Below are 89,302 nucleotides of genomic sequence, written 5' to 3' on the forward strand. Positions count from 1 at the left end.
AAAGGTTCCGTTACAAGTATTCGATATTGTTCAATTTTCAAGGTCCTGCGCCGCGCTGTCTCTCGACCGGCGACCCATTTATTTTACCACATCCGTCTTTGCTTGTCAAGCTCTTTTTTGAAGCTTTTCGCAAGCTCTTTTGCGTTTTGTGGGCGCCCCGTGGAGCGCTCGAATATAATACTACACCCGGGGACTTTTGTCAACCCTTTTTTGCAAAAAAAGACAGACTTTTCCTTTCTTTCCTTTTCTACATCCCCGCTCCCCTATTCTGGACAGAAAAAGGGCCGCCTATGCAGCGCACAGGCAGCCCAATGTTTGCCAGGGCCAAAAGCCCTGTATCCTTATACCTATAATAAGGCAGGTGTCAGGTGTTGGAGGTGACCACCGGCTTGCCGTCCTTATTCAGCAGGACCGTCAGCCCTCCCGTGTTTCCATTTCTGTGGTACAGATAATTCACACCGGTCTCGGTGTCCACCCAGACCTCCACCACATCCAGCGCCCCCTGCGTATACACTTTCTTAAAACGTTCCATACCGGCGATCTCCTTTTCTCAACGGATCTCGATGTTCAGCTTGTACTTCAGGTTGCCCAGGATCTTCTTGATGGCACGGTCCACTTGCTCGGCATCCAGCTCGGCCTTGGGATCGGCCAGCACCACCGAGAAAGCCATACTCTTTTTGCCCTCGCCCAGATTCTTGCCGCGGTAGATATCAAACAGGCTGACGCCGCTGACCAGGGGGCTGGCCTTGCGGATGGTGTCCTCGATCTCCCCACAGGTGACCGCCTCATCGCAGACCAAAGCCAGGTCCCGCTTGACCGGCGCATAGGGGCTGATGGGCTGGTAGTGCAGATCGTTCTCGGCACAGTCGGACAGCGCCTCATAATCCAGCTCGGCCAGATAGATGTTCTGGTTTTCCTTCTCATCCTTGGCGATCTTCAGCTCGGCGTTGATCTCATTGGACAGCTTGCCAAAGACACCCAGACGCTTGCCCTTGCACCAGACCGAAGCGGCGATGCCGGGATGCAGCCAGGGCGTACCGGTCTCCCGCTCATAGGTGAAACTGAGGCCCAGCGACGCAGCCAGCGCCTCCAATGCGCCCTTGACGGTGAAGAAGTCCTCCCCGGGCCCAAAGACGCCCATGCAGAGGGTCTGACGCTCGTCGGGACGTTCGGTCAGGGGCAGGCTCTTGGGCAGATAGACGGGGGCCATCTCAAACAGGCGGCCGGCGCCGTTGCCCTTTTTCAGGTTGTCCACAATGACATTGAGCATGGAGGGCGCCAGCATGGTGCGCATCACCGACAGATTTTCACTGATGGGGTTGAGGATGCGGATCACCTTGCGGGCGGGGTCATCCGCGGGGATGTGCAGCATATCCAGCTCGGCGGTGGAATAGAACGCCAGGGTGGACGCCTCGAAGAAGCCCTGACCGGCCAGCATCCGCTTGACCTTGAGGGCGCGCTTCTGCTCGCTGTTCAATCCGCCATTGGTGATGGCCCCTGTCTTGAGGAAGGTGGGCACGATGTGGTCATAGCCATATTCCCGGATGACCTCCTCGGCCAGGTCGGGATAGCCCTCCACGTCCTCCCGGTAGGGCGGGACGCTGACCTTCCACTGGCCGTCCTCCACCGTCACTTCAAAGTTCAGGCGGGTCAGAATGTCGATCATATCCGGATCGGGCACGCGGATGCCCAGAACGGCGCAGATCTTTTCGGGGGTGGTGGTGATCACCTTGCGCTGGGTGGAGCGACCGTCGGTGCAGTCGAAAGCCAGAGTGGTGATATCGCCGCAGTCCAGCTGCTGGATCAGGTGCAGGGCGCGGGCCAGGCCCAGCTGGGGAGAACTGAAATCCACACCCTTCTCATAGCGGGCCGAGGAGTCACTGGACTGGCCCAGGGCACGGCTGGTCTTGCGCACCGAGTCACGGGCGAAGGTGGCGCACTCGAACAGCAGGCTGGTGGTGTTCTCATCCATCCCCGAGTTGGCGCCGCCCATGACGCCGGCCAGGGCCACAGGCTTTTCCGCGTCGCAGATCACCAGGTTGTTCTCCCCCAGGGTGAACTCTTTTTCGTCCAGGGTGACGATTTTCTCCCCGGGACGGGCGCGGCGGACGTCGATGCAGCGCCCGGCCACCTTGTCCAGGTCGAAGGCGTGCATGGGCTGGCCCATCTCCAATAGGGTGTGGTTGGTGATATCCACCACGTTGCTGATGGAGCGCAAGCCGCACAGGGCCAGATGCCGCTTGAGCCACCGGGGCGACTGGCCCATCCGGATGTTGCGGACGTAGTGGGCCATATAGCGGGGGCACAGGTCGGGGGCCTCCACCGTCACCGAGATGGGAGTGTCGGGCTCGCACACGGTCTGGTAGTCGGTGGCAGGCATATGCAGAGGCTTGTGCAGCACCGCAGCCACCTCCCGGGCGATGCCCAGGATGGACTGGCAGTCGGGGCGGTTGGCGGTGATGGAGATGTCAAAGATGGAATCATCCAGACCGACGATGGGGCAGATGTCCGCGCCGGGGACAGTGTCCTCCGGCAGGATCAGCAGCCCATAGACGTCTGCGCCGGGGTACAGGTCATCGTTCAGGCCCAGCTCCTCCCCCGAGCACAGCATACCGTTGGATTCAAAGCCCTGCATCATACGCTTTTTGATCTGGATGCCGCCGGGCAGGGTGGCGCCGTCCAGAGCGGCGGGGACATGGGCCCCCACAAAAATGTTGGGCGCACCGGTGGTGATGTGGATCTCATGGCCGTAGTCGCCGCAGTCCACGATGCACTTGCTCAGGTGGGTGCCCTCCTGTTTTTCGATGGAGGTGATGACGCCCACCACCACCTTGTGGATTTCAGCGGACAGGTCGATCCGCTCCTCCACCTCAAAGCCGCAGGAAAAGAGGCGGTCCTCCAGCTCCTGGGCCGTAATGTCGATCTCTACCAATTCCTTCAACCAGCTGAAAGGTACTTTCATCTTAACCCATCCTCCCTCTTATTCATGGAACTGCCCAAGGAACCGCAGGTCGTTCTCAAACATCAGACCGATGTTGTTGATGCCGTACTTCAGCATGGCGATGCGCTCGATGCCGATGCCGAAAGCGATGCCGGAGTAGACCTCGGGATCGATGTTGCAGTTGCGCAGCACCTTCTGGTTGACCACGCCGCCGCCCAGGATCTCGATCCAGCCGGTGTGCTTGCACAGGCTGCAGCCCTTGCCATGGCAGGCAAAGCAGCTGACATCCACCTCGACGCTGGGTTCGGTGAAGGGGAAGTAAGAGGGGCGCAGACGGGTGCGCACCTCGCTGCCGAACAGGCGCTGGACGAACACGTCCAGCATACCCTGCAGATCGCACAGGGTGATTCCCTTGTCCACCACAAGGCCCTCCATCTGGTGGAACATGGGGCTGTGGGTGGCGTCCGAATCCGAACGGAACACCCGGCCGGGCACCAGCACCTTGATGGGGGGCTTTTCGGCGTCCATGGTGCGGATCTGGCCGGTGGAGGTCTGGGTGCGCAGCAGCAGTTCGTCGGACAGATAGAAGGTATCCTGCATATCCCGGGCGGGGTGATCCTTGGGCACGTTCAGCCGGGTAAAGCAGTGGTCGTCGTCCTCAATCTCGGGGCCCTCATAGATCTCAAAGCCCATCCCTGCAAAAGCGTCGATGATCTGGTTGCGCACCAAAGTCAGGGGATGCAGCCCGCCGGTGGGACGCACCTTGGCGGGTAGGGTGATATCCACCGTTTCGGCAGCGTTGCGGGCGGCCAGCTCCAACTGGTTGACCCGGGCGGCTGCCTGGTCATAATCCGCCTGCACCTTCTGTTTCAGCTGGTTGACGGCCTTGCCCATGGCGGGACGGTCGGCGGGGGCCACCGTGCGCAGATCCTTCATCAGGGCGGGGATCTGTCCGTTCTTGCTCAGGTACTTCTGCCAGAAAGCCGCCAGGGTCTCTTTGGAGGACACCTGCGCCAGGTCTGCCTGGACCTGCTTTGCCAGCTCATCTATGATTGCCTGCATACATTTCCTCTCCTTTTTCAAAGCTCTCTCGTTGCTTCGGGACGGAACAGAAAAGGGCCCCGTCCCCTGCCGGCCAAAGCCAGCCAAGGGACGGAGCCCTGTCGAATACTCCGTGGTACCACCCAAATTCCGCGCAGGTGCGAAGCTGCACGGCACTCAAACGCCGTAACGGGGCACGCCGTCCCGCACTACCGGGCAGCCGAAAGCCGCCTTTCCCGCAGGCCGCTCGGGAGCGAACTTCCCCGCTGCCGCCTCCGGGAGCCCTTTCAGCCGGTGGAGCTCCTCTCTGGGACCAGGCGCGCCGCGGATACTTTCTCCGTCATCGCGTTTTATACATCGCTTTGCTTATAGTAGCACAAAACGCCGGCTTTTGCAAGCGCCGCCCGGCAAAAAAAGGAGGACGCCCCCCGCCGGGAGGCGTCCCTTTTGTATCACAAATGCCGCGCAGCCGGACCGCTCCATCACGGAGTCAGACGGTTGGGACCGCGGAACAGGAACATGCATTCCTTGATGCTCAGGCCGACCAGCAGCATGGTCAGGCGGTCCACGCCCAGGCCAAAGCCGCCGTGGGGCGGGCAGCCGTAGCGGAAGAACTCCAGATAGAACTTGATGTCCTCGCCCAGGCCCTTCTCCTCCGCCTGCTTTTTCAGCACTTCGTAGCGGTGCTCACGCTGGGCGCCGGTGGTGATCTCCACCCCGCGCCAGATCAGGTCATAACCCTGGGGCACGCCGTTTTCGTCCCGCATATGGTAGAAAGCCCGCTTGTCGGCGGCATAGTCGGTGACGAACAGGAATTCATGGCCATAGTGCTTTTTGACCCAGTCGTAGCTCAGGCGCTCGGCCTCGGTGGTCAGATCGCCCTTTTCCGACTCATCCACCGTGTAGCCAAAGTCCTCCTCCAGACCCTTGTACAGGTCGGCCAGCTTGACCACCGGGAAGGGAGTCTCCGGCACCACCACCGGCAGGCCGAAGGTCTCCTCGATCTCCTGGCCGTAGGCGTCCTTGACCGCCTGCAGAGCGGCCTTCAGCAGACCCTCCTCCATCTGCATCACATCCCGGAAGGAATGGATGTAGCTGAACTCCAGGTCAAAGCCGGTGAACTCGGTGGTATGCTTGTTGGTGTAAGACTTCTCGGCACGGAACACAGGCCCCACCTCGAAGATCCGCTCAAAGCCGCTGGCCATGGCCATCTGCTTGTAGAACTGCGGGCTCTGGGCCAGGTAGGCATTGCGGTCAAAGTAATCCACCTTGAACACTTCCGAGCCGCTCTCGCTGGCAGCAGCGATCAGCTTGGGGGTGTGGATCTCGATGAAGTGGCGGTCCAGCAGGTACTGCCGCATGGCGGCCACCATGACGGTCTGGGCCTTGAACATCAGCTGGTTCTCGTCGGTGCGCAGGTCGATCCAGCGGTAATCGATCCGCTGGTCGATGCTGGAGCGCTCCACCGCCTTCTTTTTCTTGGTGGCGGCGATCTCCTTGCGGACGATGGGCAGCGGGTCGGCAATGCTCTCGATCTGGATGGTGTCGGGGATCATCTCGATGCCGCCCATCTTGACATAATCGTTGGCCATCACCTTGCCCACCACCGTGATGACCGAGTCGCCGGTCAGCCGGTCGATGGTGTCCACCAGATCCGGGTGATCTTCTTTTTCAATGGTGATCTGCAGCTTGCCAGTGATATCCTTCAGCACGATGAAGGCCATCGCCTTGCTGCTGCGCAGATTTTCAATGAAGCCCTGGACCTTGACGGCCTCGCCGATGTGCTCCCGGACTTCGGAAATATAGGTTCGATCCATTCCAATCCTCCCCATTTGATGACCTTGCGCCGGTCATATTCCATACAATAAGCCAATAGCTTTTCTTATTATACTGTATTTCGGCGCAAAATCAAGCGGGAATCTTGATTTCAGCCGGCGCTGTGCGTCTCTTAGTCCTCGTTCTGCTGCTGAGGCGGCACATCGGGCCGGGTCTTTTCCACCACAGCCGTATCCACGCGGTGGCCCGCCACGTTTTTGACATTGATCCTGAGGCCATAGCCCTCGCAGGTGAACTGCTCCCCTTCGTCGGGCACCCGGCCCACGATGCCGCACACCAGACCGTTGAACGTCTCGTGCTCATCGGTGGGCAGCTGGACATCCAGCTTTTCAGCCACTTCCTCCAGGTCGGCCGAACCGCGGATCTCCCAGCGGCTGTCGCCCAGCTGGCGGATCTCCACCTGGCGGACGGTGTCCTCGTCGTCCATGTCGCCCACCAGCTCTTCCATCAGATCGTGGACCGTCACGATGCCGCTCATGCCGCCGTACTCGTCGATGACGATGGCAAAGTATTTGCGCTCCTGCTTCATCCGGCTGAACAGAGCGTCGGCCCGGATGCCCTCAGGCACAAAGAAGGGTTTATCCACGGCGTTCTTCATCACCGAACGGCGGGACAGGTCGTCCAGCCGGAAATAATCCTTGGTATTCAGCACGCCCACCACATCGTCCTGGCTCTCGCCGCACACCGGGAAGTAAGTATAGTGGCTGTCCCGGATGGTCTTGGCCCAGACGTCCATATCGTCCTCCAGGTAGAGGCACACCACATCCCTGCGGCGGGTGCTGACCTCCTCGGCGGTGGTATCGTTCAGTTCAAAGACGTTCTGGATGATCTCGTTTTCGTCCGTCTCGATGGTACCCTGCTGGGCGCCCTCCATCAGCTTCATCTTGATCTCGTCCTCGGTGACGATCTCCTCATTCTGGTTGGGGTCGATGCCCAGGGCCCGCAGCATCACGTTGGTGGAAGCGGTCAGCAGCCAGACCAGAGGCGCGCAGATCTTGGACATAAAAAAGAGGATGCCCGCCAGGCTCAGCGAGAGGCTCTCGGTCTTTTTCATCGCCAGGCGCTTGGGCACCAGCTCGCCAAAGACGATGCTGAAATAGGTCAGCACCAGGGTGATCAGCACCACCACGGCCGAGTGCAGGGCGCTGCGGGGAATGGCCACCCCCAGCGAAAGGATCAGGTCAACAATGGGATCGGCAAAGTTTTCCGCCGCAAAGGCGCCGCCCATCAGGCCGGCCAGGGTGATGGCCACCTGGATGGTAGCCAGGAACTTGGAGGGCTGCTCGGTGAGGGACAGCAGCTTTTTCGCGCGCTTGTCCCCCTCCTCCGCCAGCATCTTGAGCCGGCCCTCGCTCATCGAGATCACCGCGATCTCCGAGCTTGCAAAAAGCGCGTTGACCGCGATCAGAACGGCTTGTAAAATCAAAGCACCAATCATAACAATTATTTCTCCTATCTATGTCATAAAAGTTTTGAACGCAAAAAAGCACAGCCCGCAGCTTGAAAAAGTGCAGACTATGCCTTATAAATTCATCCGATTCATAACACGCCGAGGAGAAACAAAGGCGGCCGTATGGGGATCCCCATCCGAACTGTCTTCCATCGAGCTGTTGCACCTCCCTTTCTGTACAAATTGAGGTCATTATACCACACACAAAGGGAAATGTCAACTTGTATCCATCAGGCGGGCAGTTCCGCCCCCAAATGATCTGCGATGCGCTGTCTGTCCAGCCCCTCCCCGATGACGATGATGACCTCCTGTCCCTGGGGGATGGGGCGGAGGGTCAGGCTGTCCGGGGTGGCGTTCAGCTCCAGCCACCCGTCCTCTGCCGGCAGGAAGCCCTTGACCCGGAAGATCCTGCCGCAGGCCGCGTCCGACCACAGATCCTTCACCCGCTGGCGCAGCGTCGGGGCCGGCAGGTCCACATGGAGGAAGTAGGCCGACTCGAAGCCCCCCGCCGTTTCCAGCGTGCGTTTGGGGCAGCTGGCCTGCTTCCAGCCGCAGGCCGCCAGGCGGGCAAAGTCCCGGTCGGTGAGGTCATCCCAGTTTTTGGCCAAAACGTCCTCCCCGCCGGAAAACCGCCGGCTGCATCCCGCCGCTTCCAGCGCCCGGTCCAGATGGGCCACCGTGGCGGCGGCCCGCCCGGCACCGGCCTCCTGGGTCCGGCTCAGCACGACGCAGCCGGCGCTGGCAGCCTCGCTGGCCAGCAGGTATTCCGCCTCTCCGGACAGGTCCTCCTCCAGGCAGGCGTCCAGAATGGTGATCACGCTGCCCGGCTCATACCAGCGGTCCACCGGGGATTCACAGAGGGCGTCAAAGAACTCATCCACGTCATAGATGCCCGACGGCTCCACCAACACCCGGTCATAGCCCAGCATCCCCATGGCGATCAGCTTGGTGCGGAACCGCCGCTTATGGCAGTCGGCGCAGCACCCGCCCGAGATCATCTCCAGGTCGCACTGGGGGCCTTCCAGCCCCTGCAGCAGCATCATATCCACATTCACCGCACCATAGTCGTTTTCCAGAATGCCGATCTTCTGCCCCTGGTCCATCAGCCAGCGGGCATATTTCTGGATGAAGGTGGTCTTCCCCGCCCCCAGAAAGCCGGTGATCAAATCGATTTTTATCATAGAAAAGCCTCTCCTGGCAATCATTTTTATGGGTTTGTCCTGCCCTATTATTATAGCACGTTCCCCGCAGAACGCAACCAAGGAGCAAGCGCTTTCAGACTTCTCTTTTTTCCATCCCGGCCTTGCGCTGGGACAAAAGCAGTCCCGCCAAAGTGAGAGCCGTACCCACCCCGGTGCGCCCCCCCAGAATCAGAACAGAAGCCACCAGACGCAGCTGGCCATCGTAGACCACTCGGCGCGTCCCTTGCTTCATCTGTCCGCCCCCTCGCCGTCTGTCCTACCGGTATTATACTACACCCCGGGCCGGCAGTCTTGTAAAATAGCTTCAAAAAACAGCAGGCCGCCCGGGCTGGCGCATACCAGCTGCCGGGCGGCCTGCCGCCTTGGTTTTGTTATACCCGTGTTTCGATGACGCTGTGCCTGATCTGCAGCAGCACAAGCACCAGGCTGACCCCCAGCAGGATGTGGCCGATCCCCGCAATGCCCGAGATGGCTGCATCCAGCCCGGAGGACAGAGGGCTGCCTAGCACCTGCACCACCCCGCGGACCGCCAGCATCAGGGCGGTCAGGTTCAGCCCCGCGTGGTAGACGGCCAGCACCGGCCCGGTCTTGTGGGTGGTGAAGCGGAAGCTCTTTTCCAGCAGGAGAAGCAGCAGGAAGAACACCATACCCAGCAGAAAATAATGGGTATGTACCACAGAGAGGGCCGTCTTTCCGGTGTAGCCGGTGAACCGGGTGAACTCCCGGTAAAACACCCCTCCCACCATGGCCAGCACGGCATAGAGAAGGGCGGTATGGATGTAGCGTTTCATGGTCAGTTCTCCTTTCCTTTCTGTTCCTGTTTCATTGCAAAGTAGCCGATCAGCACCGTCCACACATAGGCGCAGGTCTTGGGGATCATCAGCATCCCGATCATGGGCACGGCGTCAGCCCACAGCACCACCGGGATATAAAAGCCAAAGCTCAGCACGATGGTCAGCCACATCCAGCGGAAGGCGCGGTCCTTGTGCTGTTTGGCACTGCGGTAAAACAGGCAGATGATCACCAGCCCCAGCGCCGCAAAGGGGACGTTGCGGGCAATGCCCCAGCTGAGGGGCGCGTCCGCGCGCAGCCACTGGTTTTGGGGCATCATGCACAGCAGCACCCGCAGCCCGGCCAGCCCGTACACCGCAGCGGTCAGGCCGCGCCGGCCGGCGATCTGGTAGCGCTTGCGCCACACATGGTACAGCAGCAGATAGAATACCGTCATGGTGATGGATGTGATCCACTTGCCAGCCCCCAGGGCCGCCGTGTAATGTTCCAGCCCGGTGGTGCACAGAGCCACCGCCCGGGGCACCAGGTGGAACGAATCCCCCGCCCCCAGAACCACCGCCATCCAGCCGAACAGCCGGTATTGGCTGCCCGGCCTGCTCTGCCGGATCATCAGCACCCCGATGGTGATGACCGAGATCAAATAGACCGCGTCAAAAAGCGTTTCCATAACAGCCTGCATTGTATCAACCTCCCTGGTTCTCCCGCCGGGCGTTTCCGCCCGGCCCTGTTATGAACAATGTTCAAGTTCATGGGCAAAAAAGCCGCCTTGCGGCGGTGCCTCAGTAGAGGGTGCGGCGGATGATCTCCAGCGCCGGGGCATAGTCGAAGTCCTGCCGCAGCATGGCCGAGAGCATCAGAGAAAACAGCACGTCCGCGAACCGTTCCGGCGTGAAGCGGCTGTCAAACGCGCCGGGACGCACCCGGGGGTCCTGCCGCAGCACGGCGCACAGGGCGTCCAGCAGCTGCTGCCAGGCCCGCTGCATCCGGCGCCGCCCGTCCTGCTTTTCGTCGCCGGTAAAGCGCAGGGCGTGGAGGGTAAAAAAGCCCGGATAGGCCCTGCTCCCGTACTCCATCCGCCCATACAGCCAGGACACGCAGGCCGCCGTATCTGCAAAGCCCTCTGTCCCCTGGGGCAGCTGGAAGATCTCCTGCCATACGCTTTCCACCACGGCGCCCACCAGCTCGGCCTTGGAACCGAAATAATTGTAGATCGATCCCACCGACACCCCGCAGGCCTGGGCCACCGTGCGGATGCTCACCACACCCCAGCCCTGCCGCTGGATCAGCTGGCGGCTGTGCTGCAAAATGTCCTCTCTGGATGTCACCACGGTATTCATACTGTCTCACCACCTCAAACTGAACAATGTTCAGTATAGCATTCCGCCGCGCTCCTGTCAAGGGGGGGTGGAAAAACCTTCCGCTGCACAAAAAAACAGCAGAGGGGCAGGCCCCATCTGCTGCTTGCGGCTGAATCTCTCTTTTCAGGATGCGCGCTGCCGTGCGGCCCGCAGGACCGACTGGCGGCTGGCCGCCCGGTTGGCGCCCTCGTTCATCACAGTCATCAGCACCAGGATGGCCAGCAGGTACAGCGGCATCAGGCTGATGGTGATGTTTTGGGCGATCAGGCCAAAAAGGGGCGGCATCAGGCAGGTGCCCACATAGGCGCTGGCCATCTGCAGGCCGATCACCGCCTGGGAGTGGGAAGCTCCAAACCGGGCCGGGGTGGCATGGATCATGCTGGGGTAGATGGGGGCGCAGCCCAGACCGATCAGCACAAGGCCCGCCTGGGCCGCCCAGCTCGAGGGCAGCAGCATGGCAGCCACCCCCGCCAGGATGATCCCCTGCCCCAGGCGCACCATCCGTACATCCCCAAGGGCAGTGGTGATAAAGCCGCAGGCCGCCCGGCCCACCGTGATGCCGATGTAGAACAGGCTGACCAGCTGGGCCGCCCGCTCAGCCGAAAGGCCGCTGTGCAGCACCAGGTAACTGCCCGCCCACAGTCCGGCGGTCTGCTCAACGGCGCAGTAGCAGAAGAAAGCTACCATGGCGTTTTTGGCGCCGGGGATGCGCAGAGTCTGACCCAGGGACAGCGCCTCGCGGGCCTGGTCGTCCTCCTGCTGACCGGCGGCGCCGGGCTGGCGCTTCCACAAAGGCAGGCTGAAGATCAGGACAGCGGTCAGCACCACCTGCAGCAGGGAGATGTACCGGTAGCCCATCTGCCAGCCCTGTCCGCCGGACAGGGCGTAGCTGATCAGGTTGGGGCCCACCAGGGTGCCCACGCCCCACATGCAGTGCAGCCAGCTCATGTGCCGGCTGGCATAGTGGATTGCCACATAGTTGTTCAGGGCCGCGTCCACACTGCCGGCGCCCAGGCCATAGGGCACCGCCCACAGGCACAGCATCCAGAAGGACGTGGAGGTGGAAAATCCAAACAGGGCCGCCGCCGTCAAAGCCACACTGCAGGCCGTCACCCGGCCGGGGCCCAGGGCCCGGGTCAGACGGTCGCTGCCCAGGCTGGAGACGATGGTCCCCGCCGAAATGATCATCGAGATCACCCCTGCAAACGAGACCGGCACCCCCAGCTCCCCATAGATGGACGGCCAGGCCGAACCCAGCAGCGAGTCGGGCAGGCCCAGACTGATGAAGGCCAAATAGATGACCCCAAGCAACAAATGTACCATAGTGTTTCCTCCTGATGTTCTTTCCTGCGCGCCCCGTGGCCTGCGCGGCCGGACAGGGTTTCCAAGCGTATCTAGAATACCGCCAAGTTCCTCTTGATTCAATCCATAAAACGCCGTATACTATAAAAGAAACGACAAAAAGGAGGCCGACTATGGGTCTGAAAGTCTGCGGGATCAACCCCGATCTGAACATCACTCCCCAGCGCCGGGAGCTGCAGCCCCATGGCACCCTGGATTTCCCCTGCGCAGGCTATGCCGAGTGTTATTCCCCCGACCCCGACCACGCGCTGCCCTGGCACTGGCACGACGATCTGGAGGTCATCTACATCCTTTCGGGCCAGCTGACCGCCGAGACGCCGGGGGTCCGGTACGAGCTGGCCGAGGGGGACTGCATCGCCTTCAACGGAGGGGTCCTGCACAGCGCCAACACCAGCACTTTCTGTGAGATCCGTTCGGCGGTGTTCAGCGCCGATCTGATCACCGGCGGCAAGGACACCGTCTTTGCCAAAAAGTACATCCTTCCCCTGCTGGACTGCTACGCCTTCCGGGCCTTCAAACTGGACCGGGAGGCCGACACCGACGCCATCCAGGCGTTCCGGGAGGCCTGCAACGCCCTGGCCGCCGAGCGCCCCGGCTATGAATTTGTGGTGCGGGACAAGCTGTCGGCGGTCTGCATGGCCCTGTACCGCCACTATGCCTCCGATTTCCAGCAGGCGGGGCCGCTCCGCTCCAACCTGGATGAAGTGCGGATGCAGCAGATGCTCACCTGCATCCAGGAGAACTTTTCCCATGGGCTGACCCTGGCGGATATCGCCCGGGCTGCCGGCATCGGCGAGCGGGAATGCCTGCGCTGCTTCCAGAAGACCATCCACATCCCGCCCATGCAGTACCTGCTGAAATACCGCATCATGCAGGGGGCCGACATCCTGCTGGCCCGCCCCGACGAGAGCATTGCGCAGGTGGCCGCGGCCTGCGGCTTTGACAGCCCCAGCAATTTCTCCCAGCAGTTCCGGCGGTTTTACCGCTGCACCCCCCGGGAATACCGCCTGCGGGGGGCCGCCCGCCAGCAGCCATGACAAAAACAAAACGGCAGAGCGCCTTTGTACAGGTGTGCTCTGCCGTTTTTATGGATTTACCTGTGGGCGTCCCGGGCTTCCTTCTCCCGCTGGGCCTGTTCCTGCCGGAGCCGTTCTTTGGCCTGGGCCACCGTCTCCCCGTCTTGGGTCAGGTACTGGTCCACAAAAGCATCCTCGATTTTAGTGTAACCGCCCACCACAGCGTTTTCGATCTTGTCAAACGCCCCTGTCACCTGCCGGGCGATCTTCTCATTGGCTTTGACCAGCTTTGATTTTGCCATCCTGTTCCGTGTCCTTTCTGCACCGTTCGTTGCCTTACCAGGGCAGCAGCTGATCCAGCAGGCTGCGGCCTGCCTCCAGCGCCCCGTCGATGAAAGCTCTGCCCCGGTCCATCGAATCCTGGATGGCCGCCCCCAGGCCGCCCTGGCCCCTGAACAGTCCCAGGACGCTGCCGGCTGCCACGCCGGCTGCGCACAGCAGCGCACCCGATACGCCCAGGGCCACCACGGCCTTGACGACCGTCTCGGCGGACGCGCCGCCGGTGGCCTCCCGTTGTTCCGGACTGGTCAGGGCGGTGCAGTTGGCGGGCAGCTTAATGGTATCATTGGTTTTCATGGTGATTCTCCTTTTCGTCTGTCTTTCTTATAAATGGATCGGTTCAGTCTTCCAGGCCGCGGGTCAGCGGGATGAGGCACAGCAAAATCACAATGCCCAGCAGGCCGATCACAATGCCGGCCACCAGTCTGCCCCACACCATGGAGAAGCACATTCCCACGCCCAGCATCAGGGCGCCCAGAATGCCCACCGCAATGCTCAGTATCATCTTGCCCGATACCTGGATGGGCGCTTTGTGCTCCATACGGCGCCAGAGGATGAAGGTGACCAGGGCCATCACGGCGCCCAGGCATCCGAATACCACGCCCGGCCGGAATGCGTTCCATTCCGGGATCAGGGCCATGCACATTCCAAGGGCGAACAGCACGCCGCTGACCGTACCCAGGATAAGGGTGATAAAACTGCTTTTTTTCATAACACTATAACCTCCTGTCCATGTTCTGCGATCGATGTTCTGCTTTGCATTTTGTCCGGGGCGATCCCTCCTGTCCTGCATTGCGGGAGCATTGTACACCTGTTTTGTTTCCGTTTGGTTAGAATTGTATCCCGCTTCTGTTTATTTTTCGCCCGGCACACAAAAAGCGTGTCGCAAAAGCGACACGCTGACGGCAGGTCTTTTCGATGCAGGTGGTACTTTTTGGCAGAATAGAACAGCGTGGGGTTTTCCGATACACCTTAGGCAAAATAGGCGTTCTGCACCGCCAGCAGCACCCCGGCGCGGCTGGCCGCAAAGTTCAGCCCGCCCTGCAGATAGCAGGTATAGGGGGCCCGCATGGGGCCGTCGCAGCTCAGCTCGATGGTACTGCCCTGGGTGAAGCTGCCGCTGGCCATGATGACCTCGTCGGTGTAGCCCGGCTCGGGGCAGGGTTCGGGGGCGGCATAACTGTCCACCGGGCTGGCCGCCTGGATCCCCCGGCAGAAGCCCACCAGCGCCTCGGCGGTGCCCGCGTCAAAGCAGGTGACGATGTCGTTGTGGCTGTCGCAGTAGCGGGGCACCGGCTTTTTGCCCACCAGCTCCAGCAGGCACTGGGCGTATATGGCGGTCTTAATGGCCTCGCACACCACCCCCGGCGCATAGTAGAAGCCCATGTACATCTCCCGGGGCGCGTCCAGGGTACAGCCCAGCTCTTTGCCCAGGCCGGGCGCGTTCAGGCGGTAGGCGCACTGCTCCACCAGATCCCGCCGGCCTGCGATGTAGCCGCCGGTGGGGGCGATCCCGCCGCCGGGGTTTTTGATCAGGCTGCCTGCGATCAGGTCCGCCCCCACCTGGCAGGGCTCCTGGGTCTGGGTGAACTCGCCATAGCAGTTGTCCACAAAGACGATGATCGAAGGGTTGGCCTCCTTGGCCACCCGGGCCACTTTGCGGATGGTCTCCAGGTCAAACGCGTTGCGCTGCATATAGCCCCGGCTGCGCTGGATATGGCAGACCTTGGCCCGGGGAGCCGCCGCCGTAATGGCCTGGTAGTCGGGAACAAAATCCACCCCCAGAGGCACCTCCTCGTAGCGGATGCCGTAGTCGGTCAGGGTGCCGGTCCCCTTGCCCTTGCCGTCTATGCCGATCACACCCTCCAGGGTGTCGTAGGGCCGGCCGGTAGCGGCCAGCAGGGTGTCGCCGGTGCGCAGCAGTCCAAAGAGGGCCACCGCCAGGGTATGGGTGCCGCTCATGAATTGGCTGCGCACCAAAGCATCCTCACAGCCCATGGCCTGGGCAAAGATCTGCTCCAGCTTGGCCCGGCCGGTGTCCCACAGGCCGTAGCCGGTGGTACCCAGCATATCGGTGGCCGACATCTGGTTGTCCGCAAAGGCGCGCAGCATCTTGAGCTGGTTGTAGTCGCGGATCTCCTCCGCCTGGCGGAAATAGGGGGCGCACAGCTCCATGGCCTTCTGGTCCAGAGCCAGCACCTCGGGTTTATAGTCAAAAAAACGTTCGATCATGGGTCGTATCTATCCTTATCCTTCCTGATTCTGTATCGTGTCCCCCACCTGGTAGGCATACAGCGGGGCGGCCTCGGCAAAGCCCAGCCTGCGGTAAAAGGCCCGGTTGCGGGGTTCGCTGTAAAAAACGCACTGCCAGCCCTCGGCCGACAGGGCGTTGGCCATGGCCACCACCAGCCACCCGCCCAGGCCCTGGCCGCGGCAGGCCGGGTCGGTGTGCAGCAAAGAGAGGTAAGCCTGGCCTTCAAACAGCGCATCGGCGCCCATGGTGGCCCGCAGCCGGCCCTGCCGGTCCCGCAGGCCCCACAGACGCGCCAGACCGTGGTTGACGGCGGTGCAGGTGCGGGAATAAAAGCCGTCGCGGTAGCCTGAATGGGTGGGAAACAGCAGCCCGGCGGCCTCCCCCACCCCGACCTCCCGGTCCGGAACGAAGCCCTCCGGCAAAGGCGGTTGGGGCAGGGCGCCGCCCGGCGGCAGCGTCAGCCCCGTATCCTGGACATCGGGGCGCAGGCCGGGCCAGCCCCGCAGGTCGGCCGGAGTCTGCAGGCAGCCCACCCCGGCAAACCGCAAAAAGCTGTGCAGTTCCTCGGGGTCATCGGGCAGGCCCGACATCCATGCACAGCCGTCCGACAACGAGAGGGCTGCGCCGCCGGCCAGATACAGCTGCACCGGCGCGCCGCTGTTGCCCGCCCACAGGGTCAGATCCCGCCCCAGCACCGCGTGCAGCATGGGGTCCCTGCGGGCCGCCTCCAAAAAGGCCTGCCGCTGGGCCGCAGTGGCAACGGCCGCGATCATTCCGCCTGCTCCGGCAGGCTGTTGACGATCTGCTTGTAGTGACGGCCCCGCACCTCGAAATTGGGGTACACATCAAAAGAGGCGCTGGCCGGGGACAGGCTGACCACATCCCCGGGGCGGGCTGCGCTGCGCGCCAGGGCCACCGCTTCCTGCATATCCCCGGCATGGAGGATCACCAGACCGCTGTCCTCAAAGCCGGGCTGCTGCCGCACCGCCTCCTCGATCCGGGGACCGGTGGCGCCCATCAGCACCAGCACCTTGACATGGGCCAGGATCTCGGGGGCCAGGGGCTGATAGGGGATCTTTTTGTCGTAGCCGCCCGCGATCAGGATGATCTTCTGCGCAAAGCTGCGCAGGCCCGCGATGGTACGGGTGGGGCTGGTGGCGATGGAGTCGTTGTAATAGGTGACCCCGTCCAGGGTGCGCACCGGCTCGATGCGGTGTTCCACTCCGGTGAAGGTGCTGCCCACCTTCTGGATGGCCTCGACCGGCACCCGGCCCCAGACCGCCGCAGCGGCGGCCAGCAGGTTTTCAATGTTGTGCAGGCCCCGCAGCTTGACGTCCTTCTGCGCCAGGAAGGGGGTCACCGTCCCGTGCTCGGCCATGCAGAGCATCCCGTCCTCCCGCAGGAACGCGCCGTTGTCGGTCTCATGCAGGCGGGTGAACCACACCTGCTCCCCCTTGCAGTCGGCCTGCATGGCCCGGGTGATGTCGTTCTCATACCCCAGCACGGCCCGGCAGGGAGGCTGCTGGTACAGCAGGATGTTCCGCTTGGCGTCGATGTACTCCTGCATATCCTTGTGGTGGTCCAGGTGGTTGGGGGTCACATTGGTGACCACCGCCACTTTGGGGCTCTTGCGCATACTGATCAGCTGGAAGCTGGACAGCTCCACCACGGCCACATCTTCCGGGGCCACCTCGGGCAGCATGGGCAGCAGCGCCGCCCCGATGTTGCCGCCCAGATGCACGGTGCGCCCGGCCGCCTTGAAAAACTCGCTGATGAGGGTGGTGGTGGTGGTCTTGCCGTCCGAGCCGGTCACCGCCACGATCTCGCAGGGGCAAAAATCGAAAAAGAGCTCCACCTCACTGGTCACCATGGTGCCGGCGGCAATGGCGTCCTGCAGGGGTTTCTGATAGAACTCAAAGCCGGGGGTGCGCAGGATGATGTCCTGCCCCTTGAACCCGTCCATGTAGTTCTCCCCCAGGCTCAGCCGGATGCCCAGGCGCCGGATGGTATCGGCATACGCGCCGAACTCCTCCACCGACTTTTTCCGGTCGCAGAGGGTCACTTCTGCCCCCAGGCCCACAAACTCCTCGATCAGGGTCTTATGGCTGACCCCCGCGCCGATGAAAGCCACCTTTTTGCCGCGCACCAGCGCAGCAAGCTGCTGCTGTTCCTTCTGCATAACAAAAACCTCCCCCGGGGCGTGGCGCCCCAAACTGCCGGTTGATTCAGACACAAGGTCTATTATAGCCCTTTTGGCTTCCGTTGGCAACGAAAATCCCAAAACAGAGCGCAAATCCCTGTTGTTTTTTCGCGGCCTTTCTGCTACACTTGACTTGTTCCGGCCGCCCGCTCGTCTGCACAAGGCTGCGCGGCATGGATCTTTTTCTGATGACATACCTATAAATCATGCTATACAGGATCCCGGCGCGGCGGCCCGCTGCGCCGGTCACGATAGAAAGGAACTGCACCTTGAAACGTTTTCTTGTTCGGCTGACGGCGGCCGTACTGGCAGCCGCCCTGCTGCTGCCCCTGGCGGGCTGCACCCAGGGGTCCGGCGTCAACAGCTTCACCTGGTTTGTGGAAGAGCTGCCCACCAACCTGGACCCCCAGGTAGCTTCGGCCGTATCGGACGTCATTGCCTGCACCAACCTCTGCGGCGGCCTGGTCCGCCTGGACGCCGAGGGCGATCCCCAGAACGATCTGTGCGAGAGCTGGAGCGTCTCCTCCGACGGGCTGGTCTACACCTTCCGTCTGAAAGAAGGGTTGACCTACAAGGCCACCCGCGGGGAGGCCACCAGTTACGCCATCACGGCGGAGGACTTTGTCTACGCCTTCCAGCGCATCTTCTCCCCCGAGACCCGCTCCCCTTACGCGGTGGAGTTTTCGGCCATCGAAGGGGGCAGCGCTGCTCTGGCCGGCCTGGCCGACCCCAGCGACATCGGAGTGGAGGCCGCCGACTCCCTGACGGTGGTGTTCACCCTCACCGAGCCGGACGACAACTTTGTCCACAAGCTGGCGCTGCCCGGCGCCATGCCCTGTGACGAGGAGTTTTTCCTCAGCACCGGGGGCAGCTATGGCCTGACCAGCGACACCACCCTTTCCAGCGGCAGCTTTTATCTGTACAACTGGACGTCCGGCGGCCTGTTCCTGCGCCGGGACGTCAGCGGCGGCCTGATCGACTCGCTGCGCCTGGTGCAGAATACCGGTTCGGCCCAGTCCGCCCAGGACCTGATCCTCAACGAGCGCTGCACGGCCGCCCTGGATGACACCAGCACTCCCACCAGCCTGCGCTCGGTCCGCTATTCCGACACCACCTGGTGTATGCTGTTCAACAGCCAGCATCCCGCCTTGTCCAACACGCTACTGCGGCAGGCTCTGGTCTCAGCGGCCCGGCAGGCGACTTCCCTGACGGTGGACACCAGCATCTACCAGCCTGCTTCCGGCCTCGTGCCCGAGGGGCTGTCGGTGGGCAGCGTGGACTACCGTCAGACCGCCGGCGATCCCGCCCCGGATCTGGGCAACGCCTACGTCCTCTACCGGGGCGCCCGCCAGACCGTCACCAGCAGCGACCTGATGGGCATTACCATCCTGGTGCCCGAAAGCGCCGGCCTGACCCAGGCGGTGGAATCCATCAACAGCGTCTGGCAGCGGGAATTGTCCCTTTTCTTCTCCATCGAGGAGGTGCCCGATGAGACGTTTGACGCCCGGATGGCGGACGGCGAGTACACCATTGCCATCGCTCCGGTCACCTGCACCGACGGCAGCGTGTATACCCTGCTGCGCAGCTTTGGCCCCGACGGCCTGTGCCGCTACGACGACGTGGGCTACGAGACCCTGCTGACCCAGAGCACCACTGCCGCCAACAGCACCGTCCGCTGCCAGCTGCTGGCCCAGTGTGAGCGGCAGCTGCTGGCCGAAGGGCTGGTCCTGCCCCTGTTCGCCCAGCAGAAGCGGCTGCTTCTGGCCGACGGTGTGGAAGGCCTGGTCTTTGATCCCTATGGCCCGGTGCTGGACCTGACCTGGACCGTCAAGAACTGACCTGTTATAAAAAGGAGAGCGTATATGGAGATCCTTCCCCTGCGTCTGCACCCGGAGCTGGCCGCGCAGGCCGCCGAGTGGTTCCATCAAAAATGGGGCGTACCCGCAGAAGATTACCGGCAGAGCATCGATGCCTGCCTGCAAGGCAGGGACGCCGTCCCGCAGTGGTATCTGGCGCGGGAAAACGGCCAGATCGCCGGCGGGGTAGGCGTCATCGAAAACGACTTCCACGACCGCAAAGATCTGTCCCCCAATGTCTGCGCCCTGTATGTGGAGGAGCCTTTCCGCGGGCAGGGCCTGGCAGGCCGTCTGCTGCTGATGGTCTGCGCCGAGATGGCCGCCCTTGGGGTCGATACCCTTTATCTCGTCACCGACCATACATTCTTTTATGAACGGTACGGCTGGAACTACCTGTGCATGGTGCAGGGAGACGACGGCCTCCCCATCCGGATGTACACCCGCCGGATCCGATGACAAAACCGGCCCTGCGCTAAAATGCACGGGGCCGGTTTTTTGCAGCCGTCAGCTCTTAGATAGAGTAAGCCATTTTCCGTCTCCCCTTTCGGTCCGGTCTCAGTCGTCCTCCACCGTAAAGATCTCCTCGATGGGCACCTCAAATACTTTGGCGATGTTCCAGGCCAGCACCAGCGAGGGGTTGTAGCGGCCCTTTTCCAGGTTGCCGATGGTCTCCCGCCGCACTCCGACCAGCTGCGCCAGCTCCTCCTGCTTCATGCTGCGGCGGGCGCGGTATTCCTTAATTCTGTTGTGGATCATGCCCTGCCCCCAAACTCTCTCTGGTGCGGTAATACGCCACCAGCAGTGCCTGCACCGCTACCGCCAGGCCCCACCCCGTGCAGACGCCATACAGCATGGCCTGCTGCAGGCTGTGCCCAAACAGGATACAGCCGGCGGTCACCACCCCTGTGGCGAACATATCGCAGTAGAATGCACGGGCGGCAGCCTTGTCCATGTAGCGGTCCATCATCTCGTCGGTCTGGATGAAGAAGTATTCGAAGTCCACCGCGAAGGCAAAAAAGGACAAAAAGTATTTTTCCTCCGTGAAAATGCCTACAAAGCCCAGCAGGGACAGCAGCCCCAGCAAACCCTCCATATAATACCTTGAACGCATAGGCGCCTCCTTTGTTATGCGGTGTATTTCTAACTTTATGTTAAAAATATACCATATAACCTGCAAACCGTCAATGGGCGTTGTGCACAGGATCGTCTCTTTCTTTCGCAGCATTCTGCCCCAGCGGCAGAGCAAAGCGCCCCTCCCCTCTGCCCGCGCAGAAGGAAGGGGCGCTTTTGGGTCCGGCTGCTCACATCTCTTTTTCGTATTTGCAGCGGCAATAGACGGCGTATCCCTCTACAAACAGGTAGGCAAACACCAGCAGCAGCAAAGCAGCCAGATCCACCTCCATCAGGGCGAAAGACACCATCAGCGCCCCGAAAACAAAGGTCATCAGATCGAATGCACGGCCCTTGGCATGGTCTGCAATGGCCACGTTCCGTTCATCCCGGCGGAGGATCTCCTGTTCCTTTTGCAGGGCGGGGTCATTTCGCATCGACCAGCGGGCCACCAGCTCCCCTGTGCCATGGCCGAACAGCCCGCAGCCCAGCCCAATGCAGACATAACCCAGGACGCTGCCGCCGGCTCTGACCTGCCACAGCCCTGCCAGCACCAGCAGCACCCCCAGGGCAGCGGTCAGCGGATCGCGATAGTTCTTCATCGTCTTGTCCTCCCTTACAGTTTCTTTTCAAAATTGCGATAGATGAGAATGCCCAAGATGTATTGGAACACAAGCAGAGCAAACACCATGGCGATCACCCAGGCCTGCGCCTGCAGCAGGGCCAGCAGCAGTCCCAGGAACAGCAGGACAAAGGACATGACCGCATTGCACAGCCACCCTGCCCGCATCCGCAGCATCTGCTTGCGCTCGTCCACTGCGTCGATGTGGTCCTGCCGCCTTTTGGCCTGGTAGGCCGCCTGGCGGGACGGAGCCTGCCACCACATCTGCCGGGCCAGGTGCACCCCCTCGGCCACAAGGGTGCCAAAGCCCATCCAAAAGACCAGATTGCTGTAATAGTCGGAGCGGATCGCCAGGCTGACCGCCATCAGCACCGCGCCCACGGCCATGTAAATGAGAAAGGGCAGTTTTTCTTTCATGGCTTTTCCTCCTCTTCATAGATGAAGATATCTTCGATGGTCAATCCAAAATACCGCGCGATCCGGAAAGCCAGCAGGATGGACGGATTGTAGCGTCCGTTTTCCAGCGAGCCGATGGTCTGGCGGGATACCTCCAGCGCACTGGCCAGCTCTTCCTGCTTGATGCCCCGGGCTTTGCGCAGTTCTTCAAGACGGTTTTTCATCCAGCACCTCCTTCCGGTCGGATGGAAAGTTTGCTTTCCGTAATCCCAGTATAGCAGATTCCGGCCAAATGTCAAGCGTCCTTTCCATTTTCCGCAAAAAAGCAGCAGGGCGGCACAGCGTTGTACTGTGCCGCCCTGCTGCGGGTCCATTTCCTTTCTTATCCCTGCGCCGCCCATTCCTTTATCTCAAAGATTTTTCTGCATCGCTTTTTCCGGCCGCAGCCTGGTCCGGGGCTGCGGCGGCATCCTCTTCCTCTTCCGGCTGGGAGATGGGTTTGGCGCGCCCATAGGTCTCGGACATCCGGCGGATGCGGGCGGCCAGCTCGGGAGTCAGAGCGTCAGCTTCCACGCGCCAGCGCCAGTTGCACCCCAGGGTCGAGGGTCGATTGATCCGGGCGCGGTTGTCCAGCCCCAGGTGATCCTGCAGGGGGATGATGCACCACCGCCCCACCGAAGCCATGGCGGTGCAGACAAAGTCCAGATACAGAGGCTCCACTGCATCCGGAGCCCGGTGCAGATAGCGGCAGACCGCCGCCCGCTCGGCATCGGTGATGCCGGTCTGGAACCAGCCGGCCACCGTCTCGTTGTCGTGGGTCCCGGTGTAGACCACACAGTTCTCGGGGTAGTTGTGGGGCAGATATTCGTTTGCGCCGCTGGAATCCCGGGCATCAAAAGCGAACTCCATCACCTTCATGCCGGGGAATCCGCAATCCGCCACCAGCTGACGGACGGTGTCGGTGAGATAGCCCAGATCCTCGGCAATGACCGGACGGTCTCCCAGGGCCTTTCGCACGGCGTCAAACAATTCTTTGCCGGGACCGGGCATCCACTGGCCGTCCCTGGCGTCGGGGGCGCCGGCCGGCACCCGGAAATACTCATCAAAGCCGCGGAAATGGTCGATGCGCACCACATCGTACCGCTCAAAGCAGGCGGCCAGCCGCTGGATCCACCAGCTGTACCCATCGGCCCGATGTATCTTCCAGTCATAGAGGGGGTTGCCCCACAGCTGTCCGGTGGCCGAGAAGCCATCCGGCGGCACCCCCGCCACGCCGGTGGGGCGGCCGTCCTTGTCCAGCTGGAACAGCTCAGGCCGGGCCCAGGTATCGGCGGAATCGAACGCCACATAGATGGGGATATCCCCGATGATCCGGATCTCTTTGCTGTTGGCGTATTCTTTCAGCCGGCTCCACTGGCGGTCGAATTCATACTGCACAAACTGCTGGAAGGCCACTTCCTCCCCCAATTCGCTGCGGGCCCGGGCCAGGGCATCCGCCCGGCGCAGGCGCAAGGGGTCGGGCCACTGGTCCCATGCGGCGCCCCCCTGCCGGTCCTTGATGGCCATAAAGAGGGCATAGTCCTCCAGCCAGGACGCATTCTTTGCCAGAAACTGCCGGTACTCCGCCTCCCCGGGGCCGCCCGCCGCACGCCATGCCGCAAAGGCCTGCCGCAGCAAGGGCCAGCGGTTGCGGTACAGTTTGCCGTAGTCGATGTCGGTGGGGTCGCTGCCCAGGTCGGCGGCGGCGCAATCCCCGGCACACAGCAGCCTCTCCTGGACCAGCGTCTCCAGGTCGATGAAATAGGGGTTGCCCGCAAAGGTGGAAAAAGACTGATAGGGACTGTCCCCATAGCTGGTGGGACCCAGCGGCAGGATCTGCCACAGGGTCTGCCCCGCGTCGGCCAGCCAGTCTACAAAGGCCCTGGCCTCTTTTGAAAAGCAGCCGATCCCATAAGGGCCGGGCAGGCTGCTGACCGGCATCAAAATGCCGCTTGCACGCTTGTTCATGGCTTCCTCCATTCTGCCGAACAGGATGTTCCGCTTGCACCCGCGTCTTTACGAAACATTACGAAACATTGGTATTATCTGCATTGTAGCTCTACCGTCCATAAATTGCAAGAGCTTTTTCTTGTTTTGGAGTATATTCCGCAGTTTTACCAAATGGAGTCCTGTGTTTTTATAGGTTTTGCAGAGGCGATTCTTCCGCGCCGCAAAAGTTTTTCGAATTGTTTCGCTGCTTGACGCCCGTACCGGCGTGCGCCCTGGCACGGCAGGCCGGATGCGCCCAGATCGAGCTGGTCACCAACCAGCGCCGCGCCGGGGCCCACCGCTTTTATCAGCGGGAAGGGATGCACAGCACCCATTACGGCTTCACGCTGCCTCTGTGAGCCGTACGGTCTTGACAAACGGCGCGCACACCTGTATACTGAATACATACCAAGAGAATGTTTTTGGAAGGGAGGCCGGTCTATGGCGCGGAACAAATACCCGGAAGAAACGGTGCAGCTGATCCTGGATACGGCCCAGCGCCTGTTTCTGGAAAAAGGCTATGACAACACCACCATACAGGATATCGTGGACCAGCTGGGCGGCCTGACCAAAGGAGCGGTGTACCACCACTTCAAGTCCAAGGAAGCCATCCTGAGCGCGGTGAGCGACCGGCTGTTTTATCAGAACAACCCCTTTGACGTGGTGAAGGACCGCACCGACCTGAACGGCCTGCAAAAACTGCGGGCGGTGGCCCGCGCCCACCAGTCGGATACGGACAGCACCAATCTGACCATCCAGCAGCTGTCCATCGCCCCCAACCCGGAACTGCTGGTGGATATGATCGTATCCAACCGGCAGATCCTGACCCCCTACTACCAGGCCATTCTGGAGGAGGGCAATCGGGACGGCTCGATCCACACCGACTACCCCCGGGAGCTGGCTGAACTGATGCCCATTCTTAGCAGTCTGTGGCTGATCCCCTCCCTTTTCCCCGCCACCAAAGAGCAGGCCAAGCGCAAGATGCTGTTTATGGGGGATATGCTGGAGAAAATGGGGGTCCCCTTCTTTGACGAGGAGATGCTGCGGGTGGTGGACGAATACTTTGAGCAGATCCCCGACTCCATCTATGAGAACTGACTATCCTGCCCCCTGCGGGGGGCTGTTTTTGGAGCTGTATACATTCGTTCGATCGGTATGTTTCAAAAGGCTGTGGCACAGGCCTTTTTTCTTTTGACTGCTATACATACCTTCCAAATGAATGTTATAAATAAAAGGAGGTATCCCATGCAAGACATCACACTATCCACCCGGGGGCTGACCAAGTGCTTTGGCGGCCGCACCGCCGGTTCTCGGCGGCGGACAGGTGGTCGTAAAAGGCGGGGGTCTCGATGAGGCTGCCGGTCTGCCGCAGCAGGGCGGGGCGGTCCCGGATGCTGTCCAGCCCCAGGATGGACGCCGACCCGGCGGTAGGGCGCAGCAGCCCCAGCAGCAGCTTGAGCAGGGTGGTTTTGCCCGCGCCATTGCGGCCCAAAAGGCAGCAGACGGCGCCTCTTTGCACCTGCAGGGTACAGCTGCAAAGGGCGCCTGCACCTCGCCTATATGGGGATGCAGGACCGGGACCCTTCCCCTGACCTATGGGCGGCCGGCCCTGCTGGCGGGATGCCTGTTTTTCTTTGCCGTACCTACGGCGCTGGCCGCAGCGGATCTGATCCACACCATCGAATCAATGGAGGTATGAACCATGAACAACGATCCATTTGACCGCCGCGCCCTCCGGCTCATTGCCGCGGGGGCAGCCGTCCTGGGGACGGCGCTGCTGTGTTTCCTGCTGCGAAGGAGGGAGAAGGCATGAGCGAAAAACTGTTCAACCGCAACTTTGTCTTTCTGATCCTGGGGCAGGTCAGCTCGCTGGTGGGCAATTACACCCTGAAATTTGCCCTGTCCATGTATGTGCTGGAGCAGACCGGCTCGGCCTCCCTGTTTGCGGGGCTGATGGCGGCGGCCATGCTGCCCACCATCCTGCTGACCCCCTTTGGCGGCATCCTGGCCGACCGCGCCGACCGCCGCGCCATCATGGTGGCCCTGGACAGCCTGTCCGGCCTGTCGGTGCTGCTGGCGGCTCTGGCCTTTCCCGGCCGGGGGCAGGGCATCGGGGTGATCGGGGCGCTGCTGGTGGCCCTGTCGGTCCTGTCCGCCTTCGAGTCCCCTACCGTACAGGCCTGCGTCCCGCAGATGCTCACCGGTGAGAACGTGCTGCGGGGCAACGCCATGGTCAGCCAGGTGGCCTCTCTGACCGCCCTGGTGACCCCCTTTCTGGGCAGCCTGTTCTACACGGCCGTCGGGCTGCGGCCGGTGCTGTATACCACCGTCGGGTGCTTTTTCCTCACCGCGCTGCTGGAATGCTTCATCCGGCTGCCCCGCCGCCAGCCCGGCCCGAGATCCCGCCTGGCCGATGTGGTGCGGGACGACTTTGCCCTGACCCTGCGGTTCATGCGGCAGGAACAGCCCGCCACCCTGCGCATGCTGGTGCTGGCCGCCCTGGTCAACCTGCTGATCACCGGGCTGGTGGTAGTAGGCTTCCCCTACCTGGTGCGGACAGTGCTGGGTCTGTCGGCCAACCATTACGGCGCAGCCGAGAGCGCCATGGGGGTGGCCGCCGTTTTGGGGGCCGTGCTGGTGACCCTGCTGGCGGGCAAAATGCGTCCCCGCCACCTGACCCTGCTGATCCTGCTGGTGGGGTTCCCCCTGCTGCCCGGCGGGGCCGCCTTTTTGTTCCCTCTGGGCAGTCTGGGACGGTATCTGGTGCTGGTGGCCGCTTTCTGCGCCTGCCAGCTGGGAGGCAGCATCTTTTCCACCTATGCCATCACCCTGATCCAGTCCCGGACCCCTGAGCAGCTGATGGGCAAAGTGATGTCCTGCGTCTATACTGTGGCCCTCTGCGCCCAGCCTCTGGGACAGATCCTCTACGGGGGCCTGCTGGACCGGTTCTCGGACAGCGTCCACTGGGTGCTGCTGCCCAGCGGTCTGCTGGTCTGCCTGCTGGGACTGGCTTTCAGCCGGTTTTTCCGCCAGCTGGAGCACTGACCCTCCCACAACAAAAGCCGCCTCCGCCTTCCCGTCCAGTCGCTGCCGGACGCCGCGCGACTCTTTGGGCTGTAACGCGCCGCTCCTCCTCCACAGGGATCGCGCGGGACTGCGCTGTTTTTTCCAGCGCGTCAAGTTATCGTTGACAAATGCCACAAAATGCGTACAATATAGTTAAAAAGTTTTGATGCCTAGAAGGAGGTTTTATACATGTCAAAACTGGAATCCCGCAGAACGTTCCTGAAGAAAACCGGCTTGTCCCTGAGCGGCCTGGCATTCCTCAGCCTCGCAGGCTGCTCGCAGACAGCTTCCAGTTCTTCGGTCGCAGCATCGGTGGCTTCTTCCCAGCCCGCTGCCGATGCGGCTGCTGCGGACGCCGAAATCGAGATCCCTGCCCATCCCTACCCCGCTTGTGAATTTGACCTGGACCGGGTCGAGCAGCTCGCCTACGAGAGTTTCTATGAGAACGGCTGCTGCTACGCGGTGACCAACGCCCTGCTGACCGAGCTGCAGGAGAAAGTGGGTTTCCCCTACACCGCCATCCCCGCTGAAATGTTTGTCAACGGCAAGACCGGCTATGGCGCCAGCTCCCTGTGCGGCTCTCTGGGCGGTGCGGCCGCCATCATCGGCCTGATGTGCGCCCCGGATGACGCCTCTGCCATCACCAAAGAGCTGTTCAACTGGTACACTTCCACCAATCTGCCCATCTATCAGCCCGAGATCACGGCGGAGACTCCCACCATCGCCAAAACCGTGAACTGCGCCGACAGCGTCACCGCTTTCATGGCCGCAGCCGGCATCACCGAGATGAGCGATCCGCGGAGACTGGCCCGCTGCGGCGGCGTCAGCGGCGACGTTGCCAAAAAGACCGCCGAACTGCTGAACGTCCACTTTGGTTACATGGAAGCCGCTCCCGCAGAGCCCGCCCCCGAGGAGACCCTGGCTGACAACGAATACATTGGCGAGGGCGAAGGCTTTGGCGGCACCATCCGCGTCAAGGTCACCATGGACGGCGACCAGATCAGCAAGATCGAAGTGCTGTCCCACGGCGAGACCGCAGGCGTTTCCGATCCCGCCTTCGAGACCATCCCCGACGCCATCATCGCGGCACAGTCCACGGAAGTCGATGCAGCCGCCGGCGCCACCTTCTCCAGCAAGGGCATCATGGAGGCCGTGAACGACGCCCTCTCCAAGATCGGCACCTGATCTCCTGACACAGCTTTACCGCCGTACACCCACGGCGTGAATCGATTTTTCTTTCTCAAAAATGCAGAGACCCCAGCACAGGCTTGTGAAGGGGTCCCTGCATTTTGTTTTGGCGGCGCACAGGGGTGAGCGGAGCGGCGGTTTTACTGAGCGGGATAGAATCTATACCCATACCCAATCACTGTTTTGATATATTCATGTTCTTTGGCATATGGCTTCAATTTTTTCCTTATCTGGAAGATCGTGTTTTCTACCGCGTGCAAATGATCGTTGGCAGGTTCGCGCCAAATCTTTTGGTAGATCTCCTCCTTTGTAAAGGTAGTTTGAGGGAATGCATACAGCAAATAAAGCACCCCAAATTCATTGACCGACAGGTATATTTCCTGTCCGCCCAGCATGGCACAATGTCTTTTTACATCCATATATAAGGCGCAGTTTATCTGGTCCAAGCCCCAGTATTTTCTTGCCAGGAATCGGTCCGCTTGCACTTGTTCCATCAGTGCAGATAAATCATCAAATTTTCTGACTTCTCTCAGTTTTTCATACAGGCAGACCGTTACAGCACATCCGTATATATCATTGTCAAAATCCAAGATGTGCGTCTCGATCGAAATGTTTTTGTCGTTGTCAAGCGTGGGTCGTGTTCCGATATGGGTAACACCATAATATGTATGGCAGTTCAACAAAACTTTCGACACATATACGCCAGTTTCAAGTGCGGTATCGTGCCCTTCCATTTGCAGGTTGGCAGTAGGCGTGCCGACGTGTTTTCCAATTCCCCTGCCATGCACGACGACGCCTGTTATCGTATAAACAGCTTCCCTATCTTTCTTTTCCTTCATGGCTTTCCTCATATCATGCCCTTCATGGACAAGATAACCAAAACGCAAGTAACAATCGTCAGCACTGCAAGTAAAATCAGCCCGTTTCGTTTTTGATGGACCGTCTCTTTTTCTGCTGCAACATAGCCGCTTTTTCTCAAAGCAGTAACGACCGGTTTATACAGCAAAAATGTTATGGCCGCGTTCAACACACTTTTCAGTAAATTGAACGGAAGAAATACCGGAAGAAGCAATTTTGCGACCGCCTCTCTTGGGTATCCCATATAAATCGGTGTAACGAGATAATTCCACAGCATCATGACCGACACCATAGCTGCGCACCCGATAAAAAGACCGATCACTGCGCCGTATAGAGTTCGTTTTTTCTTGTAAATGACAGAAGCAGTACAGGCAAAAGAAAGGGTTTGAACAATATTCATGATGCATCCCAAGATACCTGTGTCGCTGACCGTTATCATCTCAATCACTGCCACAAGAACCGATACGATACAAGCCGTCATTGGTCCCCAAATCAGCCCGCCCAAAGTAACGACAACGTCCGACGGATCGTATCGCAAAAACAGCACAACGGGGATTCTCCCCACAGCTACGATCACATAGGTAATCGCACACAGCATACCGACTGCCGTGATCTTTTTTGTTTTACCATTCATATAAACTTCCTCCCTCACAAAAACAGCACCCAAAAGGAAATGCCTTTCGGGTGTCAAACCATTGATAGAACGCAAAACATTGCGCTTCTGTTTCGCGAGTCCTATGCATCTTCTTTGATCCAGACTGTACTGTTGGTTTTGGACTCGCACCAAATCATGCGCTTTCACGCTCGCGGACTTTACCGCCAATCGGGAATTTCACCCTGCCCCGAAGACATTTCTATTCAGTTGTACATTCCAAGAATATCTCTTATGCCGGACTCCTGCAATAGCTTGCGCGGATTTCGGAAACATTTCGGAAGCCCATATAGCCTGACACCGCAATGGCAGCAAAAAGCCCGCCGGCAGATTGCCGGCGGGCTTTTTGCGTCTTGTGGCGTCCTCGGGCAGATTCGAACTGCCGGCCCCTCGCTTAGGAGGCGAGTGCTCTATCCAGCTGAGCTACGAAGACAAAGTCGCTGTTTATTACAATAAAACGAGTGTCCTTGCAGCTGACGCTGCAAGAGCACCCGTTGTGGTGCGAGGGAAGGGATTTGAACCCTCAAGGTTACCCACACGCACCTCAAACGTGCGCGTCTGCCAGTTCCGCCACCCTCGCATATCTGTCTTGCGGTGCTGTCAAAGCACCGTGCGCTGAACTGCTTGATTATAATATCACACCGCCGGCGCAAAGTCAAGGCGTGAAAGCGATTTTATAGGCTTTCATAGAATTTTCTTTCCTTCATATCCTGATACTGGATCTTTTTATAAGGAGGCTTTTGGTATGCAGTTTTCATTTGCCAAAGGGCGTTTTGCGGCGTGCTGCCTTCTTCTGGGCGCCGTCTGTGCAGCAGCAGGGTTTGCCCTGGGCGCGGCGCTGTCGGCGCGTTCCTCTGCCGGGAAGACCCCGGCGCCCAGTGTCCGCCTTCTTCCCGCAGCCATCTCTCAGCCGTCGCCGCCGCAAAGCCAGCCCCTGCCCCAGCGCCTGGTCTGCCTGACCTTCGATGACGGCCCCAGCCGCACCACCCCCGCCGTACTGGAGGCTCTGGCTGCGGAAGGAGTGCCCGCCACCTTTTTTGTAGTGGCCAGCGAATCCAACGAATCGTACCTGCCCCTGGTGCAGCAGGCCCAGCAGGCGGGTCATGAGATCGCCCTGCATTCCGCCTCCCATAAGTACAGCGACATCTACCGCAGTGCCGACGCCTTTTGGGCCGACATCGAGTTGCTGCGTCAGCGCCTGGCCCCCTATGTGGACGCCGAAGAACTCCGCTGCCTGCGGTTCCCTGGGGGCAGCACCAACACGGTCAGCCACAAATACGGCGGCAGCGGCATCATGCAGCAGCTCAAGGAGCAGGCCGAGCAGCAGGGCCTGCGCTGGGTGGATTGGAACGTCTGTGCCGAAGATGCCACCGGCCAAAAGCTCTCGGCCGACGCAGTCTGCCGCAATGTGACCGAGGGCAGCCAGGGGCTGGACCGGTGTGTGGTTTTGATGCACGATTCGGCCACCACGGCCACCACCGCCCAGGCGCTGCCCGCTATCATCCGCTGGTACAAGGAAAACGGCTATACCTTCTGCACCGTATCCCAGCTGTACAGCAGAACCGGCTGAAAGGAGCTGCATCCGCCCGCCGCCCTCCCCCTGCAGCGCAAAGAACGCCGGACTGCCCACAGACAGCCCGGCGTTCTTTGCTGCTATGTCTTTCTGGCAGAAGGGCGTTACCGGTCCATCCTAAGCCAGGATGGCCCACAGCCCCAGCAGCACCGCCAAAAAGAGCAGATTGGACAAGGTGAACAGGGCAAAATAACGCCCCTTCCCTGCCGGCTCCTCCCGGGCGATCTGCCGGTAGGAGATCAGGCTGGCCATCGACGCGATGAGGGTACCCAGACCGCCCAGGTTGGTGCCGATGATAAGGGCCTGCACATCCTGGGTAAAACCGGACAGCAGCAGCGCCGCCGGCACATTGCTGGTGACCTGGGAGGCCAGTACCGCCACCAGCACCTCCCGTCCGGCGATGATCTGCCGCAGCCAGTCCGAAAAAGCCTCCACCCGGCCCAGGTTTCCGATAAAGATAAAAAATGCCACAAAGGTCAGCAGCAGGGAGTAATCCACCCGGCCCAACGTGGCCCGGTCCGCCAGCAGCGTGGCCGCCAGCACCGCTCCAAACGCCACCGGATAGGGCAGCACCCGCACCACCGCCAGCAGGCAGACCACGAACAGGGCCGCATCCATCCAGATGATCCGCCCGTCCGCTGCAACGCTCTGCTGCGGGGCCAGGAAGGGGCCGCCGGTCCCCTTGCGGACCGGGCTGCCGCCCCGGCAGAGCCACACCGCCCAGCCGGCCAGCAGCGCCAGCGAGGCCAGCGTATAGGGCAGCATCAGGGCCACAAAGGCGCCCATCCCCATGCCGCTGCGGCCATACAGATAGAGGTTCTGGGGGTTGCCGATGGGGGTCAGCATACTGCCCAGGTTGGCCGCGATGGTCTGCATACACACCACCGGCAGGATCAGTTTTTCCCGCGCCTCGGCGCCCAGACTGTTCAGGACCACAAAGGTAAAGGGCACGAAGGTGAGCAGCGACACATCATTGGTGATGAACATACTGCCAAAAAAGCACAGTCCCACCAACACCAGGACCAGCTGCAGAGTGCTGCCTGTCAGGGCCAGCAGGGCCCGGCCCATCCGGTCAAAGATCCCCTGCTGCCGCAGCCCGGCCATCACGGTCATCAACGAAAAGAGGATGGCCAGGGTACGGAAGTCGATGTAGCCGAGATACGCCCCATCCGGGGGTACAAAAAAGGCCGAGAGCAGTGCCAGGACCGCCGCCACCGAAAGGACGGCCTCCTGTTTGATGAATCGTATCAACTTTGTCATGGTTCCCACCCGCAAAAGGGAGCGGCACTGACCGCGCCGCTCCCCCGTTTTGTTGAACTTTTACTGCTTTGCCGCAAGGAAGGTGCTGAAAGCGCGGTAAGCCATGTACAGGTCGTTCTTGCTGACCACCTCGAAGGGCGAGTGCATGGACAGCACAGGCACGCCGATATCCACCACGGCGATCCCCTGGTGGGCCACTTCGGTGGCCACCGTGCCGCCGCCGCCCAGGTCGATGCGGCCCAGCTCGCCGATCTGCCAGGCCACGTCGGCCTGGTCCATCATCCGGGTCAGGTAACCCATCTGCTCGGCGGTGGCGTCGTTGGCGCCGCTCTTGCCGCGGCTGCCGGTGTACTTGAAGAAGGCCACGCCCCGGCCGGCATAGGTGCCGTTCTGGGGCTCAAAGGCGCTGGACCAGGTGGGGTCGTAGGCGGCAGTGACGTCCGCCGACAGGCACAGGCTGTTGCGGAAGGCACGGATCTCATCGGCCCCCTGCATCCGGCACAGCTGGCGCAGCCAGTCGAAGGTGTAGGCGCTGCCCATGCCGGTGATGCCGTAGCTGCCGATCTCCTCCTTGTCTGCCAGAACGCAGATGGTGGTGAAGGCGGGGTCCTTGACCTCCAGCTCGGCCTTCAGGGCGGCGTAGGCGTCCACCCGGTCATCCTGGCCGTAGCCGCCCACCATCGACCGGTCAAAGCCGATGTCGCGGGCGGGGCTGGCGGGGACGATCTCCAGCTCGGCGCGGGTGAAGTCCTTCTCGGTGACGCCGTACTTCTCGTTGAGCAGGATCATGGTGTTCAGCTTGACCTTCTCCTTGACGTCCTCATCCTCCACGGCGTCCGAGCCGATCAGGATATTCAGTTCCTCACCCCGGATGCCGTCGGACAGCTCGCGCTTATTCTGCTCGGCGCTCAGGTGCGGCAGCAGGTCGGTGATGCAGAACACCGGATCCCCTGCGTCCTCGCCCACCTGCAGGGTGACGGTGGTACCGTCGGCCCGGGTGAATACGCCGTGGATGGCCAGCGGCATGGTGACCCACTGGTACTTGCGGATGCCGCCGTAGTAATGGGTCTTGAGGTAGCTGAAGTGGGAAGCCTCATACAGAGGGTTGGGCCGGACGTCCAGCCGGGGGCTGTCGATATGGGCGATGACCAGGTGGAAGCCCTCCTCCATCGAGCGGGTGCCGATGGTGCCGCAGAGCACCGTCTTGCCCTGGTAGATCCAGTAGACCTTGTCGCCGGCAGCGTACTGCTTGCGGTCATCGTACAGCTGGTAGCCCGCTTCCTGCAGGGCCTTCTCGGCGTAGACAGTCACTTCCCGCTCGGTCTTGCAGCGGGTCAGGAAATCCTTGTAGCCCTCACCAAAAGCGGCGGCAGCCTGACGCACCTGGGCGTCCTTGTCGCACTTGTAGGCGGGCTCGTACAGCAGCTCTTTGGCTTTCTGCTGTGCGGCAGTCAGTTCTTTCATTTCTATACACCTCTCAATTTACATTCCAGGGTTTTTGCAAAATGCACTTTGTTTCGTCCTAAAATACTGTAAAGTAAAATTGCTTTTCAGTATTTTACGCGCATCGCGCACCCGCAAAAGCCCTCTTTCCGTTTATATACTGGAGCCGTCATGCTCCGTATAGCTTGGTTTCTGCTCCTCTCCCAGACTCAGGCGGGAAAGGTCGGTGCAGAGGTACTCATAGACCCGGTCCACCGTCTCAAAGCCCATCCGGGCGTAGAGATCTTTGGGTGTGTCCTCCGGGTCTGCGTGCAGGTACAGGGTGTTCCCTTCCCGCCTTGCCTGCAGGGCCATGGCCTTGAGCAGGGTCGTAGCCACATAGCGGCAGCGGAACTCGCTGTCCACCAGCAGGCCGTCCATGCAGGTAAACCCGCCGTATGAATAGGTGTAGCAGGAGCCGGCCAGTTTCCCGTCCAGGTAAGCCCCATGGTAGGTGAGCTTCTGCCGCAGGCGGCAAAGGTTCCGCACCGTGAAATCCTCGCCGTACAGCGGACCATAATAGCGCAGCTCGTTTTGCTCCAGCTGGACGGGGTCAGGCGGTCCGACCGTGACGTTGGGGGCAGATTTCCAGGTCGAGGGGTCCACCTCGTCCGGCAGGACCATGGTCAGCGTTTCTTCTCGCTCCAGCCCGAAGTCCTTCTCCAGCGGCGCGTATCCCTCCAGCTTGAGGAAACCGTCCCCTCTCGCCTTCTGGTACGCCAGCGCCCTGCGCACCTCCTGTTCCGACGGCTGCCCCTGATAGAAAAATGCGTTGTGATCGTATTTGTCCCGCAGCTGGTCATCCTCTCGCTTGGTCAGATGCTCCGAGAACGGGTGCGAGACCGAAAACAGCGCCAGAAATTTCTCGTCGGTCCTTCTTATCTGTATCATATCGTAATCTCCTCAAAGCCGCCTACGATGCAGCGTCATACAGCCTGGTATATCGCTCATAGCAGCGGAGGATCTTCTCTACATAGTGGTTCATCCGGCTGTATGGGAAGGAAGGCAGGGTCTTGCCGTCCCCCACATAGTCCTCATGGGCCAGCAGGCTGTCCACCGTGCCCCAGCCGCTGTGGTAGGCCGCCGCGGCAGTGGCCACATCCCCGCCATACCGGTCCAGGCAGAGCCGGAGATAATACGCCCCAAAGCGGATGGCGCAGCCGGGGTCATAGAGGTCGTCAAACGTCAGTGGTTCGTCGGGGGCCAGCTTGGACTTGATCCACTCAAAAGTGTCGCTGGTCATCTGCATCAGGCCCCGGGCCCCCACGCTGGACACCGCGTCCGGCTTGAAGCTGCTTTCGGTGCGGATGAAGGTATAGATGAGCAGCGGATCCAGGTCGTATTCCGCCGCATAGGTCTCCACCTGGGCGGAAAAGCGCCGGGGGTACAGCTGCAGCTCCACCTGGCGCACTGCGGTGGGCAGGCAGAGCAGCAGCACCGCCGCCAGCAAAAGGGCAATGCATGTTCTTCGTGATTTCAAACCGTCTGACCCGCGCCCCCTTTCGCCTCGGCCAGCAGCCGGGCCGCAAGGGCCTGGGCCTTGCGGTGCAGCTGCTCTTTGGTGCCGTCGTTGTGCAGCAGGATATCCGCCCGGGCCGCCAACTGGCTTTCGGACAGCTGGGCGTCCAGGCGGCGGCGGGCCATTTCGGGGCTGATGCCGTCCCGCTGGACGATCCGCTCGACGCTGGTCTCGTAGGGGGCGGTAACTGCCACCAGCTTATCCCACTGGCCGTCCAGGGCGCTGCCCACCAATACCGCCCCGTCGATTAAAAACAGAGGGCTGCCCGCAGCCCGGGCCTGCGCCTGGGCCTCATGGATGCGCCGGATGATGGCCGGGTGTGTGATGGCATCCAGCGCCGCCTTGCCTTCCGGGGTCTGGAAGGCGCGGTCGGCCAGCAGCCGCCGGTCCAGTACGCCGTCCCGAAGGATGTCGGAGCCGAACCGGTCCGCCAGCTGCACCAGCACCGGGCTGCCGGGCTGCAGGATCTCGCGGGAGATCTGGTCTGCATCGGCCGCCGGCACCCCCAAAGCCAGAAAGCAGGCGGTCACTGTGGATTTGCCGCAGCCGCTGCGGCCTGTGATCCCCACCGTCATCATAGCCGGATCACCCGGAACGCCGCGGCGCGGATCAGACGGTTGTATACCGCCATCGAAACGCCGTCCTTCCGGGGGCAGCGGGCGTAGACCACCCGGTCCCCCTGTTCGTCCAGGGCCCGCAGGCACCGGAAGATATGCCGCGACTGATCGGCCCCGTCCCCTTCCCGGCCATATTCCACGCAGGGCACGCCCAGTTTCTCCGCCTCCCCGGTAAAGCACAGGCAGGCGGGGTCCTGGCCGGCATGGGCCTCCACATAGGCCTTGAACTGCTCAAAGCTCCCCTCCAGGATGGTGATATCCGCTTTGGGGGCGTAGTGTTTGTACTTCATGCCGGGGCTGCGGGCTACCTCGCCCTCCGCCAGCTTTTCCAGGATGGCCCCGGACAATATCACTTCCTCGCCCAGGGCGCGCTCCAGATCCTCCAGAGTGATGTACCCGGGGCGCAGCAGGGTGGGCTTCTCTCCCACCACCGAAACGACGGTGGATTCCACCCCCACCGCACAGGAGCCGCCATCCAGGATCAGGGGCAGGCGGCCCTGCATATCGGCCAGCACATCCTGGGCGGTGGTGGGGCTGGGCCTGCCCGAAAGGTTGGCCGAGGGGGCCGCAAAGGCGCAGCCGCTGGCCTCGATCACCTGGCGTACCACCGGGTGGCTGGGCATACGGATCCCCACCGTGTCCAGTCCAGCGCAGCACTCGTCGGCCACCTGGGGGCCGCGGGGCATGATGATGGTCAAAGGCCCCGGCCAGAAGGCCGCAGCCAGCAGCTGGGCCCGCTCAGGGAATTCGCTGACCAGGCCGGGCAGCATCTTTACATCGTCGATGTGGACGATGAGGGGATTATCCTGGGGACGGCCCTTGGCCTTGAAGATCTTTGCCACCGCGCTGCCGTTGCGGGCGTCGGCTGCAATGCCGTACACCGTCTCGGTGGGCAGCGCAATGATCTCTCCCTGCCGCAAAAGGGCGGCAGCCCGGGCAATGCCATCCCGGTCCGCCGGGCAGAGAAGGGTTTCTATCGCATCCATTCTTTCATCGCTTTCCGGCGCGGTCAGGCCGCGCCTCATCCAACGGCTCAAAAAGCCAGTTTGCCCAGCTTTTCGGCCTGTTCATGCAGCACCAGGGCATCCAGCACCTCGTCCAACCCGCCGTCCATCACCTTATCCAGGTTGTGGACGGTCAGGCCGATCCGGTGGTCGGTGCAGCGGTCCTGGGGAAAATTGTACGTGCGTATCTTTTCGCTGCGGTCGCCGGTGCCCACCTGGGCCTGGCGCCCCGCATTGATCTCGTCCTGCTGCTGGGCCTTTTTGCGGGCCAGCAGGCGGCTGCGCAGGATCTCCAGGGCTTTGTCCTTGTTCTGGAACTGGCTGCGCTCGTTCTGACACTCCACCACCATGCCGGTGGGCAGATGGGTGACCCGGATGGCGCTGGACGTCTTATTGATATGCTGGCCGCCGGCCCCCGATGAACGGAAGGTGTCGATGCGCAGATCTTTCATGTCCAGCTGCACCTCCACTTCCTCGGCCTGGGGCAGCACGGCCACCGTGGCTGTGGATGTGTGGATGCGGCCCTGGGTCTCGGTGTCGGGCACCCGCTGCACCCGGTGGACCCCGCTTTCAAATTTCAGGCGGCTGTACGCCCCCTGGCCGTCCACCGACACCACCGCCTCCCGCACGCCCCCCAGCTCGGTCTCGCTGAGACTGAGCAGCTCCAGCTGCCAGCGCCGGTTCTGGGCGTACATGGTGTACATCCGCAGCAGGCTGTGGGCAAAGAGGGCTGCCTCCTCGCCTCCCACCCCGCTGCGGATCTCCATGATGACGCTGCGGTTGTCGTATTCATCCCGGGGCACAAGCAGCAGTTTGAGAGAATTTTCCAGTTTCGCCGCCTGTTGCGCTTTTTCGCAGATCTCCTGCTGTATCATCTGTTTGAAGTCCGGCTCCCGGGCGTCCTCGCTGTCCAGCAGGGCCTGGGCCTGGGCCAGGTGGTCCAGGGCGGTCTGCCATTCCCGGTAGGCAGCCACCGCCGGTTCCGCCTCGTGATACTCCTGCATCAGGCGGCGGAACAACGCAGGATCCGCCGCGGTCTCGGGCTGGTTCAGCCTGTGGGCCAGTTCTTCAAAGCGGCGGCTGACCACCGCCATTTGCTGTTCCAGTGACAAAAGGGTGCTCCTTTCCGCATCGTGTCGCAAGTACCTGCAAAAGGAGAGCGTCTACCCTTTGTCGTCGGGGCCGGGAGCGGGCTTCAGGACCTTTTTGATGTTCTTTTCGATCTTGGCCCGGGGCAGCATGACCTCCCGCCCGCAGCCTGTGCAGCGGATGCGGAAATCCATCCCCACCCGCAGCACCTCAAAGCTCGAAGCGCCGCAGGGGTGTTTTTTCCGTGTCTGAATGATGTCGCCCACAGCGATGTCCATAAAGCCGGACTCCTTTCCTTTCTGTGTGTACGGGCCAAAACGCACCGTATCCCATAGTATAAAACAAATGACCGCAAAAATCAACAAAGCAAATACCGGGCTGAAAAATTGCATATGCTGTAACAGGCCGCCCCGGCGGCTTGCTACCGACCATGCAACAGAACCGAAGAAAGAGGAATGAAAGATGATGCAAACCTTTAGAACCGAAGGCAACTACCGCGACGCGGCCCGCCTGGGCAGCGCCGAACTGCGGGCCGCCATGGCCAGCGGCGAGATCCTCCAGAGCACCGCCCTGGCCTTTGACACCCAGCGCCAGCTGCGGTTTGAGCTGGGCGGCGTGCGGGGGGTCATGCCCTTTGCCCAGTGCGCCGACGGCGCGGGCACCGGGGCCGTGCGCGACATCGCGGTGCTGACGCGGGTGGGACGCCCCACCTGCTTTGTCATCGAGAGCCTGGAACAGGACCCCCAGGGCCGGCCCTATTACCTGCTGTCCCGCGCCAGAGCCCAGCAGATGTGCAAGGCAGAGTACCTGGACACGCTGGGCCCCGGAGACATCCTGCCCTGCGCGGTGACCCACATCGAATCCTTTGGGGCGTTCTGCGACGTGGGCTGCGGCATCAGTGCCCTGCTGCCCATCGACTGCCTGTCGGTCAGCCGCATCTCCTCCCCCGCCGACCGGGTCAGCGTGGGCCAGCAGATCCTCTGCGCCATCCGCAGCCGGGACGCACAGGGGCGCTTTGTCCTGACCATCCGGGAGCTGCTGGGCACCTGGGCCGAAAACGCCGCCGCCTTCTCGGCCGGGGAAACGGTGGTGGGCATCGTGCGCAGCGTGGAGGAATACGGCACCTTCATTGAGATCGCGCCCAACCTGGCAGGACTGGCCGAAAGCTGCCCCGACCTGCGCCCCGGCCAGGCGGTCAGCGTCTACATCAAGAGCATCCTGCCCGAAAAAATGAAGATCAAGCTGGTGATCGTCAACCGCAACCTGGGCCAGAGCCATCGGTTCGACCTGCAGTATTTTATCACCCAGGGGCACATCGACCGGTGGGTCTACTCCACTCCCGAGAGCAAAAAGCAGATCGTGACCGAATTTACCTGCCCGGCCTGCAATCCCGCTTGAAATCCGCGCCAAAATTCCTTATACTGTTTATATTGACCCAAAAGCCATACCGGCGGGCCGCCGCCCGCCCTTGTGTATAAAGGATGTGAAGAACCATGGCTGAACGCGATGCTTTTACCGCCGGGGTCCGGCCCGGCGGGCTGAACAACAGCACCGAGATCCGTCTGCTGCTGTGCTACCTGGTCCAGCACAGCGGCCCCATCACCCAGCAGCAGCTTGAGGCCGGGCTGATGGACGCGCAGCTGGTGAACTATTTTGAGATCGGCTCCTGTCTGGACGACATCAAGCGCCAGGGCCTGGTGCAGCAGGACGGGGACGGGCAGTTCACCATCACCGAAAAGGGCCGCCGCGTGGCCCGGGAGCTGGCCTACGACCTGCCTCTCAGCGTCCGGGAACGGGCGGTGGCCGCTGTGGTCAAGGCGCAGCTGTGGACCCGCAAACAGGCCGAATACAGCGCCGTTATCTCGGAGCGGACAGACGGGCACTGCACCGTCCGCTGCATGATCAACCGGCTGGACGAAAAGCTGTTCTGCCTCGAGCTGGGGATGCCCGACCGCCTGACCGCCGAGCTGGTCAAACGCCAGTTCATCCTCAAGGGCAACGAAATTTACCAGCTGCTCATCAACAAGCTGACCGAAGACGAGCTGTGAGCAGCCAAAAACTGTTCAAAGTTTGTTCACTTTCCCCTCACAGTTTTATCACCCCATACAAATCTTCATCAAACGGTTGACAAGCTTTCATCCTCGTGCTACTTTTGTGTCGTTCAAAAGCCAGATGCCAAATGCGATGAACAGGACGCACCTGCCCGCACACCGCTTGCAGAGAGTCGCCGACGATGGGAAGGCGGCAGCAAGGAGCGGGCCGGCCATCCCCTGCAAGCAGCCTGTGTGAACGGCGCACCGCGCCCAGTAACCCAGGCCGGGAAGCCCGCCGTTAGAATGGGCACGCGGTAAAGAGGCCCAGAGCCTTCCGCCGCGGCAGAGCGGCCGCCTTTCGGGGCGGCAAGCAAAGTGGTAACGCGGAGCATTCAGCCTTCGTCTTTGCAGCAGCCTTCGGGCTGTCCTGCAAGGGCGGAGGCTTTTTTCATGCGGCATTTCCGCGCAGCCGGCTGGAGAACCACCGCCCCGGACCACGGGGCAGGGCCTGTCTGGACCATCCAAAGCGCCCGGCGCGGCCGGTCGTTCAGGCTCGTCCAAATCAAAAGAGAGAAGGGAAAATCATGAACACACTCGTAATCGTCCTCATCGCGGCGGTGTGCCTCATCGCGGCCTATGCCCTCTATGGGCGCTGGATCGCCAGGAGCTGGGGCATCGATCCCACCGCCAAGACCCCTGCCGTTCGCCTGAACGACGGCAAGGACTACGTCCCCACCGACGGCTGGACCGTTTTCAGCCATCAGTTCAGCTCCATCGCCGGGGCGGGCCCCGTCACCGGCGCCATCCAGGCAGCCGCCTTCGGCTGGCTGCCGGTGCTGCTGTGGATCCTGCTGGGCGGCATCTTCTTTGGCGCCGTCACCGACTTCGGCGCCCTGTACGCCAGCGTCAAGAACGACGGCAAATCCATGGGCCTGCTGATCGAGAAATACATCGGCAAGCTGGGCCGCAAGCTGTTCCTCCTGTTCTGCTGGCTGTTCACCCTGCTGGTCATCGCCGCCTTTGCCGATATGGTGGCCGGCACCTTCAACGCTTTCGGCACCGACGGCGCACTGGTGGAGGCCGCCCAGAGCAACGGCGCAGCCGGCACCATCTCGCTGCTGTTCATCGTCTTTGCCATGATCTTCGGCCTGCTGCAAAAGCAGTTCCACTTCACCGGCTGGAAAGAGGTCGCCGTGGGCCTGGTGTGCACCGTGGCCGCCCTGGCCCTGGGCATGATGATGCCCCTGATCGCCGATCAGAACACCTGGACCTACATCACCTTTGTCTACATCTTCTTTGCAGCCGTACTGCCCATGTGGCTGCTGAAACAGCCCCGCGACTATATGACCACCTTCATGTTCATCGGCATGATCGCGGGCGCCGTGGTGGGCCTGCTGGTGGCCCATCCCACCATGAACCTGCCCGTCTTTACCGGCTTCCACAACGCAAGCCTGGGCGATCTGTTCCCCATCCTGTTCGTCACGGTGGCCTGCGGCGCCGTGTCGGGCTTCCACAGTCTGGTGTCCTCCGGCACCTCCTCCAAGACGGTGGAGAACGAGAAGGATATGCTCAAGGTAGGCTATGGCGCCATGGTGCTGGAGAGCCTGCTGGCGGTACTGGCCCTGTGTGTGGCCGGCGCCTCTGCCGCCGCTGACGGCACCGCTGCCGCCGGCACCCCCTTCCAGATCTTCAGCCGGGGCGTGGCCGGCTTCCTGGAGATGTTCGGCGTGCCGGTCTATGTGGCGCAGTGCTTCATGACCATGTGCGTATCCGCTCTGGCCCTCACCAGCCTGGACGCCGTGGCCCGCATCGGCCGGATGAGCTTCCAGGAGCTGTTCAGCGTGGACGACATGGCCCACGCCGAGGGCTGGCGGAAGCTGCTGTGCAACACCTACTTTGCCACCGTGGTCACCCTGGTGTGCGGCTTCATCCTCACCAAGGTGGGTTACTCCAACATCTGGCCCCTGTTCGGTTCGGCCAACCAGCTGCTCAGCGCCCTGGTGCTGGTCACCCTGTGCGTTTTCCTCAAGGTCACCGGCCGCAACAACAAGATGTTGTTCCCTCCCCTGGTGATCATGCTCTGCGTCACCTTCACTGCTCTGGTGGAGCGTCTGATCGCTCTGATCCAGGCATTCCAGGCAGGCAGCGCCACCTTTATGCTGGAGGGCCTGCAGCTGATCATTGCCGTGCTGCTGATCGCTCTGGGCCTGACCATCGTGGTCAACTCCCTGCGCTCCTACTTCCAGGCCAAGCACAACAGCGAGGTCAAATGATCCCGCTGTAAAAAACAAGACCCGCCTTTCCCGGCTGCACAAGCGGAAAAGGCGGGTTTTTATTTTGTCCCGGCCGGGGCTTTTATGCCAGCCAGGCCAGCAGGGCAGCTTGGGCGGCTTCAGGGCTGGGCGCGGGCGGCCCGCCGGTGAGGTAGGCCACCGCGTCATCCCATTCCCGCTGAGGCGCGCAGTCGGGCGCAAGTTCGGCCAGCGCCCGGCGCAGCCTCGCCCGCTGGCCGGGCCCCGGCCGGTGCAGATCGCTCAGGCAGGCGCAGCCCGCCCGCCAGGCCAGATAGTCCAAAAGATGTACTTCCACTTGCATAGGCGCGCCTCATTCAAAGTTCTTTTCATGGAGGCCGGCTTTGGACAAATCATCTTCTGGGCATACTTGTCTAAAAGCTTCTGCTGCCGCCGCGCCGCCTTCCGCGTAGTGAATTTTAAGATAGGAATGATATACAATGCCACCGGCCTGTGTTGAAGGTGTTCCAAAAGCGGCACTGCCAATTTCCTTTACTTCACCTTTGAATGTCATCTCGATTATATTAGGACTAACAGAAATAGTATGAAACGCATCATCCTTAATATATATTTCGGCACCTGAAAAATAAGCGTTTACACCGCTAGGAAAGCCGCTATTGAAGGCACCACTCATGATTTCAAGTTTATTTGATGCGGATATATCCACACTGGTTAAAGAAGGAGACATAGCAAACGAAAATCCGCCGATTATAAGATTATTTTGTCCGGATACTTTGACTTCTTCAAGCTGCTGACAGCTGGCAAATGCACCGCTTCCTATTGAACTTACTCCATCTAGTTTAACTGTTGTTAGCACAGGAGAATAATAAAAAGCGTCTACTCTTTTTAAAAACTGATCATTTTCGTCGATTCCATCTGCGATGCTAGTCACCCCGCTGTTTCCTTCCACCACAAGGTGCACAACATCCGTCAGCGAAAAATTACTACTATCAAATCTTTTATCTTCCGCTATTCCCTGTTCCGCATTCAGTCCTTCCAGGGTAGAGTGTTCGCTTAAAGTTGTGTCCCCCATAATGGCAGCTGCGCCTTTGCGGAAAGTCAGTGTTTTTGTGCTTTCATCCCATTGCACCGGGTAAGTGGCCTGTACAGGCTCGTCCGGGTCTGTGGCACCGCTGTTGCCGGAATCATCGCTTCCCGACCCGCTGCTGCTGCGCCAGGTCAGCACAGCTGCGTAATAACTGCCGTCGGATTTGACCATGCTGATGAATCCTTCCTCCCGCCTGCCCGAGAGGGTATCCAAAATCTCCTGTGCGATTTTGGCGGCGGCATCCTGAGGACGCAGAGAACCGCTGACCGTGTAAATCTCCAAGGAATAGCGGCCCGTTAAAAGCTCCTGCATACCGTTGTTCCGGGTCATGGCCTGCTGGATGTCAGAGAGCTGTGCCGCTTCTTCCAGCGCGGCCCACAGGGCGCTGGTCAGCTTTTGATGGGTTTCAAAGGTGACCGCTGGGCGGTTCCCCTGTGCCTCGTTGAGGGTTTTAGCCGCCAGCGCGGAATAATCTGACCTGCCGCAGCCAGCCAATGTCAGCACCGCAAAGACAGCAGACAACAAGAGTGCTATGCATTTTTTTGCGTTCATACGTTTACATCCACACAAAAAGTGAAATTTTTGCCTGGAGTTTGGAAGGGTATACAATTCCGGACTGGTATTTTTGGGTGATACGCAGTCTGTTTTTCATTGCACAGGCCACTATTTTATGTTATAATCCATCCTGAGAAATGGACGCTCGGGCCGGTTTGGAAAGGTATACTTTTCCAAATCGGCCTGTTCGCTTTTTCGGGGGGAACTTTCCCGGACAAACCGCCCGTCCGGACAGCCCAAAAGAGCCGCCTCCGCTCCGTCTGATTTGTGTTCATCCTGTGACATTTCCATGCTTTACGCGCATGAATCACTATAACAACCAAGTATTGGACAAACGCACCCTCTTGCTTTATGATAATAGCAGAACAGTGCACTGTATCACATTTATCTTCTGTTTGAACGAGAGGGGCATTTCCATGAAAATACGTGATTTTCTCAAGCTGTCCGCTGCCGCCGCCCTGGCCGGCGCCGCAGCGGCCTGCGGCGCGGCCCCGGCGGCCAGTGCTTCTTCGGTGCAGGCGGCCAGCCCGGCCCCTTCCGCCGGCTCTGCCAGCCCGGCGACCTGATCCAGATGGGCGAGGGCGGCAGCTGGCGCCATGTGGTCATCATTAGCCAGCTGATACCGGGACCTTCGGGCGAGACCATCGACTATCTGGTCTGCTCCAACACGTCCAACCTCTCCAACTGGCCCGCCAGCCTTTATGGCTATCCCCAGCAGATGCTGACTTGCATCGCCGGGTGGAACTGAAAGATCCGTCATCCCGCCTGTGCGCATGGGGCGCCCGGGCGGGATTTTTGCCTCCCGCAGCCTGGCGGGCGACCGCCGCACCACCGAGCAGGCCCTGCGGGAAGAATAGGCAGCAGCAAAACGCGCCGCCCGTGCAGGTATGCATGGACGGCGCGCTTTTCGCTCTTTATAGAAGAATGCAGATCAGGCCGGTGCAGCCCTCGTTGATTACCCGCTCCAGGGTCTCCTGCATTTTGGTGCGGGCTTCCTGGGGCATATGCAGCAGCTTTGCCTGCAACCCCTCGTTGACCAGCTCATGCAGGCTCTTGCCAAAGATGTTGGACTCCCAGATCTTGACCGGATCCTCCTGGCAGTCGGCCAGCAGGCTCTCCACCAGTTCCTCGCTCTGGCGTTCGCTGCCCACGATGGGGCTCAGTTCGGTGCGGATCACCGCCCGCATCATGTGGATGGACGGTGCGCTGGCTTCCAGCCGTACACCGTACCGTCCCCCCTGCCGGACGATCTGGGGCTGTTCCAGGTGCAGCTGCTCCACCGAGGGCATCACGATGCCATAGCCGGTGGCCTCCACCTGCTCGAGGGCACTGCGCAGCTTCTCATATTCCCGTTTGGCCCGGGCCAGCTCGATGATGCAGGGCATCAGACCCGCTTCGTCCCCGATCTCCAGCCCGGTCTGCTCGCTGAGCACCTGGTAAAATACCTCAGGTTTCAGCTCCACCGTCACCCGGACGCTGCCCTCGGCCAGATCCATCCCGGTGACAGACGACTGCTGCACCGCGTCACAGGCCAGGCCCTGGCCGCCGCTTTGCAGGTCCTTCATGCGGGACACCCGGCTGGCAAAATCCATGGCCGCCCCATAGACGCTGCTTTGCAGCCAATGGCCGCTCTCCAGCATGGTCACCCAGCGCGGCATGGCAAAATCCAGCTCCCGCACGGGGAACTCATACAGCACCCCTTCCAGGATCTTTTCCAGGGCGGGGGCGTCCAGGTCGATGCAGCTGACCGGCAGCACCGACCGGTGGTATTGCCCCTCCATGGCGGCCGCCAGCCGGACGGTCTCGGGGGCGTCGGGATGGGCGCTGTTCAGCAGGATGACATAGGGCTTGCCCAGCTCCTCCAGCTCTGCGATCACCCGCGCCTCGGCTTTTTCGTAGCCCGCCCGGGGGATGTCGCTGATGGTGCCGTCGGTGGTCACCACCACGCCGATGGTGGAGTGATCCCGGATCACCTTGCGGGTGCCAGTCTCGGCCGCCAGGTCGAATGGCACCGCCTCGTCGAACCAGGGGCTTTTGACCATCCGGGGCTTCTCGTCCTCCTCGTGGCCCATGGCCCCCTCCACCATATAACCCACACAGTCGATCAGCCGCACCCGGCACTCGCCGCCCCCCTCCAGCTGGAGGGGCACCGCCGTCTCCGGGATGAACTTGGGCTCGGTGGTCATGATGGTGCGGCCGGCAGCCGACTGGGGCAGCTCATCCCGGGCCCGGGCCCGGGCGGCAGGGTCCTCCAGCGCGGGCAGCACCAGGGCCTCCATAAACTGCTTGATCAAGGTGCTTTTGCCGCTGCGCACCGGGCCCACCACTCCGATGTAGATATCGCCGCCTGTCCTGGCGCCGATCTCCCGATACAGTACAGGATTTTCCACGGTGTATCTTCCTCCTCTCAGGCGCCGGGCACCAGCAGGCGGCAGGCCGCCGCCAGGGTGCGGGTGTCGGGCTCCAGGCCGTTTGCCTCCAGCATCTGCCCCGGGGAGACATGGAACCGCCGTGCGATGTCGAACAGTTCCTCTCCCGGCTGGGCGTAATAGATCCGCAGGGAGATGTCCGGGTCGGCGGGGGCCAGAGGCTCCCCTGTCTGGATCTCGCTGACAAAGGGCCTGCTTTCCCGCCGCAGCACCGCTCCCTGGGCCCGGGCGCTGACGGTCACCTCCAGCGTCCCGCCGGTACAGGCGGCCCGGACGTCCTCCGCGGACAGCCAGCATTCGGCATACAGCTCCCCTGCGGGGCAGCCGGCCAGGGGCAGGGTGAGTTCGGCGGATTTGTCATAGCTGTCGATCTCGTCCAGACTGTTCTGGCCAAAGGCAGTCACCTGCACCTTGGCCGTCAGCACCGGGGCATCCCCCTGCATCTCCACCGACACCGGCCCAAACGAGGCAAAGCAGGCCAAGAGCCGGGTATTCTCATCCGGCAGCGGCCCCGAACAGGTCACGGCAACGCTCTGGTCCACCATGCAGGCCAGCTGTTCCGCCTCCAGAGGGGCCGTCTCGCTGAGAATCTCGCACTGGGTGGAAAAGGCGTCCGCCACGCAGCGCAGCTCATAAGGCCGCCAGGCGCGCAGGTGCAGCAGGGCGGTGGCCGTCAGTTTGCCGGGTCCTCCCTGCTCTCCCTCCGCGATGGTAAAGCCCACCGGCTCGGCCACGCACAGGCACTGGCAGTCCTCCGACAGCCCCTCCACATCCAGGATCTGATTGAAGGGGATCACCGCATCCTGGCTTTGCAGTCCGCCCCCATCCCCGGCCCGCCAGGCGCACTGGGCATGGATCTCGCCCTTGACCACCGCCTTGCCGCTGAGCAGTTTCACCTCTTTGACCAAGGCGCTGCCGCTGACGTCCAGCACGGCGGCGGGGGGCTGGGCAAAAGCGATGGGACCATCGGCCGAGATCAGCTTATCCAGGACGGCGGCCCGCCGCACCCCCTGCAGCAGATCCAGGCGCTGCTGGATGCCGCAGTCGGCCAGGCCGGTGATCACCTCGGTGCTGCACTGGGCCGACACCGAAGCCGTCAGCTCATAGGCGCCCCGCACCTCGATCCGCCGCGGGTTGACCGCCCTGCAGTTGAGGTATTCTGTCTCCCCTTCCACCACGGCGCTCCAGGAGGAAAAAGAGAACTCCGGCAGCTCCAGACTTTTGTGGAAGGGCAGTTTCTGCTCGGTCTGGCACAGGCCGGCCCCTTCTTCCCCCTGGTAGTAGACGGTGCAGCGGATGTACCCGTCCAGATTCAGGCGGCCCGGCTGCAGCTGTTTTTGCAGCACCACCGGCCGCGCAAAGCACTTGACGATCTTGAACACCTGGGGCAGATAATCCGAGATGAGGATCTCGGCCTCCACCGGCAGTTCTGCCTGGACGGTGCAGCACCCGCCCCCGGCGTAGAGTATATCACGGAAGACCTTCAGTTCCATTGTTGATGGCGCTCCTTTCCTGTCCGCGTTCATGTCCCATTGCGCATGGTCCATTTTATGCGGCAGCCGGCCGGGTTTAGACCGGACGCAGCAAGGCCCGCAGGGCGGCTTGACTTGCAAGCGGCTCTGCGGGCCTTCCGGCTTTGGATTCAGTTTTCTTTCCGGACGCCGAACAGCAGGCGCAGCAAGCCGGCCAGGCATCGCGGGCTCTTGATGACGATGATCTGCATAAATGGTTCCCTGCCTTTCCTTCTTTGCCCTATTATAGGCGGCAGAGGCCCAAAATGTTCCGATCAGGGGGCATCCGGCTTTGTTTCCACCACCAGCAGGGCCCCTTCCCGCACCGACAGGGTGATGCAGTCCGAACCGGGGGCGTATTCGTTGCTGACCCCCAGAGGGTAACCCGCCGTCAGTGTGGCGTCGGTCAGCTCATAAAAGGCGCCCCGGATGTTCACCCCGGCGGCCCGCCCTTCCATGGGAAAGACGGACAGATAGAAATATTCCCCTTTGGGGTAGGCGCGGCTCTGTCCCGGCAGCAGATAGGTGAGGCGGCTGTGCTCATCCAGAAGGGTGGTCCGCACCCCCCGCTGCTCCAGCCCGAGGCCGGTGCAGAGATTTGCCAGGGTGTGTTCCAGCCGGCTGCCGCCTAGGCAGCCCAGCATCAGCACCTCCCGGTATCCCTCCCGGGACGCCAGCTTGGCAGCGTATTCGGTGTCGGTGTCATCCTTTACATGGGGCAGCACCACCAGCTCCTCCCCGGGCAGGGCCTGGGGCCGGGGGGCCGAATCAAAATCCCCCACCACAGCGTCGGGCCTGCGGCCCAGCACCTGGCAGCTGCGGTAGCCTGCATCGCAGGCGATCAGGTGATCGTCGGGCCGCAGCGCCGCAGCCATCTGCCCGCTGACCGGGCAGGCCGAAAGGATCACACAGCGCGGCATAGCGTCACTCCTTTTCTCTCCCCATCCCGTCCGGGCGGGTTTTTTTACAGGCTGGGCTCCTGCCGCCGGGGCTGTTCCCAGTCTTTGACGTCCTTTACCTCGTCGTACATGGCGCAGTAGCTGTCGTAGCGGGTCTGGGACAGCAGTCCCTGTGCCAGAGCCTCCCGGATGGCGCAGCCCTTTTCGCTGCGGTGGGAGCAGCCCGTGAACTGGCACCGGCCCAGATAAGGCCCGAACTCCGGGAAGGCCAGCTCCAGTTCTTCCTTGGGGATATAGCCCGCCCTGCCGGCCTCCAGGCTGGCAAAGCCCGGCGTATCGGCAATGCGCCCTCCAAAAGCTTCAAAGATGGTCACTTCCCGGGTGGTGTGGCGGCCCCGGCCCAGCTTGCGGCTGATGGCCGCCGTCTCCCGCCCGGCATCGGGCAGAAGTGCGTTGAGCAGGGTGGATTTGCCCACCCCCGAGTTGCCGCAGAAAGCGCACAGCCGTCCGCTGATCCAGCCTTTCACCTCGTCCAGACCTTCCCCTGTCTCGTAGTCGATCCGGATGAAGGGCAGGGTGGACTTTGCATAGGCTTTTTCCAGAAAATCCGCACCGGCCAGATCGCTCTTGGTGCAGACCACCACCGGCTGCACCCCTTTATCCACCGCAATGGCGGACAGCTTATCCAGCACCAGGGTACTGGGGGAGGGCTGGGTGGTGCTGGCCACCAGGAACAGCACATCCAGATTGGCTACCGGCGGCCGGACAAAGACGTTTTTGCGGGGAGCGATCTGGTCGATGACGGCGGCGCCGTTCTCCACGGCCAGGGTGACATTGTCCCCTGCCACAGGGCTGCGCCGCTGCTTGCGGAAGATGCCCCGGGCCTTGCACTCCACCACGCCCTGCGATGTCTTGACGTAGTAGAAGCCGCCGATGCCTTTCACGATATATCCGTCCATCCTGCGCCCCCGTCAAAACCAATCCCAGGGCCAGATGGTGGTCGTGTCCGACGAGCTGGAGCTGCCGCTCTGCCCCTCCGAGGAGGAGCTGGAGGAGCCGCTGCCCCACAGGTCGCTCCACCAGTCGCCGCCGCTGTCCGCGCCGCTGCCCGCATCCGAGCTGGCGGGCGGTTCGGGCGCAGGCTCCGGCCCGGCCGATACCGTCACATTGACCCGGGTGTTGAACTTGACGGTGGACCCGGCCGCCGTCTCCTGGGCAATGATGGTGCCCACAGGCTGGTCGCTGTAAGCCTGGGTCTGGCTGCCCAGGGTCAGACGGTTCTGCACCAGCAGGGTGCGGGCGTCATCCACCGTCATGCCTACCACCGAGGGTACGGTGGTGGTGGTGGTGACCTGCTGGCGGCTGACATACACCACCACAGTGCTGCCCGCAGGCACCACGGTGCCGGCCACAGGGTCGGTGCGGATCACCGCGCCCACCGCCACCGAAGGCTCCACGTTCTGCACCACCAGCACCGACAGGCCGCTGTCCCGCAGCAGCTGCTCGGCGTCGGCCTGCACATAGTTGGTGGTGTCGGGGATGGTGACATACTGGGTGCCCAGGCTGACGGTCAGGGTGACGGTCTGCCCTTCCCGCACCACGCGGCCCGCCGCCGGGGACTGCTTGTAGATATAGCCCTCGCCGTAGGTGCTGCTGTATTCCTCCACCCACTCGATGTTGATCTGTCCCGAACTGACCTGGGGGCTGGCCTCGGCCTCGGTGCGGGTCTCGCCCACATAGTCCTCCAGGACGATGTCGGCTTTCTGGTCGGTGAGCATATTGTTGGCGTTGCGCAGGATCATCAGGCACAGAGCGGCGCAGGCCACGGCAAAGGCCACCGTGATGCCCAGCAGCACCGGGATGAATACCGAACGCTTCTTTTTCCGTTTATGGGGCCGCTGGCCGGACGGCCCTGCGGTATGTGGCTCTTTTTTCTGGCTCATTGTCTGTTTGACCACCTTTTCAGGTGCTTCCTCCGTGATATACTTGTAGGCAAAGACCACATCCGGGTCCTTGACATACTGGTCCAGGGCGCTGAGCATCTCCCGGGCGCTGGCATAGCGGTTCTCGGGCAGCTTTGCCATGGCCTTTTCGGTGATCTCCACCAGGGCCCGCGGTGTATCGGGCGCGGCCTGGGCCAGGGGCTGGGGGGTGTCGGTGATCTGCTTGAGAGCCACCTTGACCGCGTCGTCCCCGTCGAAGGGCAGCCGCCCCGACAGCATCTCGTACATCATCACGCCCACCGAGTAGATGTCGCTGCGGGGGCCTGTCATTTCCCCTTTGGCCTGTTCGGGGCTGATATAGTGGACGCTGCCCATGGCCTTGCCGCTGATCAGCTGGTTTTCGGCCCGGGAGATCCGGGCGATGCCGAAATCCATCATTCGCAGCTGGCCGTTGTCCAGCAGCATGATGTTCTGGGGTTTGACGTCCCGGTGCACCACCCCATTGCGGTGGGCATGGTCCAGCGCCTGCAGGATCTGGGAGATGAAGTGGACCGTCTCCCGGCTGGTCAGCCTGCCGCCCCGCTCGTTGAGGTACTCCCGCAACGTCATGCCGTTGACATACTCCATCACGATATATTGCAGCCGGTCGGTGACCGACACATCGTACACCTTGACGATGTTGGGATGGTGCAGCAGCGAGATGGCCTTGGACTCGTTCTTGAACCGGTTGACCAGGTCCGGATCGTGCATATACTCGGCCCGCAGCACCTTGACCGCCACCACCGTGCCGGCGGGCACCGGGCCGTTCTGGCCCACCGCCACCGCCTTGTAGACGTTGGCCATCCCTCCTGAACCGATCAGCTCCCGCACCTCATACAGGCCGTCCAGCTTTTTGCCGATCAGATTATCCATGGCGCTGCACCTCCACCGGCTCGATGCCCAGCAGAAGGGCCGTGATGTTGTCCTGGCCGCCCGCCGCGTTGGCCGCGTCGATCAGCCGGTCGGGCAGGTCATAGAAGTTGACCTTGTTCAGCAGCGACTCGATCTCCCCCACCGTCAGGGCGTTGGTCAGCCCGTCCGAGCACAGCAGCAGCATATCCCCCGGCAGCACCACCACCGAGTTGTTGTCCGGCCCCAGGCGGTAATCCACCCCCAGAGCGCGGGTGATGATGTTCTTTTGGGGATGGTGTTCCGCCTCCTCGGGGGTGATGGTGCCGCAGTCCACCAGCTCCTGCACATAGGAATGGTCGTGGGTCAGCTGATGCAGCCGCCCCGTGTGGAACAGGTAGGCCCGGGAATCCCCTGCATGGCAGATATAGGCCCGGCCATCCCGCACCAGGGTGCAGACCACCGTGGTGCCCATGCCGGCCAAAGCCTCCTCCTGGGCAGATTTCTGGAAGATATAGTGGTTGGCGTTTTCCAGCGCCTGGGTCAGGAACTGTTCCTCGGCGCCGGGCAGGCAGCGTCCATACTGGTCCTGGAAGCAGCGCTCGATCACATCGCAGGCCCCATGGGAAGCTTCCCGGCCTCCCCGTGCGCCGCCCATCCCGTCGCACACCAGGCCCCAGGCCGCGCCGCCGGGCAATTCCCCCGCACGGAAGTCGTCCTGGTTTTCCCGCCGGACCCGGCCCACATCAGTTTTCCCTGCAAGTTTCATAGGCATCTCCTTTCCCATCCGGCTGTGTGTGCTGCGCCTGGACCATCTCCTCCCGGCGCAGCTGGCCGCAGGCTGCGCTGATCTCGCTGCCCAGCCTGCGGCGGACGGTGGCGTTGACTCCAAGGCTCGTCAGCTTGGCCTGGAAGCGCCGGACATTCTCGGCGTCGGTGGCCGAATAGGGGCTGCCGTCCACCGGGTTGATGGGGATCAGATTGACATGGGCCCCCATCCCCCGGATCAGGCCGGCCAGCTGCCGGGCGCAGGCGTCGGAATCGTTGACGCCCCGCACCATCGAGTATTCAAAGCTGACCCGGCGGCCGGTGGTGTCCTGGTAGCGGCGCACCGCGTCCATCAGCTGGGCCACCGGGTAGGCGTTGTTCACCGGCATCATCTGGCTGCGGATCGCATCGTTGGGGGCGTGCAGCGAGATGGACAAAGTCAGCTGGAGCTTGCGCTGGGCCAGCCGGTCGATCTGGGGCACGATGCCGCAGGTGGAAAGGCTGATGTTGCGCATACCGATGTTGACCCCGTCGGGGGACGAAATGAGGGAGAGGAACTTCATCACCTGGTCAAAGTTGTCCAGCGGTTCCCCAATGCCCATCAGGACGATGTGGGAGATGCGCTCCCCGATGTCCTTCTGGGCTGTGTAGATCTCGGAGCAGATCTCCCCCGCCTCCAGATCCCGCACCCGGCCGGCCTGGGTGGACGCGCAAAAGCGGCAGCCCATCCGGCAGCCCACCTGGGTGGACACGCAGACGGTGCAGCCATAGTGATAGCGCATGACCACCGTCTCGATGCAGTTGCCGTCCGCCATCCGCAGCAGGTATTTGACCGTGCCGTCCTTTGCCTGCTGCCGCCGTTCGATCCGGGGCGCGGCGATATAATACGCCTCCTCCAGCCGGGCCAGCAGGGCCTTGGGCTGGTCGGTCATGGCGGCAAAGTCGGTGACCAGTTTCTGGTGCACCCAGTGGAAGATCTGCTTTGCCCGGAAGGCCGGCTGGCCCATGGCCTTCATCTCGGCGGCCAGTTCCTCAACAGTCAGGGAAGATATGCAGCGTTTGTGTTCCATGGTAGTCTCCTGTGCAGCGGCACGAGCGCGCTCTGCCCGGTATGCCGGCGCCGGGAAAGCCCGGATGCAGCCGCACCCCCGCTTGCCCGGCAGGCAGATCCCGCGCAGTGGGCCCTCTCAGTCCCGCTGCAATACACAGATGAAAAAGCCGTCCATCCCGGTGCGGCTGGGCACCGACAGGGCCCCCAGAGGGCCGGCTTCCATGTCCTGGGGCAGGGCCGGCTGGGGCCGCACCACCCGGAAATCCGGCTGCCGCTCCAGAAACGCCTGGATCTGGGCCTGGTTTTCGTCGGGATGGATGGTGCAGGTGGAATAGACCAGACGCCCGCCCGGCTTGAGGTAGCCGGCGGCGCAGTCCAGAATGGCGCGCTGGGTATCCAGCAGCTGCCGGCGGCGGGGCTCGTCCAGAGTCTTGTAGCGGATATCCGGCTTTTTGTGCAGGATACCCAGGCCGCTGCACGGCACGTCGGCCAGCACCCGGTCCGCCCGGGGAAACGCGGGGTTGGGCTTTGCGGCGTCGTTGCACACCGCTTCCACGCAGCCAAGGCCCATCCGGCCGGCAGCGGTGCGGATCAGCCCCACCCGCTTGGGGGTGACATCGCAGCTGAGCAGCCGGCCGCTGTCCCCCATCTCCTGGGCCAGGGTCAGGGTCTTGCCGCCCGGAGCGGCGCAGAGATCCAGCACCGTCTCCCCGGGCCGCGCTCCCACACAGAGGGCCGCCAGCTGGCTGGCCTGCCCTTCCACATGGAAGTACCCCTGCGCAAACAGCGGGCTGGCGGCAGGGCTGCCCTCAAAGGCGGCCAGCAGGCTGCCCGGCACGCGGCCCGGCACAGCCTCGACCCCTTCCCCGGCCAGCAGGTCCGCCAGGGCCTCCGGGGTGGTCTTGAGGGGGTTGGCCCGCAGGGCGGTGCGCCCTCCATCCGCCGGGGCGGTCAGGATATCCAGAGCCTCATCGGGGTAGTATTGGCGGAGAAACGCAGCCACATCCCGCCCTGCCGAGCCCAGCACCATCAGCCGCTGGACCTCGTCCTCGAAGGAGGCGGCGGACAGGTCATAGTTGCAGGCTTTGCGGAGCACGGCGTTCACCAGTCCTGCCGCGCTGGACTTGCCAAACGCCCGGACCAGCTCCACCGCCTCATGGACGGCGGCCGGGACCGGCACCTGCATATACCTGGCCTGGGCCAGGGCGCTGCGCAGGATGGCCCGCACCGGCGGGTCCAGCCTGTCCACCCCCTTGGGCAGAAATTGCCCCAGGATAAAATCCAGCGTAGCCTGCCGCTCGACGGCGGTGTAAAAGATGGCGGCGGCGAAGGCGCGGTCCCGTCCGGCCAGGGCGCTGCGGTCCAGCTGAGCGTCCAGCACCAGGTTGGCATAGCCCCCCTGCTCCTGATGCAGCAGGGCTTCCACCGCCGCGGCCCGCGGGCCCCGGGGCCTCAAAGGAGATCCCCCGCTTTGAGCCGCAGCCCCGCAGCAAAGGCGCTGCCCTCCATGGGCTTGGAGCCCTCGGGCACCACCTGCAGCAGCTCCACGGCGCCCTCTCCGCAGGCCACCGTCAGGGGCTTTGTACGCAGGACGGTGCCGGGGGCCTCGCCCTGGCTGTCAGCCAGACGGCAGGCCATCACCTTGACTTTGCGTCCCCCGCCGGTGACGAACCAGGCGGCGGGCCAGGGGTTCATCCCGCGCACCCAGTTGTGGATGTGGGATGCCGGGTCGGTCCAGTGGAACCGGGCCATTTCCTTGGTCAGCATGGGGGCCAGGGTGGCGGCCTCGTGGTCCTGGGGCACGGGGGTCAGGGTGCCGGCGGCGATCTGCGGCAGGGTGCGGCACAGCAGGCCGGCCCCCACCTCGGTCACCCGGTCGAACAGCTCGCCGCTGGTCTCCTCGGGCTGGATGGCGATCTTTTCACAGGCCAGCACGTCTCCGGTGTCCAGCCCTTCGTCCATCTGCATGATGGAAACGCCGGTCTCGCTGTCGCCGTTCAGCACCGCCCACTGGATCGGCGCGCTGCCCCGGTATTTGGGCAGCAGGGACACATGCAGGTTGATGCAGCCGAACCGGGGCATGGCCAGCACCTGCGCCGGCAGGATGCAGCCATAGGCCACCACCACGATCAGCTCAGGGGCCAGGGCGCGGATGTTGGCGTCCTCTCCCCCGTCCCGCAGGGTGCGGGGCTGGAACACAGGGGTACCGTGGGCCAGGGCCACCTGCTTGACAGGGGGCGGGGTCAGCACCTGCTTGCGGCCCACAGGCTTATCCCGCCGGGTGTAGACGGCGCAGACCTCATGCCCTGCGGCATACAGAGCCTCCAGACAGGCGGCTGCAATGTCCGGGGTGCCCATAAACAGGATGCGCATTTAGTTCTCCTTTGCGTTGCGGGCGGCCTCGCGGCCCTCCTCGGTGTCCTCATAGAAATAGTCGCTGGACTGCATGATGGTGATGCCGTCCAGATGGTCGTTCTCGTGCTGGATGCACCGGCCCAGCAGGCCGTCGGCCTCCAGTTCGAACCACTGGCCGTTGCGGTCCTGGGCCCGCACCTTGACGGCTGCGGGCCGGGTCACGGCGCCGTTGTGGCCCGGGAACGACAGGCAGCCCTCATAGTGGGTCTCGGTCTCCTCCGAGACTGCCACGATCTCAGGGTTGATAAAGTCGATGAACTTGTACTCGTACCCCTCGGGGATCTCCTCGGGGGCGTCGGTGGTGTCCCACACTACGAACAGCCGGCGCAGCATCCCCACCTGGGGGCCTGCCAGACCCACGCCGTCGGCGGCGATCATCGTCTCATGCATATCGTCCAGCAGGGTGGCCAGACGCTGGTCAAACTGGGTCACAGGGCGGCAGACCTTGTTCAAAATGGGGTCGCCTTCCTGCACGATGGTACGGATTGCCATAAATCATTTCCTCCCTTAATCGCAAAACTTGGAGCGCTGCGCGCCCCGCGGTCAGATCTCTCCATCCGAGTGCATATCCACCGCCAGCGCAGCCCGGGCGGGCAGTTTTTCCTGCTCGTACAGGCCCAGAGCCTGGCGCAGCAAAGCCCGGAACCGCTTGTCGTTGCGGCACTTGATGGTGAGTTTATAGCGGTATACTTCGTTGATCATCAGGATGCTGCCGGGGGTGGGGCCCAGCACCCGCAGGGGGATGTCCGGCTGTTTGACCGCCAGCCCTGCCAGAAGCTGGCCAAAGCGGGCGGCCGCCTGAGCCACCTCCCCTTCCTTCTTGCCCGAAAAGCTGACGATGCACAGGCTGCAGAAGGGCGGGTAGAGCCCCAGCCGCCGGTATTCGATCTCCTGGGCAAAAAAGGCGTCGTAGTCCTGCGCGGCGGCCAGCGCCAGCACCTGGTTGGCGGGGTCGGTGGTCTGGATGATGGCCCGCCCCGGACTGGAAGCCCGGCCGCTGCGGCCCACCACCTGGGTCACCAGGCTGAACACCGTCTCGCTGGCCCGGAAGCCCTGTGCAAACAGCAGCGAATCGATGCCCAGCACCCCCACCAGGGTCACGTCCTCAAAATCCAGCCCTTTGGCCACCATCTGGGTGCCCACCATGATGTCGTATTCATGGCGGGCAAACTGGGCCAGCAGTTTTTCGTGGGCATCCTTGGCGGCGGTGGTATCCTGGTCCATCCGCAGCACCCTCGCCTCGGGGAACAGGGCCGCCAGTTCTTCTTCCGCCTTCTGGGTGCCGAAGCCCCAGTATTGCAGCCTGCCCCCGCAGGCCGGGCAGGTCTCGGGCCGGGGGGACAGCTGGGTACCGCAGTAGTGGCAAAGCAGCCGTCCGCCCCCCGCCTTGTGGTACACCATGGGCACGCTGCACTTGGGGCATTTGAGCACCTGGCGGCAGTCCTCGCACTGGGCCATGGTCTGGTAACCCCGGCGGTTGAGCAGCAGGATGGCCTGCTTGCCGGCGGCCAGGTTTTCTTTCAGGGCATCTTCCAAAGCCAGGCTGATCTCCCGGGGGTTGCCCGCAGCCAGCTCCGCCCGCATATCCACGATCTGGACGCTGGGCAGCGGCTGGCCCGCATACCGCCGGGTCAGCCGTACCAGCTGGCACCGCCCCGCCTGCGCCTCGTAAAACGTCTCGGTGCTGGGGGTGGCGCTGGCCAGCACCAGCAGCGCGCCGTTTTTGGCAGCCCGCCACCGGGCCACTTCGTGGGCCGAGTACCGGGGCGCCGACTCGGAGCGGTAGGTGTGCTCCTGTTCCTCGTCTATGACGATCAGGCCGATCTTTTCCAGCGGCGCAAACACGGCGCTGCGGGTGCCCACCACGATATCGGCCCCGCCGTCCTGGATCATCTGCCATTGCAGCAGCCGCTCGGTGTGGTTGAGGGCCGAATGCTGCACCGCCACCCGCCTGCCGAACCTGGCCTTGAGGCGGCGGATCATCTGGGGGGTCAGGCTGATCTCGGGCACCAGCACCAGGGCGGTACGGCCCAGGTCCAGGCACCGCTGGATCAGCTGCAGGAACACCAGGGTCTTGCCGCTGCCGGTGACCCCGTAGAGCAGCGCGGCATGGGGCCGGCCTGTCTCCAGATGGGGGGCCAGAGCCTGATAGGCGTCCTGCTGCTCTTTTGTCAGCTCCAGGTGTTCGGCTTCCTGGGGGATGTGGGCGTACAGGTCGATGGACTTGTTCACCCGCTGGCTGGCCAGCACCCCCTTGGCACAGAGGTTTTCGGCCACCGCCCGGCTGATCCCATGGGCCTCCAGGTCCGCCTGGGTGCGGGGTCCCCCGCCCAGCAGCGCCACCGCCGCCAGCTGCTTGGCTGTGGGCTTGGGCTTTTGGGGCAGCGGGCCCGCCAGGCTGTACAGGATCTCGGTGTGGCGCACCAGCTGCTTTTGCAGCACGGGCGTCACCCCGTCGGCGGCCAGGGCGGGCTTATACTGGGCCCCATAGGGGATCACCGCCTTGACCGCCTCATACCAGGTGCAGAAGGTGCGCGCCTTCAAAAAGCGCACCAGCTCCAGCAGTTCCTCAGTGAGGCAGGCGGAGGCGGGCGCCACGTCAAAGATGTATTTCAGTTTGGCGCTCTCGGGCTCGGCGTCGCAGGCCAGCACCACCCCCATGCGGGAGCGGCTGCCGCGGCCGAAGGGCACCAGCACCATACTGCCCAGCCGCACCTGGTTTTGCTGGTCGGGCATGACCGCGTAGGTATACAGCTTATCAAAGTGAAAGGCCGCGTTGCTCACCGCAACACCCACCGTCTTCGGCATCCGTCCAGCTTCCTTTCTTTGTGGTATGTATCGCTTTTCCGGTCCCGCTCAGAGGGACAGCCCGGAGCGCCGGATCATCACATCGTACAGTTCCTCTGCGGCCCGTCCGATGTCATCGTTGACGATCTTCAGGTCGAACGCATCGGCGCAGCGCAGCTCCTCCTGCGCGATGGCCAGCCGCTGCCGGATGTTCGCCTCGCTGTCGGTGCCGCGGCCCCGCAGCCGGGCTTCCAGCGTATCAAAGGACGGGGGAAGCAAAAAGATGCTGGTGGACCCGGGGTAGAGCCGCTTGATGTTGGCCGCGCCGTGGATGTCGATGTTCAGCAGCGTCAGCTTGCCTGCGGCCATCCGCTTTTCCACCTCGGAGCGCAGGGTGCCGTAGTAGTTGCCATTGAAATGGTTGCTCTCCAGGATCTCCCCCTGTTCCAGCATCTGCAAAAACTGCTCTTTGGTGCGGTAATAGTAGTTGACCCCTTCCTTCTCCCCTTCGCGGGGGGCGCGGGTGGTGGCCGAGATGGTCTTTTCGATCTCGGGATGGGCCTGCCGCAGCCGGCTCATCACGCTGTCCTTGCCGACGCCCGACGGCCCCGACACTACAAACAAATATTTTTCGCCTTCCATGGTTATGCTTCCTCCTGTGGGGATTTGGGGTCGGGCTGGACCGGGCTCCCTGCGCGGCCCGCCACCGTCTCGGGCTGCAGAGCCGACAGGATCACATGATCCGAATCCATGATCAAGACCGCCCGGGTACTGCGCCCATAGGAAGCGTCGATCAGCCGGCCCTGCTCCCGCGCCTCTTTGACGATGCGCTTGATGGGAGCGGAATCCGGGCTGACCACCGCCACCAGCCGCTCGGCGCTGACCATATTCCCAAACCCAATGTTGATCAGTTTCATACCCTTACTCCAGATTCTGGATCTGCTCGCGGATCTTTTCGATCTCCGCCTTCATGTCCACCACCACCCGGGTGATGTCCAGGTCCTGGCACTTGGAACCGATGGTGTTGGCCTCCCGGTTCAGCTCCTGGGTGAGGAAATCCAGCTTGCGTCCCACAGGCTGGTCGCTGCCCAGGATCTCCCGATACTGGGCGATATGGCTGCGCAGGCGGACCGTCTCCTCATCCACGGCGGTCTTGTCCCCAAAGATGGCGGCCTCGGTCAGCACCCGGGCGTCGTCGATGGAGCGGTCCTCCAGGATGACCTTCAGACGCTCATACAGCCGCTGGGTGTACTTTTCCACCCGGCCGGCGCTCAGGCTCTCCACACGGTCCACACAGGCCTCCACCGTATCCAGACGGGCGGCGATGTCGGCCAGCATCTTGGCGCCCTCCACTCCCCGCATCTCCACAAAGCGCTGCAGGGCCAGAGCCGCCACATCCGATACATCGCTCCACAGCTGTTCCTCGTCCACCGGGGCCTGCCGGGCCACCAGCACATCGGGGAAACGGGCCAGCAGCCCTGCGGTGATGTCGTTCTTGACGCCGAGACTTTCGGACATATCCCGCAAGGCCTGCTGGTAGCTGCGGGCCAGTTCCATGTCCACGGCCACCGCCATGTCGGACGCCTCGGTGTTCTGGACCGTCAGGGTCAGCTCCACCTTGCCCCGGGCAATACGGCTGTTCAGCAGCGCCTTGAGGCGGCTGTCCAGGAAGGCGCAGTTCCGGGGTATCCGGGAGCTGTACTCAAAGTACCGGGCGTTGACGCTGCGCATTTCCACCGTGATCTCCCGCCCGCCGCACACCGCGCTGGCGCGGCCGTAGCCAGTCATGCTGTAAATCATAGTTCCTCTTCCCTTTTCATTCTTTCCAGATCATTTCTGTATATATATCCGCCTTTGGGTCACAGTAGCCCATGTTACGATACATATGGTATTATTTTACTATTCCGGCGGCCTTTTTGCAAGGGAAGCAGACAAAAAACCCTGCTTTCACACACAGTGTTCACCAAACAAAAAAGCCGCGGCTCTCCGGGCCGCGGCTTCAGCCGTTCATTCCTCAAGATAATCCCGCAGGCGCTTGGCCCGGCTGGGATGACGCAGTTTGCGCAGGGCTTTTGCTTCGATCTGGCGCACCCGCTCCCGGGTGACGTTGAACTCCTGGCCCAGCTCCTCCAGCGTGCGGGGGCGTCCATCCTCCAGCCCGAACCGCAAAGACAGCACCCGCTGCTCCCGGGGGGTCAGGCTGGCCAGCACCGACACCAGCTCCCGGTGCAGCATCTGGCGGCCTGCCTCATCCGCCGGCACGCCGGCCGTGTCGTCCTGGACAAAGTCCTCGATGTGGGCGTCCTCTTCCTCCCCCACCGGGGTCTCTAGGCTGACCGGTTCCTGGGACAGCTGCAGCAGCTGGCTGACCCGGTCCGGCTCGATGGACAGCCGCACGGCGATCTCGGCAGGGGTGGGTTCCCGGCCGTTCTGATGCAGCAGTTCCGAGGAGGTCTTTTTGACCCGGTTGATGCTCTCCACCAGATGCACCGGGATGCGGATGGTGCGTCCCTGGTCCGCAATGGCCCGGGTGATGGCCTGGCGGATCCACCAGGTGGCATAGGTGGAAAACTTGAACCCACGCTGCGGCTCGAATTTTTCCACCGCCTTCATCAGCCCCAGGTTCCCCTCCTGGATCAGATCCAGAAAGGGCAGGCCCCGCCCGGCATAGCGCTTGGCCACCGACACCACCAGACGCAGATTGGCCTCGCACAGGCGCTGCCTGGCCCCCGCGTCCCCTTGCTGGGCCGCCTGGGCCAGGGCCAGTTCCTCTTCCGGCTGCAGCAGGGGCACGGCGCCAATCTCTTTCAGGTACGCCTTGACCGGGTCGTCCAGCGTCACCCCCGAGGGGGACAGCTCCTTTTCCAGCGTGCCGATCTGGGCCTCGTCAAAGGGAGGCAGGTCAGGCTCCTCCCCCGCTTCGGGGGCCAGGGCCACCCCGCGGGCCTTGAGGGCCTCGTACAGCGCGTCCAGCCCCGACAGGTCAAAATCCTCCGCCTCCATGGCGCGGCTCAGCTGCTCGGGGGTCAGGGGCCGGCGGCGTGCCTTCCGCGCCAGGGAATCTGCTAGCTTTTCTGGGGACATCAAAAGAGGTCTCTCCTTTCAGTCAAGATGCAAAGCGCACAGGACAGGTGTGGTTCATTCCTCTTGTTCCGTCTGTCCGCCCCCCTTGCGCTGCCGGATCTGGGCGATGTAGTCGGTCAGCTCCTGGTCGCTCATGCCGCCGGCCTGGGCCGAGCGCGGCGCCCCCCGGGCGATCCGCTCCAGGTGCATCTCGATATCCTGGGGCGTGCAGCTCACATGACTGTATTCTGCCGCAGCGGCGCTCAGTTCATTCAGGGCCTTTTCCCCGATCTCCCCCGCTACGGCTCCCAGGCTCACCTCGCGGCCCTGCTCATAGCAGCGCAGGATGGCCTGGTAGCCCTCCCGCAGGTCCTCGTTGAGGATCCCTTCCGGCTTGAGAGCCGGGGCGATCTTTTTCAGGTACTCGGGCTGGCGCAGGGCCGCCGCCACCAGCCAGCGCTGGGAAGAGGCCGCCCCCAGCGCCCCGGGTCCGTTTTTGCCAAAGGGCAGTTTGATGGTATCCATCTCGCCCGAGTGCAGGATCTCCTTCTGCCGGGCCGAACGCCGCCGGGCGCCCTCCTTGCGGACGGCCAAGTCCAGCTGGGCCATCACCGCCGTCTTGGAAAGGTTGGTCTCCTCGGCCAGGCGGCCGGCGTACAGCTCCTTTTCGGTGGGGGTGGAGCCGTCCGCCAGGATGGACACCGCCTCCTGGATGTACTCCAGCCGCTGGGTATCCTGCTTGAGATCGTATTTGGACCGGGCCCGGGCCAGCCGGAATTCCAGCGCGTTGCCCGCCCCGTCCAGCAGCTGGCGGAACCGCTCCGGGCCAAACTTCTTGATGTACTCGTCGGGGTCCTTGGCGTTGGGGATGTTCAGCACCCCCACCTGCACGGGGCTGTTGCGGAACAGCTCCAGCGAGCGCAGGGTGGCCTTCTGGCCCGCCTCGTCCGAGTCATAGCTCAGGATCACCTCGTCGGCGTATTCGCTCAGCAGTTTGACCTGGTTTTGGGTCAGGGCGGTGCCGCAGGCGCACACCGCCGTATCGATGCCCGCCTGCTGCATACTGATCACGTCCATATACCCTTCGCACAGCACATACCGGCGGGAAGCGCTCTTTTTGGCGATCTGGAGGGCGAACACCGTATCCGACTTGTGGTACACCAGCGTCTCGGGACTGTTGACGTATTTGGGTTTGGAGTCATCCATCACCCGCCCGCCAAAGGCGATGACGTTGCCCCGCAGATCAAAGATGGGGGTGATCACCCGCCGCCAGAACAGGCAGTAGATCCGCCCCGCCTGACTGCGCTTGAACAGGCCGCTGGCGTCCATTTCGGCCTGGGTGTAGCCCTTGTCCCGCAGAAAGTGGTAGAGGGCCTGTCCATCGTTGGGGGCATACCCCAGCCCGAACCGGGAAATGGTGCGGTCATCCAGGCCGCGCCGCCGCCAGTAAGCCCTGGCCTGGGCGGCCTCGTCCACGCTGGAGTTGAGGCAGGCATGGAAAAACCGGGCCGCCTCCTTGTTCATCGAGAGGATGCGGCTGCGCATCCGGCCGGTGCCGTCGTCCTCCTCGGGTTCGGGCATACCGGCCCGGGCCGCCAGCAGTTTGACCGCCTCGGGGTATGTAAGGGAATTGATCTTTTTGACAAAGGTGATCACATCCCCGCCCGCCCCGCAGCCAAAGCAATAAAAGCTCTGGGTCTCGGGGTAGACATAAAAGGACGGCGTCTTTTCGTTGTGGAACGGGCACAGCCCGCCATACAGCCGGCCCTTGTGTTTGAGCTGGACATAGCTGCCCACCACGTCCACAATATCGCTGCGGCGCACCAGCTCTTCAACATATTCGTGTGGGATCATCCAAATAACTTCCTTGCTTGATGGTATTCTTCCGCAGTCCCGGGGCGCGGGCCGCTGCGGTCACAGGACGTGCCAACGCCGGGGCACATACAGCTCCTCAAAGGCGCGGATGGCAAACTCGTCGCTCATCCCGCTGATATAGTCGGTGACCGCCCGGTCGTCCCCTTCCTCCTGCGCGATCCGCTGATAGAGGGAGGACATCCGTTCGGGGTGGGCCATGTAGTATTCATACAGGGCCTCGATCACCTTTTCCACCTTCTGTTCCTCGCGTTTGGCCACCTTGTCCACGTAGACGGTGTCGTACATGAACGCCTTCAGCGCCCGGAACGCCTCGTCCTCCGCCGGGCCCGCCTGGATCGCAGGGGGCCGGGTGTGGACCAGGATGCTGTTGATCATGGCGGTGATCCGGGCCGACTTGGTCAGGCCCAGCACATCGGTGGCCTCTTTGGGCAGCAGGGCTGCATCCAGCACCCCCGCGCGCACCGCGTCCTCGATGTCGTGGTTGACGTAGGCGATCTGATCCGCCATCCGCACGATCCGGCCTTCCGGCGTAGCGGCCCAGGTGCCCTTGGTGTGGGTGACGATGCCGTTGCGCACCTCCCAGGTCAAATTGAGGCCCCGGCCGTCCTTCTCCAAACGGTCCACCACACGCAGGCTCTGCTCATAGTGCTTGAACCCGCCGGGGCACAGGCCGTTCAGCGCGCGCTCTCCCGCATGGCCGAAGGGGGTGTGCCCCAGGTCATGAGCCAGGGCCACCGCTTCGGTGAGGTCCTCATTGAGGCGGAGGGCCCGGGCAATGGTGCGGGCGATCTGGGACACCTCCAGGGTGTGGGTCAGGCGGGTGCGGTACAAGTCCCCCTCGGGCGAGAGAAAGACCTGGGTCTTTTGCTTGAGGCGCCGGAAGGCCTTGCAGTGGATGATCCGGTCCCGGTCCCGCTGATAGACCGGGCGGATGGGGTCCTCCGGCTCGGGACGGGCACGGCCATGGCTCCGGTCCGAAAAACTGGCCCAGTCCGCCAGGGTCAGATGCTCGATCTCTTGGGTGCGCAGGCGTACATCCATCGGCTATACCTCACTTTCAACATCACGGCACAAGGTCCGCCGGCAGTATTCTACCACAGCGGGCGTGTCACAAGGGGTAGAATGATGGGGGGTGGAAAAATTTTCCAGTTCAAATGGGTCCGTAGAAAGGCTGGGATACCTCCACCCTGCCCTGGCCGCGGGTCAGCTCCCGCAGCTGGTCCAGCAGAGGGGCCTGGGTACCCGCCCGCATCTGCCACTGCAAGGCCACCCGGTCGGTAAAGACGGGATCTGCGAGTTTCCCTCCCGCCGCCTCCACCAACAGCGCCGTCCGCTCATAGAGAGGGTACTCCACCGTCATGGACAGCCGCACCACCGGCTGCACTGTGACCTGGTCGGCCGCTTCCAGTGCCCGGGATGCCGCGGTGGTGTAAGCCCGCACCAGGCCCCCGGTGCCCAGCAGGATGCCCCCGAAATACCGGGTCACCACCACGATCAGGTCGGTCAGGCCGCTGTGGCCGATCACCTCCAGCACCGGGGTGCCCGCAGTCTTGGCGGGCTCGCCGTCATCGGAATAGCGCTCCCGGTTGCCCGCACGCAGCTTATATGCATAGACATTGTGCCGGGCTGTCCGGTTGGCCGCACGGATCTGCTCCAAAAAGGCCACCGCCTGCTCCTCGCTTTCCACATGGGCTGCCGCCGCCAGGAAGCGGCTTTTCTTCTCCTCATATTCCCCGGCGGCCTGCCCCCGGATGGTGCGGTATTCTTCCAAGGCCCTGTCCTCCCTTACTTTATTCAAGTATAGTATAACATAAAACAGCGTTTGCGCAAGGGTGCAGCCCGCCCGGCAAAAAGCCCTGGCCTGGCCCCCAAAACAAAAACGGGCGCCCCGCCCGGAAGGCGGAGCGCTCGTTGGAACGCATGGAGATGCAGTTTTTACTGTAAAGCCGTCTTACTTGGCAGCCTTGGCAGCCTCGATGGCCTTGACCAGTTCAGGCACGACCTTGAACAGATCGCCCACGATGCCGTAATCTGCAACGCCGAAGATGGGAGCAGACTCGTTCTTGTTGACGGCAATGATGGTCTCGGAGTCCTGCATACCAGCCACGTGCTGGATGGCGCCCGAGATGCCCAGAGCCACATAGATCTTGGGGTGGACGGTCTTGCCGGTCTGGCCCACCTGGTGGTCGGCGGTCATCCAGCCTGCATCGGTGACGGCACGGGAAGCGCCCACAACGCCGCCGCCCAGAGCCTGGGCCAGCTGCTCGGCCAGGGCGATGCCCTTCTCGACATCCTTGGAGATGCCGCGGCCCACCGAGACGATCACGTCTGCGCCGATCAGGTCCACCAGCTTGGTGGCGGCCTTCTCCACGCTCAGGACCTCGGTCTTGATATCCTCAGCCGTCAGGGAGAAGGCGGGCTTGACGATCTGGCAGGCATCTGCCTTGGCCTGATCGAAGGGAGCCTTCTTCATAACGCCGGGACGGACGGTGGACATCTGGGGACGGAACCGGGGGCAGATGATGGTAGCCATCAGGTGGCCGCCGAATGCCGGACGGGTCATCTTCAGGTTGCGGTCCTCATAGTCGAACTTCTGCTTGGACAGATCGATGGTGGAGCTCTCAGCCAGGAAGTCCACATACTTCTTGGTGTCGATGTCCAGATGGGTGGCGTCGGCGGTCAGGCCGGTGTGCAGGCGGGCTGCACAGCGGGGGCCCAGGTCACGGCCAATGTTGGTGGCGCCGATCAGCAGCACCTCCGGCTTGTACTCGTTGACCATATCGCAGACCACCTTGGCGTAGGCGTCGGTGGTGTAATCCTTCAGCAGGGGGCTCTCGCAGACCATGACCTTGTCTGCGCCGTAGCCGCCCAGTTCCTTGGCGATGGACTCCACATGGTCGCCCAGCAGCAGGCCGGTGACCTCGCAGCCCAGCTCGTCGGCCAGCTTGCGGGCCTCGCTCACCAGCTCGAAGTCGGTGGACATCAGTGCGCCCTGCCGCTGCTCGCAGAAGACCCACACGCCCTTGTATTCGTTAAAATCAGCCATTGTAATCCTGCTCCTTTCGTCAGATCAGATGCTTGCTGGCGAGGACAGACGCAAGCTGGGCAGCCACGTCGTCGCCGGTGAGCATGGTGCCTGCACCCTTCTGGGGAGGAGTGAAGGACTTGAAGACGTTGGTGGGCGAGCCCTTCAGGCCGATGGTGTCCACCTCGATCAGGGGATCATCTTTCAGCGCCTCGTAGTCGAAGACTTCCATCGGCTTGTCGTAGCAGGTGAAGATGCCGTTGATGCTCATGTAGCGGGGCTGGTTGAGCTCCTTGATGCAGGTGATCAGGCAGGGGGTCTTGACCCGGATCATCATGTAGCCGTCTTCCAGCATACGCTTGACCACCAGGCTGTCGCCGTCCTTCTGGATGTCGGCGGCATAGGTGACCTGGGGCAGGTGCAGCTTCTCGGCGATCTGGGGGCCCACCTGGGCGGTATCGCCGTCGATGGCCTGACGGCCGCAGAAGACGATATCCTCAGGGCCGACGCCGATCTTGTTGACGGCGGCGGCAATGATCTGGCTGGTGGCGAAGGTATCCGAACCGCCGAACTCACGGCCCGAGATCAGCACGGCACGGTCAGCGCCGCGGGCCAGCAGCTCGCGCAGCATCCCTTCGGCCGGCGGGGGGCCCATGGTCACCACGACCACTTCGCAGCCGGTGGCGTCCTTCAGCTGGAGGGCGGCCTCCAGGGCGTTCAGGTCATCGGGGTTGGTGATGGTTGCCATAGAGGCACGGTCGAGGGTCCCGTCCGGCTTGACTGCCACTTTGCCGGAAGTGTCGGGAACCTGCTTGACACAAACAATTGCTTTCATCGTAACATTGCCCTCCTTACTTCAGCATCGCGCCCGAGATGACCATCATCTGCACTTCGCTGGTGCCCTCGTAGATCTCGGTGATCTTGGCGTCGCGCATCATCCGCTCGATCGGATAATCGCGGGTGTAGCCATAGCCGCCGAAGAGCTGCAGGCAGCGGCGGGTCACATCGCTGGCGGTGCGGGCTGCGATCAGCTTGGCCTCGGCAGCCTCCACGCTGTAACGGGTCTTCTGGCCGTTCATGACGTCCTGCTTCTTGAGCGCGGCGGCGTACACCAGGTACTTGGCTGCGTCCACGCGGGCCTTCATCTCAGCCAGCTCGAACTGGGTGTTCTGGAACTGTGCGATGCTGCGGCCAAACTGCTTGCGCTCCTTGACATAGGCGACCGTCTCATCGAGGGCGCCCTCTGCAATGCCCAGGGCCTGGGCGGCGATGCCGATACGGCCGCCGTCCAGAGTGGCCATGGCCAGCTGGAAGCCGCGGCCCTTGACGCCCAGCAGGCGGTCCTTGGGAATCAGGCAGTCTTCCATGATCAGCTCACAGGTAGAGGAGCCGCGGATGCCCATCTTCTCCTCGGGCTTGCCGACCTTGAAACCGGGGTCGGTGCGCTCGACGATGAAGGCGGAGATCTCTTTGGTCTTGCGGCCGCGCTTGTCCAGCACGGTACCAGTAACGGCAATGATGATGAACACATCGGCAAAGCCGGCGTTGGTGATGAAGATCTTGGAGCCGTTCAGCAGCCAGCCGTCCTCACGCTCCACGGCGTAGGTCTGCTGGCCCTGGGCATCGGTGCCGGCGCCGGGCTCGGTCAGGCCGAAAGCGCCCAGCCACTCGCCGCTGCACAGCTTGGGCAGGTACTTTGCCTTCTGCTCGGGGGTGCCGTTCTCATAGATAGGGGCCGCGCACAGCGAGGTGTGGGCCGACAGGATAACGCCTGTGGTACCGCAGACCTTGCTCATTTCCTCCACGGCCATGACATAGCTCAGCACGTCGCCGCCTGCGCCGCCCACAGAGGTCGGGAAGTAAATGCCCATCATACCGAGCTTGCTCATCTTCTCGACGGTCTCTTTGGGGAAGTATTCTTCTGCATCCACCTGCTTTGCCAGGGGCTTGACTTCGTTCTCAGCGAACTCGCGGTACATCTTCTGCGCCATGAGCTGCTGCTTGGACAGAGTAAAATCCATCACTGCTTCCTCCCTTGGAAATGTATTGTTGATCGGGCGGGGGCAAAACCGCTCCCCGCAGGCTTTTTGGTTCTGCAGGGAACGTTCTTTCACGCCCGGTTACCCTTGCGGTACGGTGTTACAGCTTGTCCACAGGGGTCTTGGTGCGGTCTGCGTTGTAGACATAGAAGCCCTTGCCGGTCTTGCAGCCCAGGTTGCCGCCGCGCACCATCTTGCGCAGCAGGGGGCAGGCGCGGTACTTCGAATCGCCGGTCTCCTTGTACAGCACGTCCATGATGGCCAGGCAGATGTCCAGGCCCACGAAGTCGCCCAGCTCCAGGGGACCCATGGGGTGGTTGGCGCCCAGCTTCATGGCGGTGTCGATGCCCTCGATGTCAGAGACGCCCTCCATCTTGATGAAGGCAGCCTCGTTGATCATGGGGATCAGGATGCGGTTGACCACGAAGCCGGCAGCCTCGTTGACCTGCACCGGCTGCTTGCCGATGGCCACCGAGATCTCCTTGATCTTCTCCACCACGTCGGCGGGGGTGTTGCCGCCGGCGATGACCTCGATCAGCTTCATGCGGTCGGCGGGGTTGAAGAAGTGCATACCCACCAGCGGGCGGCTCAGGCCCTTGCCGATCTCGGTGATGGACAGGGAGGAAGTGTTGGAAGCAAAGATGCACTCGGGCTTGCAGATCTTGTCCAGCTGGGAGAAGGTATCCTGCTTGACCTTCATGTCCTCAAAGGCAGCCTCCACGATCAGGTCGCAGTCAGCACACAGATCTTCCTTGATGCCCGGGGTGATGGCATCGCAGATCTCGTCGGCCTTGGCCTTGGTCATCTTGCCCTTGGCCACCAGACGGTCATAGCCCTTGACGATCTTGGCCTTGCCGTTGTCCGCCCACTCCTGCTTGATGTCACACAGAACGACGGTGTTGCCGCCCACCTGTGCAAATGCCTTTGCGATGCCCTGGCCCATGGTGCCAGCGCCGATGACGCCGATTTTCATAGCAATTTCTCCTTTTTCATTTATCCTGTCTTAAAACATCAGTTGTTGGTGAAAACAGCCTTGGGTTTCGGTTTCTCACGGGAGAGGAAGCAAGCCATGCCCTCTCTCTGGTCGTGGGTCTCGAAGCAGTCGCCAAACAGCTTCTCCTCCACTTCCACGGCCTTCTCGATGGGCAGCGAGATGCCCTCGTTCATGGCCTTCTTGCAGTTGCGCACCGCGATGGGCGCGTTTTTGGCGATCTTGCCGGCCAGCTTGAGCGCGTTCTCCATCAGCTCGGCCTGGGGATACACCGCGTTGACCAGACCGATGCGCAGAGCCTCGTCGGCCTTGATGTTCAAAGCCGAGTAGACCAGCTGCTTGGCCATGCCCAGGCCCACCAGGCGGGCCAGACGCTGGGTGCCGCCAAAGCCCGGGGTGATGCCCAGGCCCACTTCGGGCTGGCCGAAGACGGCGTTGTCCGAGCAGATGCGGATATCGCAGCTCATGGCCAGCTCATTGCCGCCGCCCAGCGCAAAACCGTTGACTGCGGCGATGACGGGGATGGGGAACTGCTCGATCATCAGGAAGATGTCGTTGCCCAGCTTGCCGAAGGCCTCGCCTTCTGCCTTGGTCATAGTGCTCATCGAGCCGATGTCCGCGCCGGCCACAAAGCTCTTGTCCCCTTCTCCGGTCAGCACGATGCAGCGGATGGTATCCTGGTCCACGGCCTCAAAGGCGGCCTTCAGGTCGGCCAGGACTTCGGGGTTCAGCGCGTTCAGCGCCTTGGGGCGGTCGATGGTGATGATCTCCACCGCGCCCTGCACTTCAGTTTTCACAAAAGCCATTTTTGTCGTTTCCTTTCAGACTATCGGGCCGGGGCGGCGCAGGAGCCTGCGTCCCCCGCCCGGATCGGATCTTTTTCGCAGACAGGCTCAGTCCATCTCGACGATGGTGGCGCAGCCCATGCCGCCGCCGATGCACAGGGTGGCCAGGCCCTTCTTGGCGCCGCGATGCTTCATGGCGTACAGCAGGGTGACCAGGATGCGGGCGCCGGAAGCGCCGACGGGGTGACCCAGAGCGATGGCGCCGCCGTTGACGTTGACCTTGCTCATGTCGAACTCCAGGTCGTGCGCCACAGCCAGGGACTGGGAAGCGAACGCCTCGTTGGCCTCGATCAGATCCATGTCAGCCACGGTCAGGCCGGTCTTGGCCATCACCTTGCGGGTAGCGGCCACAGGGCCGACGCCCATGATGGAGGGGTCCACGCCGCCCAGAGCGCCTGCAACCCAGGTAGCCATCGGGGTGATGCCCAGCTCCTTGGCCTTGTCCTCGCTCATGAGGACCAGAGCGGCCGCGCCGTCGTTGATGGCGGAAGCGTTGCCGGCGGTGACCTTGCCGTCCTTCTTGAAGGCGGGCTTGAGCTTGGCCAGCACATCGGGCGTGCTCAGGCGGGGGCCTTCGTCGGTATCGAAGATGATGTCGCCCTTCTTGTTCTTGATGACCACGGGGACGATCTCGTCCTTGAAGGCGCCGTTCTTGATGGCCTCAGAAGCCTTCAGCTGGCTGTTGTAAGCGAAGTTGTCCAGATCCTCACGGCTCAGGTTCCACTGGTCAGCCACGTTCTCGGCGGTGATGCCCATGTGGTAGTTGTTGAACGCATCCCACAGCGCATCGTTGACCATGGTGTCCACCAGCTCGCTCTTGCCCATGGGGTAGCCCATGCGGTAGCCGTAGCGGCCCTTCATCATGGCAAAGGGAGCCATATCCATGTTCTCGGTGCCGCCGGCCACGACGATGTCGGCATCGCCGGCCTCGATCATCCGTGCCGCGTTGTTGACGCACTCCAGGCCGGAGCCGCACACCACGTTCAGGGTGACAGCGGGGGTCTCCACAGGCAGGCCTGCCTTGATCGAAGCCTGACGTGCCACGTTCTGGCCCAGACCAGCCTGGATGACGCAGCCCATATACACCTGATCGACCTGCTCGGGCTTGATGCCGGCGCGGTTGATGGCCTCCTTGATGACGATGGCGCCCAGCTCGGCGGCGGGCACATTGGACAGGGTGCCGCCAAACTTACCGATGGCGGTGCGGCATGCAGATGCAATGACGATCTTTTTCATGTTTGTTTGCCTCCTGTTATGGTTGATTGTGTGGAAGGACGGATTTGCTGCGAATAAAACCTTCTATCAAAAACCCTTTGGGATGCGCCCTCAGGGGCTTTTGCATGGATGTGCCCTTTTATAAGGACGGGCCGGCTGTGCGCAGAGCGCTGTATTTCTCGTGCACGGCCTTCTCCACATTGGGGGTGACGAACTGGCTGATGTCGCTGCCGTAGCGGGCCGCTTCCTTGACCACGGTGGAGGACAGATAGCTCCACTTGATGCTGGTGGCCAGGAACACCGTCTCGATGCTGGGCATCAGGGCGTGGTTGGTCTGGGCCAGCTGGATCTCGTTTTCAAAGTCGGTGACGGCCCGCAGCCCCCGCACCATCACGGTGGCGTGGCATTTTTTTGCGAAATCCACCGTCAGTCCGTCAAAGCTCTGTACGGTGACGTTGGGCAGGTCCTTGCAGCACTCGGTCAGCAGCGCCACCCTTTCCTCAATGGTGAACAGCGGCCGCTTGGCGCTGTTGATCAGCACCGCCACGATCAGCTGGTCGTGGATGTTGGCCGCCCGGTGGATGATATCCAGATGCCCCCGTGTGACCGGGTCGAACGAGCCGGGATAAATGGCGATGGCCATGGAAACTGCCTCCCTGTTTTGCGCACGGGCCTGCCATACAGCGGCCCTGCGTTCCGTGTCAAACGGCCCCTGTCGTTATTTTTCTAACGACCCGTGGGCCAAGGCGGCGTCCCTCGCCTCCTGACACCCATAGTAAAGCACATTGTCAAAAGTTTATCAAGTAGTTTTGTGCAGATTTTCTGTTTTCATGCCCCAAACAATTTAAAACAATCTCTCATCTTTTTGTAGATTTTGCCAAGAGAGGGCATGACAGCGTCATTTTTGCGTTTTTCTATTGATTCTCGACTTCGTTAATGCTATAACTATCAGCGTAAGGGGCCCAAAAAGAGGCCTTTGGCTTCCCTTTTCCAGCCTGGCCCGATTGTACCAGCAGGATGTGTTCAACCGATGTGCAGAATATGTACAGCTTTTGAATCCCTGTGCAGCAGGGCCCATCCATCCCAAAAGGACGCGCCGGCGCGTCCACTTGACCCGGGGGTCATACCGTGTTATTATTTTAACAACGGGGCGTGTCCCCTCTTTTTATGCAGTGGAAATGAAAACGAGGTGCAGTACCATGAATTTCGAGGATCTGATCGCAAGAGTAAAGACCTGCGGCAAGCAGAAGCTGGCCGTGGCAGCCGCCGAAGACGACGCCGTCCTGGAGGCTGTGGACGCGGCCCGCAAGCAGGGCATCGCAGACGCCATTCTGGTAGGCGATGAGGCCGCCATCCGCAAGATCGCCGCCCAGCTGGACATCGACCTGTCCGGCTATGAGATCATCAACGAGCCCGACAAGGTCAAGGCATCCCTGACCGCGGTCAAGCTGGCCCATGACGGCGTGGCCAATATGTACATGAAGGGCCTGCTGGACACCAAGACCTTTTTGAAGAGCGTCCTGGACAAGGAAGTGGGCCTGCGCACCGGCAATACCCTGTCCCATGTGGCGGTGTTTGAAGTCAAGGGGATCGAGCAGCTGCTGTTCCTGACCGACGTGGCCTTTGTGACCTACCCCACCCTGGAGGACAAGGTGCACATCATTGAGAACACGGTGGCCGTGGCCCATGCCTGCGGCGTGGAGTGCCCCAAGGTGGCTCCCCTGGCCGCTGTGGAAGTGGTCAACCCCAAGATGCCCTGCACCGTGGACGCAGACGAGCTGCGCAAGATGAACGCCGAGGGCAAGATCACCGGCTGTGTGGTGGATGGTCCCCTGTCGATGGACATCGCCATCGACCCCGAGGCCGCCAGACACAAGGGCGCCCAGGACCGCCCGGCCGCCGGCTGCGCCGACATCCTGCTGTTCCCCGACATCCAGGCCGGCAACCTGGTCTACAAGACCCTGGTACACACCGCTGAGTGCAAGAACGGCTGCATCCTGACCGGCACCCGCGTGCCCGCCATCCTGACCAGCCGGTCGGATTCTTTCCAGACCAAGGTCAACTCCATCGCCCTGGCCGCCGTCGTGGCCGCCAACCTGAAGGCTGAGTAAACAAAAAGGAGAAGAGAGTATGTCGATCAAAACGCTGGTCATCAACCCCGGCTCCACCTCCACCAAGGTGGGTGTGTTCGAGGACGAAACGCTGCTGTTCGAGGAGACCCTGCGCCACCCCACCGAGGAAATCGCCAAATACGCAAGCGTCATCGATCAGAAGGACTTCCGCAAGGAGATCATTCTGGACTTTTTGAAGGAAAAGAACTGCGACCCCCACAGCCTGGATGTGATCGTGGGCCGGGGCGGCCTGCTCAAGCCCATCCCCGGCGGCACCTACGCCGTCAGCGATGCGCTGCTGGCCGACCTGAAGAAGGGCGTGCAGGGCCAGCACGCCTCCAACCTGGGCGGCATCCTGGCCCGGGAGATCGGGGACAAGCTGGGCGTGCCCAGCTACATCGTGGACCCGGTGGTGGTGGATGAGCTGACCGATAAGGCCCGCCTGTCCGGTATGCCCGAGCTGCCCCGCCGCTCCATCTTCCATGCCCTGAACCAGAAGGCCGTGGCCCGCCGCTATGCCAAGGAGCACGACGCCCGCTATGAGGACCTGAACCTGATCGTCATCCACATGGGCGGCGGCGTGTCGGTGGGCGCCCACGACCACGGCCAGGTGGTGGACGTGAACAACATCCTGGACGGCGAGGGCTGCTTCAGCCCCGAGCGCAGCGGCACCGTGCCGGTGGGCGACCTGGTCAAGATGTGCTTCAGCGGCAAGTACACCCAGCAGGAGATCTACAAGAAGATCTGCGGCAACGGCGGCTTCAACGCCTACCTGCACACCAACGACGCCCGCGTGGTGGAGAAGATGGTGAAGGAAGGCAGCGCCGAGGCCAAGCTGGTGCAGGACGCCTTCTACTATCAGATCGCCAAGGATGCAGGCGCCATGGCCGCCGTGCTGTGCGGCAAGGTGGACCAGATCATCCTGACCGGCGGCATCGCTTATGATCCCTACACCTATGAGGTGCTGGAGAAGTATCTGGGCTTCATCGCCCCCATCACCGTCTACCCCGGCGAAGATGAGCTGCTGGCTCTGTGCCAGGGCGCGCTGCGGGTGGTCACCGGCGAAGAGCAGGCCAAGGAATACTGATCCGCTCCCCTCTGCGACCAAACACGCCCCTGCCCTCCCTTGCGGGAAGGCGGGGGCTTTTTTGCTGCGCAGGCGGTGCGGACGGTTGACCGCGGCCCCGCTTGGTGGTAATCTTTAAGGTGTATCTGAGAAGTCAAAAATGCTGAACCATTTGTCAGAAAGATGCGGATGCAAGGCGCATGAGCGCCGCGGCACCTGCGCTATTCCGGTTTTCAGGATGGATGAGTTTTCCGATACGCCCCAAGCAGATCAAAAACAGCAAGGAGTGATCCAATGAAAACCAAGCAGATCGTGGGGCTGGCCGCTGCGGCCGCCCTGTTCATCGTCACGGGGGTCAGCAGCGTACTCACGCACCAACTGGCTGCCTCCCTCGTTCCTGTCCAGCCCACAGGGGTGGGGCTGACCGGCGGCTATACCTTCCAGGCCCCGGACGAGGATTACATCGGCGTGGTGCAGGTCAAGGGCACCATCGGTGAGCAGACCTCCACCACCCTGCTGGACACCAGCCAGACTTACCAGCACACCACCACCCTGGAATACATCGACTGTCTGATGCAGGACGAGTCCAACAAGGGCATCCTGCTGGACGTGGATTCTCCGGGCGGCGCAGTGTACGAGAGCGAGGAGCTGTACCGGAAGCTGCAGGAGTACAAACAGGTCACCGGCCGTCCCATCTGGTGCTATATGGGCCACTATGCCGCATCGGGCGGGTATTATGTGTCGGCTGCGGCGGATACCATCTACGCCAACCCCAACACTACCACCGGCTCCATCGGAGTGATCATGTCGGCGGTGGATATGACCGGTCTGTACGACAAGCTGGGCATCCGGCAGGAGAACATCACCAGCGGCCCCTTCAAGGCCGGCGACCTGACCGAAGAACAGATCGCCATCTATCAAAGCCAGGTGGACGAGAGCTACGACCGCTTTGTGGAAGTGGTGGCCGAAGGGCGCGGCATGGATGAGGCCGCCGTCCGCACCCTGGCCGACGGCCGGACCTATACCGCCCGGCAGGCCCTGGACAACGGCCTGATCGACCAGATCTGCCTGTACGACGAGGCCAAAGCCGCGATCAGCGAAGAAAGCGGGGTCGATCGGTTCTACACCCTGGAAGCCGGGCCCGCCCGCCTGCTGGACACCCTGCTGTCCGCCGTGGATCAGGTGATGCCCAAGTCCGAGGCACAGGTGCTGACCGAGCTGGCCCAGCAGACGCAAGGAGGGCTGATGTACTATGCAGACCTGTACTGAGAAAGATTGCACCTACGCCGGTTTCTGGGTGCGGCTGGCCGCCTTTGCCCTGGACAGCGCCATCCTGGCCGTGGGACTGCTGGCGGTACGGTTGGCCCTGGCAGGGCCCTTCGCACTGCTGGAACAAACCCCTCTGGGGGGCCAGGTATTGTTTGACCATACCCTGCAGGATATCCTGTTCTGGCTGCTGGCAGCGCTGTACAACATCCTGCTGGTATGGCGCTGCGGAGCCACCCCCGGCAAGCGGGTCATGAACCTGCGGGTGGTGGCCCGGGACGGCTCGGACCCGGGGCTGTTCAGTCTGGTCTACCGGGAGACGGTGGGCAAATACCTCAGCGGATTTGCCTGCATCGGCTACCTCATGGCCGCCTTCACCAAAGAAAAGACCGCCCTGCATGATATGCTGGCCGACACCCGGGTCATCTATGCCCGCCGTGTGAAGGTCTACCCCAGCGCGCCGGCTCCTGTTCCTGCGGCCACCCAGGCTGCGCCTGCAGCGGAAGCACCCGAAACCACCGTCCAGGATACGCCTGCGCCGGAACTTCCCAAGACCATTCCGGCTGCGCCCGCACCGGAAGCACCCCAAACCGTCCAGGATACGCCCACCGCAGAAGCATCCGAGGCTGTCCAGGACGCACCCGCGCTGGAGGCATCCAAAACCGAAGATCCGTAAAAGGAGCTTCCGCTTTGCGGCATCTCCCCTACAATGCCAAAACAGGACATCCCTTGCGGGATGTCCTTAGCGTGTCGTTTCGACACGCTCCAGGGGGAACCCATTTCTGCGCGCAGTCGCGCGGCAGAAATTCCTTCCCCCTGGCTCTCTTGCGCTTAGCCGATTTTCGCTGCGGGACTTACGCCCTTGCGAAAACCGGAGCGCTGCGCCAGCCGCGCCTTCGCTGTTTCGTCCGCAGGACGCGCTCGGCGCGGCTGCCCCCTGGGGACAAAATTTAGCGCCGAACCGCGCACTCGGCCTTGTGGCCTCGCACACTCTCAGCGCTAAATTTCCCTGTATGTGTCCTGTCCATCCGCACATGTCGGCTGGACAGGACTTTTTTCTGCCGGCCTCCGCCGCCCCAGCCGCCGGGGCAGCGCGATCACAGGATGGTCAGCATATTGTACAGCTTCATCAGCCGGATATCCTCTTTGGACAGACGCAGGCTCTTTTCAAACTCGGGCGTTTCTTTTTGCGGGCTCTTGGCGAACAGGATCTTGGTGGAGGTGGGCATCAGCGGGCGGCTGGAAATGCCGAATGCCAGCCCCCACTTGACCGGTCCATTCATATAAGGGCTGGGGATGCCCACCTGATAGAGGTCCATCTCCATATGCTGGTTTTGCAGGACCAGCAGGCTCAGCGTATCAAAATGGGTCAGACGGCCGTCGTAGAGGTTTTCGCACAGGTGATAGTGGCCGTAATCGTCCACGTTCATGTACATATGGACATGGAAGGACCCCGGTTCCGTCTCCTCCAGAATGTCCCCCACGCTGCGCACGATGCTGTTGCTCCGGCCATCGTAATAGTAACAGTAAAAGCGGTCCAGCCCCGAAAAGAAGGCGGGGACCGCCCCGCCCGGCAGGCCGGGGGTTCGGTCGGGCGGCAGATAGAGCAGCTGCGTCACCCGTACTTCCAGCGCGGCGGCCACATCGTACAGGGTGGCCAGGTCGATGGCGATCTGCCCGTTCTCATATTTGGAAACGCAGGATTTGCTCTTGCAGATGGCCGCTGCCAGCTGGTCGATGGTCATCTGCCTCTTTTTTCGATAATACCGGATGCGTTCGCCGGTTTCGTGCACTATATCCACAAAAAAACGTCCCCTTTGTTCGTGCAAATTGTGCAGTTTCCGATAAATACACAAAAATCCGCTTTTGGCTCTTTTTTTCATTATACGGCATTTGCACCCTGAAAACAAGCCAAATTTCCACTTTGAAGAAACTTTTCGTCCAAATTGTTTCCTCCGGATAAATTCCGGTACATTGGACAACGGGGCAAGTCTTGGGTATAGTAAAGGCACAAACAAGGACAGCCCGGCGGCCGACGGGAAAGACGATCCTGAGTCAACCAAGCAAAGGAGTCTCGTATGAAATACAATTTTGATGAGGTCATTGACCGCAGCCACAACCGTTCCTCCAAGTACGATGAGCGGGTCAAAAAATTTGGCACAGCAGACGTCATCCCTCTGTGGGTCGCAGATATGGATTTCCGCACGGCGCAGCCGGTCATCGACGCCTGCAAGGCAAAAGCCGAGGAAGGCATCTGGGGTTACACTTCCCGGCCGGACAGCTATTTTGAGGCTGTGCAGCAGTGGCAGGTCAAGCGCAACCACTGGAAGCCCGACACCGCCCTCATGAGCTGGAGCCTGGGCGTTGTTCCGGCCCTGTCGGCCATCGTCAAGCTGTTCAGCAAGGACGGCGACAAGGTGATGATCCAGACGCCGGTCTACTCGGAGTTCTACGACGTGGTGGAAGCCTGGGACCGCACGGTGGTGGAGAACCAGCTGGTGGAGGAAAACGGTCGCTGGCATATCGATTTCGACGACTTTGCCGCCAAAGCGAAGGAGTGCAGCATCTTCCTGCTGTGCAACCCCCACAACCCCCTGGGCATCGTTTGGGACCCTGCCGACCTGCGCCGGATGGCCGAGATCTGCATCGAGAACGGAACGCTCCTGGTGTCCGACGAGATCCACTCCGACCTGATCTTCCACGGCAAGCATCACACCGTCACCGCTTCCCTCTCGCCCGAGATCGCGAGCCATATCATCACCTGCACCTCGGCCACCAAGACCTTCAACCTGGCCGGCCTGCAGGCCAGCACCACCATCTTCCCCAACCAGGAGATGAAGGCCGTCTTTGACAAATTCTGGGGCGGAATGGACATCCACCGCAACAACGCATTCAGCTCGGTGGCCATGGAAGCAGCCTACCGCGAGGGCGAGGAGTGGCTTGAGCAGCTGCTGTCCTATCTGTCGGCCAACTTCGACTATGTCTGCGACTACTGCGCCAAAAACATCCCCCAGATCAAGCCCAACCGTCCCGATGCCACCTATCTGATGTGGCTGGACTGCCGCGATCTGCAGATGACCAACGAGGAACTGCGCGATTTCTTTATCCACAAGGCCAAGCTGGGCCTGAACGAGGGCTACACCTTCGGCCGCAGCCTGAGCGGCTATATGCGCCTGAACGCAGCCTGCCCCAGGGCCACCCTGGAAAAGGCCATGGCCCAGCTGAAAGCCGCCGTAGATGCCCTGTAACGGAAAGGGAGGGACCGAATCATGTCTACATCGTCCAACATCATCAAACAAAAGACCTTCTGGCAGCAGTACGGCAACCTGATCCTGATCCTGGGCGGCATCGTTGTGGGCGCGCTGATCGGCGCCTTCGCCCCCAGTGTGGGCACCGCCATCAAGCCGGTGGGCGACATTTTCCTGAACCTGCTGTTCACCATCGTGGTTCCCCTGGTGTTCGTCTCCATCGCCTCTGCTGTGGGCAGCATGGCCAACATGAAGCGTCTGGGCCGCATCCTGGGCGGCACCATCGGCACCTTCATCTTTACCGGCCTGATCGCAGCCGCCTGCGTGCTGGTCTGGGTCAACCTGTTTAGCCCTTCCGCCGGCACCTCCATCGAGATGACCAGCGCCGAGGTTGGTGAAGCCAAGACCGCCGCCGAGCTGATCGTCAGTTCCCTCACCGTGTCCGACTTCTCGGACCTGTGGGATAAGTCCAATATGCTGCCCCTCATCATCTTCGCCATCCTCATCGGCTTCTGCGTGTCGGCCTGCGGCGGCGACGAGACCCCTGTGGGCAAGCTGCTGGTCAACCTCAACGACATCATCATGAAGTTTGTCGGCGTCATCATGACCATCGCCCCTCTGGGCCTGGGCGCCTACTTTGCCAACCTGGTGGCCACCTACGGCCCCGAGATCATCGGCGACTACGGCCGCTCCATGCTGGTCTACTATCCCCTGTGCCTGCTCTACGCCGTCATCTTCTTCCCCTTCTACGCCTTCCTGGCCGCCGGCAAGCTGGGCGTGACCACCATGATCAAGCACATCTTCCCGCCGGCCATCACCGCTTTTGCCACCCAGTCCTCCGCCGCCACCATCCCCGTCAACAAAGAGGCCTGCGACGCCATCGGCGTTCCCAAGGATGTCAGCGACCTGGTCCTGCCCATGGGCTGCACCATGCACATGGACGGCTCGGTCCTGTCCTCCATCGTCAAGATCGCTTTCCTGTACGGCATCTTCGGGATGGACTTCTCGGGCGCAGGCACCTACGGCATGGCCATCGTGGTGGCCATCCTCTCGGCCTTTGTCCTGTCCGGCGCGCCGGGCGGCGGCCTGGTGGGCGAAATGCTGATCGTCAGCATGTTCAACTTCCCGGCTGAGGCCTTCCCCATCATCGCGACCCTGGGCTTCATCTTCGACCCCGCCGCCACCTGCCTGAACTCCTCCGGCGACACCATCGCCTCCATGATGGTCACCCGCCTGGTGGAAGGCAAGGACTGGCTGGTCAAGGCCAGCGCCCGCAAGCAGGCCCGCTGAGCCCACGTACACCCCATTTACAGACATGAGAAAAGGAGCATTTGTATGAAATTGATCGACACCAAGAACGCCCCCGGCGCCATCGGCCCCTATGTGCAGGGCTATGTTGTGAACGGCATCGTCTATACCAGCGGCCAGATCCCCGCCAGCCCCGCCGACGGCAGCATCCCCGAAGGGATCGCCGCCCAGGCCCGCCAGAGCTGCGAGAACGTCAAGGCCATCCTGGAAGCCGCCGGCTCCGACCTGGCCCGGGTCATCAAGACCACCTGCTTTTTGGCCGATATGGGCGACTTTGCCGCATTCAACGAGGTCTATGCAGGCTACTTCACCGGCAAGCCCGCCCGCAGCTGCGTCGCCGTCAAGGCCCTGCCCAAAGGCGTCCTCTGTGAGATCGAAGCCATTGCGGAGGTGTGAGCCATGAACGTGACCGTCATCGGCAGTCATCTCTGCCCCGATACCCTCTATGCCCTCCATCAGCTGGCTGCCGCCGGCGCGGAAGTGGAATTCAAAGACATCCTCTCCTGCCATGCAGCCCTGCAGGATTACCTGCAGATCCGGGAGAGCAGTCCCCTCTACGCTGAGATTCGCGGCACCCGGCGGCTGGGCGTCCCCTGCTTTGTACAGGAGGACGGCAGCCTCACGCTGGACCTGCACGACATCCTGCGCTAAACCCGCCAAACCCACGATATACCCTCCTAATTTCCCTGGTTGACCCCGGCCGGCGCCCGCCGCGCCGGGGTCCTCTTGTGGGAAGGAGAGGCGAAAGGAGCGTGCCCATGCACGAATTGACCGAGCTGATCCGGCAGGACATGAAGCCGGCGCTGGGCGTCACCGAGCCGGGAGCCATTGCCTTTGCGGTGGCCTGTGCCCGGCGGCACACCAGCGGCGCTATCCGCCGGATCACATTGCGGCTGAACAGCGGTATGTTCAAAAACGCCTTCACCTGCGGCATCCCCGGCAGCAGCGAGGTGGGCAACGCCCACGCCGCCGCCCTGGGCGCAGTGGGGGCAGACCCGGACAAAGGTCTGGAATGTCTGGACGGCATCACGCCGGAACAGGCCCGCCAGGCCAGAGAGATGGTCACCGCCGGGATGGTCCGGGTGGAAATGGCCGGGATCAGCAGCCGCATCTTCATCGAAGCCACCGTGACCGCCAAAGAGCAGGAAGCCTCCGTCACCATCCGGGATACCCATACCAACATCGTCCGCATCACCGAGAACGGCCGTACCGTCTTTGAAAAGCCGGTCCCGGAAGACGTTCCGGACGACGGCGCCGTCCCCCTGATCCACCGCTACACCCTGGCACAGCTGCGGGATTACGCCCTCACCGTGCCGGCCGGCGAGATCGCCTTCATCCGGCACGCCTTCGAGATGAATCTGGCCCTCTGCAAAGCGGGCCTGGACAGCCCCAAAACCACCTATGCCCGCTATCTGCTGGCCGAAAACGGCGGCCGGCTCATTTCCCGGGACGAACAGGCCACCGCTTCCCTGCTCTGCAACGGAGCCATTGAAGCCCGGGTCCTGGGCCTGCCCCAGCCGGCTATGAGCATCACCGGGTCGGGAGCGCATGGGATCATCGCCACCATGCCCCTCTACGCCGCCTGTCAGGTACAGGGATATCCGGAGGAGAAACTGCTGCGCGCCGCCGCCCTGAGCTATCTGGTCTGTATGTACATCAAGGAGTATTCGGGCAAGCTGTCGGCATTCTGCGGCTGCGCCATTGCGGCGGGCACCGGCATGGCCTGCGGCCTTGTCCTTCTGCGGGACGGCGATGCAGACGCCATGGCGCGGACCATCTGCAACATGGCCAGCAGCATCACCGGGATGATCTGCGACGGCGGCAATCAGGGCTGCACCATGAAGGGCGTGGTGGCGGTGGACGCCGCCTACCGGTCTGTCTCCATGGCAATGCAGGGCATCGCGATCGATCCGATCCATGGCATCAACGGTCCCACCCCCGAGCAGACCATGCGGAACATGGGGCTGATCGCCTCCCCCGGCATGACGGGCACCGAAAAGACCATGATCGACATTCTGGAGCACAAGCAGAAAGGAAATTGAACGATGGAACGGAACAGCAACGTTTATCAGGCATATGTGCGCATCTTGCAGGAAGAGCTGATCCCCGCCATGGGCTGCACCGAGCCCATCGCCATTGCCTATGCCGCCGCCAAGGCGCGGGAGGTGCTGGAGGCCATGCCCGACCGGGTGGAGATCGGGGTCAGCAGCAACATCATCAAAAACGTCAAAAGCGTGGTGGTGCCCAACACCGACGGCCTGAAAGGCATTGAAGCGGCAGCCGCCGCCGGCATCGTGGCGGGCCAGGCCGACAAGGCCCTCGAGGTCATCTCGTCCGTGACCAGCGAGCAGAAGGCCGGGATGCATCGCTTTCTGGAGAGCACGCCCATCCAGGTCGAGGCGGTGGACAACGGCCAGATCTTCGACATCCTGGTCCGCCTGACTGCGGGAGAGAAGACAGCTTTTGTCCGCATCGCCCAGTACCACACCAACATTGTGCACATCGAAAAGGACGGGCAGGTGCTGCTGGACATTCCTGTGGAGGAAAGCGGGACTGCCTGCGGCCATGAGGGCAGCGCCCCCACCGAAGAAGGTCTGGCCGGCCGGGACCTTTTGACCATCGCGGATATCCTGGACTTTGCCGACAGCTGCGAGCTGGATGACATCCGCCCGGTGCTGGACACCCAGATCCAGTACAACACCCAGATCTCGGAGGAGGGGCTGCTGGGCGACTATGGGGCCAACATCGGTTCCACCATGCTGAAATTCTACGGCGACGACGTGCGCAACCGGGCCATCGCCAAGGCGGCAGCCGGCTCGGATGCCCGGATGAGCGGCTGTGAGCTGCCGGTGGTCATCAACTCGGGCAGCGGCAACCAGGGCATCACGGTGTCGGTGCCCGTCATCGAGTACGCCAAGGCTCTGGCCGTTCCCAAAGACCGGCTGTACCGGGCGCTGGCCGTCTCCAACCTCATCGCCATCCACGAAAAGAGCGGCATCGGGCGCCTGTCGGCCTATTGCGGCGCCGTGAGCGCCGGGTGCGCCGCCGGCTGCGGCATCGCCTATCTGCAGGGGGCGGACTACAAGGCCATCGCCCACACCCTGGTCAATGCGCTGGCCATCGTGTCGGGCATCATCTGCGACGGGGCCAAGCCCAGCTGCGCCGCCAAAATCGCGTCCAGCGTGGAGGCGGGCATCATGGGCTACCATATGTACCTGAACGGCCAGCAGTTCCGCGCCGGGGACGGCATCGTCACCAAGGGCGTCGAGAACACCATCCGGAACGTCAGCCAGCTGGGCCGCGAAGGGATGCGGGAGACCGACAAAGAGATCGTCAAGATCATGCTGCAGGGCCAGTGAAGGAGGGAGACAAAACCATGGAGATACGCACTGCCGTGCCGGCGGATCTGGACGCCCTGACCGCCATCGAAGCGGCCTGCTTCCCGGCCGCCGAGGCAGCTGGGCGGGAAAGCCTGGCCCGCCGTCTGGCCGTCTATCCGGAACACTTCTGGCTTTTGCTGGAGGAAGGAAAGCCGGTGGCCTTTGTCAACGGGATGTGCACCGACACGCCCGACCTGGCCGATGAGATGTACGAGGACGCCTCTCTCCACAGCGAGAGCGGCGCCTGGCAGATGATCTTTGGCGTGGACACTCTGCCCGATTTCCGCCGGCAGGGCTGTGCCGCCCGCCTGCTGCACCACGTCATCGACCAGGCCCGCGCCCAGGGCCGCAAGGGCGTCGTTCTGACCTGTAAAGACAAGCTGGTCCACTACTATGCAACGTTCGGCTTTGTGAACGAAGGCGTGTCCCGCTCCACCCACGGGGACGTGACCTGGTATCAAATGCGGCTGCGCCTGTAATGCGCTTGCCGCCATCCAAATTGCAATTGCGCAAAAAAGCAGCAGATCCGTACAGGTATCTGCTGCTTTTATCGCTGCGGGGCGAAAGAGACACGCTCGATCCGGACCCTTCTCCCATGGGAGAAAGGTTCGGATTTTGTATTTGGGTGCACCAGGCCGCCGCATCTTCTCACAGCCTATCCTTATATGCGGCCTTGAGCTGCTGGATTTCGTCCAGGCGGGCCAGGGCGACGTCACCCATTTGGGCCGAGAGGGCCAGGCTTAGAGCTTCGACAACCGAGATGGGGGAACTCATTGAGTGCTGTTCCTTTTCGTCCCCGCGATAGACAAAAAGTTCAATCTCAGCGCGAGGGCCCTCGCCGTGCCATACGCGGCTGGTGAAAAGGATGGTCCGGTAGCCGGCCTGCTGCTGCCGGTCCAGAATGACTCCGGCCGCCTCCGATACTTTGGCAAAGCCGAACAGCACCACCACATCCTGCGGGCCGATGGAGGCCAGACGCTCGGCCAGTTCACTGCCGGCAGACGGCAGCTGCTCCACCTCCAGCCCGATGCGGCGCAGCCGGTATTTCAGCAGGACGGCTGGGGCGCGGGAGGCGTTGCGGGCGTGGAGAAAAATTTTGCGCGCCCCCAGCAGGGCGGCCACCGCTGCGGCAAAGGCCTCCCGGTCCAGCAGGTCCAGAGTCTTTTTCAGGTTGTAGTGCTGCTGTTCCAGCCAGGCGGCAAGGATGTCGCCTTCCTTGGCCTGCAGGGTGTTGCTCAGTTTCTGGACCGGCCCGCGCTGGATCGTCTGTTCCACCACCGTCCGCTTGAGGTGTTTGAAATCCTCACAGCCCACATGCCGGGCAAAGCGGGAGACCGTGGCCTCCGAGATATGCAGCGCCGCCGACAGCTGCCCGATGGTCATGCAGAGAAATTCATCCCGGTGCGCGGCGATGTACTCTACGATGTCCTGTTCGGTGCTGGTCAGTTTTTCCGGCATTTGGGGAAAGGAAAGATTCATAGACGCCTCCTGTCATCACACCAGGGTGTATCTGAGAACTCGAAAATGCCGAACCATTCGCCAGAAAGGTGCAGATGCAAGGCGCATGAGCGCTGCAACTCTTGCGCTTAGCCGATTTTCGCAAGCGGGCACTGACCTGCGCTGCGAAAATCGGAGCGCAGTGCCGACCGTGAGATCTACGAGGCTGAAAAGGCTGCCGAAGCAGCCGCCAAGGAGGGCTGATCACAATGACTGAAGAAATGGAAAGCATCCTCTGTGAACTCATCAGCGCCGCCGGCGCCGCCCGCAGCAGCTACATCGGCGCCATCCAGGCTGCCAAGACCGGCGAAGGCGACCCCGCCGCCCTGATGGCCGAGGGTGACAAATACTTTGAGCAGGCCCACGATTTCCATCACGATCTGCTCACCAAGGAAGGCGAAGGTGAAAGCCAGCCTGTGACCCTCTTTGCCGTCCACGTCGAGGATCAGATGATGTGCGCCGAGACCTTCCGAATCCTGGCGCAGGAGTTCATCGACCTGTATCAGAGCCGGGACAAGAAGTAAAAACCATTTGCCCACCTGCCGTTCGGGCAGGTGGGCAAACGGATAAAAAGAAAGGAATGCGTCATGAAAAAGATCTCGCGCCGCAATTTTCTTCACGCATCGGCCCTGGCCGGCGCTGCGCTGGTGAGCAGTCTGGCCGCCCCCGCCGCCTTCGCAGAGGAGACGCCGGCAGCCGCCGGGGTCCAGCCCATCGCCCGGGACCTGGGCTGGAAAACGGTGAGCGATACCGTTTATTCCTACAGTGTGCTGGACAATGTCCTTCTGGCCCATCGCAGCGATGTGGTCATCCCCACTTACTACATCTTTGCAGGGCGCAAGAACCAGCAGGAGGCTGTGGATCTGGTGGAGAACCAGCTTCAAATGATGGGCAACGTGAACGAGTGGGGCGGCAGCGTTTATGTCATCAGCCCCATCGGGGACCGTTATACCGAAGCAGACGTACAGGCTCTGAAAGATCTTGTGGCCCGCGCTGCCAAGAACGTCAAGGTGATCGGCATCGACGAGGGCGCCACCTTTGTCAACAACGAACTGTCCCGGCAGTGCTACTTCGTGGCCGGTGTGATGACCTGGGGCGGCGAAATGTCCGCAGACGCACAACTGTCCGACTGTCTGCCCGCCTACCTGTCCAACGCAGGATCCACAGCCAAAGCGGCCTACCGCGCAGCCAACCGGGGCCATGGGCCTCTGGCGGTGACGGTCACCGGCAGCGACGCCAACCTGGCAGAAGCTTTCCGGAACGCATGGGACAAGGTCTTTTCCCGCAACTACCGGATGCACAACAGCGTCACCGAATTCTACAATCTGCCGCTGGACGGCAGGAACTTCAATGGCACGGTCATGGAGGGCGCCTTTGATTACGATCTGTGCCCGCTGCCCCAGTTCGACCGTCTGGGCGTCAGCTACAACGAAGTGATCGGCCAACCGGTCACGGGGATGCCCGGCAGCTACGCCTGGTATGAGATCGTGCCTTACAGCGTTCTGGAAAAAGAGGACGGCACCGTGCCCCTGGTGGTGACCATGCACGGCAATTACAACGACCTCCATCTCCAGATCGATACCTCGGGCTGGACCGAACTGGCCGGCAAAGAGGACATCATCGTTGTATCACCCGAGTGGCAGGAAGGGACCGACTTTGCCAGGACCTATGGCGTCAACGGCCTTGAATCGGAGGGCGTCGTGGCCCTCGTGGGCGACCTGGCCCAAAAATACCCGCAGATCGACCGGTCCCGCGTCTATGTCACCGGCCTGTCGGCGGGCGGCGCGCACAGCTTCTACATGGGCCTTGCCTACAGCAATGTCTTTGCAGCGGCCGCTCCCATCTCGGGCGTCAACGCAATGGACGATGAGATCGCACAGCTCGACCTGAGCCAGATCCATGAGATCCCTCTGCTGTACATCTGCGGCGACCACGACTACTTCCAGATGATCCCCGTAGACGGCTCCAGTCCCTACGGCATGAGCCTGCTGACCGACGGCCAGGTCTCGATGTGGGCAGACGACCCCCACACCCATATCTGGAGCGCCATCCAGGCCTATCGCACCGTCAACGGCCTGCCTCTGACCGAGATGGACATGACCGCCAACCCCTACTATGGCATCGCCCTCGATGACCAGCGCTGGGTGACCCTCGGCGACAAAGAGATGTACACCGGCACCCTGTCCAACGACAAGGGCGTCATGATCGAGCTGGCTGCCGTCAAGGACTTGGCCCATTGGAACTACGCTCCCGAGGCAGAGTATGTCTACGATTTCTTCAAAAACTACTCCCGCGATCTTGAGACCGGCGAACTGATGGTCCACGACCCCACCATTCTGGAACAGTTTGCCGACTGGTACGGCGACGTTGCCGATGACCTTTCCACCCGCTTGGGCCTGTGATCCCAGCTGTTTCGCCCGCGTCATCTTTCGAATCAAACAATCCCGAAAAATCTTCCCATATCCCCAGGAGCGCATCTGAAAATGCAAAGTGAAGTTTCCGGATACGCCCTGAGAAGGCCCGCTGTTTCCATGATCTGAGCAGCGGGCCTTCGCCGTATGACCGGCCGGTCCAGCCAGGCCCGCAGCCAAAGAAAAGCAGGACACTCCCACCGGGGAACGGACAGCTCTGTGCAGCGGCTGCCGGCAATTCTTTACAGGGAGGCGTACTCTCATGCAAGCACTCGACCACGTCCTGGCCGGATGTATCGGGCACCCTATCCTCCCTTTCCTATGGATCCACGGCGAGGACGCAGCTGTCCTGCGCGAAAAAGATCGAGCAGACCCACGGCAGCAGTGTTCCGAAAGCCTGTCTTTCTGAGCGCATTGCGTCCTTCCCGCTGCCCGCTGCGGCACTGTCCTTGTACCGTTTCGGATGTCTGCAATCCACCCCTCCAAAGACAATGAAAAAATCCGGCCCCTTCTCCCATGGGAGAAAGGTCCGGATTGTGTATTTGGGTGCACCAGACCGCCGCATCTTAGCCGGTCCTTTATGAAACGCGGCAACACGTATTCCGTCCGTTACACTTATACAGCCCCATCACGACAAATCCTGCCAGAGCTGGGTGAGCTTCAAAACCAAAAAGGAAGCCCTGGAGCGCAAGATCACAGTGGAAAAAGCAAAGAAAAAGCGCCAAATCGTACGATTCAGCACTTTTTATCTGGTGCACCTCCAGGGACTCGAACCCTGGGCCCACTGATTAAGAGTCAGTTGCTCTACCAACTGAGCTAGAGGTGCATATGGTGACCCGTACCGGAATCGAACCGATGTTAAAGGCGTGAGAGGCCTCTGTCTTAACCGCTTGACCAACGGGCCATATAAAACCATCAGGATACGGTTTCAATATCCTGATGGTGAGAGAAGCCGGCATCTACCTATTTTCACAGGCCGTGTCCAGCCAACTATCTTCGGCACAAGTGAGCTTAACTTCTGTGTTCGGAATGGGAACAGGTGGGACCTCACCGTCATCGACACCGGCTGCCCGGAATATGTAATCAGCTCTCGCTGTTGTCTTTTCCGGACAATTCTCTCTATTCTTTTTTAGAAGGACGTGCCTTCAGAACTGAATAATAATCTGCTTTGCAATCAGAGTACAAGTGCTTTTACCTGGTCAAGCCCTCGGTCTATTAGTACACACCTGCTGA

89 protein-coding genes, 4 tRNA genes, 1 rRNA gene and 1 riboswitch are annotated in these 89,302 nt (G+C 62.1%); of the genes, 26 read left to right on the forward strand and 68 right to left on the reverse strand.

Translation table 11 applies throughout. The features are described from left to right. Positions 1 to 364 precede the first annotated feature (364 nt). The 11 genes from B5G12_RS07450 to B5G12_RS07495 all read right to left on the reverse strand — a co-directional run bounded on the left by B5G12_RS07450 (position 365) and on the right by B5G12_RS07495 (position 11,943). On the reverse strand, positions 365 to 532 hold the full coding sequence (locus tag B5G12_RS07450) for a DUF6440 family protein (RefSeq protein WP_087324469.1): 168 nt from the start codon (positions 530 to 532) through the stop codon (positions 365 to 367). 18 nt (positions 533 to 550) lie between these two features. Beyond that, the gene (gene pheT, locus B5G12_RS07455) at positions 551 to 2,962 is read right to left on the reverse strand and encodes a phenylalanine--tRNA ligase subunit beta (RefSeq protein ID WP_087324470.1); all 2,412 of its coding nucleotides are present in this window, start codon (positions 2,960 to 2,962) and stop codon (positions 551 to 553) included. Between the two features lie 18 nt (positions 2,963 to 2,980). Next, positions 2,981 to 4,003 (reverse strand): phenylalanine--tRNA ligase subunit alpha, encoded by a 1,023-nt coding sequence (gene pheS / locus B5G12_RS07460; protein ID WP_087324471.1) that lies wholly within the window; start codon positions 4,001 to 4,003, stop codon positions 2,981 to 2,983. A 461-nt stretch (positions 4,004 to 4,464) separates the two neighbouring features. After that, entirely contained in the window at positions 4,465 to 5,799 is a 1,335-nt protein-coding gene (gene aspS, locus B5G12_RS07465) for an aspartate--tRNA(Asn) ligase (RefSeq protein ID WP_087228159.1), read from the reverse strand. A gap of 131 nt (positions 5,800 to 5,930) precedes the next feature. Next, positions 5,931 to 7,256 carry a hemolysin family protein gene (locus B5G12_RS07470; RefSeq protein ID WP_087324472.1) on the reverse strand — a complete coding sequence of 442 codons (1,326 nt, stop codon included), beginning with the start codon at positions 7,254 to 7,256 and terminating at the stop codon, positions 5,931 to 5,933. Between the two features lie 242 nt (positions 7,257 to 7,498). Beyond that, positions 7,499 to 8,449 (reverse strand): GTP-binding protein, encoded by a 951-nt coding sequence (locus B5G12_RS07475; RefSeq protein ID WP_087324473.1) that lies wholly within the window; start codon positions 8,447 to 8,449, stop codon positions 7,499 to 7,501. Between the two features lie 94 nt (positions 8,450 to 8,543). Continuing rightward, positions 8,544 to 8,702, reverse strand: a complete 159-nt coding sequence (locus B5G12_RS14630) for a hypothetical protein (protein WP_158099696.1) — start codon at positions 8,700 to 8,702, stop codon at positions 8,544 to 8,546. A 139-nt stretch (positions 8,703 to 8,841) separates the two neighbouring features. Next, positions 8,842 to 9,261, reverse strand: coding sequence for a DUF2871 domain-containing protein (locus tag B5G12_RS07480; RefSeq protein ID WP_087324474.1), 420 nt, complete (start codon positions 9,259 to 9,261; stop codon positions 8,842 to 8,844). Between the two features lie 2 nt (positions 9,262 to 9,263). Then, positions 9,264 to 9,941, reverse strand: coding sequence for a hypothetical protein (locus B5G12_RS07485; RefSeq protein ID WP_087228155.1), 678 nt, complete (start codon positions 9,939 to 9,941; stop codon positions 9,264 to 9,266). 100 nt (positions 9,942 to 10,041) lie between these two features. Continuing rightward, positions 10,042 to 10,599 carry a TetR/AcrR family transcriptional regulator gene (locus B5G12_RS07490; RefSeq protein WP_087324475.1) on the reverse strand — a complete coding sequence of 186 codons (558 nt, stop codon included), beginning with the start codon at positions 10,597 to 10,599 and terminating at the stop codon, positions 10,042 to 10,044. Positions 10,600 to 10,743: 144 nt separating this feature from the next. Further along, a complete protein-coding gene (locus tag B5G12_RS07495) occupies positions 10,744 to 11,943 on the reverse strand; it encodes an MFS transporter (RefSeq protein ID WP_087324476.1) in 1,200 nt (399 codons plus the stop codon). Between the two features lie 152 nt (positions 11,944 to 12,095). Here B5G12_RS07495 and B5G12_RS07500 point away from each other — a divergent pair, with 152 nt between their 5' ends. Beyond that, positions 12,096 to 13,019: an AraC family transcriptional regulator gene (locus tag B5G12_RS07500; RefSeq protein WP_087324477.1), complete on the forward strand. Its 924-nt coding sequence runs from the start codon at positions 12,096 to 12,098 to the stop codon at positions 13,017 to 13,019. A gap of 56 nt (positions 13,020 to 13,075) precedes the next feature. On the opposite strand, the gene B5G12_RS07505 is transcribed toward B5G12_RS07500, so the two are convergent. From B5G12_RS07505 to murD, 6 genes are all read right to left on the reverse strand, one after another. Further along, positions 13,076 to 13,300, reverse strand: coding sequence for a hypothetical protein (locus B5G12_RS07505; RefSeq protein WP_087324478.1), 225 nt, complete (start codon positions 13,298 to 13,300; stop codon positions 13,076 to 13,078). Between the two features lie 34 nt (positions 13,301 to 13,334). After that, positions 13,335 to 13,634, reverse strand: a complete 300-nt coding sequence (locus B5G12_RS07510; RefSeq protein ID WP_087324479.1) for a hypothetical protein — start codon at positions 13,632 to 13,634, stop codon at positions 13,335 to 13,337. A gap of 43 nt (positions 13,635 to 13,677) precedes the next feature. Continuing rightward, the gene (locus tag B5G12_RS07515; RefSeq protein ID WP_087228149.1) at positions 13,678 to 14,049 is read right to left on the reverse strand and encodes a hypothetical protein; all 372 of its coding nucleotides are present in this window, start codon (positions 14,047 to 14,049) and stop codon (positions 13,678 to 13,680) included. A 260-nt stretch (positions 14,050 to 14,309) separates the two neighbouring features. Next, positions 14,310 to 15,569 (reverse strand): methionine gamma-lyase family protein, encoded by a 1,260-nt coding sequence (locus tag B5G12_RS07520; RefSeq protein WP_087324480.1) that lies wholly within the window; start codon positions 15,567 to 15,569, stop codon positions 14,310 to 14,312. A gap of 15 nt (positions 15,570 to 15,584) precedes the next feature. Then, positions 15,585 to 16,364: a GNAT family N-acetyltransferase gene (locus B5G12_RS07525; RefSeq protein ID WP_087324481.1), complete on the reverse strand. Its 780-nt coding sequence runs from the start codon at positions 16,362 to 16,364 to the stop codon at positions 15,585 to 15,587. Then, the gene (gene murD / locus B5G12_RS07530; RefSeq protein WP_087324482.1) at positions 16,361 to 17,770 is read right to left on the reverse strand and encodes a UDP-N-acetylmuramoyl-L-alanine--D-glutamate ligase; all 1,410 of its coding nucleotides are present in this window, start codon (positions 17,768 to 17,770) and stop codon (positions 16,361 to 16,363) included. Before murD ends, B5G12_RS07525 begins: the two co-directional genes overlap by 4 nt. 290 nt (positions 17,771 to 18,060) lie before the next feature. On the opposite strand from murD, the gene B5G12_RS07535 reads away from it, so the two are divergent. Continuing rightward, on the forward strand, positions 18,061 to 19,629 hold the full coding sequence (locus B5G12_RS07535) for a peptide ABC transporter substrate-binding protein (protein WP_087324483.1): 1,569 nt from the start codon (positions 18,061 to 18,063) through the stop codon (positions 19,627 to 19,629). Positions 19,630 to 19,653: 24 nt separating this feature from the next. Further along, complete coding sequence (locus B5G12_RS07540) at positions 19,654 to 20,103, forward strand: GNAT family N-acetyltransferase (protein ID WP_087324484.1); 450 nt, start codon at positions 19,654 to 19,656, stop codon at positions 20,101 to 20,103. A gap of 99 nt (positions 20,104 to 20,202) precedes the next feature. On the opposite strand, the gene B5G12_RS07545 is transcribed toward B5G12_RS07540, so the two are convergent. The 6 genes from B5G12_RS07545 to malQ form a co-directional block, all read right to left on the reverse strand. Continuing rightward, positions 20,203 to 20,403, reverse strand: coding sequence for a helix-turn-helix transcriptional regulator (locus tag B5G12_RS07545; RefSeq protein WP_087324485.1), 201 nt, complete (start codon positions 20,401 to 20,403; stop codon positions 20,203 to 20,205). Continuing rightward, entirely contained in the window at positions 20,384 to 20,758 is a 375-nt protein-coding gene (locus B5G12_RS07550; RefSeq protein WP_087324486.1) for a DUF3796 domain-containing protein, read from the reverse strand. The genes B5G12_RS07545 and B5G12_RS07550 overlap by 20 nt, the downstream gene beginning before the upstream one ends. A gap of 190 nt (positions 20,759 to 20,948) precedes the next feature. Further along, the gene (locus tag B5G12_RS07555; protein ID WP_087324487.1) at positions 20,949 to 21,359 is read right to left on the reverse strand and encodes a DUF6442 family protein; all 411 of its coding nucleotides are present in this window, start codon (positions 21,357 to 21,359) and stop codon (positions 20,949 to 20,951) included. 14 nt (positions 21,360 to 21,373) lie between these two features. Further along, complete coding sequence (locus tag B5G12_RS07560) at positions 21,374 to 21,796, reverse strand: hypothetical protein (protein ID WP_087324488.1); 423 nt, start codon at positions 21,794 to 21,796, stop codon at positions 21,374 to 21,376. Beyond that, positions 21,793 to 21,999, reverse strand: a complete 207-nt coding sequence (gene relB / locus B5G12_RS07565) for a type II toxin-antitoxin system RelB family anti-toxin (protein WP_087228139.1) — start codon at positions 21,997 to 21,999, stop codon at positions 21,793 to 21,795. The genes B5G12_RS07560 and relB overlap by 4 nt, the downstream gene beginning before the upstream one ends. 181 nt (positions 22,000 to 22,180) lie before the next feature. Beyond that, positions 22,181 to 23,782, reverse strand: a complete 1,602-nt coding sequence (malQ, locus tag B5G12_RS07570; RefSeq protein WP_087324489.1) for a 4-alpha-glucanotransferase — start codon at positions 23,780 to 23,782, stop codon at positions 22,181 to 22,183. Between the two features lie 230 nt (positions 23,783 to 24,012). Between malQ and B5G12_RS14635 the strand changes: the two genes are divergently transcribed. Further along, complete coding sequence (locus B5G12_RS14635) at positions 24,013 to 24,162, forward strand: GNAT family protein (protein ID WP_158098298.1); 150 nt, start codon at positions 24,013 to 24,015, stop codon at positions 24,160 to 24,162. Between the two features lie 82 nt (positions 24,163 to 24,244). Then, positions 24,245 to 24,901: a TetR/AcrR family transcriptional regulator gene (locus B5G12_RS07575; RefSeq protein WP_087228137.1), complete on the forward strand. Its 657-nt coding sequence runs from the start codon at positions 24,245 to 24,247 to the stop codon at positions 24,899 to 24,901. A 157-nt stretch (positions 24,902 to 25,058) separates the two neighbouring features. Here B5G12_RS07575 and B5G12_RS15165 read toward each other — a convergent pair whose 3' ends face one another. Beyond that, the gene (locus B5G12_RS15165) at positions 25,059 to 25,478 is read right to left on the reverse strand and encodes an ATP-binding cassette domain-containing protein (RefSeq protein ID WP_343286627.1); all 420 of its coding nucleotides are present in this window, start codon (positions 25,476 to 25,478) and stop codon (positions 25,059 to 25,061) included. 134 nt (positions 25,479 to 25,612) lie between these two features. On the opposite strand from B5G12_RS15165, the gene B5G12_RS07585 reads away from it, so the two are divergent. Both B5G12_RS07585 and B5G12_RS07590 read left to right on the forward strand, forming a co-directional pair. After that, the gene (locus tag B5G12_RS07585) at positions 25,613 to 26,848 is read left to right on the forward strand and encodes an MFS transporter (RefSeq protein ID WP_087324490.1); all 1,236 of its coding nucleotides are present in this window, start codon (positions 25,613 to 25,615) and stop codon (positions 26,846 to 26,848) included. A 210-nt stretch (positions 26,849 to 27,058) separates the two neighbouring features. Beyond that, positions 27,059 to 28,054 (forward strand): C-GCAxxG-C-C family (seleno)protein, encoded by a 996-nt coding sequence (locus B5G12_RS07590; RefSeq protein WP_087324491.1) that lies wholly within the window; start codon positions 27,059 to 27,061, stop codon positions 28,052 to 28,054. Positions 28,055 to 28,197: 143 nt separating this feature from the next. Here B5G12_RS07590 and B5G12_RS07595 read toward each other — a convergent pair whose 3' ends face one another. The 4 genes from B5G12_RS07595 to B5G12_RS07610 form a co-directional block, all read right to left on the reverse strand. After that, entirely contained in the window at positions 28,198 to 28,896 is a 699-nt protein-coding gene (locus tag B5G12_RS07595) for a riboflavin kinase (protein WP_158099697.1), read from the reverse strand. A gap of 8 nt (positions 28,897 to 28,904) precedes the next feature. Beyond that, positions 28,905 to 29,624, reverse strand: a complete 720-nt coding sequence (locus B5G12_RS07600) for an ECF transporter S component (RefSeq protein ID WP_343286628.1) — start codon at positions 29,622 to 29,624, stop codon at positions 28,905 to 28,907. Positions 29,625 to 29,652: 28 nt separating this feature from the next. Beyond that, a riboswitch (FMN riboswitch) is annotated at positions 29,653 to 29,769 on the reverse strand. 154 nt (positions 29,770 to 29,923) lie between these two features. After that, positions 29,924 to 30,000: transfer RNA gene (locus tag B5G12_RS07605), tRNA-Arg, on the reverse strand. 64 nt (positions 30,001 to 30,064) lie between these two features. Then, a tRNA-Leu gene (locus tag B5G12_RS07610) sits at positions 30,065 to 30,147 on the reverse strand. Between the two features lie 165 nt (positions 30,148 to 30,312). On the opposite strand from B5G12_RS07610, the gene B5G12_RS07615 reads away from it, so the two are divergent. After that, positions 30,313 to 31,137 carry a polysaccharide deacetylase family protein gene (locus B5G12_RS07615; protein WP_087324494.1) on the forward strand — a complete coding sequence of 275 codons (825 nt, stop codon included), beginning with the start codon at positions 30,313 to 30,315 and terminating at the stop codon, positions 31,135 to 31,137. Positions 31,138 to 31,257: 120 nt separating this feature from the next. Here B5G12_RS07615 and B5G12_RS07620 read toward each other — a convergent pair whose 3' ends face one another. The 8 genes from B5G12_RS07620 to B5G12_RS07655 form a co-directional block, all read right to left on the reverse strand. Beyond that, positions 31,258 to 32,400: an SLC13 family permease gene (locus B5G12_RS07620; protein ID WP_087324495.1), complete on the reverse strand. Its 1,143-nt coding sequence runs from the start codon at positions 32,398 to 32,400 to the stop codon at positions 31,258 to 31,260. 60 nt (positions 32,401 to 32,460) lie between these two features. After that, positions 32,461 to 33,864 (reverse strand): aminopeptidase, encoded by a 1,404-nt coding sequence (locus B5G12_RS07625; RefSeq protein ID WP_087324496.1) that lies wholly within the window; start codon positions 33,862 to 33,864, stop codon positions 32,461 to 32,463. A gap of 132 nt (positions 33,865 to 33,996) precedes the next feature. Continuing rightward, complete coding sequence (locus tag B5G12_RS07630; protein WP_087324497.1) at positions 33,997 to 34,773, reverse strand: GNAT family N-acetyltransferase; 777 nt, start codon at positions 34,771 to 34,773, stop codon at positions 33,997 to 33,999. Between the two features lie 22 nt (positions 34,774 to 34,795). After that, entirely contained in the window at positions 34,796 to 35,362 is a 567-nt protein-coding gene (locus tag B5G12_RS07635; RefSeq protein WP_087229359.1) for a lytic transglycosylase domain-containing protein, read from the reverse strand. After that, complete coding sequence (coaE, locus tag B5G12_RS07640) at positions 35,359 to 35,979, reverse strand: dephospho-CoA kinase (protein ID WP_087324498.1); 621 nt, start codon at positions 35,977 to 35,979, stop codon at positions 35,359 to 35,361. Before coaE ends, B5G12_RS07635 begins: the two co-directional genes overlap by 4 nt. Further along, entirely contained in the window at positions 35,976 to 37,004 is a 1,029-nt protein-coding gene (locus tag B5G12_RS07645) for an L-threonylcarbamoyladenylate synthase (RefSeq protein ID WP_087324499.1), read from the reverse strand. Before B5G12_RS07645 ends, coaE begins: the two co-directional genes overlap by 4 nt. 47 nt (positions 37,005 to 37,051) lie before the next feature. After that, complete coding sequence (gene prfA, locus B5G12_RS07650; RefSeq protein ID WP_087324500.1) at positions 37,052 to 38,116, reverse strand: peptide chain release factor 1; 1,065 nt, start codon at positions 38,114 to 38,116, stop codon at positions 37,052 to 37,054. Between the two features lie 69 nt (positions 38,117 to 38,185). Further along, positions 38,186 to 38,389: a DUF951 domain-containing protein gene (locus B5G12_RS07655; RefSeq protein ID WP_087229371.1), complete on the reverse strand. Its 204-nt coding sequence runs from the start codon at positions 38,387 to 38,389 to the stop codon at positions 38,186 to 38,188. A 184-nt stretch (positions 38,390 to 38,573) separates the two neighbouring features. On the opposite strand from B5G12_RS07655, the gene B5G12_RS07660 reads away from it, so the two are divergent. The 3 genes from B5G12_RS07660 (at position 38,574) to B5G12_RS07670 (ending at position 42,417) form a co-directional block, all read left to right on the forward strand. Continuing rightward, complete coding sequence (locus B5G12_RS07660; RefSeq protein WP_087324501.1) at positions 38,574 to 39,509, forward strand: S1 RNA-binding domain-containing protein; 936 nt, start codon at positions 38,574 to 38,576, stop codon at positions 39,507 to 39,509. 95 nt (positions 39,510 to 39,604) lie between these two features. Further along, positions 39,605 to 40,159 carry a DUF4364 family protein gene (locus tag B5G12_RS07665; protein ID WP_087229377.1) on the forward strand — a complete coding sequence of 185 codons (555 nt, stop codon included), beginning with the start codon at positions 39,605 to 39,607 and terminating at the stop codon, positions 40,157 to 40,159. A gap of 569 nt (positions 40,160 to 40,728) precedes the next feature. After that, on the forward strand, positions 40,729 to 42,417 hold the full coding sequence (locus tag B5G12_RS07670) for a carbon starvation CstA family protein (RefSeq protein WP_087229380.1): 1,689 nt from the start codon (positions 40,729 to 40,731) through the stop codon (positions 42,415 to 42,417). A gap of 82 nt (positions 42,418 to 42,499) precedes the next feature. On the opposite strand, the gene B5G12_RS07675 is transcribed toward B5G12_RS07670, so the two are convergent. Together B5G12_RS07675 and B5G12_RS07680 are read right to left on the reverse strand one after the other, a co-directional pair. Beyond that, a complete protein-coding gene (locus B5G12_RS07675) occupies positions 42,500 to 42,739 on the reverse strand; it encodes a hypothetical protein (protein ID WP_087324502.1) in 240 nt (79 codons plus the stop codon). A 9-nt stretch (positions 42,740 to 42,748) separates the two neighbouring features. Further along, entirely contained in the window at positions 42,749 to 44,035 is a 1,287-nt protein-coding gene (locus B5G12_RS07680; RefSeq protein WP_087324503.1) for a leucine-rich repeat domain-containing protein, read from the reverse strand. Between the two features lie 419 nt (positions 44,036 to 44,454). Here B5G12_RS07680 and B5G12_RS14640 point away from each other — a divergent pair, with 419 nt between their 5' ends. Together B5G12_RS14640 and B5G12_RS14645 are read left to right on the forward strand one after the other, a co-directional pair. Continuing rightward, positions 44,455 to 44,604, forward strand: coding sequence for a hypothetical protein (locus B5G12_RS14640; protein ID WP_158099698.1), 150 nt, complete (start codon positions 44,455 to 44,457; stop codon positions 44,602 to 44,604). A gap of 5 nt (positions 44,605 to 44,609) precedes the next feature. Further along, on the forward strand, positions 44,610 to 44,786 hold the full coding sequence (locus B5G12_RS14645) for a hypothetical protein (protein WP_158099699.1): 177 nt from the start codon (positions 44,610 to 44,612) through the stop codon (positions 44,784 to 44,786). A gap of 166 nt (positions 44,787 to 44,952) precedes the next feature. Here the strand turns inward: B5G12_RS14645 and spoIVA are convergent, their stop codons facing one another. The 25 genes from spoIVA to coaD form a co-directional block, all read right to left on the reverse strand. Then, the gene (spoIVA, locus tag B5G12_RS07685) at positions 44,953 to 46,428 is read right to left on the reverse strand and encodes a stage IV sporulation protein A (protein ID WP_087229405.1); all 1,476 of its coding nucleotides are present in this window, start codon (positions 46,426 to 46,428) and stop codon (positions 44,953 to 44,955) included. Between the two features lie 17 nt (positions 46,429 to 46,445). After that, the gene (locus tag B5G12_RS07690) at positions 46,446 to 47,960 is read right to left on the reverse strand and encodes a DUF3794 and LysM peptidoglycan-binding domain-containing protein (protein WP_087324504.1); all 1,515 of its coding nucleotides are present in this window, start codon (positions 47,958 to 47,960) and stop codon (positions 46,446 to 46,448) included. 293 nt (positions 47,961 to 48,253) lie between these two features. Further along, entirely contained in the window at positions 48,254 to 48,898 is a 645-nt protein-coding gene (locus B5G12_RS07695) for a thiamine diphosphokinase (protein WP_087324505.1), read from the reverse strand. 44 nt (positions 48,899 to 48,942) lie between these two features. Next, complete coding sequence (gene rsgA, locus B5G12_RS07700) at positions 48,943 to 49,836, reverse strand: ribosome small subunit-dependent GTPase A (RefSeq protein ID WP_087229414.1); 894 nt, start codon at positions 49,834 to 49,836, stop codon at positions 48,943 to 48,945. A gap of 12 nt (positions 49,837 to 49,848) precedes the next feature. Further along, positions 49,849 to 51,732 (reverse strand): Stk1 family PASTA domain-containing Ser/Thr kinase, encoded by a 1,884-nt coding sequence (gene pknB / locus B5G12_RS07705; RefSeq protein ID WP_087324506.1) that lies wholly within the window; start codon positions 51,730 to 51,732, stop codon positions 49,849 to 49,851. Then, the gene (locus B5G12_RS07710) at positions 51,725 to 52,477 is read right to left on the reverse strand and encodes a Stp1/IreP family PP2C-type Ser/Thr phosphatase (RefSeq protein WP_087229420.1); all 753 of its coding nucleotides are present in this window, start codon (positions 52,475 to 52,477) and stop codon (positions 51,725 to 51,727) included. Before B5G12_RS07710 ends, pknB begins: the two co-directional genes overlap by 8 nt. Further along, positions 52,455 to 53,546, reverse strand: a complete 1,092-nt coding sequence (gene rlmN / locus B5G12_RS07715; protein WP_087324507.1) for a dual-specificity RNA methyltransferase RlmN — start codon at positions 53,544 to 53,546, stop codon at positions 52,455 to 52,457. Before rlmN ends, B5G12_RS07710 begins: the two co-directional genes overlap by 23 nt. Before the next feature lie 117 nt (positions 53,547 to 53,663). Next, positions 53,664 to 54,983, reverse strand: a complete 1,320-nt coding sequence (gene rsmB / locus B5G12_RS07720; protein WP_087324508.1) for a 16S rRNA (cytosine(967)-C(5))-methyltransferase RsmB — start codon at positions 54,981 to 54,983, stop codon at positions 53,664 to 53,666. Next, positions 54,980 to 55,900 carry a methionyl-tRNA formyltransferase gene (gene fmt / locus B5G12_RS07725; protein ID WP_087324509.1) on the reverse strand — a complete coding sequence of 307 codons (921 nt, stop codon included), beginning with the start codon at positions 55,898 to 55,900 and terminating at the stop codon, positions 54,980 to 54,982. Before fmt ends, rsmB begins: the two co-directional genes overlap by 4 nt. Then, positions 55,901 to 56,434: a peptide deformylase gene (def, locus tag B5G12_RS07730; RefSeq protein WP_087324510.1), complete on the reverse strand. Its 534-nt coding sequence runs from the start codon at positions 56,432 to 56,434 to the stop codon at positions 55,901 to 55,903. It lies immediately after the preceding gene. A 51-nt stretch (positions 56,435 to 56,485) separates the two neighbouring features. Then, positions 56,486 to 58,750 (reverse strand): replication restart helicase PriA, encoded by a 2,265-nt coding sequence (priA, locus tag B5G12_RS07735; RefSeq protein WP_087324511.1) that lies wholly within the window; start codon positions 58,748 to 58,750, stop codon positions 56,486 to 56,488. Between the two features lie 48 nt (positions 58,751 to 58,798). Continuing rightward, positions 58,799 to 59,371 carry a guanylate kinase gene (gene gmk / locus B5G12_RS07740; protein WP_087229438.1) on the reverse strand — a complete coding sequence of 191 codons (573 nt, stop codon included), beginning with the start codon at positions 59,369 to 59,371 and terminating at the stop codon, positions 58,799 to 58,801. 2 nt (positions 59,372 to 59,373) lie between these two features. Beyond that, positions 59,374 to 59,646 (reverse strand): DUF370 domain-containing protein, encoded by a 273-nt coding sequence (locus B5G12_RS07745; RefSeq protein WP_087324512.1) that lies wholly within the window; start codon positions 59,644 to 59,646, stop codon positions 59,374 to 59,376. Between the two features lie 4 nt (positions 59,647 to 59,650). Next, a complete protein-coding gene (locus B5G12_RS07750) occupies positions 59,651 to 60,529 on the reverse strand; it encodes a YicC/YloC family endoribonuclease (protein WP_087324513.1) in 879 nt (292 codons plus the stop codon). Positions 60,530 to 60,736: 207 nt separating this feature from the next. Further along, positions 60,737 to 61,813: an RNA polymerase sigma factor RpoD gene (rpoD, locus tag B5G12_RS07755; RefSeq protein ID WP_087229448.1), complete on the reverse strand. Its 1,077-nt coding sequence runs from the start codon at positions 61,811 to 61,813 to the stop codon at positions 60,737 to 60,739. Positions 61,814 to 61,867: 54 nt separating this feature from the next. Then, complete coding sequence (gene dnaG, locus B5G12_RS07760) at positions 61,868 to 63,646, reverse strand: DNA primase (RefSeq protein ID WP_087229451.1); 1,779 nt, start codon at positions 63,644 to 63,646, stop codon at positions 61,868 to 61,870. A gap of 60 nt (positions 63,647 to 63,706) precedes the next feature. Then, the gene (locus tag B5G12_RS07765) at positions 63,707 to 64,708 is read right to left on the reverse strand and encodes a deoxyguanosinetriphosphate triphosphohydrolase (RefSeq protein WP_087229454.1); all 1,002 of its coding nucleotides are present in this window, start codon (positions 64,706 to 64,708) and stop codon (positions 63,707 to 63,709) included. A 109-nt stretch (positions 64,709 to 64,817) separates the two neighbouring features. Beyond that, positions 64,818 to 65,438, reverse strand: a complete 621-nt coding sequence (locus B5G12_RS07770) for an IMPACT family protein (RefSeq protein WP_087229457.1) — start codon at positions 65,436 to 65,438, stop codon at positions 64,818 to 64,820. Between the two features lie 180 nt (positions 65,439 to 65,618). After that, complete coding sequence (gene acrA, locus B5G12_RS07775; RefSeq protein WP_087229460.1) at positions 65,619 to 66,713, reverse strand: acryloyl-CoA reductase electron transfer subunit beta; 1,095 nt, start codon at positions 66,711 to 66,713, stop codon at positions 65,619 to 65,621. A gap of 19 nt (positions 66,714 to 66,732) precedes the next feature. Next, positions 66,733 to 67,527, reverse strand: coding sequence for an acryloyl-CoA reductase electron transfer subunit gamma (gene acrB / locus B5G12_RS07780; protein WP_087229463.1), 795 nt, complete (start codon positions 67,525 to 67,527; stop codon positions 66,733 to 66,735). Positions 67,528 to 67,543: 16 nt separating this feature from the next. Continuing rightward, on the reverse strand, positions 67,544 to 68,713 hold the full coding sequence (locus tag B5G12_RS07785) for an acyl-CoA dehydrogenase family protein (RefSeq protein WP_087229466.1): 1,170 nt from the start codon (positions 68,711 to 68,713) through the stop codon (positions 67,544 to 67,546). Between the two features lie 118 nt (positions 68,714 to 68,831). Further along, positions 68,832 to 69,704: a 3-hydroxyacyl-CoA dehydrogenase family protein gene (locus B5G12_RS07790; RefSeq protein WP_087229469.1), complete on the reverse strand. Its 873-nt coding sequence runs from the start codon at positions 69,702 to 69,704 to the stop codon at positions 68,832 to 68,834. Positions 69,705 to 69,742: 38 nt separating this feature from the next. Next, the gene (locus B5G12_RS07795; protein WP_087324514.1) at positions 69,743 to 70,528 is read right to left on the reverse strand and encodes an enoyl-CoA hydratase-related protein; all 786 of its coding nucleotides are present in this window, start codon (positions 70,526 to 70,528) and stop codon (positions 69,743 to 69,745) included. Between the two features lie 87 nt (positions 70,529 to 70,615). Then, a complete protein-coding gene (locus B5G12_RS07800; protein ID WP_087324515.1) occupies positions 70,616 to 71,803 on the reverse strand; it encodes an acetyl-CoA C-acetyltransferase in 1,188 nt (395 codons plus the stop codon). A 118-nt stretch (positions 71,804 to 71,921) separates the two neighbouring features. Beyond that, positions 71,922 to 72,425, reverse strand: a complete 504-nt coding sequence (gene coaD / locus B5G12_RS07805; protein ID WP_087229478.1) for a pantetheine-phosphate adenylyltransferase — start codon at positions 72,423 to 72,425, stop codon at positions 71,922 to 71,924. 376 nt (positions 72,426 to 72,801) lie between these two features. Here coaD and ptb point away from each other — a divergent pair, with 376 nt between their 5' ends. From ptb to B5G12_RS07825, 4 genes are all read left to right on the forward strand, one after another. Further along, positions 72,802 to 73,893 (forward strand): phosphate butyryltransferase, encoded by a 1,092-nt coding sequence (ptb, locus tag B5G12_RS07810; RefSeq protein WP_522731430.1) that lies wholly within the window; start codon positions 72,802 to 72,804, stop codon positions 73,891 to 73,893. A gap of 19 nt (positions 73,894 to 73,912) precedes the next feature. Further along, entirely contained in the window at positions 73,913 to 74,980 is a 1,068-nt protein-coding gene (gene buk, locus B5G12_RS07815; protein WP_087324516.1) for a butyrate kinase, read from the forward strand. A gap of 273 nt (positions 74,981 to 75,253) precedes the next feature. Beyond that, positions 75,254 to 76,228 carry a signal peptide peptidase SppA gene (gene sppA / locus B5G12_RS07820; protein WP_087324517.1) on the forward strand — a complete coding sequence of 325 codons (975 nt, stop codon included), beginning with the start codon at positions 75,254 to 75,256 and terminating at the stop codon, positions 76,226 to 76,228. Further along, positions 76,212 to 76,901, forward strand: a complete 690-nt coding sequence (locus tag B5G12_RS07825) for an RDD family protein (protein WP_087324518.1) — start codon at positions 76,212 to 76,214, stop codon at positions 76,899 to 76,901. Before sppA ends, B5G12_RS07825 begins: the two co-directional genes overlap by 17 nt. 421 nt (positions 76,902 to 77,322) lie before the next feature. Here B5G12_RS07825 and B5G12_RS07830 read toward each other — a convergent pair whose 3' ends face one another. Next, entirely contained in the window at positions 77,323 to 78,027 is a 705-nt protein-coding gene (locus B5G12_RS07830; RefSeq protein ID WP_158099700.1) for a helix-turn-helix domain-containing protein, read from the reverse strand. A 276-nt stretch (positions 78,028 to 78,303) separates the two neighbouring features. Between B5G12_RS07830 and B5G12_RS07835 the strand changes: the two genes are divergently transcribed. The 7 genes from B5G12_RS07835 to B5G12_RS07865 all read left to right on the forward strand — a co-directional run bounded on the left by B5G12_RS07835 (position 78,304) and on the right by B5G12_RS07865 (position 84,640). Next, entirely contained in the window at positions 78,304 to 79,473 is a 1,170-nt protein-coding gene (locus tag B5G12_RS07835; RefSeq protein ID WP_087324520.1) for a MalY/PatB family protein, read from the forward strand. Positions 79,474 to 79,494: 21 nt separating this feature from the next. Beyond that, entirely contained in the window at positions 79,495 to 80,763 is a 1,269-nt protein-coding gene (locus tag B5G12_RS07840; protein WP_087229500.1) for a dicarboxylate/amino acid:cation symporter, read from the forward strand. A 45-nt stretch (positions 80,764 to 80,808) separates the two neighbouring features. Further along, a complete protein-coding gene (locus tag B5G12_RS07845; protein WP_087324521.1) occupies positions 80,809 to 81,177 on the forward strand; it encodes a RidA family protein in 369 nt (122 codons plus the stop codon). A 3-nt stretch (positions 81,178 to 81,180) separates the two neighbouring features. Continuing rightward, complete coding sequence (locus B5G12_RS07850) at positions 81,181 to 81,432, forward strand: glutaredoxin (RefSeq protein WP_087324522.1); 252 nt, start codon at positions 81,181 to 81,183, stop codon at positions 81,430 to 81,432. Positions 81,433 to 81,539: 107 nt separating this feature from the next. Further along, entirely contained in the window at positions 81,540 to 82,823 is a 1,284-nt protein-coding gene (locus B5G12_RS07855; RefSeq protein ID WP_087324523.1) for an L-cysteine desulfidase family protein, read from the forward strand. Positions 82,824 to 82,826: 3 nt separating this feature from the next. Next, the gene (locus B5G12_RS07860; RefSeq protein WP_087324524.1) at positions 82,827 to 84,140 is read left to right on the forward strand and encodes an L-cysteine desulfidase family protein; all 1,314 of its coding nucleotides are present in this window, start codon (positions 82,827 to 82,829) and stop codon (positions 84,138 to 84,140) included. A gap of 17 nt (positions 84,141 to 84,157) precedes the next feature. Beyond that, on the forward strand, positions 84,158 to 84,640 hold the full coding sequence (locus B5G12_RS07865) for a GNAT family N-acetyltransferase (protein WP_087229515.1): 483 nt from the start codon (positions 84,158 to 84,160) through the stop codon (positions 84,638 to 84,640). A gap of 169 nt (positions 84,641 to 84,809) precedes the next feature. Here the strand turns inward: B5G12_RS07865 and B5G12_RS07870 are convergent, their stop codons facing one another. After that, positions 84,810 to 85,640, reverse strand: coding sequence for a MurR/RpiR family transcriptional regulator (locus tag B5G12_RS07870; protein ID WP_087324525.1), 831 nt, complete (start codon positions 85,638 to 85,640; stop codon positions 84,810 to 84,812). Positions 85,641 to 85,867: 227 nt separating this feature from the next. Here B5G12_RS07870 and B5G12_RS07875 point away from each other — a divergent pair, with 227 nt between their 5' ends. After that, entirely contained in the window at positions 85,868 to 86,182 is a 315-nt protein-coding gene (locus tag B5G12_RS07875) for a PTS sugar transporter subunit IIA (RefSeq protein WP_087324526.1), read from the forward strand. A 63-nt stretch (positions 86,183 to 86,245) separates the two neighbouring features. Then, positions 86,246 to 88,060 carry a PHB depolymerase family esterase gene (locus B5G12_RS07880; protein WP_087324527.1) on the forward strand — a complete coding sequence of 605 codons (1,815 nt, stop codon included), beginning with the start codon at positions 86,246 to 86,248 and terminating at the stop codon, positions 88,058 to 88,060. Positions 88,061 to 88,819: 759 nt separating this feature from the next. Here B5G12_RS07880 and B5G12_RS07885 read toward each other — a convergent pair. The 3 genes from B5G12_RS07885 to rrf form a co-directional block, all read right to left on the reverse strand. Beyond that, positions 88,820 to 88,895: transfer RNA gene (locus B5G12_RS07885), tRNA-Lys, on the reverse strand. Positions 88,896 to 88,898: 3 nt separating this feature from the next. Beyond that, positions 88,899 to 88,973: transfer RNA gene (locus B5G12_RS07890), tRNA-Glu, on the reverse strand. Between the two features lie 46 nt (positions 88,974 to 89,019). Then, a 5S ribosomal RNA gene (rrf, locus tag B5G12_RS07895) occupies positions 89,020 to 89,136 on the reverse strand. Positions 89,137 to 89,302: the final 166 nt, after the last annotated feature.

The organism is Faecalibacterium sp. An58, from assembly GCF_002161515.1.
GTDB lineage: Bacteria > Bacillota > Clostridia > Oscillospirales > Ruminococcaceae > Faecalibacterium > Faecalibacterium avium.

What these genes read in the sequence shown, in the direction of transcription:
- B5G12_RS07450 (WP_087324469.1), bottom strand. Translation starts at nt 532, where the DNA reads ATGGAACGTTTTAAGAAAGTGTATACGCAGGGGGCGCTGGATGTGGTG.
- pheT (WP_087324470.1), bottom strand. Translation starts at nt 2,962, where the DNA reads ATGAAAGTACCTTTCAGCTGGTTGAAGGAATTGGTAGAGATCGACATT.
- pheS (WP_087324471.1), bottom strand. Translation starts at nt 4,003, where the DNA reads ATGCAGGCAATCATAGATGAGCTGGCAAAGCAGGTCCAGGCAGACCTG.
- aspS (WP_087228159.1), bottom strand. Translation starts at nt 5,799, where the DNA reads ATGGATCGAACCTATATTTCCGAAGTCCGGGAGCACATCGGCGAGGCC.
- B5G12_RS07470 (WP_087324472.1), bottom strand. Translation starts at nt 7,256, where the DNA reads ATGATTGGTGCTTTGATTTTACAAGCCGTTCTGATCGCGGTCAACGCG.
- B5G12_RS07475 (WP_087324473.1), bottom strand. Translation starts at nt 8,449, where the DNA reads ATGATAAAAATCGATTTGATCACCGGCTTTCTGGGGGCGGGGAAGACC.
- B5G12_RS14630 (WP_158099696.1), bottom strand. Translation starts at nt 8,702, where the DNA reads ATGAAGCAAGGGACGCGCCGAGTGGTCTACGATGGCCAGCTGCGTCTG.
- B5G12_RS07480 (WP_087324474.1), bottom strand. Translation starts at nt 9,261, where the DNA reads ATGAAACGCTACATCCATACCGCCCTTCTCTATGCCGTGCTGGCCATG.
- B5G12_RS07485 (WP_087228155.1), bottom strand. Translation starts at nt 9,941, where the DNA reads ATGCAGGCTGTTATGGAAACGCTTTTTGACGCGGTCTATTTGATCTCG.
- B5G12_RS07490 (WP_087324475.1), bottom strand. Translation starts at nt 10,599, where the DNA reads ATGAATACCGTGGTGACATCCAGAGAGGACATTTTGCAGCACAGCCGC.
- B5G12_RS07495 (WP_087324476.1), bottom strand. Translation starts at nt 11,943, where the DNA reads ATGGTACATTTGTTGCTTGGGGTCATCTATTTGGCCTTCATCAGTCTG.
- B5G12_RS07500 (WP_087324477.1), top strand. Translation starts at nt 12,096, where the DNA reads ATGGGTCTGAAAGTCTGCGGGATCAACCCCGATCTGAACATCACTCCC.
- B5G12_RS07505 (WP_087324478.1), bottom strand. Translation starts at nt 13,300, where the DNA reads ATGGCAAAATCAAAGCTGGTCAAAGCCAATGAGAAGATCGCCCGGCAG.
- B5G12_RS07510 (WP_087324479.1), bottom strand. Translation starts at nt 13,634, where the DNA reads ATGAAAACCAATGATACCATTAAGCTGCCCGCCAACTGCACCGCCCTG.
- B5G12_RS07515 (WP_087228149.1), bottom strand. Translation starts at nt 14,049, where the DNA reads ATGAAAAAAAGCAGTTTTATCACCCTTATCCTGGGTACGGTCAGCGGC.
- B5G12_RS07520 (WP_087324480.1), bottom strand. Translation starts at nt 15,569, where the DNA reads ATGATCGAACGTTTTTTTGACTATAAACCCGAGGTGCTGGCTCTGGAC.
- B5G12_RS07525 (WP_087324481.1), bottom strand. Translation starts at nt 16,364, where the DNA reads ATGATCGCGGCCGTTGCCACTGCGGCCCAGCGGCAGGCCTTTTTGGAG.
- murD (WP_087324482.1), bottom strand. Translation starts at nt 17,770, where the DNA reads ATGCAGAAGGAACAGCAGCAGCTTGCTGCGCTGGTGCGCGGCAAAAAG.
- B5G12_RS07540 (WP_087324484.1), top strand. Translation starts at nt 19,654, where the DNA reads ATGGAGATCCTTCCCCTGCGTCTGCACCCGGAGCTGGCCGCGCAGGCC.
- B5G12_RS07545 (WP_087324485.1), bottom strand. Translation starts at nt 20,403, where the DNA reads ATGATCCACAACAGAATTAAGGAATACCGCGCCCGCCGCAGCATGAAG.
- B5G12_RS07550 (WP_087324486.1), bottom strand. Translation starts at nt 20,758, where the DNA reads ATGCGTTCAAGGTATTATATGGAGGGTTTGCTGGGGCTGCTGTCCCTG.
- B5G12_RS07555 (WP_087324487.1), bottom strand. Translation starts at nt 21,359, where the DNA reads ATGAAGAACTATCGCGATCCGCTGACCGCTGCCCTGGGGGTGCTGCTG.
- B5G12_RS07560 (WP_087324488.1), bottom strand. Translation starts at nt 21,796, where the DNA reads ATGAAAGAAAAACTGCCCTTTCTCATTTACATGGCCGTGGGCGCGGTG.
- relB (WP_087228139.1), bottom strand. Translation starts at nt 21,999, where the DNA reads ATGAAAAACCGTCTTGAAGAACTGCGCAAAGCCCGGGGCATCAAGCAG.
- malQ (WP_087324489.1), bottom strand. Translation starts at nt 23,782, where the DNA reads ATGAACAAGCGTGCAAGCGGCATTTTGATGCCGGTCAGCAGCCTGCCC.
- B5G12_RS07575 (WP_087228137.1), top strand. Translation starts at nt 24,245, where the DNA reads ATGGCGCGGAACAAATACCCGGAAGAAACGGTGCAGCTGATCCTGGAT.
- B5G12_RS07585 (WP_087324490.1), top strand. Translation starts at nt 25,613, where the DNA reads ATGAGCGAAAAACTGTTCAACCGCAACTTTGTCTTTCTGATCCTGGGG.
- B5G12_RS07590 (WP_087324491.1), top strand. Translation starts at nt 27,059, where the DNA reads ATGTCAAAACTGGAATCCCGCAGAACGTTCCTGAAGAAAACCGGCTTG.
- B5G12_RS07595 (WP_158099697.1), bottom strand. Translation starts at nt 28,896, where the DNA reads ATGAAGGAAAAGAAAGATAGGGAAGCTGTTTATACGATAACAGGCGTC.
- B5G12_RS07615 (WP_087324494.1), top strand. Translation starts at nt 30,313, where the DNA reads ATGCAGTTTTCATTTGCCAAAGGGCGTTTTGCGGCGTGCTGCCTTCTT.
- B5G12_RS07620 (WP_087324495.1), bottom strand. Translation starts at nt 32,400, where the DNA reads ATGACAAAGTTGATACGATTCATCAAACAGGAGGCCGTCCTTTCGGTG.
- B5G12_RS07625 (WP_087324496.1), bottom strand. Translation starts at nt 33,864, where the DNA reads ATGAAAGAACTGACTGCCGCACAGCAGAAAGCCAAAGAGCTGCTGTAC.
- B5G12_RS07630 (WP_087324497.1), bottom strand. Translation starts at nt 34,773, where the DNA reads ATGATACAGATAAGAAGGACCGACGAGAAATTTCTGGCGCTGTTTTCG.
- coaE (WP_087324498.1), bottom strand. Translation starts at nt 35,979, where the DNA reads ATGATGACGGTGGGGATCACAGGCCGCAGCGGCTGCGGCAAATCCACA.
- B5G12_RS07645 (WP_087324499.1), bottom strand. Translation starts at nt 37,004, where the DNA reads ATGGATGCGATAGAAACCCTTCTCTGCCCGGCGGACCGGGATGGCATT.
- prfA (WP_087324500.1), bottom strand. Translation starts at nt 38,116, where the DNA reads ATGGCGGTGGTCAGCCGCCGCTTTGAAGAACTGGCCCACAGGCTGAAC.
- B5G12_RS07655 (WP_087229371.1), bottom strand. Translation starts at nt 38,389, where the DNA reads ATGGACATCGCTGTGGGCGACATCATTCAGACACGGAAAAAACACCCC.
- B5G12_RS07660 (WP_087324501.1), top strand. Translation starts at nt 38,574, where the DNA reads ATGATGCAAACCTTTAGAACCGAAGGCAACTACCGCGACGCGGCCCGC.
- B5G12_RS07665 (WP_087229377.1), top strand. Translation starts at nt 39,605, where the DNA reads ATGGCTGAACGCGATGCTTTTACCGCCGGGGTCCGGCCCGGCGGGCTG.
- B5G12_RS07670 (WP_087229380.1), top strand. Translation starts at nt 40,729, where the DNA reads ATGAACACACTCGTAATCGTCCTCATCGCGGCGGTGTGCCTCATCGCG.
- B5G12_RS07675 (WP_087324502.1), bottom strand. Translation starts at nt 42,739, where the DNA reads ATGCAAGTGGAAGTACATCTTTTGGACTATCTGGCCTGGCGGGCGGGC.
- B5G12_RS07680 (WP_087324503.1), bottom strand. Translation starts at nt 44,035, where the DNA reads ATGAACGCAAAAAAATGCATAGCACTCTTGTTGTCTGCTGTCTTTGCG.
- B5G12_RS14640 (WP_158099698.1), top strand. Translation starts at nt 44,455, where the DNA reads ATGAAAATACGTGATTTTCTCAAGCTGTCCGCTGCCGCCGCCCTGGCC.
- B5G12_RS14645 (WP_158099699.1), top strand. Translation starts at nt 44,610, where the DNA reads ATGGGCGAGGGCGGCAGCTGGCGCCATGTGGTCATCATTAGCCAGCTG.
- B5G12_RS07690 (WP_087324504.1), bottom strand. Translation starts at nt 47,960, where the DNA reads ATGGAACTGAAGGTCTTCCGTGATATACTCTACGCCGGGGGCGGGTGC.
- B5G12_RS07695 (WP_087324505.1), bottom strand. Translation starts at nt 48,898, where the DNA reads ATGCCGCGCTGTGTGATCCTTTCGGCCTGCCCGGTCAGCGGGCAGATG.
- rsgA (WP_087229414.1), bottom strand. Translation starts at nt 49,836, where the DNA reads ATGGACGGATATATCGTGAAAGGCATCGGCGGCTTCTACTACGTCAAG.
- pknB (WP_087324506.1), bottom strand. Translation starts at nt 51,732, where the DNA reads ATGGATAATCTGATCGGCAAAAAGCTGGACGGCCTGTATGAGGTGCGG.
- B5G12_RS07710 (WP_087229420.1), bottom strand. Translation starts at nt 52,477, where the DNA reads ATGAAACTTGCAGGGAAAACTGATGTGGGCCGGGTCCGGCGGGAAAAC.
- rlmN (WP_087324507.1), bottom strand. Translation starts at nt 53,546, where the DNA reads ATGGAACACAAACGCTGCATATCTTCCCTGACTGTTGAGGAACTGGCC.
- fmt (WP_087324509.1), bottom strand. Translation starts at nt 55,900, where the DNA reads ATGCGCATCCTGTTTATGGGCACCCCGGACATTGCAGCCGCCTGTCTG.
- def (WP_087324510.1), bottom strand. Translation starts at nt 56,434, where the DNA reads ATGGCAATCCGTACCATCGTGCAGGAAGGCGACCCCATTTTGAACAAG.
- priA (WP_087324511.1), bottom strand. Translation starts at nt 58,750, where the DNA reads ATGCCGAAGACGGTGGGTGTTGCGGTGAGCAACGCGGCCTTTCACTTT.
- gmk (WP_087229438.1), bottom strand. Translation starts at nt 59,371, where the DNA reads ATGGAAGGCGAAAAATATTTGTTTGTAGTGTCGGGGCCGTCGGGCGTC.
- B5G12_RS07745 (WP_087324512.1), bottom strand. Translation starts at nt 59,646, where the DNA reads ATGAAACTGATCAACATTGGGTTTGGGAATATGGTCAGCGCCGAGCGG.
- B5G12_RS07750 (WP_087324513.1), bottom strand. Translation starts at nt 60,529, where the DNA reads ATGATTTACAGCATGACTGGCTACGGCCGCGCCAGCGCGGTGTGCGGC.
- rpoD (WP_087229448.1), bottom strand. Translation starts at nt 61,813, where the DNA reads ATGTCCCCAGAAAAGCTAGCAGATTCCCTGGCGCGGAAGGCACGCCGC.
- dnaG (WP_087229451.1), bottom strand. Translation starts at nt 63,646, where the DNA reads ATGATCCCACACGAATATGTTGAAGAGCTGGTGCGCCGCAGCGATATT.
- B5G12_RS07765 (WP_087229454.1), bottom strand. Translation starts at nt 64,708, where the DNA reads ATGGATGTACGCCTGCGCACCCAAGAGATCGAGCATCTGACCCTGGCG.
- acrA (WP_087229460.1), bottom strand. Translation starts at nt 66,713, where the DNA reads ATGGCTGATTTTAACGAATACAAGGGCGTGTGGGTCTTCTGCGAGCAG.
- acrB (WP_087229463.1), bottom strand. Translation starts at nt 67,527, where the DNA reads ATGAAAGCAATTGTTTGTGTCAAGCAGGTTCCCGACACTTCCGGCAAA.
- B5G12_RS07785 (WP_087229466.1), bottom strand. Translation starts at nt 68,713, where the DNA reads ATGGATTTTACTCTGTCCAAGCAGCAGCTCATGGCGCAGAAGATGTAC.
- B5G12_RS07790 (WP_087229469.1), bottom strand. Translation starts at nt 69,704, where the DNA reads ATGAAAATCGGCGTCATCGGCGCTGGCACCATGGGCCAGGGCATCGCA.
- B5G12_RS07795 (WP_087324514.1), bottom strand. Translation starts at nt 70,528, where the DNA reads ATGGCTTTTGTGAAAACTGAAGTGCAGGGCGCGGTGGAGATCATCACC.
- B5G12_RS07800 (WP_087324515.1), bottom strand. Translation starts at nt 71,803, where the DNA reads ATGAAAAAGATCGTCATTGCATCTGCATGCCGCACCGCCATCGGTAAG.
- coaD (WP_087229478.1), bottom strand. Translation starts at nt 72,425, where the DNA reads ATGGCCATCGCCATTTATCCCGGCTCGTTCGACCCGGTCACACGGGGG.
- buk (WP_087324516.1), top strand. Translation starts at nt 73,913, where the DNA reads ATGTCGATCAAAACGCTGGTCATCAACCCCGGCTCCACCTCCACCAAG.
- sppA (WP_087324517.1), top strand. Translation starts at nt 75,254, where the DNA reads ATGAAAACCAAGCAGATCGTGGGGCTGGCCGCTGCGGCCGCCCTGTTC.
- B5G12_RS07825 (WP_087324518.1), top strand. Translation starts at nt 76,212, where the DNA reads ATGCAGACCTGTACTGAGAAAGATTGCACCTACGCCGGTTTCTGGGTG.
- B5G12_RS07835 (WP_087324520.1), top strand. Translation starts at nt 78,304, where the DNA reads ATGAAATACAATTTTGATGAGGTCATTGACCGCAGCCACAACCGTTCC.
- B5G12_RS07840 (WP_087229500.1), top strand. Translation starts at nt 79,495, where the DNA reads ATGTCTACATCGTCCAACATCATCAAACAAAAGACCTTCTGGCAGCAG.
- B5G12_RS07845 (WP_087324521.1), top strand. Translation starts at nt 80,809, where the DNA reads ATGAAATTGATCGACACCAAGAACGCCCCCGGCGCCATCGGCCCCTAT.
- B5G12_RS07850 (WP_087324522.1), top strand. Translation starts at nt 81,181, where the DNA reads ATGAACGTGACCGTCATCGGCAGTCATCTCTGCCCCGATACCCTCTAT.
- B5G12_RS07855 (WP_087324523.1), top strand. Translation starts at nt 81,540, where the DNA reads ATGCACGAATTGACCGAGCTGATCCGGCAGGACATGAAGCCGGCGCTG.
- B5G12_RS07860 (WP_087324524.1), top strand. Translation starts at nt 82,827, where the DNA reads ATGGAACGGAACAGCAACGTTTATCAGGCATATGTGCGCATCTTGCAG.
- B5G12_RS07865 (WP_087229515.1), top strand. Translation starts at nt 84,158, where the DNA reads ATGGAGATACGCACTGCCGTGCCGGCGGATCTGGACGCCCTGACCGCC.
- B5G12_RS07870 (WP_087324525.1), bottom strand. Translation starts at nt 85,640, where the DNA reads ATGAATCTTTCCTTTCCCCAAATGCCGGAAAAACTGACCAGCACCGAA.
- B5G12_RS07875 (WP_087324526.1), top strand. Translation starts at nt 85,868, where the DNA reads ATGACTGAAGAAATGGAAAGCATCCTCTGTGAACTCATCAGCGCCGCC.
- B5G12_RS07880 (WP_087324527.1), top strand. Translation starts at nt 86,246, where the DNA reads ATGAAAAAGATCTCGCGCCGCAATTTTCTTCACGCATCGGCCCTGGCC.